General features: G+C 65.2%; 105 protein-coding genes (2 of these 105 running past the window's edge). 80 read left to right on the top strand and 25 right to left on the bottom strand.

What is annotated here, in order from left to right:
* The 4 genes in view from ggt to L2Y96_RS16770 are tightly spaced (at most 33 nt apart) and all read left to right on the top strand, a layout consistent with a single transcriptional unit that may run on beyond the window.
* A protein-coding gene (gene ggt, locus L2Y96_RS16785) for a gamma-glutamyltransferase (RefSeq protein WP_247328445.1) crosses the window boundary here: on the top strand, positions 1-1,376 show its 3' portion. 343 nt of this gene lie to the left of the window's left edge; only the last 1,376 of its 1,719 coding nucleotides appear in the window; the start codon falls outside the window, past its left edge; its stop codon occupies positions 1,374-1,376.
* A gap of 9 nt (positions 1,377-1,385) precedes the next feature.
* Positions 1,386-2,237 carry an MBL fold metallo-hydrolase gene (locus L2Y96_RS16780; protein WP_247328443.1) on the top strand — a complete coding sequence of 284 codons (852 nt, stop codon included), beginning with the start codon at positions 1,386-1,388 and terminating at the stop codon, positions 2,235-2,237.
* Between the two features lie 33 nt (positions 2,238-2,270).
* A complete protein-coding gene (locus L2Y96_RS16775) occupies positions 2,271-3,329 on the top strand; it encodes a TMEM43 family protein (protein WP_247328442.1) in 1,059 nt (352 codons plus the stop codon).
* 14 nt (positions 3,330-3,343) lie between these two features.
* Positions 3,344-3,754 (top strand): MAPEG family protein, encoded by a 411-nt coding sequence (locus tag L2Y96_RS16770; protein WP_247328439.1) that lies wholly within the window; start codon positions 3,344-3,346, stop codon positions 3,752-3,754.
* Positions 3,755-3,792: 38 nt separating this feature from the next.
* Here L2Y96_RS16770 and L2Y96_RS16765 read toward each other — a convergent pair whose 3' ends face one another.
* From L2Y96_RS16765 to L2Y96_RS16745, 5 genes are all read right to left on the bottom strand, one after another.
* Positions 3,793-5,067, bottom strand: coding sequence for an EAL and HDOD domain-containing protein (locus L2Y96_RS16765; protein WP_247328437.1), 1,275 nt, complete (start codon positions 5,065-5,067; stop codon positions 3,793-3,795).
* A gap of 50 nt (positions 5,068-5,117) precedes the next feature.
* Entirely contained in the window at positions 5,118-5,564 is a 447-nt protein-coding gene (locus tag L2Y96_RS16760; protein ID WP_247328433.1) for a flagella synthesis protein FlgN, read from the bottom strand.
* Positions 5,561-5,866 (bottom strand): flagellar biosynthesis anti-sigma factor FlgM, encoded by a 306-nt coding sequence (gene flgM, locus L2Y96_RS16755; protein ID WP_247328431.1) that lies wholly within the window; start codon positions 5,864-5,866, stop codon positions 5,561-5,563. The genes L2Y96_RS16760 and flgM overlap by 4 nt, the downstream gene beginning before the upstream one ends.
* Before the next feature lie 105 nt (positions 5,867-5,971).
* A complete protein-coding gene (gene flgA, locus L2Y96_RS16750; protein ID WP_247328428.1) occupies positions 5,972-6,670 on the bottom strand; it encodes a flagellar basal body P-ring formation chaperone FlgA in 699 nt (232 codons plus the stop codon).
* On the bottom strand, positions 6,667-7,980 hold the full coding sequence (locus tag L2Y96_RS16745; protein ID WP_283248848.1) for a methyl-accepting chemotaxis protein: 1,314 nt from the start codon (positions 7,978-7,980) through the stop codon (positions 6,667-6,669). The genes flgA and L2Y96_RS16745 overlap by 4 nt, the downstream gene beginning before the upstream one ends.
* Positions 7,981-8,144: 164 nt before the next feature.
* On the opposite strand from L2Y96_RS16745, the gene L2Y96_RS16740 reads away from it, so the two are divergent.
* The 46 genes from L2Y96_RS16740 (at position 8,145) to L2Y96_RS16515 (ending at position 50,900) form a co-directional block, all read left to right on the top strand.
* Positions 8,145-9,062, top strand: coding sequence for a chemotaxis protein (locus L2Y96_RS16740; protein ID WP_247328426.1), 918 nt, complete (start codon positions 8,145-8,147; stop codon positions 9,060-9,062).
* Between the two features lie 223 nt (positions 9,063-9,285).
* On the top strand, positions 9,286-9,702 hold the full coding sequence (gene flgB, locus L2Y96_RS16735; protein WP_247328423.1) for a flagellar basal body rod protein FlgB: 417 nt from the start codon (positions 9,286-9,288) through the stop codon (positions 9,700-9,702).
* Entirely contained in the window at positions 9,702-10,115 is a 414-nt protein-coding gene (gene flgC, locus L2Y96_RS16730) for a flagellar basal body rod protein FlgC (protein WP_247328420.1), read from the top strand. Before flgB ends, flgC begins: the two co-directional genes overlap by 1 nt.
* 11 nt (positions 10,116-10,126) lie before the next feature.
* Complete coding sequence (locus L2Y96_RS16725) at positions 10,127-10,777, top strand: flagellar hook assembly protein FlgD (RefSeq protein WP_247328417.1); 651 nt, start codon at positions 10,127-10,129, stop codon at positions 10,775-10,777.
* Between the two features lie 21 nt (positions 10,778-10,798).
* The gene (gene flgE, locus L2Y96_RS16720) at positions 10,799-12,025 is read left to right on the top strand and encodes a flagellar hook protein FlgE (protein ID WP_247328414.1); all 1,227 of its coding nucleotides are present in this window, start codon (positions 10,799-10,801) and stop codon (positions 12,023-12,025) included.
* 63 nt (positions 12,026-12,088) lie between these two features.
* Positions 12,089-12,829, top strand: a complete 741-nt coding sequence (gene flgF / locus L2Y96_RS16715) for a flagellar basal-body rod protein FlgF (RefSeq protein ID WP_247328412.1) — start codon at positions 12,089-12,091, stop codon at positions 12,827-12,829.
* Between the two features lie 62 nt (positions 12,830-12,891).
* Positions 12,892-13,677, top strand: a complete 786-nt coding sequence (flgG, locus tag L2Y96_RS16710; protein WP_247328410.1) for a flagellar basal-body rod protein FlgG — start codon at positions 12,892-12,894, stop codon at positions 13,675-13,677.
* Positions 13,677-14,369, top strand: coding sequence for a flagellar basal body L-ring protein FlgH (gene flgH / locus L2Y96_RS16705; protein WP_247328408.1), 693 nt, complete (start codon positions 13,677-13,679; stop codon positions 14,367-14,369). Before flgG ends, flgH begins: the two co-directional genes overlap by 1 nt.
* Positions 14,369-15,475 carry a flagellar basal body P-ring protein FlgI gene (locus L2Y96_RS16700; protein WP_247328407.1) on the top strand — a complete coding sequence of 369 codons (1,107 nt, stop codon included), beginning with the start codon at positions 14,369-14,371 and terminating at the stop codon, positions 15,473-15,475. The genes flgH and L2Y96_RS16700 overlap by 1 nt, the downstream gene beginning before the upstream one ends.
* 1 nt (position 15,476) lies before the next feature.
* On the top strand, positions 15,477-16,481 hold the full coding sequence (gene flgJ, locus L2Y96_RS16695) for a flagellar assembly peptidoglycan hydrolase FlgJ (protein ID WP_247328405.1): 1,005 nt from the start codon (positions 15,477-15,479) through the stop codon (positions 16,479-16,481).
* Between the two features lie 35 nt (positions 16,482-16,516).
* A complete protein-coding gene (gene flgK, locus L2Y96_RS16690) occupies positions 16,517-18,388 on the top strand; it encodes a flagellar hook-associated protein FlgK (protein ID WP_247328403.1) in 1,872 nt (623 codons plus the stop codon).
* A 2-nt stretch (positions 18,389-18,390) separates the two neighbouring features.
* The gene (gene flgL / locus L2Y96_RS16685) at positions 18,391-19,590 is read left to right on the top strand and encodes a flagellar hook-associated protein FlgL (protein ID WP_247328401.1); all 1,200 of its coding nucleotides are present in this window, start codon (positions 18,391-18,393) and stop codon (positions 19,588-19,590) included.
* Positions 19,591-19,980: 390 nt separating this feature from the next.
* The gene (locus tag L2Y96_RS16680) at positions 19,981-21,396 is read left to right on the top strand and encodes a flagellin N-terminal helical domain-containing protein (protein WP_247328399.1); all 1,416 of its coding nucleotides are present in this window, start codon (positions 19,981-19,983) and stop codon (positions 21,394-21,396) included.
* A gap of 141 nt (positions 21,397-21,537) precedes the next feature.
* Positions 21,538-22,899 (top strand): flagellar filament capping protein FliD, encoded by a 1,362-nt coding sequence (gene fliD, locus L2Y96_RS16675; protein WP_247328397.1) that lies wholly within the window; start codon positions 21,538-21,540, stop codon positions 22,897-22,899.
* Positions 22,900-22,919: 20 nt separating this feature from the next.
* On the top strand, positions 22,920-23,336 hold the full coding sequence (gene fliS, locus L2Y96_RS16670) for a flagellar export chaperone FliS (RefSeq protein WP_247328394.1): 417 nt from the start codon (positions 22,920-22,922) through the stop codon (positions 23,334-23,336).
* Positions 23,333-23,629, top strand: a complete 297-nt coding sequence (locus L2Y96_RS16665; protein ID WP_247328392.1) for a flagellar protein FliT — start codon at positions 23,333-23,335, stop codon at positions 23,627-23,629. Before fliS ends, L2Y96_RS16665 begins: the two co-directional genes overlap by 4 nt.
* A gap of 22 nt (positions 23,630-23,651) precedes the next feature.
* Positions 23,652-24,212: a PilZ domain-containing protein gene (locus tag L2Y96_RS16660; RefSeq protein ID WP_247328390.1), complete on the top strand. Its 561-nt coding sequence runs from the start codon at positions 23,652-23,654 to the stop codon at positions 24,210-24,212.
* 286 nt (positions 24,213-24,498) lie between these two features.
* Entirely contained in the window at positions 24,499-25,914 is a 1,416-nt protein-coding gene (locus L2Y96_RS16655) for a sigma-54 dependent transcriptional regulator (protein ID WP_247328388.1), read from the top strand.
* Positions 25,915-25,983: 69 nt separating this feature from the next.
* Positions 25,984-26,313: a flagellar hook-basal body complex protein FliE gene (gene fliE, locus L2Y96_RS16650; RefSeq protein ID WP_247328386.1), complete on the top strand. Its 330-nt coding sequence runs from the start codon at positions 25,984-25,986 to the stop codon at positions 26,311-26,313.
* A gap of 36 nt (positions 26,314-26,349) precedes the next feature.
* The gene (fliF, locus tag L2Y96_RS16645; RefSeq protein ID WP_247328384.1) at positions 26,350-28,056 is read left to right on the top strand and encodes a flagellar basal-body MS-ring/collar protein FliF; all 1,707 of its coding nucleotides are present in this window, start codon (positions 26,350-26,352) and stop codon (positions 28,054-28,056) included.
* Between the two features lie 10 nt (positions 28,057-28,066).
* The gene (gene fliG / locus L2Y96_RS16640; protein ID WP_247337100.1) at positions 28,067-29,056 is read left to right on the top strand and encodes a flagellar motor switch protein FliG; all 990 of its coding nucleotides are present in this window, start codon (positions 28,067-28,069) and stop codon (positions 29,054-29,056) included.
* The gene (locus tag L2Y96_RS16635; RefSeq protein WP_247328382.1) at positions 29,056-29,745 is read left to right on the top strand and encodes a FliH/SctL family protein; all 690 of its coding nucleotides are present in this window, start codon (positions 29,056-29,058) and stop codon (positions 29,743-29,745) included. The genes fliG and L2Y96_RS16635 overlap by 1 nt, the downstream gene beginning before the upstream one ends.
* Complete coding sequence (fliI, locus tag L2Y96_RS16630) at positions 29,742-31,103, top strand: flagellar protein export ATPase FliI (RefSeq protein ID WP_283248847.1); 1,362 nt, start codon at positions 29,742-29,744, stop codon at positions 31,101-31,103. Before L2Y96_RS16635 ends, fliI begins: the two co-directional genes overlap by 4 nt.
* Positions 31,103-31,528, top strand: coding sequence for a flagellar export protein FliJ (gene fliJ, locus L2Y96_RS16625; RefSeq protein WP_247328381.1), 426 nt, complete (start codon positions 31,103-31,105; stop codon positions 31,526-31,528). Before fliI ends, fliJ begins: the two co-directional genes overlap by 1 nt.
* Before the next feature lie 58 nt (positions 31,529-31,586).
* The gene (locus L2Y96_RS16620) at positions 31,587-32,744 is read left to right on the top strand and encodes a flagellar hook-length control protein FliK (protein WP_247328379.1); all 1,158 of its coding nucleotides are present in this window, start codon (positions 31,587-31,589) and stop codon (positions 32,742-32,744) included.
* A gap of 201 nt (positions 32,745-32,945) precedes the next feature.
* On the top strand, positions 32,946-33,440 hold the full coding sequence (locus L2Y96_RS16615) for a flagellar basal body-associated FliL family protein (RefSeq protein ID WP_247328377.1): 495 nt from the start codon (positions 32,946-32,948) through the stop codon (positions 33,438-33,440).
* 16 nt (positions 33,441-33,456) lie between these two features.
* The gene (gene fliM / locus L2Y96_RS16610) at positions 33,457-34,473 is read left to right on the top strand and encodes a flagellar motor switch protein FliM (protein WP_247328376.1); all 1,017 of its coding nucleotides are present in this window, start codon (positions 33,457-33,459) and stop codon (positions 34,471-34,473) included.
* Positions 34,474-34,809: 336 nt separating this feature from the next.
* Positions 34,810-35,142: a flagellar motor switch protein FliN gene (gene fliN, locus L2Y96_RS16605; RefSeq protein WP_247328373.1), complete on the top strand. Its 333-nt coding sequence runs from the start codon at positions 34,810-34,812 to the stop codon at positions 35,140-35,142.
* A gap of 11 nt (positions 35,143-35,153) precedes the next feature.
* On the top strand, positions 35,154-35,570 hold the full coding sequence (locus tag L2Y96_RS16600; RefSeq protein WP_247328370.1) for a FliO/MopB family protein: 417 nt from the start codon (positions 35,154-35,156) through the stop codon (positions 35,568-35,570).
* Positions 35,567-36,316: a flagellar type III secretion system pore protein FliP gene (fliP, locus tag L2Y96_RS16595; RefSeq protein ID WP_247328368.1), complete on the top strand. Its 750-nt coding sequence runs from the start codon at positions 35,567-35,569 to the stop codon at positions 36,314-36,316. The genes L2Y96_RS16600 and fliP overlap by 4 nt, the downstream gene beginning before the upstream one ends.
* Positions 36,313-36,582, top strand: a complete 270-nt coding sequence (gene fliQ / locus L2Y96_RS16590) for a flagellar biosynthesis protein FliQ (protein WP_247328366.1) — start codon at positions 36,313-36,315, stop codon at positions 36,580-36,582. The genes fliP and fliQ overlap by 4 nt, the downstream gene beginning before the upstream one ends.
* The gene (fliR, locus tag L2Y96_RS16585; protein WP_247328364.1) at positions 36,582-37,349 is read left to right on the top strand and encodes a flagellar biosynthetic protein FliR; all 768 of its coding nucleotides are present in this window, start codon (positions 36,582-36,584) and stop codon (positions 37,347-37,349) included. The genes fliQ and fliR overlap by 1 nt, the downstream gene beginning before the upstream one ends.
* A 3-nt stretch (positions 37,350-37,352) precedes the next feature.
* Positions 37,353-38,498 (top strand): flagellar biosynthesis protein FlhB, encoded by a 1,146-nt coding sequence (gene flhB / locus L2Y96_RS16580; RefSeq protein ID WP_247328363.1) that lies wholly within the window; start codon positions 37,353-37,355, stop codon positions 38,496-38,498.
* A 5-nt stretch (positions 38,499-38,503) separates the two neighbouring features.
* Positions 38,504-40,615 (top strand): flagellar biosynthesis protein FlhA, encoded by a 2,112-nt coding sequence (gene flhA, locus L2Y96_RS16575; RefSeq protein ID WP_283248846.1) that lies wholly within the window; start codon positions 38,504-38,506, stop codon positions 40,613-40,615.
* Between the two features lie 100 nt (positions 40,616-40,715).
* On the top strand, positions 40,716-42,074 hold the full coding sequence (gene flhF / locus L2Y96_RS16570; protein WP_247328361.1) for a flagellar biosynthesis GTPase FlhF: 1,359 nt from the start codon (positions 40,716-40,718) through the stop codon (positions 42,072-42,074).
* Positions 42,075-42,155: 81 nt separating this feature from the next.
* Positions 42,156-43,031 (top strand): nucleotide-binding protein, encoded by an 876-nt coding sequence (locus L2Y96_RS16565; protein ID WP_247328359.1) that lies wholly within the window; start codon positions 42,156-42,158, stop codon positions 43,029-43,031.
* Positions 43,028-43,759: an RNA polymerase sigma factor FliA gene (locus tag L2Y96_RS16560; protein ID WP_247328357.1), complete on the top strand. Its 732-nt coding sequence runs from the start codon at positions 43,028-43,030 to the stop codon at positions 43,757-43,759. The genes L2Y96_RS16565 and L2Y96_RS16560 overlap by 4 nt, the downstream gene beginning before the upstream one ends.
* Before the next feature lie 30 nt (positions 43,760-43,789).
* Positions 43,790-44,191: a chemotaxis response regulator CheY gene (gene cheY, locus L2Y96_RS16555; protein ID WP_247328356.1), complete on the top strand. Its 402-nt coding sequence runs from the start codon at positions 43,790-43,792 to the stop codon at positions 44,189-44,191.
* Positions 44,192-44,200: 9 nt separating this feature from the next.
* Positions 44,201-44,842, top strand: a complete 642-nt coding sequence (locus tag L2Y96_RS16550) for a protein phosphatase CheZ (RefSeq protein ID WP_247328354.1) — start codon at positions 44,201-44,203, stop codon at positions 44,840-44,842.
* A 7-nt stretch (positions 44,843-44,849) separates the two neighbouring features.
* Complete coding sequence (locus L2Y96_RS16545) at positions 44,850-46,964, top strand: chemotaxis protein CheA (protein WP_247328352.1); 2,115 nt, start codon at positions 44,850-44,852, stop codon at positions 46,962-46,964.
* Position 46,965: 1 nt separating this feature from the next.
* Positions 46,966-47,706: a flagellar motor protein gene (locus L2Y96_RS16540; protein ID WP_247328350.1), complete on the top strand. Its 741-nt coding sequence runs from the start codon at positions 46,966-46,968 to the stop codon at positions 47,704-47,706.
* Positions 47,703-48,590, top strand: a complete 888-nt coding sequence (gene motD, locus L2Y96_RS16535; RefSeq protein WP_247328348.1) for a flagellar motor protein MotD — start codon at positions 47,703-47,705, stop codon at positions 48,588-48,590. Before L2Y96_RS16540 ends, motD begins: the two co-directional genes overlap by 4 nt.
* Entirely contained in the window at positions 48,590-49,378 is a 789-nt protein-coding gene (locus tag L2Y96_RS16530; protein ID WP_247328346.1) for a ParA family protein, read from the top strand. Before motD ends, L2Y96_RS16530 begins: the two co-directional genes overlap by 1 nt.
* Positions 49,375-49,956, top strand: coding sequence for a hypothetical protein (locus L2Y96_RS16525; RefSeq protein WP_247328344.1), 582 nt, complete (start codon positions 49,375-49,377; stop codon positions 49,954-49,956). The genes L2Y96_RS16530 and L2Y96_RS16525 overlap by 4 nt, the downstream gene beginning before the upstream one ends.
* Positions 49,953-50,402 (top strand): chemotaxis protein CheW, encoded by a 450-nt coding sequence (locus tag L2Y96_RS16520; protein WP_247328343.1) that lies wholly within the window; start codon positions 49,953-49,955, stop codon positions 50,400-50,402. Before L2Y96_RS16525 ends, L2Y96_RS16520 begins: the two co-directional genes overlap by 4 nt.
* Positions 50,403-50,471: 69 nt before the next feature.
* Entirely contained in the window at positions 50,472-50,900 is a 429-nt protein-coding gene (locus L2Y96_RS16515) for a DUF2802 domain-containing protein (protein ID WP_247328341.1), read from the top strand.
* A gap of 13 nt (positions 50,901-50,913) precedes the next feature.
* Here L2Y96_RS16515 and L2Y96_RS16510 read toward each other — a convergent pair whose 3' ends face one another.
* The 6 genes from L2Y96_RS16510 to L2Y96_RS16485 form a co-directional block, all read right to left on the bottom strand.
* Positions 50,914-51,201: a hypothetical protein gene (locus L2Y96_RS16510; protein WP_247328339.1), complete on the bottom strand. Its 288-nt coding sequence runs from the start codon at positions 51,199-51,201 to the stop codon at positions 50,914-50,916.
* Positions 51,198-51,434 carry a hypothetical protein gene (locus tag L2Y96_RS16505; RefSeq protein ID WP_247328337.1) on the bottom strand — a complete coding sequence of 79 codons (237 nt, stop codon included), beginning with the start codon at positions 51,432-51,434 and terminating at the stop codon, positions 51,198-51,200. The genes L2Y96_RS16510 and L2Y96_RS16505 overlap by 4 nt, the downstream gene beginning before the upstream one ends.
* Positions 51,435-51,557: 123 nt before the next feature.
* Positions 51,558-55,307, bottom strand: coding sequence for a translocation/assembly module TamB domain-containing protein (locus L2Y96_RS16500; RefSeq protein ID WP_247328335.1), 3,750 nt, complete (start codon positions 55,305-55,307; stop codon positions 51,558-51,560).
* 11 nt (positions 55,308-55,318) lie between these two features.
* Positions 55,319-57,085 (bottom strand): autotransporter assembly complex protein TamA, encoded by a 1,767-nt coding sequence (locus L2Y96_RS16495; RefSeq protein WP_247328333.1) that lies wholly within the window; start codon positions 57,083-57,085, stop codon positions 55,319-55,321.
* A 204-nt stretch (positions 57,086-57,289) separates the two neighbouring features.
* Positions 57,290-59,890 carry a glycosyltransferase gene (locus tag L2Y96_RS16490; protein ID WP_247328331.1) on the bottom strand — a complete coding sequence of 867 codons (2,601 nt, stop codon included), beginning with the start codon at positions 59,888-59,890 and terminating at the stop codon, positions 57,290-57,292.
* Positions 59,891-60,083: 193 nt separating this feature from the next.
* The gene (locus L2Y96_RS16485; protein WP_247328329.1) at positions 60,084-60,551 is read right to left on the bottom strand and encodes a Dps family protein; all 468 of its coding nucleotides are present in this window, start codon (positions 60,549-60,551) and stop codon (positions 60,084-60,086) included.
* 117 nt (positions 60,552-60,668) lie between these two features.
* On the opposite strand from L2Y96_RS16485, the gene hrpA reads away from it, so the two are divergent.
* Together hrpA and L2Y96_RS16475 are read left to right on the top strand one after the other, a co-directional pair.
* The gene (gene hrpA / locus L2Y96_RS16480; protein ID WP_247328327.1) at positions 60,669-64,637 is read left to right on the top strand and encodes an ATP-dependent RNA helicase HrpA; all 3,969 of its coding nucleotides are present in this window, start codon (positions 60,669-60,671) and stop codon (positions 64,635-64,637) included.
* The gene (locus L2Y96_RS16475; protein WP_247328325.1) at positions 64,634-66,757 is read left to right on the top strand and encodes a bifunctional (p)ppGpp synthetase/guanosine-3',5'-bis(diphosphate) 3'-pyrophosphohydrolase; all 2,124 of its coding nucleotides are present in this window, start codon (positions 64,634-64,636) and stop codon (positions 66,755-66,757) included. Before hrpA ends, L2Y96_RS16475 begins: the two co-directional genes overlap by 4 nt.
* Positions 66,758-66,762: 5 nt before the next feature.
* Here the strand turns inward: L2Y96_RS16475 and L2Y96_RS16470 are convergent, their stop codons facing one another.
* Positions 66,763-67,338, bottom strand: a complete 576-nt coding sequence (locus tag L2Y96_RS16470; RefSeq protein WP_247328323.1) for a YggT family protein — start codon at positions 67,336-67,338, stop codon at positions 66,763-66,765.
* The gene (proC, locus tag L2Y96_RS16465; RefSeq protein ID WP_247328321.1) at positions 67,335-68,159 is read right to left on the bottom strand and encodes a pyrroline-5-carboxylate reductase; all 825 of its coding nucleotides are present in this window, start codon (positions 68,157-68,159) and stop codon (positions 67,335-67,337) included. Before proC ends, L2Y96_RS16470 begins: the two co-directional genes overlap by 4 nt.
* A 117-nt stretch (positions 68,160-68,276) precedes the next feature.
* On the opposite strand from proC, the gene L2Y96_RS16460 reads away from it, so the two are divergent.
* Positions 68,277-69,314, top strand: coding sequence for a type IV pilus twitching motility protein PilT (locus tag L2Y96_RS16460; protein WP_247328320.1), 1,038 nt, complete (start codon positions 68,277-68,279; stop codon positions 69,312-69,314).
* Positions 69,315-69,464: 150 nt separating this feature from the next.
* Entirely contained in the window at positions 69,465-70,628 is a 1,164-nt protein-coding gene (locus L2Y96_RS16455) for a PilT/PilU family type 4a pilus ATPase (RefSeq protein WP_247328318.1), read from the top strand.
* A gap of 81 nt (positions 70,629-70,709) precedes the next feature.
* Here L2Y96_RS16455 and L2Y96_RS16450 read toward each other — a convergent pair whose 3' ends face one another.
* The 5 genes from L2Y96_RS16450 to L2Y96_RS16430 all read right to left on the bottom strand — a co-directional run bounded on the left by L2Y96_RS16450 (position 70,710) and on the right by L2Y96_RS16430 (position 75,092).
* Positions 70,710-71,075, bottom strand: coding sequence for a BON domain-containing protein (locus tag L2Y96_RS16450; protein WP_247328316.1), 366 nt, complete (start codon positions 71,073-71,075; stop codon positions 70,710-70,712).
* A gap of 239 nt (positions 71,076-71,314) precedes the next feature.
* Complete coding sequence (locus tag L2Y96_RS16445; RefSeq protein WP_247328314.1) at positions 71,315-73,063, bottom strand: hypothetical protein; 1,749 nt, start codon at positions 73,061-73,063, stop codon at positions 71,315-71,317.
* A gap of 76 nt (positions 73,064-73,139) precedes the next feature.
* Entirely contained in the window at positions 73,140-74,066 is a 927-nt protein-coding gene (locus L2Y96_RS16440; protein WP_247328312.1) for an aspartate carbamoyltransferase catalytic subunit, read from the bottom strand.
* A gap of 36 nt (positions 74,067-74,102) precedes the next feature.
* A complete protein-coding gene (gene ruvX, locus L2Y96_RS16435; protein WP_247328310.1) occupies positions 74,103-74,522 on the bottom strand; it encodes a Holliday junction resolvase RuvX in 420 nt (139 codons plus the stop codon).
* A gap of 3 nt (positions 74,523-74,525) precedes the next feature.
* On the bottom strand, positions 74,526-75,092 hold the full coding sequence (locus L2Y96_RS16430) for a YqgE/AlgH family protein (protein ID WP_247328308.1): 567 nt from the start codon (positions 75,090-75,092) through the stop codon (positions 74,526-74,528).
* Positions 75,093-75,183: 91 nt separating this feature from the next.
* Here L2Y96_RS16430 and L2Y96_RS16425 point away from each other — a divergent pair, with 91 nt between their 5' ends.
* Complete coding sequence (locus tag L2Y96_RS16425) at positions 75,184-75,510, top strand: hypothetical protein (protein WP_247328306.1); 327 nt, start codon at positions 75,184-75,186, stop codon at positions 75,508-75,510.
* Here the strand turns inward: L2Y96_RS16425 and L2Y96_RS16420 are convergent.
* Both L2Y96_RS16420 and gshB read right to left on the bottom strand, forming a co-directional pair.
* The gene (locus L2Y96_RS16420; protein WP_247328303.1) at positions 75,504-76,367 is read right to left on the bottom strand and encodes an energy transducer TonB; all 864 of its coding nucleotides are present in this window, start codon (positions 76,365-76,367) and stop codon (positions 75,504-75,506) included. The genes L2Y96_RS16425 and L2Y96_RS16420 overlap by 7 nt on opposite strands.
* Complete coding sequence (gene gshB / locus L2Y96_RS16415) at positions 76,364-77,305, bottom strand: glutathione synthase (RefSeq protein WP_247328301.1); 942 nt, start codon at positions 77,303-77,305, stop codon at positions 76,364-76,366. The genes L2Y96_RS16420 and gshB overlap by 4 nt, the downstream gene beginning before the upstream one ends.
* 301 nt (positions 77,306-77,606) lie before the next feature.
* On the opposite strand from gshB, the gene pilG reads away from it, so the two are divergent.
* From pilG to L2Y96_RS16305, 22 genes are all read left to right on the top strand, one after another.
* The gene (gene pilG, locus L2Y96_RS16410; protein ID WP_051944199.1) at positions 77,607-77,963 is read left to right on the top strand and encodes a twitching motility response regulator PilG; all 357 of its coding nucleotides are present in this window, start codon (positions 77,607-77,609) and stop codon (positions 77,961-77,963) included.
* Positions 77,964-77,995: 32 nt separating this feature from the next.
* Positions 77,996-78,367, top strand: a complete 372-nt coding sequence (locus tag L2Y96_RS16405; protein ID WP_247328299.1) for a response regulator — start codon at positions 77,996-77,998, stop codon at positions 78,365-78,367.
* Between the two features lie 12 nt (positions 78,368-78,379).
* The gene (locus tag L2Y96_RS16400) at positions 78,380-78,925 is read left to right on the top strand and encodes a chemotaxis protein CheW (protein ID WP_247328297.1); all 546 of its coding nucleotides are present in this window, start codon (positions 78,380-78,382) and stop codon (positions 78,923-78,925) included.
* 171 nt (positions 78,926-79,096) lie between these two features.
* Entirely contained in the window at positions 79,097-81,127 is a 2,031-nt protein-coding gene (locus tag L2Y96_RS16395; RefSeq protein ID WP_425492432.1) for a methyl-accepting chemotaxis protein, read from the top strand.
* 4 nt (positions 81,128-81,131) lie between these two features.
* Entirely contained in the window at positions 81,132-87,665 is a 6,534-nt protein-coding gene (locus L2Y96_RS16390; RefSeq protein ID WP_247328293.1) for an Hpt domain-containing protein, read from the top strand.
* Positions 87,658-89,379, top strand: a complete 1,722-nt coding sequence (locus tag L2Y96_RS16385; protein WP_247328291.1) for a chemotaxis protein CheB — start codon at positions 87,658-87,660, stop codon at positions 89,377-89,379. Before L2Y96_RS16390 ends, L2Y96_RS16385 begins: the two co-directional genes overlap by 8 nt.
* Positions 89,376-89,846 carry a chemotaxis protein CheW gene (locus L2Y96_RS16380; protein WP_247328289.1) on the top strand — a complete coding sequence of 157 codons (471 nt, stop codon included), beginning with the start codon at positions 89,376-89,378 and terminating at the stop codon, positions 89,844-89,846. Before L2Y96_RS16385 ends, L2Y96_RS16380 begins: the two co-directional genes overlap by 4 nt.
* A 156-nt stretch (positions 89,847-90,002) precedes the next feature.
* Complete coding sequence (gene hemP, locus L2Y96_RS16375; protein ID WP_425492627.1) at positions 90,003-90,194, top strand: hemin uptake protein HemP; 192 nt, start codon at positions 90,003-90,005, stop codon at positions 90,192-90,194.
* Positions 90,195-90,284: 90 nt separating this feature from the next.
* Positions 90,285-90,848 (top strand): hypothetical protein, encoded by a 564-nt coding sequence (locus L2Y96_RS16370; RefSeq protein WP_247328285.1) that lies wholly within the window; start codon positions 90,285-90,287, stop codon positions 90,846-90,848.
* Positions 90,849-91,088: 240 nt separating this feature from the next.
* Positions 91,089-92,360 (top strand): efflux RND transporter periplasmic adaptor subunit, encoded by a 1,272-nt coding sequence (locus L2Y96_RS16365; protein WP_247328282.1) that lies wholly within the window; start codon positions 91,089-91,091, stop codon positions 92,358-92,360.
* 33 nt (positions 92,361-92,393) lie between these two features.
* Positions 92,394-93,110: an ABC transporter ATP-binding protein gene (locus L2Y96_RS16360; protein ID WP_247328279.1), complete on the top strand. Its 717-nt coding sequence runs from the start codon at positions 92,394-92,396 to the stop codon at positions 93,108-93,110.
* A gap of 29 nt (positions 93,111-93,139) precedes the next feature.
* Positions 93,140-94,447 (top strand): ABC transporter permease, encoded by a 1,308-nt coding sequence (locus tag L2Y96_RS16355; protein ID WP_247328276.1) that lies wholly within the window; start codon positions 93,140-93,142, stop codon positions 94,445-94,447.
* Between the two features lie 12 nt (positions 94,448-94,459).
* Positions 94,460-95,680, top strand: a complete 1,221-nt coding sequence (locus L2Y96_RS16350) for an ABC transporter permease (RefSeq protein WP_247328273.1) — start codon at positions 94,460-94,462, stop codon at positions 95,678-95,680.
* A gap of 24 nt (positions 95,681-95,704) precedes the next feature.
* Positions 95,705-97,015 (top strand): ABC transporter permease, encoded by a 1,311-nt coding sequence (locus tag L2Y96_RS16345; protein WP_247328270.1) that lies wholly within the window; start codon positions 95,705-95,707, stop codon positions 97,013-97,015.
* Positions 97,015-98,235: an ABC transporter permease gene (locus L2Y96_RS16340; protein ID WP_247328267.1), complete on the top strand. Its 1,221-nt coding sequence runs from the start codon at positions 97,015-97,017 to the stop codon at positions 98,233-98,235. The genes L2Y96_RS16345 and L2Y96_RS16340 overlap by 1 nt, the downstream gene beginning before the upstream one ends.
* Positions 98,225-99,535, top strand: a complete 1,311-nt coding sequence (locus tag L2Y96_RS16335; protein WP_343218419.1) for an ABC transporter permease — start codon at positions 98,225-98,227, stop codon at positions 99,533-99,535. Before L2Y96_RS16340 ends, L2Y96_RS16335 begins: the two co-directional genes overlap by 11 nt.
* Position 99,536: 1 nt before the next feature.
* Complete coding sequence (locus L2Y96_RS16330) at positions 99,537-100,751, top strand: ABC transporter permease (protein ID WP_247328265.1); 1,215 nt, start codon at positions 99,537-99,539, stop codon at positions 100,749-100,751.
* A 60-nt stretch (positions 100,752-100,811) separates the two neighbouring features.
* A complete protein-coding gene (locus L2Y96_RS16325) occupies positions 100,812-102,146 on the top strand; it encodes a sigma-54-dependent transcriptional regulator (protein WP_247328263.1) in 1,335 nt (444 codons plus the stop codon).
* Positions 102,147-102,186: 40 nt separating this feature from the next.
* Positions 102,187-103,551 carry a sensor histidine kinase gene (locus tag L2Y96_RS16320; protein WP_343218418.1) on the top strand — a complete coding sequence of 455 codons (1,365 nt, stop codon included), beginning with the start codon at positions 102,187-102,189 and terminating at the stop codon, positions 103,549-103,551.
* Between the two features lie 51 nt (positions 103,552-103,602).
* Entirely contained in the window at positions 103,603-104,568 is a 966-nt protein-coding gene (locus tag L2Y96_RS16315; protein ID WP_247328260.1) for an SPFH domain-containing protein, read from the top strand.
* 21 nt (positions 104,569-104,589) lie between these two features.
* On the top strand, positions 104,590-105,027 hold the full coding sequence (locus L2Y96_RS16310) for an NfeD family protein (RefSeq protein WP_247328258.1): 438 nt from the start codon (positions 104,590-104,592) through the stop codon (positions 105,025-105,027).
* Positions 105,020-106,303, top strand: a complete 1,284-nt coding sequence (locus tag L2Y96_RS16305; protein WP_247328256.1) for a threonine/serine exporter family protein — start codon at positions 105,020-105,022, stop codon at positions 106,301-106,303. The genes L2Y96_RS16310 and L2Y96_RS16305 overlap by 8 nt, the downstream gene beginning before the upstream one ends.
* A 63-nt stretch (positions 106,304-106,366) precedes the next feature.
* On the opposite strand, the gene L2Y96_RS16300 is transcribed toward L2Y96_RS16305, so the two are convergent.
* The 3 genes from L2Y96_RS16300 to L2Y96_RS16290 all read right to left on the bottom strand — a co-directional run bounded on the left by L2Y96_RS16300 (position 106,367) and on the right by L2Y96_RS16290 (position 110,054).
* Positions 106,367-106,690: an H-NS histone family protein gene (locus L2Y96_RS16300; RefSeq protein ID WP_247328255.1), complete on the bottom strand. Its 324-nt coding sequence runs from the start codon at positions 106,688-106,690 to the stop codon at positions 106,367-106,369.
* 1,201 nt (positions 106,691-107,891) lie between these two features.
* Positions 107,892-109,592, bottom strand: a complete 1,701-nt coding sequence (locus L2Y96_RS16295) for a proline--tRNA ligase (RefSeq protein WP_247328253.1) — start codon at positions 109,590-109,592, stop codon at positions 107,892-107,894.
* A 39-nt stretch (positions 109,593-109,631) separates the two neighbouring features.
* On the bottom strand, positions 109,632-110,054 hold the full coding sequence (locus tag L2Y96_RS16290) for a DUF4124 domain-containing protein (protein WP_247328251.1): 423 nt from the start codon (positions 110,052-110,054) through the stop codon (positions 109,632-109,634).
* A 158-nt stretch (positions 110,055-110,212) separates the two neighbouring features.
* On the opposite strand from L2Y96_RS16290, the gene pssA reads away from it, so the two are divergent.
* From pssA to rimI, 3 genes are read left to right on the top strand one after another with little or no spacing between them, the layout of a single operon-like run.
* Positions 110,213-110,998: a CDP-diacylglycerol--serine O-phosphatidyltransferase gene (pssA, locus tag L2Y96_RS16285; protein WP_247328249.1), complete on the top strand. Its 786-nt coding sequence runs from the start codon at positions 110,213-110,215 to the stop codon at positions 110,996-110,998.
* A 3-nt stretch (positions 110,999-111,001) separates the two neighbouring features.
* A complete protein-coding gene (locus L2Y96_RS16280; protein WP_247328248.1) occupies positions 111,002-111,466 on the top strand; it encodes a hypothetical protein in 465 nt (154 codons plus the stop codon).
* Positions 111,467-111,470: 4 nt separating this feature from the next.
* The gene (gene rimI / locus L2Y96_RS16275; protein WP_247328246.1) at positions 111,471-111,944 is read left to right on the top strand and encodes a ribosomal protein S18-alanine N-acetyltransferase; all 474 of its coding nucleotides are present in this window, start codon (positions 111,471-111,473) and stop codon (positions 111,942-111,944) included.
* A 129-nt stretch (positions 111,945-112,073) separates the two neighbouring features.
* Here rimI and L2Y96_RS16270 read toward each other — a convergent pair whose 3' ends face one another.
* Positions 112,074-114,557, bottom strand: coding sequence for an ABC transporter permease (locus tag L2Y96_RS16270; protein WP_247328244.1), 2,484 nt, complete (start codon positions 114,555-114,557; stop codon positions 112,074-112,076).
* On the bottom strand, positions 114,554-114,856 hold the 3' end of the coding sequence (locus L2Y96_RS16265) for an ABC transporter ATP-binding protein (protein ID WP_247328242.1). Its footprint extends 384 nt past the window's final position; only the last 303 of its 687 coding nucleotides appear in the window; its start codon lies off the right edge, out of view — the gene reads right to left on this strand; its stop codon occupies positions 114,554-114,556. Before L2Y96_RS16265 ends, L2Y96_RS16270 begins: the two co-directional genes overlap by 4 nt.

The following is a 114,856-nucleotide window of genomic DNA, read 5'->3' as shown; positions in this document are numbered from 1 at the left end:
AAGCCGTCGATATGAAGGTGTATGTCGGCAAGGACGGCAAGCCGGATCGCGAGGTTTCCACCAAGGGACCGCTTTCCGCGGGCATCCCGGGCGAACCGGCTGGCCTCGCCTGGATCGCGAAGCATTACGGCAAGTTGCCGCTCACCCAGTCGCTGGCGCCCGCCATCCGCGTCGCCACCGATGGCTACCAGCCCGATACGCGCTTCATCAGCACGATCGCCGAGAACCAGAAGACCCTTTCGCGCTTCCCGTCTTCGGCGGCCATCATGCTGCCCGGCGGCAACGTACCTGCACAGGGTTGGACGCTAAAACAGCCTGATCTCGCGAAAACGCTGCAGCGCCTCGCCGAAAAGGGCGCCGATGGCTTCTACAAGGGTGAGACGGCAAAGCTGCTCGTCGACGCCTCGCGTAAGGAGGGCGGCAACTGGACCCAGGCGGATTTCGATGCCTACCAGGTGAAGGAGCGCGAACCGCTCCGCGTGGATTACAAGGGCTATCGCATCGTCACCGCGCCGCCGCCGTCATCCGGTGGCGTGGCCATCGCGGAAGTGCTCAATATCCTCGCCGGCTATGACCTGACGAAGCTCGACGTGGCGCACGCCACCCATCTCACCATCGAAGCGATGCGCCGCGCATTCCGCGACCACAACGAATACCTGGGCGATCCGGATTTCGTGAAGATGCCGCTGGACATGTTGCTCTCGCGGTACTACGCGGATGGCCTGCGCGCGACGATCTCACCGGACAAGGCGACGCCGTCCGATCTGCTCCCGACTGCCATGGCCACCGAGCCAGGCATGCACACCACCCACTTCTCGGTGATCGACGCGGACGGGAACATGGTGGCTTCCACGCTTACGGTGAACCTCGAGTTCGGTTCGGGCTTCGTGGCCCAGGGCACCGGTGTGTTCCTCAACGACGAGATGGACGATTTCGCCCTGGTGCCTGGCCAGCCCAACGCGTTCGGGTTGCGTGGCGCCGAGGCGAACAAACCGGAGCCGGGTAAGCGCATGCTGTCGTCGATGTCGCCGAGTTTCGTTTTTGGCGCCAATCGCACGGCGATCATTGGCTCGCCGGGCGGCTCGACCATCATCACCCAGGTCCTCGAAGGCATCCTTGCGTTCATCGATGGCAAGGACGCTAGCGGGATCACCGCGCAAAAGCGCTACCACCACCAATACCTGCCCGATCGCGTCGACGTGGAAGATGGTGCCTTTGATGCCGCCACGACGAAGACGCTTACCGATATGGGCCACGTGCTGCATCCGCGTTCACCCTGGGGTTTCATGAACGTGGTGACGTGGGATCATCGTGACAACAAACTCGAAGCAGCCAGTGATCCGCGCCGGCCGTCGGGGCTGGGCAAGGTGCAGTAAGGTACGCACATGGAACTCTGGTCACTCATTGGTAACTCGCAGCAGCTGGATGGCGGTGCCATGTTCGGCAACGCTCCTCGGGCGATGTGGGCGCGCTGGATCGCGCCGGATGAACAGAACCGCATCCCGCTAGCCTGTCGTTGCCTGCTGGCTCGGTTCCCTGATGGGCGCAACGTTCTCTTCGAAACCGGTATCGGTGCTTTCTTCGATCCGGCCATGCGCGATCGCTACGGCGTGGTGGAAGATCGCCACGTCCTTCTGGATTCGCTGGCGGCGGTCGGGCTATCGCACGAAGACATCCACGCGGTGGTCCTCTCGCACCTGCATTTCGATCATGCGGGTGGCTTGCTGGCGCCGTGGGAAGCTGGCCAGGCGGCACGATTGCTGTTTCCGAATGCCCGGTTCCTGGTCGGGCGCGAACATTACGAGCGCGCGTCTCACCCGCATCCACGGGACCGCGCATCGTTTATCCCCGACATCATGCGCTTGCTCGACGAGAGCGGGCGACTCGAGCTCGTCGAGCCGGGTACGCCCTCATCACTCGGCACGACCGTCCGTTTCGAATTCTCCGAGGGGCATACGCCGGGGCTCATGCTGGCCGAGGTGGGGGGCGTGGTGTTCTGCGCGGATCTCATCCCGGGACGCGCCTGGGTGCATCTGCCGGTCACCATGGGTTACGACCGCTGGCCAGAAAAACTGATCGACGAAAAGAAGGCCTTCCTCGACGACAAGCTCGCCCGTGGCGTACGGCTGTTCTTCACGCATGACCACGATTGCGCGATGGCGTCGGTGGCCGTGGATGAGAAGGGCCGGTATTACGCTGCCGATACCCAGCAGATGCTGGCAGGCTGGCGAGCCTGAGGCGCGGACGGTTAAGGATTGACAGGGGGTTAGATGAAGTCGAAGAAAACAACGCAGGGCCTGGGCCTGGCACTGGGCGCGCGCGTAGGGGGAGCCCTGGTGCTGCTGTGTGCGCTAGGGCTTATCGCGTGGAACGAACGGCGAGTGATGGATTACAGCGCCGCGCTGACCCGCCACGGCTCGCCTGTGCTTGACCTGGGTTCGGCTGGGCGTCCGGCGGCTGGGCAGTATGGTGCGACGACGCGCGTCAGCGGCATGCCCACCGTGGTCGACGCGCCGCGGGATGCTGAATTCAACGTGCGCAGCGAGTCGCCCGTGCTTATCCGCCACGTGGAAATGTTCCAGTGGCGCGAGATTACGGTCGCCGGTAATACCCACTATGAAATGGACTGGGTCGATCGCCCGATCGATGCCACCGGTTTCGCCAAGCCGGCGGGCCACGTGAATCCTGGTGCGTTTCCGGTCCAGGGGCGACAGTTCGATGCCGGCGAAGTGCGCCTTGGCAACTTCCGCCTGGCACCCGACATCGTGCGCGACTTCCCGGGGCGGGTGGATGTTCCCGTCAACGAGAAGTCGTTGCCCTCGAATCTCGCTGCCACGTTCACTGCGTACAACGGGGCCCTGGTCACGAGCAGCAAGCCGGCAAACCCGCGCCTGGGCGATCTGCGCGTCAGCTGGGAGGCGGTGCCACTGCAGGATATGACCGTGCTCGCGCAGATCGAGGGCGATACGCTCGTGCCAAGCAAGACGGCCCGGCCCGGTGAGGCAGGCTTCGATGTGCAGGTCGGGGAGCGCAGTCTGCTCGACGTGCTACCGGCGCTACCCGAAGCGCCCGGAGCGGTCGTCGCGGTGCGAGGTGCTGCCTACGTGCTGGCTATCGTTGGCACGCTCCTGCTCGCGTGTGGCGGCCGCTTCCGTCGCGATATCCTCTTTGCCCTGGGCGTCGGCGGCGTCGCCGTGTCTGCCGTGGCCGGGGCGATGTGGCTGACGGGTGACGCCATGACAGCAAGCGTATGGTTGTTGTTTGCCGTCCTTGGCGCGGGGCTTGCGATCTGGCGCGTCCAGCAGCGCACCACCCGTACCGCCCACTGACGCAAGGAGCTCCCATGCGTATCACTGGTCTTTATGCAGCCTTGCTGGCCCTATTGATGCTGGGCCTGGCGGTGCGGGTCATGCTCTTGCGGCGGAATACGAGCATCGGTCTTGGCGACGGCGGTAACCGCAAGCTGGCCTGTGCCGTGCGCGCCCACGGCAACGCGATCGAATATGTACCGATCGGGCTCATCCTCTTGCTCGTGCTCGAACTCAACCAGACCGTGCCACTGTTGTTGCATATCTTTGGCATCGTGCTGGTGCTCGGCCGCGTCGCGCACGCGCTCGGCTTGTCGGCTACCCCCGGCATGTCAGCCGGGCGGGGTATTGGCGCAGCACTTACCGTCCTGGTGTTGCTGGCGATGGCACTGATGCTGATCTGGCAATACGTGGTGATCCACCTGATCGCGCCAACACTTTCCTGAATGATCTGTAGGAGCGCGCTTGCGCGCTCCTACAAAAATCAGGCTTCGGCGGTGGCGGTTCCGTCGGCGAACGCGTAGACGTGGTCGGCCCAACTGGTGGCGTCCACGTAAAGCGCGGCCATCTGGTTGATGTGCTGGTCGCGCAGCGACGCATCCGTTTCCAGTTCGCCCTGTTCCCAGTGGCGTACTTGATCGAGGATGGATGCGAACGGACCCGTGCCGTCGAGCAGCGCTTCACGGATTTCGATCGCCAGCGGCAGGTGCTCGAGCACGTAGGCCATCGAGACGTTCATCAACGCATCGAGCAACGAGAACAGGCCGGCCGTGAAGGCCATTTCCTGGAGCTCGGGCTTGATCGCGCGTGCCAGCTTCTCGCACATGTGAGCGCGGATCAGCGCCTGGCGCAGCAGCTCGGGCGGACGCTCATCCATGCCGGAGACCGCCATGGTAAAGATCCAGTTGCGCATGCGGTTGACGCCGAAGAACACGGCCGCCTGTTCCACCGATTTCAGCTGGCGGGGCAGGGCGAAATACGCCGAGTTCACGCAGCCAAGGAGCTTGTAGCTGAGGATGGCGTCATCGCGGACGATCTTGCCGAGTTCGACCGGGCCATTGTCCGGATCCTGCAGCGCGCCCATCAGGCGCAGCACACCCAGCTTGCTCGGTGTCAGGCGCGGCATATCCACGCGCTCGGGACGGAGCAGGTACTTGCCCTGGAAGCCGTCAACGTCCTGGTCGGCGTAGTCAGCGAAGCTTTCGTGCGTATCGATGCCGGTGACGATGACCTTCACACCGAACTGGTGCACGTAATCCATGTGCGCACGTGCTGCCACGGGGTGGCGGTGGTTCACGGCAACCTTGGCGAACTGCACGATGCGCAACAGCGCATCCACACCCGCGCGGTGGGCGGGGTCGGCGGGCAGGTTGAAATCCTCGAGCATGAGCAGGCAGCCGTGGCCCTTAAGCTCACGCAGCTTTTCCAGCAGTTGCTCGTCATTGCCCAGGTCGGCGCTGATGCTCGCACCAAGGCGGGCGTTATGGCGCAGGATATCCGCATGCTCGAGGAGCAGGTCGCGTGACATATGCAGGAACGCGCGGTTGTCGCGCACCAGGCGCTTCAGGCTGCCATCGGCGATGGCGCTGAGCGTGGCCTGGGTGTGTGCCGTGGCCGCGGTGTCGACATCGACGCCAGCGGGACGCGGGAAGAGTAGCTCGTAGGCAAACAGGGCCTGCTTACGATCAAGGATGGGAACGCGAACGATAGGAAGGATACCGTCATCGTTCACCGCTGCCGCCTGGGGATTCACTGCCATTGCTTTTCTTCTTAAGCCAAACGGTGGGCGGGAGGGGTGCTTCGTCGTTATCAGGCCTGCGCGAAGAGTCCGGAGCGCAAACTGACCTGGGTGGTGCCCCTGGGCCCATAGGTGGAGGCGACGCCACCGGTCGAATCGCCGGAGATCAGGGCAAGGGCCTGGCGGACATGCCCGATGCGCTGGCTGACGATGCGGCCATTGGTTTCGTTGATGCCGCGGCATTCGCGGATGCGCTCGAACGTCGGCGCCCAGCGCGCGTCGTTGGCGCTGTCGATGTTGCCGGCCTGGCTGAGCTGGCGGCGCTCGGTATCCAGGCGGTCGATGCGATCAAGCAGATGGCCCTTGCTACGCGTGGCGTTCTGCAGGGCATCGGCATTGGCCTGGTCGAGCGCCATGCGCTCGTCGATCAGGCAGGCGTGCAGCGCGTCGACCTCACGGGCGAGGTCGCCCATCACGGCGCTCAGCGCGGTGTCGAAGTCGCGGCTGCCGGCATTCATGCCTTGCCACCCATCTGGGTTTCCATGGCCAGGAACTTGCTGGCGATGGCCTGGGCGTCGGGCTTGTAGGTGCCGTCGGTGATCTTCGAACGGATTTCCTCGACACGCTTGGTGTCGATGCCGTCCGAGCGGCTGGCGGCGTCGAGCGCCTTGGCCGAATCGGTGATCTTCACGCTGTCGTCGGTGGTGCGCACGGCCGAAGCGCTGTCGGCCTTGGCGGTACCGCCGGCGGCCTGGCTCTGCGTACGCAGCTGCACAGGCGGCTGCTGGGGCTGGATGCCCGGTTTAATGGTCGTCGTCATGGGTGTATCCCTCGGAACATGTGTCCTTCGAACCCTTTATCGGCCCTGGGGGCACAAACTTTAACTGGCACTATCCGGCAAAGTGTGACCGGATTCCTGTTTCGTTCATGGCAGAACGGCGACAGACCCCGGTCCGCTGACGACAGCGTCCAGGATCTTCCCTGATGACGCATTGCGGACCTTGACCCTGGCGCCGGTATCACCGGCACCCATCGCCACGCCATCGGCGTGGATCACCACGCCATCCACGCTGGCTTCCATGCTGACGGCATCGCCCACGCGAACGGCCTGGCGGCCTGCGAGCATGCCTGGTGTCAGCACCGTGCCGGCGTTGAGTGGCCGCGCCAGGGCGCGTCCACCCACCTGGTCCAGCTCGGCCACGTATCCGTAGGCCAGGCTGGCGACGTCCCGTTCCTCGGTGCGGACATCGCCCGCACCCAGGCCATCACCGCGCGCCAGGGGGCGCGTGGTGACCAGGACGTTGGTGAACATTTTAACGCGCACGGGAATGCGCGCGGTCCAGCCGCCCGGGATGGGGCAGTGGACCACGACGCTGACCCGCGTGCTGACCGGCCGGTTGCCCGGCACGGAGACATCGAGCGCTGCCGGGCAGTCCGCGAGGCGCAGGCGGCTGTCCAGGGGATCCGCCTCCGCCACCATGCGGGCACCCGGAAGGGTGCGGTTCTGGACGAGCCAGGCCACCGCCGCGTTGCGCATGGCATCAAGCGACTGTTCCGCCGCCGCGACAAGCGGGCAGGCGGCCAGGCAGGCAGCGATGGCAAGGGCGGCGGGGCGATGGATCACGCGGCGTGCACCGCCAGGGCAACGGAAAGGCCCTGGTTCACGTTGTCGAGTTCCTTCAGCAGGCCGGCGACCATGTGGCTGGCATCGGCATGGCGGCCTTCGCCCAGCGTGATCGCGTAGAGCGATGCCTGCGCGCTGAAGCGCTCGGCGGCGGCCTGCGCCGCATCGGCCGAGCCATCGGCGCGACGGATACGCAGCTGTTCGATGCAGCGCATGAGCGGGGTGGTGTCCAGCCAGCGGCGATCCAGCCCTGCCGGGTCGCGTGCCGCTAGTTCCACGGCAAAGCGCAGGCCCTGGCAGGCTTCGCGGATCATCTGGCTGAGCGTGGCGGCGTCTAGCGCGCCCTCGGTCTCGAGTTTCGCCAGGCCAAGGCGGTGGGCGAGCACGGTGGCACGCGCGGCGCCATCGGCCTGCCGGCGTACTTCATTGGCCACGCGGCCCAGTGAGGCCTGGCCGGACTGCACGGTGGCGACGCGGCCCTGCAGGGCGCCAAGACCCTGGCGGGCGGCGTCGAGGCTGCCACGCGCGCCGCGTACGGCGTCGTCAATGCGGCCCATGGCCGTCTGCATGCCCGCCACGCCAGCCTGGGTAGTGTCGAGGCGGCGCAGGCTGCTCTGCACGGCGTCGTCGAGGTGGTGCGAGAACTCACCCACGGCGTGGGTTACTTCGTCGATCTCCGCGGTGGCCTGCGTGGTCTTTTCAGCAAGCTGCTTGACCTCATCGGCCACCACGGCGAAACCGCGACCTGCCTCACCCGCGCGGGCGGCTTCGATGGCGGCGTTGAGCGCCACGAGGTTGGTCTGGTGGGCGATGTCCTGCACAGCCGCGGTGAGCTTGCGGATGGCGGTGAAGTATTCGGAGAACTGGGCATGGTTGCGGCTCATGCCGGCCAGCGCGCTGCGCAGCAGGCGGAGCTGGCCGTCTAGGTCGCCCGACGTGGCGACGCCCTGGGCGCCCACGTCGCTGACGGCGGCGACACCGGCATGGGCCTGGTCAACCGCTGTCGAGATTCCGGCGCTCGCCTCCGTCAAACGGCTGGCGGCATCGCGCCCGGCATCGACGGCGGTACCCAGTTCGATCAGGTTGGCGCCGAGCGCATGCGCGCTGGTGAGCGCCATGCCCTGCTGTTCGATCGCCTGGATGGTGGTGGCCGCGGCCGTGCGTGGCTCGGCCTTCGGGGGCGCAAGCAAGGCACCAAGCGCGCTGGCGGCCGCCGGGTACTGCGCCGAAAGGGCGCGAACGCGCGCGGCGTCGCCACTGGCGGCGGCGTGGGCGAGGAGGCGGACGTGCTGGCTCCAGAGCAGGGTCATGTCGTACTTACGCTCGTTAATAAGGGTCGCCTCACTACATCGGTCGCAGTCGGCGGTACTTGAGCCAAGCAATCCCCGTGCCACTCCTCGTCTCTGTAGGCGTTTAAAGAACTCGCGACAGCCGCCGATACCGGGGAGACACCTTCTAAAGCAGCAAGCGCACCATGGCCCGTCCGCTCCTTGATACCGTGGAAACCTTCACCCGCCTCGCGGGCCACAACCGCGTGGCCATGCTGCTGTTCCGGCTGGGTGACAAGCAGGCCTTCGGCATCAACGTGTTCAAGGTGCGCGAAGTGTTGCGCCGCCCGCGGCTGGAGCGCATGCCGAGCATGCACGAGCTGGTTTCCGGCAGCTTCGATTACCGCGGCCAGACCATTCCCGTGATCGACCTGGCCGCCGCGATGGGCTACCCGCCGCTCGCCACGGTGGATTCGGCCCACCTCATCGTCACGGAGTTCAGCCGCTCCGTGCAGGGTTTCCTGGTCTCCGACGTGGACAAGATCGTGCATGTCGATGGCGCCCAGATGGCGGCACCGCCGTCAGCCCTTGGCTACGGCTCCCGTGTGAACGCGGTAACCCGCCTCGACGGCGATCTGCTGGCCATCGTGGATGTCGAGCAGGTGCTGGCGGCGGTCAACCCGCAGCAGGTCGAGATCTCGGACAAGCTGCAGCAGGCGGTCCACGGCCACCACGGCGGCAAGCGCCGCGTCATGGTGGTGGATGACTCCCTGGTTGCCCGTACCCAGCTGGCCGACCTGTTCCGCAAGCTCGATCTCGAGTGCCTGGTGGCGAAGGATGGCTCCGAAGGCCTCGATATGTTGCGTAGCCTGGCCACGGGCCCGGCGCACGAGCAGGTGAACCTGGTGGTATCGGATATCGAAATGCCGTCGATGGATGGCTATGCGCTCACCCGTGCCATCCGTGAAGACGCCCAGCTGCGGGGCCTGCGCGTGTTGCTGCACAGCTCGCTGAGCGGCGTGTTCAATGAAGCCATGGTCGCCCGCGTGGGCGCAGACCGCTTCATCGCCAAGTTCCAGCCCGAAGTGCTGGCCAACGCCGTCCTCGAGCTCCTCCCAGCGTGATCTCGCTGTTGTAGGAGCGCGCTTGCGCGCGATCGGCTGCCTGCAGCAGCCAGGCGTCGAATCACCGTCATCCGGTAGCGCCAGAAAACCGGCACCAGTCCCCTGATCGACGATCGTAATCCCCCGCAAACGGCGCCACGGCGCCGTTTCGCGTTGTGGGGCAGGGCGTGGCACGCGTCTTGCTGAAGCCCATGGGCCAGAACCCATGAGGGGGCCCACGCCCATGATCGACAAACCGGATCCGCTGCTCGGTATGCACCCGCAGGCACTCAGCCTGTGGCAGCGCCGTGCGGAAATCATCTCGTCGAACCTCGCCAACGCGGACACCCCGGGCTTCCTCGCCCGCGATGTGGATTTCCGCAAGGCCCTCACGGCGGCCAGCGGCGTGCCCGACGGTGATCAGCTGCCCATGGCCGCCACCGAGGCGGGCCACATCGGCGGCAACCCCGCCTATGCCCTCGCTGATGCCGACAAGCTCGCGTACCGCGCGGCCACGCAGCCGTCCATGGACGGCAACACCGTGGATACGCAGATCGAGCAGGCCCAGTTCGCCAGCAACGCCATCCATTACCAGGCGTCGCTGAGCTTTATCACCGCGCAGATCCACATGATGCGCACCGCCATTACCGGAGGCAGCTGATGAGCCTGCTCAAGATCTTCGACGTCGCCGGCTCCGGCATGGCCGCGCAGTCGGCCCGTCTCAATACCACCGCCAGCAACATGGCCAACGCCGACAGCGTGGCCAGCAGCGAAGCGGGTGCCTACCGCGCCAAGCAGCCGATGTTTTCCTCGGTGCAGGCCATGGTCAACGGGCAGATGGAAAACGAGGGTGTCCGCGCCATGGGCATCACCGAGAGCCAGGCGCCGGTCCAGGCGCGCTATGAGCCGTCCAATCCCATGGCGGATGCCGACGGCAACGTGTGGCAAAGCAACGTTAACCCGGTCGACGAGCTGGTCAACATGATCTCCGCGTCGCGCTCCTACCAGAACAACGTCGAAGTCATGAACAGCGCACGCCAGCTCATGCAAAAGACGCTCGACCTCGGCAAATAAGGGCCCGATCCATGACTACCGTCAGCGGCACCAGCTCCAGCAGCTCCACGTCCACCTCGACCTCCTCGCAGCTGCAGTCGCAGACGCTGGACCAGTCGGATTTCCTCAAGCTGATGGTCACCCAGATGACCAACCAGGACCCGACCAAGCCGATGGACGCCAACGACATGGTGGCCCAGATGGCGCAGTTCTCCCAGGTGGCGGCCACCCAGGAGCTGCAGTCGTCGTTCGATACGCTGTCCTCGAACCTTACGGGCGATCAGTTCGTCCGCGCGGCCTCGCTGGTCGGCAACGATGTACTCATTCCTTCGACGGCCGCCCAGCTCACCGACTCGACGGTGTCCGGTGCGGTGAACGTGCCCACCTCGGGCACCTACGTGAGCGTCACCATCAAGGACAGCTCCGGCAACGTCGTGCGCACCCTGCCGATGGGCCAGCCGGATGCCGGCCTGCAGCAGTTCACCTGGGACGGCAAGGCCGACGACGGCACCCAGCTCCCTGATGGCGTCTACCAGATCTCCGCAACCTCCGGCACGACCGCTGCCGACACTTTCATCAAGGGCAAGGTGGAAGGCGTTGGCGCCTCCGGCACCGACGGTACGTACGTGCAGGTGGCCGGTTACGGCGGCGCCCTGCTTAGCCAGATCGCCCAAATCCTGTAATCCCACCGAGGACACGCCTCCATGCCTTTCGATATCGCACTCAGCGGCATTAACGCCGCCTCCACGGACCTGGAAGTCACCGCCAATAACATCGCCAATACCAGCACCGTGGGCTTCAAGGGCTCGCGCGCCGAGTTCTCGCAGATCTATTCGGTGGCCGGCCAGAACCTTTCCGCCACAGCGGCTGGTAACGGCGTCCGCGTGACCAACATTGCCCAGCAGTTCACTGCCGGCAACACCACGCAGACCGGCAACTCGTACGACATGGCCATCAGCGGCACCGGCTTCTTCACGCTGCGTGATGGTTCGGGCTACTCGTACACCCGCGCGGGTAACTTCCACCCGGATGACAACAACTACATCGTGAACGCGACCGGCCAGCACCTCCAGGTGTACCCGCCGACCGCCTCGGGCGGCTACGACCAGAGCGCCCTGCAGGACCTGCAGCTGACCTCGGGCACCTCCGCGGCCAAAGCCACCGCCAACGTCGGTATCTCGGCGAACCTCTCGGCCAGCGCCACCGCGCCTGCGACGGCCACGTTCGATCCGAAGGACGACACCTCGTACAACTCGATGTCGACGTTCCAGGCCTACGATTCGCTCGGCGCAGCGCACACGGTCAACGTGTACTACGCGAAGGATCCGACGGGCTCGAACGCCTGGAATGCCTACATGACCGTGGACGGCACCCAGGTGGGCGGCGCCCAGCCCATGACCTTCAGCAGCGGCGGTGCGATGACCACGCCGACCAACGGTAAGCTGGACTTTGGCGCCGTGTCGCCGAACCCGGGCGCCAACCCGATGGATATCACGCTGGACATGAGCAAGGTCACCCAGTTCGGTGACTCGTCCTCCACCACCGCGACCACCAACGACGGCTATGCGGCCGGCAAGTTCTCGGCCATCGACGTCAGCACCGAAGGTGTGGTCTCGGCCAAGTACACCAACGGCGTCTCGGTGCCGCTGGGCCAGGTCGCCTTGGCGACCTTTGCCAACCCGCAGGGCCTGCGTCAGTTGAACGACACGAACTGGGCCGCCTCGGCCGACTCGGGCCAGCCGGTGCGTGGCGCCGCGGGTTCGGGCGACATGGGCACCCTGCAGTCCGGCCAGCTCGAAGCCTCGAACACGGCCGACCTCACCGCCCAGCTGGTGAACATGATCAAGGCGCAGCGCAACTACCAGGCCAACGCCCAGGTCATCTCGACCGACAACACGCTCACCCAGACGATCATCAACATCCGCAACTAAGCCCCGGCGGCGGGCGTGGCCTTAAGGCCGCGCCCGCCCAGGGCCGTCGCAGGGGAATCCGCCATGGACCGTTCCGTATATGTCGCGATGACTGGTGCCACGCAGACCATGCGTGCCCAGGCCGAAGTCGCGCACAACCTGGCCAACGCCAACACCACCGGCTTCAAGGCCGAGTTGTCGGCGTTCCAGAGCCTCCCGGTCCAGGGTGATGGCCTGCAGACGCGTATCAATGGCGTGGCCCAGGGCATCGGTTTCGATACCACCCAAGGCAACCAGATGGCGACGGGCAACGACCTGGACATCGCCGTGCAGGGAAACGGCTGGATCGCCGTGCAGACACCGAACGGCGACGAAGGCTATACCCGCGCCGGCAACCTGCGCATCGATGCCGACGGTCTTTTGACGGATATGCGTGGAAATGCCGTCATGGGCGGCGGTGGTCCGATCACGATCCCGCAGGCCTCCAGCGTGAAGATCGGCAGCGACGGCACCATTTCCGTGGTCCCGCTCGGCCAGGCACCGAATACGCTTACAACGACTGACCGCATCAAGCTGGTCAACCCCGGCGACGACCAGATGCAGGCGGGCGCCGACGGCCTCATGCATACGCGTGACGGCAATCCGGCCGAGGCGGACGCCAATGTCCGCGTGGTCTCCGGCGAGCTGGAATCCAGCAACGTCAACCCTTCCGAAGTGCTCGTGAAGATGATTTCGCTCTCGCGCGAGTACGAAATGCAGGTCCGATCGATCAAAGCCGCCGACGAAAACGAGCAGTCGGCATCGAAATTGCTACAGGTGGGGTAACCACCGCCGCGCGACGCAAAACCGTCGCGGCATAGCAGGCGCCAAGCGCGCAGGAGTCACAGATGTTCACGTCCCTCTGGATCGCCAAGACCGGCCTCGATGCGCAGCAGACGCGCATGGATGTCGTCTCGAACAACCTGGCCAACACGAACACCACGGGCTTCAAGCGCGCCCGTGCCGAGTTCGAAGACCTGGCCTACCAGAACCGCGGGCAGGCCGGTGGCCAGACCACCGAGCAGACGACTTCGCCGACCGGCTTCATGATCGGTACCGGTGTGCGCGTCGTCGGCACCCAGAAGATGTTCGAGCAGGGCGGCTCCCAGCAGACTGATAACCCGCTCGACGTGCGCATCGATGGCCGCGGCTTCCTGCAGGTCACCATGCCTGACGGCACCGTGGGTTACACCCGCGATGGTTCGCTCAAGCGCGACCAGGATGGCCAGATCGTCACCAACGATGGCTACCCGATCGAGCCGGCGATCAACATCCCCGCCAATGCCACGGCCGTCACCATCGGTAATGACGGCACGGTCAGCGTCACGACCCAGGGCTCGTCGGTCTCGCAGACCGTGGGTCAGATCCAGCTCGCCGATTTCGTGAATCCCGCGGGCCTGGAGCCGCGCGGCGACAACCTTTACCTGGAGACCACCGCCAGCGGCACGCCGCAGACGGGCACGGCCGGCCTCAACGGTCTCGGCAACATCCAGCAAAACGCCCTCGAAGCGTCGAACGTCAACGTCGTCGAGGAAATGGTGAACATGATCGAAACCCAGCGCGCCTACGAGATGAACTCGAAGGCAGTGTCGGCGGCTGATCAGATGCTCCAGTTCATCACCCAGAAGACCTGATGACTAACGCCATGAATCGCCTGCACGCACGCCTTATCCTCGCCGCGCTGCCGTTCGCCGCCCTGACGGGCTGCGCCATCGTGCCGCCTACCCCGAAGCCGATGTACACGGCCACGCTGCCTGTCGCCCCGCCGGCACAGGCGCAGGCGACCGGCTCCATCTACGCCGACCAGCAGTCGATGGAACTGTTCGCCGACCCGCGCGCGCATCGCATCGGTGACATCCTCACCATCACCCTGGTGGAAAGCACGCAGGCCACCAAGAAGGCCGCGACGAGCACCAGCAAGAAGAATGGCAACACCATCACTGCGCCTTCGATCCTCGGCCACGGCCTGAAGGTGGGCGGCAAGGTGGCGGATAGCAGCCTGGCGTCGAACAACTCGTTCGATGGCGATGGCTCGTCCAGCCAGAGCAACGCACTCAGCGGCGAGATCACCGTCACGGTCGCCCAGCGCCTCACCAACGGCGCGATGGTCGTGCAGGGTGAGAAGTGGCTGACGATCAACCAGGGCGAAGAACTCGTCCGCATCTCCGGCATCGTGCGCCCGCAGGACATCGGTAACGACAACATCGTGCTGTCCAGCCGCGTTGCGGACGCCAAGATCGAATACGTCGGCAAGGGCACCCTGGCCGATTCGAATACGCGTGGTTGGTTGTCGCGCTTCTTCGATTCGAAGTGGATGCCGTTCTGATGAAGACCATCCTCCGTACCGCAGCCGCCGTGCTTGCGCTGTTCGCGATCCTGCCGGCGCATGCCGACAAGATCCGCGACCTCGCACAGGTTGGTGGCGTGCGCAGCAACCAGCTAGTCGGTTACGGCCTCGTCGTTGGCCTGGATGGCAGTGGCGACCAGACCAGCCAGGCCCCGTTCACCACGCAGAGCCTGGAGAACATGCTCCAGCAGTTCGGCGTGAACGTGCCGGCTAACGTCCGCCCGCAGCTGAAGAACGCTGCCGCGGTCACCATTACCGCCGAGATCCCGCCGTTCGCCAAGCCGGGCCAGAAGATTGACGTCACCGTGGCGTCGATCGGCAATGCCAAGAGCATCCGCGGCGGTGAACTGCTGATGTCGCCGCTGAAGGGCGCCGACGGCCAGATCTATGCCATCGCGCAGGGCAGCGTTGTTGTGGGTGGCGTCAGCGCCCAGGGCAAGAGCGGCTCGAGCGTGCAGGTGAACATCTCCGCCAGCGGCCGCATCCCGGGCGGCGGCAGCATCGAGCGCAGCGTCGCCACGTCGTTCGACAAGGGCGGCGACATCATGCTCAACCTCAACACCGCCGATTTCATGACGGCCAACCGCGTGGCCCAGGCGGTGAACCAGAACTTCGGTTCCGGCACGGCTAACGCCATCGATTCGGGCACGGTCGCCGTGCGCGCGCCGCTCGATCCGTCGCAGCGCGTCTCCTGGCTGGCCACGATCCAGGCGCTCGACGTCACGCCGGGCGACGCTCCGGCCCGCGTCATCGTCAACTCGCGTACGGGCACGGTCGTCATTGGCTCCGACGTCAAGGTGGGTACCGCCGCCGTCGCGCACGGTTCCATCCAGGTCACGATCAGCGAGCAGCCGCAGGTGAGTCAGCCGGGTGCGTTCAGCCGTGGCCAGACCGCCGTGGTGCCGAGCAGCCAGGTCGCGGTCAGCGAGAACGGCGGTCACATGTTCAAGTTCGGCCCGGGTACCAGCCTGGATTCGATCGTGCGTGCGGTAAACCAGGTCGGCGCCTCGCCGAGCGACCTGATCTCGATCCTGCAGGCCCTCAAGCAGTCCGGCGCCCTGCGCGCGGAACTGGTGGTGATCTGATATGGCTACCGCGGTCGACAACCAGCGCCTTGGCACTTACTCGGACATGTCCGCGTTTGCCGGCCTGCGTTCGGCCGCGCAGCAGGATTCGAAGTCGGCCTTGCCGACGGTTGCCAAACAGTTCGAATCCATCTTCACCCAGATGATGCTGAAGTCCATGCGTGACGCCAGCGCCGCCATGGGTGGCGACGACATCATGGGTTCCAGCGAAGCCAACTCCTACCGCGACATGCTGGACCACCAGCTCTCGGTCACGCTTTCGCAGGGCAAGGGCATCGGCATCGCCGATATGCTCATCCGACAGCTCGGCGGCAACCAGTCCACTGCCGATGCGAGCGGTGATAACGGCCTGTTCGCGGGCGTCACCGGTTCGGCATCCACCGCCGATGCGGTGTCGTCCAAGTCGGACCAGGACAGCGGCCTGATGAGCTCGCTGGAGCACATGATCAGCGGCGCCGGCAAGGTCGTGGGGCAGGGCGCTTCCGCCGTGGCCAACGCCATCGGTTCGATCGATAGCCCGCAGGACTTCGTCGAGAAGTTCGCGCCGCACGCGATCGAGGCAGCGAAGAAGCTGGGCGTCTCCGTACGCGCGCTGCTCGCGCAGGCCGCGCTCGAGACCGGCTGGGGCAAGCACATGCCGGCCCAGGGCGGTACCAACAGCAACAACATGTTCGGCATCAAGGCCGGCAGCAGCTGGGACGGCAAGCGCGTCAACGTGCCGACCCTGGAATACGAAAACGGCGTGGCCGTGCGCAAGAAGGATAGCTTCCGCGCGTACAGCTCCCCGTCGGATTCGTTCAAGGATTACGCCGACATGGTCGCCAGCAGCCCGCGTTACGCGAAGGCTGTCGGCCGCGGCGACGATATCGCCGGCTTTGCCCATGCGCTCACCCAGGGCGGTTACGCCACGGATCCGAGCTATGCGCAGAAGCTCACCGATATCGCGAATGGCCCGGTGATGAAGCAGGCGCTCGCTGCGCTGAAGCACATCGCGGCGGATCTGTAACCACGGGCCTGGTGAAGAGATAAAAGGAACTAACGATGGCTGACTTACTTTCCACCGGCGTATCAGGACTGCTTGCCTCGCAAGTGGGCCTGTCTACCGTTGGCAACAACATCAGTAACGTGAACACGGTCGGCTACAGCCGGCAGACCACGACGTTCAACGCGCGCGCGCCGCAGTTCCAGGGCGGCTACTACGTTGGCCAGGGCGCCGACGCGGTCAGCGTGCAGCGTGCGTACAGCGCTTTCCTCACCCAACAGGTATGGTCGGCCAGCTCGAGCCAGAGCCGTGCATCGCAGTTCGCCACGCTCACCGCGTCGGTCAACAACGTGGTCAGTGGCTCCACCAACCTGCAGACCTCGCTCGATAGCTTCTTCGGTGCGATCAGCGATGTGGCGAATGCGCCGGTGGATACGGCGAGCCGCCAGGCCCTCATCGGGCAGATGAACTCGCTGGTGTCGACGTTCAAGTCGCTGTCCTCGCAGTTCCAGTCACTGGATTCGCAGACCAATCAGCAGATCAGCAGTTCCGTCGACAGCATTAACACGTTGGCAACGAACATCGCCAACCTCAACGGCCAGATCCAGAAGGCCTACGCGGGCGGTGGCGAGCCCAGCGAGCTGCTGGACCAGCGTGACCAGGCCGTGGCCGATCTTTCCAAGATCGTTGGCGTCAATGTCACCCAAACCAGCGACCACATGTACACGATCAGCGTGGGCAACGGCCTGCCGCTGGTTAACGGCACCAGCTCGACCAAACTGGCGACGGCGACCAACCAGTACGATTCGTCGCGCCTGGAAGTGGTCGATCCGTCAGGCACGGTGATTTCGAACCAGTTGGGTTCGGGCTCGCTGGGCGCGACCTTCGATTTCCGTACCACGGTGCTCGATCCGGCGCGTAACCAGCTCGGCCGCTCGGCCATCGCGCTGACTACGGCGATCAACAAGCAGAGCGCGCAGGGCATCGACCTTAATGGCGATACGGGCGGCAACATGTTCAACATCGCCGATCCGGCGGTGTTGAACAGCACGAAGAATACGGGTACCGGCTCGGTGTCGGCTGTCGTGAGCGATGTATCCAAGCTCACCAGCTCGGACTACACCATGCGCTTCGATGGCGTGAACTGGTCGGTCACCACGACGGCGGGTGTCACCGTGCCGATGACCGGCGCCGGTACCGCGGCGGATCCGTTCGTGGTCGATGGCATGCAGATCACGGTAGCCGCCGGTGCGGCCGCTGGCGATTCCTTCCAGATCCAGCCGACGCGCAACGCTGCATCGACGATCAGTGTGGCCATCAGCGATACCAACAAGATCGCTGCTTCGGGTCCGCTGACGGCAAGCAAGGCGTCGACGAACACGGGTAGCGGTGCCCTGGGCGCGCTCACGGTTACCGATTCGACGAATGCGAATTTCAAGACGCCGGTCAATATCGTGTTCACCTCGGCGAACACCTATAGCGTCGATGGTGGCCCGGACCAGAACTACACCGCTGGAGACACGATCACCGGCAATGGCTGGACGCTGAAGCTCACCGGCAGCCCGGCGACCAACGACAGCTTCTCGGTGAAGCCGGCGGGCAGTGCCAGCGGTGATAACGGCAACGCACTGGCCATGGCCAATGTGGCCAACGTGGGTGTGCTGGACAACGGCGTGACGACGGTGGGCAAGAGCTATAGCCAGCTCATCGCCCAGGTCGGCACGGCGGGTGCCTCCGCCAATACGGCGCTGAGCGCGCAGCAAAGCATCCTCGACCAGGCTACGGCCTCGCAGCAGAGCCTCTCCGGTGTGAACCTGGATGAGGAAGCAGCGAACCTCCTGAAGTTCCAGCAGGCCTATTCGGCGTCCGCCCAGGTGATCACCACGGCGAACTCCATCTTCCAGTCCCTCCTCTCCGCCGTACAGAGCTGACCATGCGCATCTCGACCAACTGGCAACAACAGCAGTCCGTCAACCAGATGCTGGACCGGCAGTACCAGCTCTCGCAGACGCAGCTCGCCCTGGGCAACGGCAAGGCGATCCAGACGCCGTCGGACAACCCGGCCGCCGCCGCGCGCGTCGTCGATGTAAGCTCCGCCAGCGCGCAGAACGACCAGTACACGCGCAACATCAACATGGCCAATACGCGCCTGTCGGTGGAAGAGCAGTCGCTCTCGAATGCCTCGGATATCCTCGATCGCATCCGCACGCTGGCACTCGAAGGCAGCAACGGCACGCAAACCGACGAGTCGCGGAAGTCGATCGCGACGGAAATGCGCCAGAGCCTGCAGCAGCTGGTGTCCATTGCGAATACGAAGGACGGGCAGGGCGAATATATCTTCGCGGGAAACAGCACGTCGTCGCAGCCGTTTACGCAGTCGGGCCTCAACGTGACCTACTCGGGCGACCAGGGCCAGCGCATGGTCGCTGCCGGCGCGGGCTTGCAGGTGGCCACCGGTGATAGCGGTGATGCGGTCTTCATGTCGGTGAAGGGCGGCAACGGTACGTTCCAGACGTCGGCAGGCAGCACGAATACCGGCACAGCCGTCGTGGGCTCCACGTCGGTGACGGATGCGTCGGCCTGGACCGGCGGCAGCTACACCATCACTTTTACCGATGCGTCGACGTACGAGATCCACGATGCCGCTGATCCGACCGGGCCGGCCATCAGCACCGGCACCTACACGGGTGATTCGGGCTCGATCACGTTCAATGGCGCGCAGCTCAACCTCACCGGCACGCCGGCGGCAGGCGATACCTTCTCGGTGACGCCGTCGTCGTCGCAAGATGTGTTCTCGACTGTGGCGAACATGATCACCGCGTTCGAACAGGGCGGCGGCGGTGGCGCGGCGTTGAACAACACCGTGAATGCGCAGCTGCAGAATCTCGACCAGGCTGCTGGCAGCTTCCTCAACACGCGCACGCAGATCGGCGCGCGCATGAACACGCTCGATGCACAGACGGACATGGGCGCCGACATGAAGCTGCAGTACGCCAGCACCTTGTCGGATCTTCAGGATCTGGATTACGCGAGTGCCGCGAGCAAGTTCTCGCAGCAGCAGTCGGCGCTCGACGCCGCGCAGCAGGCCTACGTGAAGATGCAGAACCTGTCGCTGTTCAACTACCTCAAGTAATTCGTTTCAGGGCAGAACGCGCAGACGTTCGCTAAGGATGGTTTTGCCGGGCGGTTGCCACCACGCCACGGTTTCTTGCGGTACCTGGGTTGACCTTTCCACCAACGGCACGGTTGCCGGCCGGGATCCCTCTGGCCGGATTTCCACACAGGATGTGAAAAATGGCCCTAAACCCCGGCGCACCCGTGCCGATACCTACCTCGACAGTGGCTGGGAGCGGCTTTTTGCTACCCCGTCAAAAAATAACTGTTGACAGGTAGAAAAAGCTCTCAAGTTTCCTCCCGGCGTGCCGTAAACCTCTCTGAGGCGGAAGGCTTCCCTATCGGAACCCCGCCGGAATACGCCGCACATACTCCGGCCATTCGGTTCCGCTACCAAAGGATCAAAACGATGTCTCTGACCATCAACACCAACATCATGTCGCTGAATGCTCAGCGCAACCTGACCTCGACGCAGAACAAGCTGTCGTCCGCCATCGAGCGTCTGTCGTCGGGTAACCGCATCAACAGCGCCAAGGACGACGCCGCGGGCATGGCGATCTCCACCCGCATGACCACCCAGATCAACGGCCTGACCCAGGCGCAGCGCAATGCCAACGACGGCATCTCGCTCGCCCAGACGACCGAATCGGCCCTCGACGAAGTCACGAACAACCTGCAGCGCATCCGCGAGCTGGCCGTGCAGTCGACCAACGCCTCGAACTCGTCGTCGGACCGCGCGGCTCTCGACGCCGAAGTCCAGCAGCGTCTGTCGGAAGTCACCCGTATCGCCACGCAGACCAACTTCAACGGCATGAAGGTGCTCGACGGCTCGGCCAAGAGCCTGAGCTTCCAGGTCGGCGCCAACGTCGGTGAAGTCATCAACGTCAGCCTCAACCAGGGCATGAAGGCCAGCCAGCTCGGCGGCCTGAACGAAGGTTCGATCGGTGGCTTCACGGCCAAGGTCGCGACCCAGGGCGTGACCACGGCGGCTCCGCCGGCCGACCTGAACGCAGCTGCCACGCTGACGGTCGACGGCAAGACGGTGAACGTTCCCACTGGCACGGCCCGTACGGCTGACGACTTCGTCGATGACCTGAACACGGCGATCACTGCAGCTGGCGCTACTTCCGTCGCCTCGGTCGACGCCGATGGCAACATTGCGTTCACCAGCGCTACCGCCGCTGGCAAGGCTTCGACCGCCCCGGCCGTGACCGGCCTGACGATCAAGAGCTCGACCGACGGCGTGGACAAGGGTGGCGCTGTGCCGCTGACGCTCGGTGACGTGACCCTGCAGGTCGGCGACAACGCTTCGTTCAGCCTCAAGGGCACGTACAAGACCGCCCAGGATCTGGCCGATACCATCAACGCGCAGTCGGGCGAAGGCATCAATGCCTACGTCGGTTCGGATGGCGCCGTGAAGTTCGCTTCGGCTTCTGCCGTGACCGTTGGTGGTACCGCTGCCGACATTACCGCTTCTGGCCTGACCGCCGGTGCCGCCGCCGCTTCGACCGCGACCCTGGCCGACTCGAGCGTCAAGACGGTTGACGGTGCGAACGAAACGATCGCCCGCATCGACGCCGCCCTGCAGTCGGTGTCGAACCTCCGCTCGGACCTCGGCGCGGTGCAGAACCGCTTCGATTCGACGATCTCCAACCTGTCGAACATCTCGCAGAACCTGACCTCGTCGAAGTCGGCCATCACCGACGCCGACTTCGCCCAGGAAACGGCGAACATGTCCTCGGCTCAGATCCTGCAGCAGGCCGGCGTCTCGGTCCTCGCCCAGGCTAACCAGTCGCAGCAGATCGTCACCAAGCTCCTCCAGTAATTCCGGAAGAGCACTACCGATCCCGGGGCTAGCCCCGGGGTTGGCAGGGTAATTGCTTAGTTGTCTTCGGCGGGTGCCTTACAGGTACCCGCCGTCGACAAATTGGCGCCCGGGCAGTGAGGCGTCTTCAAGGAGAGCTTCATGGCCAGCAGCACCAGCAGCATCACCCTCGGCTCCAGTTCCATCGACGTCGCCAGCCTTGTTTCGAACCTGGTCGCCGCCAAGCGCGCGGACAAGGACAAACAGCTTTCTGACGCCGTCACTGCCAATACCACGCAGATTTCAGCGATCGGCAACTTCACCTCGTCCCTGACAAGCCTGCAGGCTGCGATCAAGAGCCTTTCGACGTCCACGGCGTTTACGACGCAGAAGACCTCGGTCGGCGATTCCACGATTCTCGGTGTGACGGCGGATGCCGACGCCACGCCCAATAATTACGACATCGTCGTATCCAAGCTGGCGACCGCCCAGAAGACCACGTCTCCGGCCTTCACCAGTTCCACGGCCGCCGTCGGCACGGGCACCCTGAACATTGCCATCGGCGACAAGTCGATGAGTATCGATGTCGCGTCGGGCGCCAACACCCTCCAGAACATCCGCGACCAGATCAACAAGTCCGCCGATAACCCGGGCGTGACGGCCAGCATCGTCACCGGTGCGGATGGCGCGCACCTCGTGCTCACCTCGACCGCCACCGGCAGCGCCAATGCCTTCACGGTCACCACCAGCGGCGGCGATGGTGGCCTGGCGGGTCTCAATTTCGATCCGTCCACGGGCACGCCCACCACGGTGGCGCAGGATGCCGAGTACACGGTCGATGGCACGAAGGTCACCAGTGCGTCGAATACCGATGCCACCGCGATCGACGGCGTCACCCTGACCCTGACCAAGACGGGCGAGAGCACGGTAAGCATCGCCAACGACACGTCCGTGGTCACCACGGCGGTGCAGAACCTGGTCACGGCCTACAACTCGTTTGTCTCGACCTACCAGTCGCTGACCAAGTACGACTCGACGAATAACGAGGTCGGCGCCCTGATCGGCGACGCCACGGTCACGTCGATCAAGAGCCAGATCACCAGCTTGCTCGGTTCGCAGTCCACCGCCGCCGGCGCCGGCCCGAAGTCGCTCAGTGACCTCGGCGTCTCGTTCCAGACCGACGGCACGCTCGCCTTCGATTCGACCAAGCTCACCAAGGTGATGGCGACGAATCCGAAGGAAACGCAGGCCCTCGTGGGTGGCAGCACCGGTATCGCCGGCAAGCTCGATACGCTCATCACGAACTGGACCTCGTCGTCCGGCATCCTGACCCAGCGTACGAACAACCTGAACGATAAGGCGAAAGACCTTACCCAGCAGCAGACCGACTACGACACGCAGATGACGGCGTATACGGCCCGCCTGACCACGCAGTACACCGCGCTGGATACGCTGATGACCAAACTGCAGAGCACCAGCAGCTACCTTACCCAGCAGTTCGACGCACTCACCAACAAGAGCTGACGGCGGACAGGACGACAGACATGGCACTTGGTTATTCCCAGGGCGCTGGCGCGTACCAGCAGATCCGCACCGGCGGTGGTCTCGAGCAGGCCGACCCGCACGGGCTCATCACTCTCCTCATGGACGGGGCGCTCGAGCGCATCCGCCTGGCGGTGGCGTGTATTGCCACCGGCAACATCGCCTCGCGCGGTGAAGCCATCTCCAAGGCCATCAATATCATTGGTGGCCTGCAGGACAGTCTGAACCACGAGGTGGAGGGCCCGCTGGTGGGGCGCCTCGAGGCCTTGTACGACTACATGAACCGCCGTCTCCTCCACGCCAACCTCAATGCCGACACCGAGGCCCTGGAAGAAGTGGCCGGGCTGCTCGGCCAGATCCGCGACAGCTGGGTCGCCATCCCGGTGGAATCCCGCCAGGTGGCAGGGGCGGGCGCGTGAGCGCCGGCCCGTTCTGCGACCTCAACCAGGTCATGAGCCTGACCGAAGCCATGCATGCCGCGGCGGTGGACGGCCGCTGGGATGACCTGACTGGCCTTGCCGCCGAGCGCGAGCCGGTGCTGTACGCCGGAACCATGCGCCCCGCGCCGGAGACTCTTGAGTCGCTGAAGTCGATCATGCTCATCGATAACCTCATCAAGGACCTGGTTTCGGCCGCCCGTGATGAATCGGCCGTGGCCTGGGATGCCTCCCGCCGCGTCCGCAAGGCAGTCGCTGCGTATACTTCGTTCTGATCTCCTCAATGGTGGCAGGCCCATGAGCGAAGCAACATGGAACGCCTTTTCGGAGCGTGTCACCTGGGACGCCCGATTCCACGCCACCTGTGAAGGCGGCGAGCGCCTGGCCTCCGCCGCGCTCGCCTCGGTCAATGACCGCAATGCCAATGTGCTCGTCGCCGTCGCTGCCCTGATGGACCGCCGCGTCGATACGGGCGAGGACGACAACGCCCTCAGCCAGGAAGTGGCCCGTCTGGATGCCAAGCTCAACGTCCTGATGGAGATCGTGAATCGCTTGTTGTTGCCGCAGGCGGCCCTGCCGCCCCGTATTTCCTTGCGCTTCAACGCCCTGGGGGCCGTGCTCCCCTGGGATGGCCTGCCGCCGATTGGCCAGCCGGTTCTGCTGAAACTGCACTTCGACGTCGTCCGTGCGCTCCCCCTCGAATTGCCAGGTATCCGCCAGCCCGGGCCTATGGACGGCAAGGGTTTCGTGGCCTTCGAGGGCCTCTCCGAGCCGGTCCGTGACGAGATAGAAAGGCTGGTTTTTCGGCAGCATCGCCGTCAGGTGGCCGAGGCCCGCGCCCACGCGACCCAAGGGTGACCTTTTACGTCACGTGACGTAAGAACGTCGCGTGTCTTCCTGCGTCACATTCGTGACGCGTGTCGTCACGGTTGACGCTGGTGCTCACTTACGTGTTTTCACCTACTGCCGAAAAGGTTTTGCCTACACGGGCAAACTGCGTTCCCTGACACGGATTTCAGGCATCTCCCGTCGGTTTTCCGACGTTGGCACGCTCCTTGATTGATACCTTGCAACGAAGGCGACGGGATTCCAACACGGACTCGTCGTGGGGCCTTCGATCCTTCTCTATGCGAGGTATATCCCGGTGAAGTCGTCCAACTTTCTCGTCGTCGAATCCGACTCCGCCCGCGCTGATGCCGTGGGTTCGGCCCTGGCCTTCCTGGGCTACCGCCCTGTCCTCGCCAGCCGCATCCAGGCCGTCGACGCTGGTGAGTCGTGGCGCGGTGCCTACGTGGGCACGGTCGATGACGAAGCCGAGCTGGAAGCGATGCTCGCCCCGCTGGGCCGCCAGGCTCGCGAACTCCCGATGCTCGTAGCGGCTGACTCGCCGATCGCTACCTCGCTGATCGCCGACGACACCAACCAGAATGTCGAGCTGATCGACATGCCGCTGCGCTATGAGCGCCTGCAGGAAGCCCTGCGCAGCCTGCAGTCCCGCATGCAGCAGCCGACGTCGAACCTGCGCTTCGTGGGCCAGTCCGGCCCGATGCAGCGCGTGAACTCGCTGATCCGCCAGGTGGCCCCGTTTGATTCCAGCGTGCTGGTGCTGGGCGAATCCGGCAGCGGCAAGGAACTGGTCGCCCGCACCATCCACGATTGCTCGCCGCGCCGCGATAAGCCGTTCGTCGCCATCAACTGCGGCGCCATCCCGGCCGAGCTGCTCGAAAGCGAACTGTTCGGCCATGAGAAGGGCGCGTTCACCGGTGCCATCAGCACCCGCAAGGGCCGTTTCGAGCTGGCCGAGGGCGGCACCCTGTTCCTGGACGAAATCGGCGACATGAGCCTGCCCATGCAGGTGAAGCTGCTGCGCGTGCTGCAAGAGCGCGTATTCGAGCGCGTGGGCGGCAACCGCGCCCAGCGTTGCGACGTGCGCATCATCGCTGCCACCCATCGTGACCTCGAAGGCGCGATCGAGCGCGGCACGTTCCGTGAAGACCTTTTCTATCGCCTGTCGGTGTTCCCGCTGGAAATGCCGCCGCTGCGCCAGCGCCTCGAAGATCTCCCGGCGCTGATTGCCGAATTCAACCAGCGTCTCGTCCAGCGTGGCCTGTCGTCGATCCGTTTCACCCCGAGCGCCATGAACGCCCTTTGCCAGCACCCGTGGCCGGGTAACGTGCGTGAACTGTCGAACCTGGTGGAGCGCATGGCCATCCTCATGCCGCAGGGCGATGTCCGCGCGGCTGACCTGCCGGAAAAGTACCGCGGTGCGACGCCGGTTGAGGAAGTATCGGGGGCGGCGCTCATCGCCATGATGGAAGCCGAGCCGGATGTGACGGAAACCTTCCGTTACGGTGGTGAAGGCGATCCGTCGGTGCTGCCGCAGGGCGGCCTCGATCTGAAGGATCACCTTGCCGGCATCGAGATTGGCCTGATCCGCCAGGCGCTCGACTCCGCCAATGGCGTGGTCGCCCATGCCGCCAAGCTGCTGCGCGTGCAGCGCACCACGCTGGTGGAAAAGCTGCGCAAGTACGGCCTCTCCGAGGCAGCGCAGGCGGGCTGATCCATTCCACGTGTTGGCATGGGTCGTGCTTGAAGTGTCGGTAAGACGATTACGCGTTGGAAAACCGTCATGACCACGATCGACGTCAACAGCCTCCTGCTCCAGATGCGCCGTATCAGTGCGCAGACCGAAATGCCCGCTATCCGCGGCGTGGGCGAAACCGCTCCCGCCCAGAAGGGCTCGTTCGGTGACCTGCTCAAGCAGTCCATCGACGGTGTCAACGAAACACAGCAGAAGGCCGGCCAGCTATCTAGCGCATTCGAGCGCGGCGATCCGGGTGTCGATCTTGCCCAGGTGATGATCCAGGGCCAGAAAGCCGACCTCGCGTTTCGCGGCATGACCGAAGTGCGCAACAAGATGGTCGATGCCTACAAAGAAATCATGAACATGTCGGTTTAACCGGCGTGCCACGCACCCCAGGATTGAATGCCCACCATGGCTGATAACGGCGTCGCCACCACGGATAGCCCGGCATCGCGCATGCACTCGCTGAAGTCGCTTGCGCAGACGCCCGCCGCGCGCCAGCTCTTCATGCTGGCCGGTATTGCGGGCGCTGTCGCCATCGGTATCGCCGCGGTCATGTGGTCGCGCGCACCGAACTACGGCCTGCTTTACGGCGGCCTCGAGCAGAAGGATGCCGCCGCCGTCACCCAGGCGCTGCAGACGCAGAACGAGCCGTACACGCTCAGCACCGATGGCAGCTCCATCTTCGTGCCGGTCGCCGACGTGGCTGCCGTACGCCTCAAGCTCGCTGGCCAGGGCCTGCCGCAGGGCACGGCCAACGCGCAGCCGCAGTCCGATTCGCCGTTCGGTATGAGTGACATGGCCGAGCGCTCGCACTACCAGTCGGCGCTCGAAGCAGATCTTGGTAACACGATCGCCGGGCTGCAGTCGGTGCGCGCCGCGCGCGTCCATCTTGCGCTGCCGAAGCCGTCGGCCTTCATTCGCGACAACAAGCCGGCCAGCGCGTCGGTGGTGATCACGTTGTACCCGGGCCGCCAGCTCGACCAGGGTCAGGTCGCCGCTATCGTCCACCTCGTCGCGGCGAGCGTGCCGGAACTCGATACGCGCAATGTCTCGGTCATCGACCAGGGCGGCAATCTTCTGACGCAGAACGATCCGGATAGCGCAGCCGCCATTGGCGACAACCGCCTGCGCCTCTCCAACCGCATCGAAGCGACGTACACCCAGCGTGTCGAAGACCTGCTGGCACCGCTCGTCGGCGCCGGCAAGGTCCGTGCGCAGGTGTTCGCCGACCTCGACTTCTCCTCGACGGAGAAGGCCAGCGAAACCTTCAACCACGACAATCCGGCCCTGCGCAGCGAGCAGACCAGCAGCGATACCCGCACGGATCCGGCCAGCAATGGCGGTGTCCCGGGCGCGCTGAGCAACCAGCCGCCGAACGCGGGTGGCAACCCGACCGCCGCGAATCCTGCGGCAGGCAAGCCAGCTACGCCGGGCCAGGCGGCTTCGACGCAGACCGCGCAGAATCCGAGCCAGAAGACCGAGAGCGCGACGCGCAATTACGAGCTCGACCGCACCGTCAGCCATGTCACCGACCCGGCCGGCAAGGTCGCGCGCCTGACCGTGGCCGTGGTGGTCGATAACAAGACCGTGGCTGACAAGGACGGCAAGACCAAGAGCGTTCCGTTTACCCCGGAAGAGCTGACCCGCCTGACGGAACTCACCAAGAACGCGGTGGGCTTCAGCGCCGAGCGTGGTGACAGCGTCAGCGTCATCAACGAACCGTTCCACGGCATCACCGCCGACGACGCCCCGCAGAGCCCCGCCTTCTGGGAGCGCCCGGGCATGCTCGACCTGATCAAGCAGGGCCTCGGTGTGATGGTGGCACTGATCGTCGGCTTCTTCGTGCTGCGTCCGATGCTGAAGAGCCTGCTCAAGCCGGCGACATCGATGGAGCAGGGCATGGCCCTCGCTGGTCCGATGCCCACCGTCTCGGTGATGGTCGATGACGACGATATGACGCCGGATCGTGCGACCACGGCGTCCCAGGTCCAGCTCGGCGCACCCGCGCTGCTGGCATACGAACAGAAGGTCGGCCTTGCCAAGCGGATGGCGGCCGAGAATCCGAAGCAGGTAGCACAGGTCGTGAAGAGCTGGGTATCCGACGATGGCGGCTGATAAAGAAGCCCTGACGGGCGCGCAAAAGGCCGCGATTCTCCTCCTCACGCTGGGTGAAGAAGACGCCGCCTCGATCCTCAAGCACCTCGGTGCGCGCGATGTGCAGGCGGTGGGTACCGCCATGGCACAGCTGAAGAATGTCTCGAAGGAGCAGGTGGAAGTTGTCCTCACCAAGCTGCAGGACGACGTGGGCCAGCACACGGCCATCGGCGTCGGCACCGAGGACTACATCCGCCGCATCCTGGTCAACGCGCTGGGCGAGAACAAGGCAGGCGGTCTTATCGACCGTATCCTCCTGGGCCGCAGCAGCAAGGGCCTGGAATCGCTCAAGTGGATGGAAAGCCGCGCCATCGCGGAAATGATCAGCCAGGAACACCCGCAGATCATCGCGCTGGTTCTGGCCCATCTCGAGCCGGACCAGGCCGCCGAAGTGATCGGCTACCTGCCGGCGCGCACGCGCAGCGACGTGGTGATGCGTATTGCCACGCTCGATGGCGTGCAGCCGCATGCGCTGAACGAACTCGATGAAATCATGGAGCGCCAGTTCTCCGGCAACTCCAACAAGCTGAAGTCGGCGACGGTGGGCGGCCTGAAGGCCGCTGCCGACATCCTCAATGCGATGGAAACCTCGCGCGAGGCCGAGCTGATGAGCTCCATCCGTGGCATTGATACGGGCCTGGGCGATCGTATCGAAGAACTCATGTTCGTGTTCGACGACCTGGCCGAGCTCGATGACCGCAGCATGCAGGTCCTGCTGCGCGAAGTGCCGTCGGCACGCCTCATCACCGCGCTGAAGGGCGCCGACGCGGCCATCCGCGAAAAGATTTTCGCCAACATGTCCAAGCGCGCCGCCGATATGCTGCGCGACGACCTGGAAGTGAAGGGCCCGGTACGCCTGTCCGAAGTGGATGCGGCGCAGAAGGAAGTGCTTGCTACCGCGCGCCGCCTGGCTGACGCGGGGCAGATCAATCTCGCCGGCGGCGGGGAAGAGTTCGTCTGATGAGCCTTACTTCCATTCTTTCCCGCGAACGGGTCGACCAATTCGAGCGCTGGGAACTGCCCATCGTCGGCGGTTCCCCGGTGCATCACGTGGAAGAGGTCGAGGAAGACGAAGGCCCGCACCGCCCGACCGTGGCGGAGATCGAAGCGATCGAGCGCCAGGCGCGCGAAGAGGGCTTCAATGCGGGTCTCAACGAAGGCCGGGCCATGGCCAAGCGCGAGCTGGCGGCGCAGGTCGCCCGTCTCGAGGCCTTGATGGCTGCCGTGGAACGCCCGTTCGCGGATCTGGACAGCGAGGTGGCCGGTGATCTCGCCGCTCTCGCCACGCTGATCGCCGAACGCGTGCTTGGCTATGAGATCGCCACGCGCCCGGAAAAGATTCTTGATGTCGTGCACCAGGCGGTCGATGTGCTGCCGGCCGGCTCGCGCCATCTGAAAATTCACCTGAACCCGGCGGACGCCGCGCTCGTTCGCGAGCACCGGTCGTCCGTCGATCACGAGGGTTCCATCCTTGACGACGCCGCGCTTGAGCGCGGCGATGTGCGCCTCGAGAGCGAGCATTCGCGCCTCGACGCACGTGTACGCACGCGCCTGACGTCTGTTATCGATAGCGTGCTCGCCGCACCGCTCATCGACGACGTTGACGATGCCGGTAGCGCGAGCGGCACTGACGAGTCCCTGGCGCCGTGAGCGCCGAGTCGCACAAGGCAGACCGCACCGCGCACTGGCGTGATTCGCTGGCCGCGCAGCGCGCCAATGTCGAGCGCGTCCGCCCGTTGCAGGCCGAAGGCAAGCTGCGCCGCGTCGTCGGGCTGACCCTGGAAGCCGTGGGCTGCGAAGCCCCGGTCGGCTCGCGCTGCATGGTGGCCGGCGCCGATGGCAAGCAACTGGAAACCGAAGTGGTCGGCTTCTCCGATGGCCGCCTGCTGCTCATGCCGACCGGTGAAATGCACGGTGTGCTGCCCAATGCGCGGGTGACCCCTGTGGCGTCGGTGTCTGGCATACCCGTAGGCGATTCGCTGCTTGGCCGCGTGATCGGCCCCGATGGCGTGCCGCTTGACGGCATGGGTCCGCTGCTCACGCGCGAGCGTGCGCCCCTGCGCCGCGAGCCGATCAACCCGATGCTGCGCCAGCCGATCGATACGCCGCTTGATACCGGCGTGCGCGCGATCAACTCCCTGCTCACCGTGGGCCGTGGCCAGCGTATCGGCCTGTTCGCCGGCTCCGGCGTGGGTAAATCCACGCTCATGGGCATGATGACCCGCTTCACCAATGCCGATGTCGTGGTGGTGGGGCTGATCGGCGAGCGCGGCCGCGAAGTGAAGGAATTCGTCGACCATACGCTGGGCGAAGAGGGGCGTCGTCGTGCCGTCGTTATCGCTGCACCCGCCGATGCACCGCCGCTGTCGCGCCTTCGTGGCGCCCAGGTGGCCACCGCCGTTGCAGAACATTTTCGTGATGAGGGTAAGCGCGTCCTGTTGCTCATGGATTCGCTGACCCGTTATGCCCAGGCGCAGCGCGAGATCGCACTGGCCATCGGCGAGCCGCCCGCGACAAAGGGTTATCCGCCGTCCGTGTTTGCCATGCTGCCCGCGCTCGTCGAGCGCGCAGGCAACGATGCCGAAGGCCGTGGTTCGATTACCGCGTTCTACACCGTGCTGACCGAGGGCGATGACTACCGCCACGATCCCATTGCGGACTCGGCGCGCGCCATCCTCGATGGCCACATCGTCCTTTCGCGCGATATGGCCGAGGCCGGCCACTACCCGGCTATCGATATCGAAGCGTCCATCAGCCGCGTCATGCCCTCGGTGGTGAGCAAGGACCACATGCGGGCCGCGCAGCGCTTCCGCCAGGTGTATTCCGCGTACCGCCAGCAGCGTGACCTGATCGCCGTGGGTGCGTACAAGCAGGGGAGCGATCCCCGCACCGACGAGGCCATCGCGCTGTACCCGAAACTCTCGGCCTTCCTCCAGCAGGAGACTGACGAGCCGGTGAATCTCGATGACGCCGAGGCCGGCCTGGCTGACGTCGCGAGGGCTGGCTGATGCCGTCGCGCGCCGATCGCCTCCAGCCTGTCGTGAACCTCGCCGCCGAGAAGGCGGAAGAGGCGACGCGCATGCTGGCGACCCAGCAGCGCGCCGTGGCCGACGCGGAGCAGCAGCTGGTCGAGCTGCGCCGTTACCGCAATGAATACGCGGAAATGCCTTCGGGCATCGGCGTGGCCGAGTTGCTTAACCGCCAGCAGTTCCTGCAGAAAATCGATATGGCGATCGTGCAGCAGCTGGGCGAGGTGCAGCGCCGTGAGCGCGCCCTCGAGCGAGCGCGCACCGACTGGAGCGAAGCCCGTGGCCGCGCCAAGGCGCTGGATTCGGTGACGACCAAATATCGCGAGCAGGAACGGAAATCGCAGGACCGTCGCGAGCAGGAACAGGCCGACGAACGTTCCCAATATCGCCGCAATCCCCGGTGAGAGGCATGCCGTGCATCACGCCACGCCTCCCCCTGATCGACCTTATCGAGCCAAACGCATGAACAACGCCTCGCTTCTCCTCAACGCCGCGCGCCCCCAGGCCACCACGCATGCGGCGGCGCCTGCGCCTTCGGCAGCGTCGTCGTCCAGCGCCACCGATACGTCGGCGCCGCAGAAGAGCTTTGACCATGCCCTGGGTGCCGCGCGCGCGGATGCGCACACGCACAAGGCGGACGACTCGCACCACGATACCTCGGCGAAGAAGTCGTCCTCCGATAGCAGCTCCGATACGTCGGCGAAGAGCTCGTCGGATACGAAGAAGAGCGATACCAAGGCGAGCAAGGATGACGACGCCGACAAGAACGACGACAGCAAGAAGGATAGTGACGACACCTCGCTCGCCACATCGATGCTTGCGCTCATCGGCGTGCCGGTCCCGGCGACGCAGGCTTTGGCGAAGGGCCTTGGCCTCGTTAAAGATGCGGTGACGGGCAAGGGTGCCGACGCACTGGCCGCCTTGACCGGCGCCAAGGGTGATGCGGCAGATGCCGCGGCCGCGGCGAAGCCGGATGGCCTGAACGCCCTCACGGCGAACGCGGCCGCGACGGCCACTGGCACGGCGGACACCGCGAAGCTGGGTACCTCGCCGTTTGCAACGCTCCTCGCCACGGAGGGGGCGGTCGCTGGCGCGACAAAGGACGACACCAAGGGTGTTGATCCCGCGAACATTGGCCCGATGCCGCTTGCCCACACCCAGGCACCGGACCAGCTCACCGGCCCTGTGCAGCTTCAGGCAACGCAGGCCGCAACGTCCCCGCAGTTCAGCCAGGAACTGGGCGAGCAGATCGCGTGGATGAGTTCGGCGGCCGGTGACGTCAAGGAAGCGCGCATCAAGCTGCACCCCGAAGAACTTGGCAGCATGGATGTGCGCGTGAACGTGGACGGCGGCAAGGTGAACGTCGCGATCATGGCCCAGCACCCGGCGGCCGTGCACGCCGTGCAGCAGACGCTTTCGAACCTGGACACGCTGCTGGCCCATCACGGCCTTTCCCTCGGCCAGGCCGAGGTGAACCAGGGCAACGCGCAGCAGCAGGGCGGCAGCCAGGGCCAGGGGCAGGGCGGTAGCTCGACGGGCGATGCCGACGGCTCGGGCGACACGCTGGTGACTGCCGCGACCTCGCGCGTCTCGCGCGGGCTGGTCGACGAAGTGGCGTGACGCGCTTGCGTGACGTAATGACGTCACGCGTCAATTTTCCGCCTACAGCGTCATGAGGGCAGGTTGGCCGAAAAACCCTTTAAAAGCGGGGTCTGGATCGCCTTTCCCTACTGGGCTTGATGGCACGCCGCTTGCAACAATACCTGCGGGGCCCCCATGGGCCAGCCACACACCGCATCCGCATCAAGAGGTTCCACCCGCATGGCCACGGCAAAAAAAGAAGGCGAAGAAGTCAAGAAGAAGGGCAAGGGCAAGCTGCTGCTGATCGTGGGCGCGCTTGTGGTGCTCGCCGCGGGCGGCGCCGGTGCCTTCTTCATGCTGAAAGGTGGCCACCCCAAGAGCGCCGAACAGGCCGCCGCGGATGCCGCCAAGGCCAAGCCTGCCGTTTACCTGCAGCTGGATCCGGCCTTCGTCGTTAATTTCCAGGATGACACCGCCCTGCGTTTCCTGCAGGTGGGCGTCAACGTGATGTCGCACGACCCCGAGGCGATCGCCGCCGCCAAGGAAGCTGATCCGGAGATCCGCAACGCCCTGCTCATGCTGTTCTCCGCGCAGGACGTGAAGGCGCTCTCCGATGTGAAGGGCAAGCAGAAGCTCCAGGCCGCTGCCCTCGCCGAAGTCCAGCGCGTGCTGAAGGCAAAGATCGGCCGCCCGGGCGTCGACGCCCTGTATTTCACCAGCTTCATCATGCAGTGACGGGAGCCGTCCGGCCATGAGCGACATCCTCACCCAGGAAGAAATCGATGCCCTCCTGGCGGGCGTGGAAGGCGGCTCCGTCGAGACGGAGGTCGAGCCGCCACCGCCGCCTGGCTCGGTCGCCGATTACGACTTCACCCAGCAGGACCGTATCGTTCGCGGCCGCCTGCCGACCCTCGAAATGGTCAACGACCGTTTCGCGCGTTATTTCCGCGCCAACCTGTTCAACGTGCTGCGGAAATCGTGCGAGGTCTCGGTCCTTGGCGTGAAGATGACCAAGTTCAACGAGTACGTCCATTCGCTGGCCGTGCCGAGCAATCTCAACCTCGTCCGGATCAAACCGCTGCGTGGCACGGCCCTCATGGTGTTCGAGCCGCGCCTGGTCTTCACGGTCATCGACAATTTCTTCGGTGGCGATGGGCGTTTCCACGCCCGTATCGAGGGCCGGGATTTCACCCCGACCGAAAACCGGGTAATCCAGATCGTGCTGGCCGAGGCGTTTGCCGCCATGGCCGAGGCGTGGTCGCCCGTGCTGAAGATGCAGTTCGAGTTCCTGAATTCCGAGATCAACCCGCAGTTCGCCAACATCGTGAGCCCCACCGAAACCGTGGTGGTGTCGCGTTTCCACGTGGAGCTCGATGGTGGTGGTGGCGAAATCCACCTCACCCTCCCGTATTCCATGGTGGAGCCGATCCGCGAGCTGCTGGATGCCGGCGTGCAGAGCGACCGGGCCGAGCGCGATGAGCGCTGGATCCAGAACCTGCACGAAGAAATCCTGGATGCCGAAGTGGAGCTCACCTCCATGCTGGCGGAAGCCAAGCTCACCATTGGCGACTTCCTGCACCTGCGCAAGGGCGACATCATTCCGATCAGCCTGCCGGATCTCGCCACGGTCTTTGCCGAAGACGTGCCGATCTTCCGTGGCCGGATGGCCAACGCCGCTGGCAACAAGGCCGTGCAGTTCGAATCGCACATGCGCCGTGGCGCCCCCAAGCCGTCGATCGCCACCCCCGCCACGCCCGAACCCGCCTGAGCGACCCCAACGTAGGAGCCCACCCTGTGGGCGACGCCTTTCGCACAGCCGCCACAGGACCTTGTGGGCTCTCGCAAAAGATGTCGCCCACAGGGTGGGCTCCTGCGCGTTTTCGGCAGAGCCTTCCGTGACGTCAAATGACCGTCATGGTGACTAACTGCCGTCGAGCGTCAGGTTTCCGGCGAGAGGGTGGGGGAGGGGCTGCGCAGGGTAGGGTGGTGCCTGGCTAATCGCCTGAAATTACGACGGAAAACGCTCGTCCGCCGCGCGCCAAAAGCATGGCACGCCGTTTGCTTTCTTGGTTAGGTCATCTTGTAACGCAACGGATACCCGGCCATGAACGATCCCACCATCCTCGAACCCGTCGACGGCGCCGCCGATCTCACCAAGAACCTCGGTCTGGGCAGCGACGTCAACCTCGATGTCATCCTCGATGTCCCGGTCACCATGGCCATGGAAGTCGGCCGCACCAAGATCAGCATCCGCAACCTCCTGCAGCTCAACCAGGGTTCGGTCGTCGAACTCGACCGCGCCGCCGGTGAGCCGCTCGATGTGTTCGTGAACGGCACGCTCGTCGCCCATGGCGAAGTCGTGGTGATCAACGAGAAGTTCGGTATCCGCCTGACTGACGTGATCAGCCCGGCCGAACGCGTCCGCAAGCTCCGCTGAGGGCCTTCCCCATGCGCCGCATCCTTGCTGCCCTGGCGGGTGGTGTCCTTCCCTGCGCCCTGATGGCGGCCCCCGTGGCCACCGCTCCGGCCGTTGATTCAGGCGCGGAGATGGTTCGTGTCCTCGTCAGCCTGCTAGGTGTCGTGGCGCTCATCTTCTTCGTCGGCTGGCTCGGCCGGCGCGCACAGTCCCGCGTACGTCCGGGCGGCCGGAAGATCCGCGTCATCGAAACCATGCCGGTGGGCATCAAGGAAAAGGTCATGCTGCTGGAAGTCGGCGGCACCCAGTTGCTGGTCGGCGCCTCGCCCACGGGCGGCCTGCGCACCCTGCATGTTCTGGAGACCCCTGTCCAGGACGACGCCACGCCGTCGGATACCCCGGCGATCCGCGGTTTCCGCGACATCCTCTCCCAGTGGAAGCGTCCATGAAGTACCTGAAGTGGGGGCTGTTCCTGCTCCTCCTCCTCTCGCCGTTCGCCGCGTTCGCGGCCGAACCGCCGGGCATCCCGCTGGTGAACGTCCAGCCGGGCGCCAACGGTGGCCAGCAGTGGTCGTTGTCGATCCAGATGCTGGCGCTGATGACGGCGCTGACGGTCCTCCCGGCGATCCTGCTGATGATGACCTCGTTCACCCGCATCATCATCGTGCTGGGTTTCCTGCGCCAGGCGTTGGGCACCAACAGCACGCCGCCGAACCAGGTGATCCTGGGCCTGTCGCTGTTCCTCACCCTGTTCGTGATGAGCCCGGTGCTGAACAAGGCCTACGACGCCGGCCTGAAGCCCTACATGGACGGCCAGATGAGCGTGCAGGATGCGCTGCCGGCCGCCGCGGCGCCGTTCAAGCACTTCATGCTCGAGCAGACCCGCGAGCCAGATCTCCAGCTGTTCACCAAGCTGGCCGGTGAGCTGCCGTATGCCGACAAGGAAGCCGTGCCCTACCGCGTGGCACTGCCCGCGTTCGTCACCAGCGAGCTGAAGACCGCGTTCCAGATGGGCTTCCTGCTGTTCATCCCGTTCCTGATCATCGACCTCGTCGTCGCCTCCGTCCTCATGTCGATGGGCATGATGATGGTCTCGCCGATCATCATCTCGCTGCCGTTCAAGATCATGCTGTTCGTGCTGGTCGACGGCTGGACCTTGCTGCTTGGCACCCTGGCGGGGAGCTTCTACCAGTGACGCCGGAATCCGTTATCAACTTCGGCCAGCAGGCCCTGCACATCGCCATGCTGGTGGGCGCGCCGTTGCTGCTCACCGCGCTGGCGGTGGGCCTCCTGGTGGGCATGATCCAGGCCGCCACGCAGATCAACGAGCAGACCCTCAGCTTCATCCCGAAGCTGATCTGCATGGCGCTGGTCGGCATCATCACCGGCCCGTGGATGCTGCGCACCATGGTCGACTTCACCCGCACCCTCATCGAAAGCCTGCCCCAGGCGGTGCGTTGATGCCGCTGGACCTCGGCCAGCTCGAAGGGTGGGTGGGCAGCGCGTGCTGGGCGATGGCGCGCATTTCCGGCCTGATGCTCGTGGCGCCGATTTTCAGCGCCACGACCGTCCCGGTGCGTATCCGCCTGGGTATCACTGTGCTGCTCACCGTCGTGCTGGCGCCGCTGGCGCCGCTGGATATCCGGCCGCTCTCGGCCGCCGGCGTGGCTACGCTCGCCCAGCAGATCCTGATCGGCGGTGCGCTGGGCTTCATGCTCAAGCTCATCTTCGAGGCCGTGTCGTATGCCGGCCAGTACGTGTCCCAGGCGATGAGCCTGGGCTTCGCCGAGGTCGTTAATCCCGGCGCGGGCGGTACCACCCCGGTGCTCAGCCAGTTCTACATGATGATGGTCACCTTGCTGTTCCTGGTGATGAACGGCCACCTGCAGCTGATCGACCTGCTCGCCGAGAGCTTCCGCAGCCTGCCGGTTGGGCAGGACGGCATCGGCACGAATGGCTTGTGGGGGGTGCTGACCTTCACCACCCATTTGTTCAGTGGCGCTGTCCGCGTGGCCTTGCCTGCGCTCACCGCGTTGCTGGTGGTCAACCTTGGTTTCGGCGCCATCAGCCGTTCGGCGCCCTCCATGAACCTGTTTGCGGTCGGTTTCCCAATCACCATCTGCCTCGGCATGATCGCCGTGTGGCTGGCCCTGCGCGGCCTGCCCAGTGCCTGGGATTCGCTCACCACGGATGCATGGGAAGCCATGCGCCAGCTCATCGGGAGGTAGGCCGTGAGCGAGGGTGCGGATAAGGAAGACAAGACCGAAGCCCCAAGTGACAAACGGCTTCGTGAATCCCGTGAAAAGGGCGAACTACCGCGCTCGCGCGAGCTTTCCACGGCCATCGTGGTGTTCGCCGGCGTGGCCATGCTCATCGCCTCGCGCGAGCAGATGGCCGTGCACGCGGCCAACATCATGCACGTGGGCCTGAACTACGGCCGCGAAGACCTGTTCGCCGCCAATGGCCTGCAGCGCGCGCTCATGACCGCCCTGCTGGAAGCCCTGCGCATGCTCGGCCCGCTGTTTGCCGTGACCATGGCCGCCGCGATCGCCGCGCCGGCCCTGATGGGCGGGCTCAATTTCTCGTTCCAGGCGCTGGCGCCCAAGTTCGACCGGCTGAACCCGATCCAGGGCTTCTCCCGCCTGGTCTCGAAGAACGGCCTGGTGGAGCTGGGCAAGTCGGTCCTGAAACTCCTGTTCATCGGCGGCGCGCTGGCCTGGTACCTGCGCAAGAGCACGGCCGAGATGTATGCCGTGGGCTCGGGCTCGGTCACCGAGGGCATCGGCCACGCTTTCGGCCTGTTCGGCAGCGCCTCGCTCATCTTCGCGGTAGCCATGGGCGCCATCGGCCTGGTCGATGCGCCGTGGCAGAAGTACAGCTTCATGTCGAAGATGAAGATGACCAAGCAGGAAGTGAAGGACGAGCACAAGGAGAACGAAGGCTCGCCGGAGCTGAAGTCAAAAATCCGCCAGATGCAGCACCAGATGGCCCGCCGCCGCATGATGGAAGACGTGCCTACGGCCGACGTCATCATCGCCAACCCGACGCACTTCTCGGTCGCCCTCAAATACGACGAAAACCGCATGGGAGCGCCGCGCGTGGTGGCCAAGGGCATGGATGTCATCGCCCTGCAGATCCGGCAACTGGGTACGGATTCGAAGGTGCCGGTGGTCGAAGCGGCCCCGTTGGCACGAGCCTTGTATCACACGACGGAAATCGGACGCGAAATCCCCTCGGCCCTGTATGTGGCCGTGGCCCAGATCCTGGCCTACGTGTTCCGTTTGAAGCAGGCGATCGCCATGGGCGATCTCCCGCCCGAAATGCCCCAGCAGGATATCGATCCGGAGCTGATGGGCCCTTACCGCATGGATAAGTGAGACAGATGGCAGCCTCCCAGAACCTGATGGGCACCTTCCGGCAGATCGGCCGCCGCGGCGTGGCCGCGCCGATCGCCATGCTGATCATGCTCGGCATGATGATGCTGCCGCTGCCGCCGTTCATGCTGGACCTGCTGTTCACGTTCAACATCGCGCTGTCGCTGGTGATCCTGCTGGCCACGATGTACGTGATGCGCCCGCTGGAGCTGGCCTCGTTCCCCACCGTGGTGCTGTTTGCCACCTTGCTCCGCCTGGCGCTGAACATCGCTTCTACCCGCGTGGTGCTGCTGCACGGCCACAACGGCCCGGGCGCGGCCGGCAAGGTGATCGAGGCGTTCGCCGAATTCGTGATCGGCGGCAACTTCGCCGTCGGTTTCGTGGTGTTCGCCATCCTCACCATCATCAACTTCGTGGTGGTGACCAAGGGTGCGACCCGCGTGTCCGAAGTCACCGCCCGCTTCACCCTCGATGCCATGCCCGGCAAGCAGATGGCGATCGACGCCGACCTCAACGCCGGCTTGCTCACCCAGGAACAGGCGCGTGAGCGCCGCCAGGAAGTCCGCGAAGAAGCCGACTTCTACGGTTCGATGGACGGTGCCTCCAAGTTCGTCCGCGGCGACGCCACCGCCGGTATCCTCATCCTCGTCATCAACATGCTCGGTGGCTTCTTCATCGGCATGTTCCAGCACGGCCTCTCGGCCGGCGAAGCGGCGCGCACGTACACGCTGCTGACCATCGGTGACGGCCTGGTCGCCCAGGTGCCGGGCCTGATGCTCTCGATCGCCACCGCGGTCATCGTTACCCGCGTGTCCAAGTCGCAGGAGATGGGCAAGCAGGTGTTCGGCCAGCTGTTCGGCCAGCCCAAGGCGCTGGCCGTGGCCGCCGCGGTGCTCGGCACGATGGGCCTCATCCCGGGCATGCCGAACATCCCGTTCCTGCTGCTCGCCGGTATCGCTGGCTTCGGCGCGTGGAAGCTGCACCAGCGCAAGCTGATGCCGGCCGGTGCCGCCGCTGGCACGCCGGGCGCGCCGGGTACGGAACTGGCCGCGCTGGAAAGCGCGCCGCCGGCCGAGCGTCTTGAACTCTCGTGGGAAGACGTGGCGCAGGTGGATACGGTGGGCCTGGAAGTGGGCTACCGCCTCATTCCGCTGGTCGACAAGGCGCAGGGCGGCGAGCTCATGGCCCGTATCAAATCGGTGCGCCGCAAGCTCTCGCAGGAGCTGGGTTTCCTGGTGCCGTCGGTGCACATCCGTGACAACCTCGACCTTGCCCCGCACGGCTACCGCATCTCGCTGATGGGCGTGCCCATGGGCGAGGCCGAGATCCATACCGAGCGCATGCTCGCGATCGATCCGGGCCGCGTGCACGGCACCATCAACGGTATTGCCACGCGTGACCCCGCTTTCGGCCTCGACGCCGTGTGGATCGAGCCGGGCCTGCGCGAACACGCCCAGACCCTGGGCTACACCGTGGTCGATCCGGCCACCGTGATCGCGACCCATCTTTCGCACATCCTGCAGAACCACGCCCACGAGCTCATCGGCCATCAGGATGTGCAGCAGCTGCTCGACCGCCTGGCCCAGCAGACGCCCAAGCTGGTGGAAGACCTGGTGCCGAAGCGCCTGTCGCTGGGCGCCGTGGTCAAGGTGCTGCAGAACCTGCTCGCCGAGCGCGTGCCCATCCGCAACTTCCGCGGCATCGTCGAATCGCTGGCGGAGAACGCGGGGCAGAGCCAAGACCCGGGTGTACTCGCTGCCGCCGTGCGCGTCGGCCTCGGTCGCCAGATCGTCCAGGAAATCGCCGGCCTCGGTACCGAAGTGCCCGTCATTACTTTGGCACCGGAACTGGAGCAGATCCTGCTCCAGTCCCTGCAGGGTGGTGGTCCCGCTGGCGCGGCGGTCGAGCCGGGCCTGGCTGATCGCCTGCAGAAGAATGTCGCCGATGCCGCCCGCCGCCAGGAAGCGGCAGGCGAACCGGCCGTTTTGCTGGTCTCCCCCGCACTTCGTCCGTGGCTTTCACGCTTTACACGTCATGTGGCCCAAAACCTGCATGTACTTGCGTACAACGAGGTTCCGGACAATCGCCGCGTCAAGCTGGTGACGGCCCTGGGACGATAGGAATGAGACACCGCTCGGGGATTTGCTCCGGCGGACGTGACAGAACAAGGTGGCGGCCCGGGCAAGCGGGGCGCCGATCGACGAAGACAGGATCGAACGCATGAAAATCAAACGATTCGTTGCCCCCGACATGCGCCAGGCGATGCGCCAGGTGCGTGATGAGCAGGGCCCCGACGCGGTGATCCTGTCCACGCGCCGGATGGACGACGGTATCGAAATCATCGCCGCGCTCGATTACGACGAGGCGCTGGTGCGCGAGGCCGGCTTCGCTTACGAGCCGCCCACCGCTGAAGAGAAGCTCGAATCCATCCGTGCTACGCGTGACCAGCGTGATCTCCGCGAAGCCGAGCGTGTCGCGCGGGTCGACCAGGCCCGTGCCGCGACCGCCGCCGCTGTCGAGCGTGCCACGAAGGCCGCGCCGGCCAGCCCGAACGCGCCGCAACGCCAGTCGTCCGCCGCACTCGCTGCGAGCGTTGCCGACGTGGTGCGTGCCGCCACGGTCTCCGCGCCGCAGAACGACGCCGCCGTGAACGGCATGCGTGCCGAGATCAACAACCTGCGCGAGATGCTGGAAGTGCAGCTCTCGGCGCTGGCCTGGAACCAGAAGGACCGCCAGCAGCCGCTGCAGGCGCGCGTGCTGCGCGAGATGACCCGCCTGGGTATCGATGGCGACGTGGCGCGTGCCCTGTGCGCCGAGCTGCCCGACAACATGACGGCCGAGCAGGCGCGTTACCTGCCGCTGGGCATCCTCTCGCGCAACATCCGTACGAGTGGCCGCAACTTCGACACCGTCGGCGGCGGCATCACCGCCTTCGTGGGTACTACCGGCGTCGGCAAGACCACCAGCATCGCCAAGCTCGCCGCCCGTGCGGTGCTGCGCCACGGTGCTTCGAACGTCGCGCTGATCAGCGCCGACCAGTACCGCATCGGTGCCGGCGCCCAGCTCGAACACTACGGCCGCCTGCTCGGCGTGCGCGTGTACAACGCACACGATGCGCAGAGCCTGCGCAACGTCCTGCTGCAGCTGCGCGGTAAGCACACGGTACTGATCGATACGGCCGGCCTCGCTGGCAACGATCCGAAGCTACAGCAGCAGTTCGAGACGCTGCGTGCCATGGCCGATGTGCGCGTGTGCCTGGTCGTCGCGGCCAACGCGCAGGCCCAGGCCATCGATAGCGCCATGCGCGCCTACGCGCCGCTGAAGCCGCAGAGCGCCATCCTGACCAAACTCGACGAGACGCCGCTCCTGGGCGGCGCGCTCTCGGCCCTTATCCGGCACGGAATGCCGCTCGACTACACCACGGATGGCCAGCGCGTGCCTGAGGACATCGCCTCCGCCGACGCGCGCAAACTGGTCTGCCTGGCAGCCCAGATGCTCAAGCAGCGCAACGACGAGCCCGATGACGCCATACTTGCCGATCGTTTCGGCTTTGCGCCATCCACCACGGCCATGGCGTAATCGCAGGATCCGACGAACGTGACCCAGGCAACCGCAACCGCAACCGCAACCGCAACCTCTTATTCGGCAGTGAATTCCTTCATGACCACACCCGTCGACAACTCCCAGGCCGCCAGTCTTAACTGGCTCGCCGACCGCAGGCCCACGCGCAGCATCGCGATCGCGGGTGGCAAGGGCGGCGTCGGCAAGACCACGGTGGCCGTGAACCTCGGCATGGCCCTGGCCATGGGTGGCCGTGATGTCCTGCTGCTCGATGCCGATCTGGGCATGGCCAACATCGATGTGCTGCTCGGCCTTCAGCCGACGCGCCATCTGGGCCACATGCTGGAAGGCGCCTGCGGCATCGAGGACCTGATCCTCCAGGCGGCCCACGGCCTGAAGGTCATCCCGGCCACGTCCGGCACACGCCGCATGGCCCAGCTGCCCAACATTGAGCATGCTGCCGTCATCCGCGCGTTTGACGACTACCCGCTGGCTCCCGAGTACCTCATCGTCGATACCGCCGCCGGCATCTCCGACAGCGTGTCGATGTTTGCCGCCGCGTCGGACGAGGTGGTGGTCGTGGTCTGCGACGAGCCGGCCTCGCTCACCGATGCCTACGCACTCATCAAGGTTCTGTCGCGAGAGTTCGCGGTGAACCGTTTCCGTATCGTGGCCAACATGGTCCGCCACGCGCAGGAAGGCCGCCAGCTGTTCGAGAAGCTTTCGCGGGTGACCAACCGTTTCCTCGATGTCTCCCTCGATTTCATGGGCATGGTGCCGCACGACGAGTACCTGCGCCAGGCGATCCGCCGCCAGTCGGCGGTGGTCGATGCATGGCCCAGCAGCCGTTCGGCAGTCGGATTCAAGAATTTGGCCAGGTCGGTCGATACATGGGGTGAACCCGAACCCCGTGGACAGGGTCGCATCGGCTTTTTTGCCGGGCGTGAGCACGTGGGGGGAGGGCTGCCGTTGTGAGTGTCGCGAGCGAATACCTTGAAATTACTAAGGTTCCGGCCGATCAACTGGTGAAAACGCACGCGCCGCTGGTGCGCCGGATCGCCTATCACCTGATGGGCCGCCTGCCGCCCAGCGTCGATGCGAACGACCTTATGCAGGCCGGGATGATCGGTTTGCTTGAGGCGGCAAGGAATTATTCGCCGACTCGCGCGGCCAGCTTCGAAACCTATGCGGGTATCCGCATACGTGGCGCCATGCTGGATGAACTGCGCAAGACGGATTGGACCCCGCGCAGCGTCCACAGGAAATTGCGCGAGGTGGCTGAGGTAACGAGGCAGATCGAAAATGAGACAGGCGGCGACGCCGACGACGTGGAAGTGATGAAGCGTCTGGGCATCGATGCCATGGAATACAACCAGATCCTGGCGGACGCGGCGAGTGCGCGGTTGTTGAGCCTGACGGCGCCGGAAGGCGACGAAGGTTCCGCGATCGATGTGGCCGACCCGAACGCCGCGGGCCCGGATGGTCTGTTCGAACAGGACGGTTTGCGCCATGCGCTGGCCGATTCGATCGAGGGGCTACCCGAGCGCGAAAAGCTGGTGATGTCGCTGTACTACGATGAAGAACTCAACCTGAAGGAAATCGGTGCGGTGTTGGGAGTAAGCGAATCGCGGGTGTGCCAGATCCATGGCCAGGCCTTGATCCGTCTCCGGGCACGCATGTCGGGTTGGAAAGACAAACACTAAGAACGACGCGGCTGTAAGGCGGAGAACGCTTTGGACAAGAACATGAAAATCCTCGTGGTGGACGATTTCTCCACCATGCGGCGTATCGTCCGCAACCTCCTGGTGGAGCTTGGTTTTACCAACACGCTCATCCAGGAAGCGGAAGATGGCAATGCGGCGCTGGCGCTCCTGCGCTCGCAGCCCATCGACCTGGTGGTCACCGACTGGAACATGCCGAACATGACCGGCATCGACCTGCTGCGTGCCATCCGTGCGGATGCCAGCCTCAAATCCCTGCCGGTGCTTATGGTCACCGCCGAGAACAATCGCGACCAGATCATCGCGGCCGCGCAGAGCGGCGTGAATGGTTACGTCGTGAAGCCGTTCACGGCCGTGACGCTGAAGGAAAAGCTCGACAAGATCTTCGAACGACTCGCCGCGGCAGCGGGCTAAGGGACTGACATGAATACGACGATTACCGCTAGCCAGGACGTGGCTCCCGAGCTGCGCGAGCTTCTCGACGCCGACGACAGCGCCGCCTTCGAACAGGCGCTCGACAAGCTCCTGCGCAGCCGCGAACAGCACCTGTTCCTCGCGCTGGGCCATCTGGCCCGCGACCTGCATGAATCCGCCCGCCGCCTGGCGTCGGATATTTCCAGCGATGGCGTGCCGGGCACCATGAGCGACGCGCGCAAGCACCTGCGCGATGTGCTCGAGATGAGCGCCACCGCCGCGCACCGCACGCTCGATTTCAGCGAGAAGCTGCGCCCGCAGGCTCAGTCGCTGGCGAAGCAGGCCGATGAGCTGCTTGTACTCGACCATGCCGATCCGGCCTTTGCCGCCAACGCCACGTCGCTCGCGGTACGCGTCGGCGATTTCGCGCAGAACTGCGATATCGGCTTCGGCGAAATGGTTGAGGCACAGTCCTGGCAGGATCTCTCCGGCCAGCGCGTCGCCCAGGTCGAATCCTTCATGGCCAAGGTGGAATCGTCGCTCGTGGAGCTGGTGCGCCTGACCGGTTCCCTGGCAGGTGCGAACGCACCGGCCGCCGACAAGGTCAGCCAGGACGAAGTGGATCGCCTCCTCAGCGAATTCGGTTTCTGAGCCCGCCATGAGCGTGGAGCTGGACAACGAGCTGCTCAACGTCTTCCTGATCGAGGCCCGCGAACTGCTCGAGACCCTGGGCGAACAGCTCGTGGATCTCGAGGCCTCGCCGGAAGATAGCGAGCTCCTGAACGCGGTGTTCCGTGCGTTCCATACCGTAAAGGGCGGTGCGGGCTTCCTTGGCCTGAACGCCATGGTGGAACTGTGCCACCGCGCGGAAGATCTCCTGAACGAGGCGCGTAATGGCGCCATCGTGCTCAATGCGGCCCTGATGGACGCGTTGCTGGAGTCGCTCGACCTGCTGAACGACATGATGCGTGCCGCGGATGCAGGAGTGCAGGCTGAGCCCGCACCGCGTTCGTTGCTCGATCGCCTCGTCGTGCCCGGCCGGGCCGCATCGGCGGCACCGGTGGCACTCGCCGTGCCGGTCAGTGCGCCCAAAGCCGCCGCGCCAGCACCGGCCGTCAGCAAGCCCTACGATCCCATCGAAGACGAATTCGAGGCGATGCTGGACGCCGCGCGTACCGAGCGCGCACCGGCACCCGCCACCACGGGCACCATTTCCGATGACGAGTTCGAGTCGCTGCTCGATTCGCTCTACGGCACGGGTGCGCCGGGCGCTGGCGACGCTCCCGTCGCACCGATGGTCGAAGCCGCGCCGGAGCCCGTCGCCGCCGCGCCCGAAAGCAACACCATCAGCGACGACGAATTCGAAGCGCTGCTCGACCAGCTCTACGGCACCGGCGCCCCCAGCGGCGGAACGACAACCGAGCCCTCCGCCCCCGCACCGGCCCCCGCTGTTGTAGGAGCGAGCTCGCTCGCGACCCCCGAAGCCGAAGCCCCCACGGCACCGGCCGCCCCGCAGATCGCCGCTGCCGCCCCAACACCCGCCGCAACCAAGGCCAAACCGGCCCCGGCCTCCGCAGAAAAGCGCCAGCCCGCCGCAGCTGCTGAAACCACGGTCCGCGTCGACACCCACCGCCTCGATAGTCTGGTCGATGCCGCCGGTGAGCTGGTGCTCGTCCGCAACCGTCTGACCAACCTGGCTCCGCGCGGCACGAACGACCCGATGGAACGCGCCATCGGTGAACTCGAGCGCGTCGCCGAAGACCTGCAGAACGCCGTCCTGCGCATGCGCATGCAGCCGGTCGGCAAGCTCTTCTCCCGTTTCCCCCGCATCGTCCGCGATCTCGCCCGCCAGCTGGGCAAGGAGATCGAACTGGTTACCGAGGGCGAGGAAACCGATATCGACCGCACCGTCGTGGAGGCCCTGGCCGATCCGCTGGTGCACCTGCTGCGCAATTCGGTCGACCACGGCATCGAAATGCCTGAAGTGCGCCAGGCCGCGGGCAAGGCACGCCTGGGCACGGTGCGCCTCGCCGCAGGCCAGTACGGCGATCGCATCGTCATTACCGTCACCGACGACGGCAAGGGCATGGATCCCGAGGTCCTGCGCCGCAAGGCGGTGGAAAAGGGCCTGATGGATGAAGAGCAGGCCGCCCGTCTCGACGAGCGTGAGTGTTACGAGATCGTGTTCCGTCCGGGCTTCTCCACCGCCAGCCAGGTCTCGGATATTTCCGGCCGCGGCGTCGGCATGGACGTGGTCAAGACCAAGATCGTCGAACTTGGCGGTACTCTGTCGATCGATTCGCGGGTCGGTCACGGCAGTACGGTGCGCCTCTCGGTGCCGTTGACGCTCGCGATCCTGCGCGTGCTCATGGTGCGCGTGGGCAACCGCTTGCTGAGCCTGCCGATGTCGAACGTCGCCGAAGTCTTTGAACTGGCCGAAGGCCAGGTGCAGGAGCTGGATGGCCGCGTCGTGGCCGCCCACCGCCAGCGCGCGCTGCCGCTCGCCGATCTGGGCAACTGGGCTGGCGCGAAGGGTAGGGGCGGGCACGTGGTCGTCGTACAGATCGGCCACCAGACGCTCGGCTGCCTGGTCGATGAAGTGCTCGGCCGCGAAGATGTCATGGCCAAGCCGCTCGGCCCGTTCCTCAAGCACGTGCCCGGCGTGGCCGGTGCCACGATTACTGGCGACGGCCGTATTTCGCTCGTCCTCGATCTTGCGGGCCTGGCCGATGACAGCGGCCAGGTGCTGCCCAGCCTGAGGATGGCTGTCTGATATGGATATCGTGAGTGTCGTCGGCACGATCCTGGCCTTCGTGGTCATCATCGTGGGAACCATCCTCAAGGGCTCGAGCCTCGACGCCCTGTGGAACCCGGCGGCCTTCGTCATCGTTTTCCTCGGCACGTTTGCCGCCTTGCTCGTGCAAACGCCCGGCCCGGTGCTCAAGCGTGCGTGGGCCATGCTGCCCTGGGTCTACCGGCCACCGGATATCGAATCGGAGAATCTCGTCAGCCGCATCGTCGGCTGGAGCGAGATTTCCCGACGCACGGGCCTGCTTGGCCTGGAGCCCGCGATCGAACGCGAACAAGACCCCTTCATCAAGAAGGGGCTTCAGCTTTTGGTGGACGGCACCGAGCCGGATGCGATGCGCTCCGTGCTCGAAGTGGAAGTTTTCACCCGCGAGCACATCGATATCGAGGCTGCCAAAGTCTTCGAGAACGCGGGCGCGTATTCACCCACCATGGGCATCATCGGTGCTGTGATGGGCCTCATGGCCGTCATGCAGAACCTCGCCGATCCGAGCAAGCTGGGCCACGGCATCGCTGCGGCCTTCGTTGCCACGATCTACGGCATTGGCCTCGCCAACCTGCTGGCATTGCCGATGGCTGCGCGCCTGAAAGGCCTGGCCCGCCAGCGCTCGCAGATGCGCGAGATCCTCGTCGAAGGCCTCGTCTCGATCGCGCAGGGCGATAACCCGCGCCACATTGAGAGCAAGCTGCAAGGGTTCCTGCAGTGAAGCGCCGCCACCACGAAGAGCACATCAACCACGAGCGTTGGGCCATCCCCTATGGTGACCTGATCACGTTGTTGCTGGCGCTTTTCGTCGTGATGTACGCGGTGTCGGCTGTGAACGAGACCAAGTTCCGTGTGATGGCGGCTTCGATCAACGAGGCGTTCAACGGCACCGGCAAGGTGATCGAACCCATTCGCGACAATGCGCCCGCCACCCAGGTGCCATTGCCTAACGATAAGCGCTCGCCCACGGCCAGCCCGATCGCCAAGATCGATGTGCCGTTGCCGCCGCGCAACCTGCCGTTGCCGGGCCACGAAGGCGCGGCTGCCGAGCGGCAGCCTGGTGACATGAAGCAGACCGCGCCCGCGGATAACGCCACGGTTGGCAAGGTGGAACAAGCCAGCCTCACCCAGATCTCCGATGAAGTGAAGCGCGCGATGAAGCCGCTGATCGACAAGAGCCTGGTGAGCGTGCGTCAGACGCCCGACTGGCTCGAAATCGAAGTGCGTACCGATATCCTGTTCCCCGTTGGCGTGGCGAAGCTGCAGCCGGCGGCGGTAGATGTGATCCGCAAGCTCGCGGGTATCCTCGCGCCGTTCCCGAATGGCATGCGCGTCGAGGGGTATACCGACAACACACCGATTGCGACGTCCACGTTCCCTTCCAACTGGGAGCTATCCGCCGCGCGCGCCGCCACGGTCGCGCGCCTGCTTACGGAGCAGGGCGTCGATCCGCATCGCGTCGGCATCATGGGTTGGGGCGAGTTCCGCCCGTCCGTGTCGAACGCGACGGACGATGGCCGTAACCGCAATCGCCGTGTCGTGATCGTGGTGATGAGTGACAAGGATTCGCCCTCGCCGCTGGCACCGCAGGGGGCGGCTCCCTGATGCACGTGTGGGCTATCTCCAACCAGAAGGGCGGCGTTGGCAAGACGACGACGGCCATGTCGCTGGGCAGCATGCTTGCGGCCGACGGCAAGCGCACGCTGCTGGTCGACGTGGACCCGCATGCATCGCTTTCGGGTTATATCGGCGTCGAAGGTGGGGCCCACGGCAGCGTCTACGATCTGTTTGGCGTGAGCGGCAACCCGCTACCCGTAGGTACGTTGGTCCATGCCACGAAGTGGGATCGCCTGAGCGTGCTACCGGCATCCGCCGCCATGATCACGCTCGATCGCCACCTCGGAACCAAGCCCGGCATGGGGCTCGTGCTGAGCTCGGCCCTGGCTGAGCTAGCCTCTGATTTCGACCACGTATTGCTCGATTGCCCGCCGACACTCGGCGTGTTGATGGTGAACGCGCTGGCGGCGAGCGATCGCCTGCTCGTCCCCACGCAGACCGAGGCGCTCGCCCTGGCTGGGTTGGAGCGCATGTTGCGCAGCCTTTCCATGATCGAGCGTTCGCGTGGCAAGCCCATGCCGCGCACGATCGTGCCCACGTTGTTCGATGCCCGTACCCACGCATCGCGCGCCTGCCTGGCGCAGCTGCGTGAACAGTACGGCGATATCGTCAGCGAGGCGGTGATTCCCACCGACACGCAGATTCGCGAAGCAAGTGCTGCGGGTGTGCCACTCGCGTCATGGCCCGCGTCTCGCCGTGGCGGGGCGGCCTACCGCCAGCTTCTCGCGGAACTACTCGCGAAGTCGTCCACGTCTGTTACGGACGCTGCGGCGTGATCGGCAACATGAACGACGCCGAGCAAATCGTCGCCGACTACCTCGCTGAGCTGCTGACCCCGGCGCCCGTGATCGCGGTAGCCGCGCCCGCACAGGTGAAGGTCGTCGCGATCGAGACGTGGAGCTCGCCTCCTCCCGCGGTGCTGCCAGAAGTGGCGCCATCGCCTTCGCGCTATCTCCTGTGCGTGGCTGCAGGGGTCAAGGTCGCCGTTTCCATGGCGGATATCACGCACATGCTGCCGATGCCGCCGCTGAGTGCACCGAATTCATCAAACCCGATTTGCCTGGGCCGCTGGCGCCATCCGAGTGGTGAAGCGCGGGTGGCCGATCTCGCGGCCATCCTTTCACCCGAAATGGCTGGCGCGCACGCCCCGACCCTGGTCTTGCTGGGCGATCGTCGCTGGGCGCTGGCCTGCGAGGTCACCGACGAACCGGTGGAGATCGATCCAGAAAGCGTGCTTTGGCGGGACGGTGCGGCTACGCGCCCCTGGCTCGCGGGCATGTCCAAAGAACCGCGCTGTGGTGTCATCGGCACCGCCGCCCTCATTGCATGGCTGGAACAGGAGCTTGGCCCGTGAGTGATGTGAAACACGAAGGCCGGGACCTCTGGCTCGAATTCGGCCTTAAGGGCCAGCGTTACGCCGTGTCATTGGGTACGGTGCGCGAAGTGATCCGGCCGGGCGATATCACACCGGTCCCGGGTTCGCCCTCCGACGTGCTGGGTATCGTGAACCTGCGCGGCCAGATCGTGCCGGTGCTCGATGGCCGCCGCCGCTTTGGCCTCGATGGCGTGGTTGAAGCGGATGAGCAGGATGCCCAGCGCGTCATCGTGTTCGATGCCGAAGGCACGACGGTGGGGCTGCGCATCGACACCATTGGCGAAATGCTCCAGTTCGACCCCGCGGAAGTGGCACCGCCCCCGCCGGGCCGCGCCACGCGCCGCGACGATCCCGTCAGCGGCGTGATCACCCGCGACGACGGCTTCATCGCCCTGGTCGACGTTCCTCGCCTCTGCCGGGCATAAAGGCAATGGCCTAGTGGGGCTGCCCCCAATGCGCTACCGTGTCCGCGCAACCCCGGAGCCCACACCCGCATGAACGCCGCCATCCTTGGTTACGTGCTGATCGCACTCGCCGTCCTAAACCTCATCGGCCTTCTGCTGTTGTTCCGCCGCGTGGGGCGCCTGCCCGCACCGGTAGTGAAGCCGGCGGTCGAAGCGTCGCCGGTGGCCGTCGATGTCGAGGCTGACCCGGCGCCCGCGGCCCTTAGCCCAGGCATCCAGCCAGACCAGCTGGCCAGCATGTTGCGCCGGCTGGAAAATCGCCTCGGGGATATTGAAGACCAGGTCCGCCGCGCACCTGTCGCGTCGGCCGCGTCAGAGCCCGGGGCGGCGAGTGACCGCGCCCTGGCCCTCGCGCAGCGCCTCGCGCGACAGGGGGCAACGCCGCAGGATATCGCCGATACCTGCGGTATCTCCCTGACCGAAGCCGAACTGCTTCATCGTCTGCACGCCGCGCGATAAGCCGGCGCCGCAGTTAGCGCTGCGACCGCAGGACCCACGCAGCGCGGCAGGCGAGCCAGCCGACGATGCTGGACGCGATGCCTACGGCGATACCGATCACGATGCGGCTGATGAGGATGCGTTGGGTTATACCCTCCGGATCGAGCCACGCAGACATCATCAGTTGGTGCGCGATCAGCAGCGGAGTGAACCAGCACATCGTAAGCCTGAACCAGTAGCGGTACTCCGCTGACATGGGAACGAACAGACGCGTGTAGCTGTGCCAGGCGGCAGTCAGCACGTTCTTCAGCGCATGGATCATCGGTGTGCTTCCTTCAGGTCGTAAGCGCAGTTCAGAAGGGTGAGTACGGCGCCAGCTGTCGCGCCAAGCGCCATGGTGGGAACACCGATGACCGGGCCACCCGCCAGGCCGCCCGCGCCTAGCAGGGCGCCGCCGCCAGCGGCCGCGACAATACGCTTCGCATGGCAACTAGCCGGTACACCACTTACCTTCCGGTGTGCCTGTTCGATTTCTACGATCGCGACTTCCAGCATGGCGGCCCTCCGCAGTGAATGAGCGGATAGCTTGGCTCAGGGGGGCTGGGGCGGTCTGTAGTCCCCGAACGATAGTCGTGTCGTCCTCACGGGGCGCGACGAGCCGGCGCGCACCGGTCGTTACTATCGTTCGAGTCGGTAGTTGAGGCTCGTCCGGCTGAAGTCCGTCGCGTTCTGCGCTTCGAAGTTCCAGCGGTGGCTGAAGAGATAGCGCAGCGTGATCACCTGGCCCGGATCGAACAGGCCGACGCCGTAGCTCAGGTAAAGGCGCGGCGAGAGGTACTTGCCAACGGTGAACGCCGAGGTACCGCCCAGGGCATCGTTGTTGCTGACGCCGATATCGTCGACGCCGATGCGTGAGCCCACGCTCTTCGCGAGCAAGTCACCCGCTGCCGAACCGAGTGCTTGCGCGGCGGCACCTACCATGTTGCCTTCGCCACCCTTCACCTGCGACAGCGGCTTGCCGGTGACGAGATAGGAGAGGGCATCGGACTGCTCCATGACCGGGTTCGAGAACACGGTAAGGATGGGGCGGCGTGCGGTACCCGAAACATATAGGCCGACCTTCTGGCCGTCGTCGATCGTGGCGTTGGGGTTCAAGGTACGCGCGGCACGGATGTTCAGGCCCGGATTGTCGATCGGCGTGCTGGCAAACAGCAGTTGGCCGGATTCAATGCGCAGGTCCTGGCCGTAGGCCTTGTAGGTACCATCGACCGTCAGCTGTCCCTGGCCGGTCGTTGCGCGACCCGGGCGCTCACGCACATCGAGCACGCCGGTAATACGGCCATCGATGCCGAACCCGACGAGATGCAGCTTCTGGCCAAGATTGACGCTGATGTCGGCGCTGATCGGCGATGCTTCGGCCGCCGCCTCCTGCGCCTTGTCGTCAACAACGACGACATCCGATGACGCCTTCGTCGCACCCGCGCCCGGCAGGCGCTCCACGTTCACGTCGGCCATGTCGACGCCGACCTTGCCGGTGACATTCATGCCCTTGGCATCCTGCACGATGGTCAGGTCCGGCGAGATAACCGCCTTGGCGGCGGGAATATCGACGGCGGTGAACTTCGAGCCTTCGATGCCCAGGCGCATCTGCGCGCCGGCACCGAGCGCAGCCGTGCCTTTGATACCGAGCGTGCCGTCGCCCGAGCGGATCGTGCCGTCGACGGTGTAGTTGGCGGCATCGGTCGTGCTGACACTGATCCGGCCATCGTGCAGCTTCAGGCCGGCGCTGGGGATTTCCGTGGCAAAGCCGGCGAGCAGGGCCTGGCCGGTGATGGCTGGCGCAGCCACCGTGCCACCGAGGTTGAAGTTCGCATCGAGGCCACCCTTCACCGCATCCAGTTCGGTGGTAAAGAGTTCGATGACCGAGAGATTCTTCAGGTGAAGGGCGACATTGCCGCCGAGTGCCTGCTGGGCACCGCTGACCGTGACATTGCCCGCCAGCGTGCCGCCGTCGTTGAACGTCGCATTGAGGGTTGCTCGCTGGCTATCCGGTGCGAGCTGCGCGTTGAGCGCCAGGTTGTCGTAGACAAGCAGCGGCTGGTCGCTGCGGTCCGGGTACACGATGGAGCCGTGAGCGGAGGTGATGTTGGCCTGACCGGACAAGGCGCCGGCGGCAGTGCGGCGGATGCTGCCATCGCCTTCGAGCATGCCATCCGCGCGGATCGGCGTACTGCCTGCTTCAGCCGCGGTCATGATGAGGGCGAGCGGTACGTGGCGCAGGCGGTAGTTGCCGTCGAGGTTGCCCGCCTTGTCCTGTTTAGCGGCCACGCAGAGTAGGGGATCACCCGCCGTGAGGCAGAGATCGCTCATGCTCATCGCGCCGTCCTTGAAAGCCAGCTGGCTGGCGTTCTGCAGGCGGAAGGTCGGGAGGCCCTGGAAGGTGATGTTCAGCGCCGACAACGACCCATTCCAGGCATTGTCCTTGTAAGACCCCGAAAGCTTCAGGTCGGTCGTCAGCGGACGCCCGCGCGCATCGATCGATAGCTGGTGTTTGTCCTGGTTGCCATCGGCATTGATGGCGATGCGGTCGAACACGAGTCCACCCGCGTGCGTGCCGGTGGCCACGATATCGGCCTTGCCGCCGGGCGTGCTGATATCGGGGATATCCGCGTTGACGGTAAGTGCGTCGACCTTCTGTCCCGCGTAGACGATGGCGTTGCCGCGGATATCGGCCTTCACCGCCAGCTTCGGCACATTTCCCTTCGCGTTGACCGTGCCCTGGATGCGGCCACCGGCATCGGGAAGCCAATCGCCGAGCGAGGCGATGGCGAGCTTCAGCTGCGCATCGTTGGCGGTATCGCCCTTCGCATCGAGGGAGATGGTGCTCCCACCGGAAGCGAGGTCGAGCTTGCCGTTGACCACTTCGTGCGGCTTCAGCTCGAGCTTGCCGTTGCCACGCAGCGGACGCTGGCGCAGCGTACCGTCGAGCTTGCGCAACTCAAGCGTACCGAGCGGCTCGTCGTTGACGAGATGGCCTTCGGTGGAGAGATCAAGATTAAGCGCGCCAGCCCACTCGGCCAGCAGTTGGCCGGGATCGAAACGGTCGCCCTTGACGTCAAGCTTCCAGGCGATGCCTGGCTTCAACGTCACGCTGCCGCTGGCTGCCAGGTCGCCATTCGGTTGTTTGAGCTCAAGCGTGTGGATATCGATCGCTTCTGGCTTACCGCTCACATCGAGTGTGAACTTGCCGATGTGATCAGGCGGGCCGATATCGACATCGCCCAACGCATGATAGCTCTCCGCACCACCTTCGAAGGTCAGCTTGCCCGCGCTCGCAAGCGCCTGGCCGGCCACGTTTTCGGGGATGAGCACGTCCTTCCACTGTAGGGCGAGGTTCGCCGTCAGTGGGTTGGCCGCGATCTCGACCGTGCCCTTTGCGGTCAGCGAGCCCTTCACCTGTGGCGAACCGACGGTGAGTTCGTTGAGCGTCAGGCGCTTGTAGTCATGGTCGAACATCGCGTCGATCGGTGCGAGCCGAACCTGGTAGTCGTTCAGACCCACGTCCCCCGTGAGCTTTGCGCCGTAACGATCGCCCGAGCCACGCAGGGCGAGGCTCAAGGCCTCGAGACTGCTATCGCCGAGCAACGGCTTCGGGTTGAAGCGCGGGGCATCGATCGAAGCCGTCCAGGCGTAATCGCCGCTTTGTACGAGGTTCGCGTCGACCTGGGCGACAAAGGGCAGCCGAAGCTTGATGATCGTGTGGGCTTTCGCGCCGTCGCTATGCGCTTCCAGATCGCCTGCGTAGTCGACATCGCCCACCTTCCACTGGAAGGCGGCCTTGCCATCACCCATATAGCCCTTGCCGACCGCGAGATTGCCCGCGAGATCGGCCTGCCCATCGGGCGCGCGCAGTGCAAGCTTGCTGACAGCAATGCCCTTGCCGGTCCATGAGGCGGCAAGGTTGAGCGAGTTCGATTCAAAGACGGGCTGCCCGGCCTGCGTGACCTTGACGTGGCCGACCCTCACATCGTCCAGGACGATATCGAGCGGTGGTTTGAGCGAAAACGGTTCGCTCGGCTCGTTCGTGTCGGGCTGGCTTGGCGGCAGTGCCACGTCCACGCCATCCACGGTAAGCGTATACACGTGGGCCTTCTTGCGAAGCAGCGCGCCAAACGAGAAGTCCACGTGAGCCTTTTCCACGCGAACATCCAGGCCCTTGCCGTCCTTATAGCGTACGCCGGTAAGATCCAGCGGGCCCGCGAGGCGGCCCTCGGCCTGGCTTACCGTGAGGGCGTTATCCGTGATGTCGGTGGCCTTGGCCAATGCGAAGCGCAGGCCGCTGGCCGTACCCACGAGCCACCAGACGCCGATCGCCACGACGACCAGAAGGACGCCCAATGCGATGCCGGCGCGAATCAACCATTTCATGCCCGTGCTCCTCACAGGTCTGGCCCGATGACGACATGCAGATGGATGCCATGCTCGTTCTTGTCATGGACCGGTACCGCCACGTCGAAGCGGATCATGCCGACGGGGGAGAGCCAGCGCACGCCGAGGCCCGTGCCGATGCGCGGGTTGTAATCGGTGCCGGTGAAGGCGTTGCCGGCATCGACGAACGCGGCCATGCCCCAGTTACGGGTGAAGTAGTGCTCGACCTCGGTACTGCCGACCAGCAGGCTTTCGCCACCGATCACGCGGCCATAGGCGTTGCGCGGCCCGATGCTCTCGAAGTCATAACCACGCACGCTACGATCGCCGCCGGCGAAGAAGCGCAGCTGCGGCGGCAGGTCGCTGAAGTCGTCCGTCCAGGTTTTGCCGGCGGTGCCGCGCAGGATCAGCCGGTTCCGTCCCCAGAATGACTGGATCCACTTGGCATCGCCCATGACGGTGGAGAAGCGCGCGTCGGACAATAGCGTGCCCACCGTGCTGCGCGCGGTGAGCGTCAGCGACCAGCCGCTGCGCACGAAGGTGGGGTTATCGCCTTTCTTCTTGCTAAGCGACACCTCGGGATAGAGCAGGGTGCTCCGGCCGTGCTCGAGGCCTTCGGCGTTATCGCCCTCGCCACCGCGCTTGCCGACGGTAAAGGTACCCGTGAGCGCGTTCATGCCGATGGTGCGCGTCCAGCCGTGCCACAGCCGTGTCTCGTTCGCGACCAGCTGCAGTGTTCGCGACTTCGAGGTCACCGTATTGGCATCGCGGTAATTGGCGCCGAAGTTGAAGCTGCGCTGGTTCGGCCCTGGCATGGGGATCTGGTAAAGCGTCGAGACGGTCTTCAACCGCTGCGCGACCACGAGTTCGTTCTTCCACTTGTGGCCACGATCGTTGATCCAGCGCTTCTCGATACCGCCGCGCAGGCCCCCGCCGGTATCCGTGCCGAAGAACGGGCCGCCGGTGTAGATGGTGCGTTTGGCGGGTGCCAGTTCCACGTTGATATCGACGGTGCCGTCCTTGGCGTTGTCGGTATCGGGGATGACGTTCACCACCGCAAAGTAGTCGGCGCCGTTCAGGGCCTGCTGTAGCTGCAGAAGCTGATCCTGGGAGAAGTAATCGCCGCTCTTGAACGGAAGGTAGCGATCCAGGAATCCATCGCGGAACTGCGAGTTCTTGAAATTGACGTGCCCATAGCGGTAGCGCTGTCCGGTCTCCCATTTGAGATCGATCTTGGCAGTGTGCTCGGCACGGTTCACTTCAACACGGTGCGTGACCAGGCGCGCATCAAGAAAGCCCGTGGCAGTAAGTGCGCCGCTGACGGCGTCACGTGCCGCATCGTATTGCCCGTCGTTCATGGGCTTGTCTTTCATGTTCTGCACACCGCGCAGGGCACGGCGTACGGCGGGCACCTTGCCCGCCGCGTCATCGACAGCGGCATCCACGGCCGTGACCTTTACCGGCGTGCCAGGCACCACGTGCAGGGTGACCTGCCAGTTGTTGCCGACCTGCTTCAGGTCGCCGGTAGCAGTGGCTTCGTAATAACCGTACGGGCGTAACGCGGCCTGCACCTGGTCGGGCGCATTGGCGTAAAGGCGGCGGATCTGCGCGTCGGTGACATCGCGCGCGGTGTACTGGCTGAGCTCGACGCCAGCGACGACGGCGTTTTTCAAGGTGTCGTCCACGCCGTCCACGGTAAGGACAACGCCCGCATGCGCGGCGGCGGGAAGGAGGAACCACGGCAGAAGCAGCAGTCCATGGCGTCTGGTTAGGCGCATGTGCGTCCTTCCGGTCGTGATCCAAGGCCATGCGGGCAGCGTGGCTACCCGGGGAACGCATCCGGGCGTTCCAGTGTGTGCCCGTAACTTACCGCGTGGGGGCGGTAAGGTCGATAGATAGGTTGTGACGAAGCTGAATGGCGTGAAGGGGTTCGCAAAGAGCGATCGCGCGCAGGCGCGCTCCTACAGGAGCGCGTCTGGGGATTAGCCCGCTTCGTCGCCGGACTGGTGGGCAATCCAGGCGCCGGCCATGGCCGAAACGTACGGAATGGACTGCGCGGCAAGGATGAACATCCACAGCTCGCTTTCCACGTACTGCGTTCCGTAGTGCGTCGCCATGCCGATAATCGCCAGCAGCAGCGCCACGGCCATGAGGACTTCCTCACGTACCGGGTTGAAAGCCGCGAAGCTGCTACCGCCCATGCGCCGGCTCTTCGCGGTCACCACGAACGCGGTCTTCTCACGGGTGAGGCCGTGCAGGATGCCGCGCGCGATCGCATGCGACAGGCCCATGCTGGCCACGGAGGCCATGAGGGTGTCGTACCAGCTGCACGGGACGCGCGCGCGGTACAGCACCACGCCAAAGATAGCCTTCGCGAAGAAGAAACCGATCACGGGAATCATGAACAGCTGCATGGGCAGGTTGAAGTAATCCGGTGCGGCGATCATGCCCGCCGTCCAGAACAAGCCCATCATGGTGAAGATGTAGTGGAGCGCATCCGCGAACCAGCTGAACCAGCCGGTGAGGAAGTGGAAGCGCTGGCCCGTGGATAGCGGGCCCTTGCCCGTCATCCAGTGCCAACGGCCCTTGAGGATCTGCATGGCACCGAAGGCCCAGCGATAGCGCTGGCTCTTGTAGGCCTTGAAGTCGGCAGGGGTGAGGCCCTTGCCCATCAGTTCATCGACGTAAACCAGCTCGTAGCCGGCGTGCATAAGGCGCAGGCCGAGCTCGGCGTCTTCGCAGATCGTCCATTCCGACCAGCCGCCGGTGCCCTCGAGCGCCGAGCGACGAACCATGGTCATGGTGCCATGCTGGATGATCGCGTTGCGTTCGTTGCGGTGGTGCATGCCGATACGGAAGAAACCGTCGTACTCCCACGCCGTCATGCGGCGGAAGCGGTTCTTCTCGAAATCGCGATGGGCCTGCGGGCACTGGACCACGGCCACCTTCGGGTCGTGGAAGTAGCCGGTCAGCGTGGCCAGCCAGTCTTCGCGCACCACGTAGTCGGCATCGATCACCGCCACGACATCGGCGCGCTCGTCGGTAGCGGTAAGGCCGAAGTTGAGCGCACCCGCCTTGTAGCCCGGCCAGGGTTCGAGGTGGAAGAAGCGGAATTTCGGGCCCAGCTTCTGGCAATACTCCTCGACCGGCTTCCACACGGCCGGGTCCTTGGTGTTGTTATCCAGCACCAGGACTTCGAAGTTTTCGTAATCAAGCGCGGCCAGCGAATCAAGCGTGATCTGCACCATCTCCGGCGGCTCGTTGTGGCATGCCAGGTGGATGGAGACGAACGGCTGCCGCTCGACCGGATCCGGCGGGAGCATGCCGGCATGGCGGATCCACTTCCGCCGCCACAGCACTTCGGTGAACTCGAAGCCGTTGATCAGCAGGATGCCGAGGATCGCCACCTGCGCCGGGAACAGCAGGATCAGCATGGCCCAGTCGAAGGGGCCGAGATAGAAGTTGAAGGGCAGGGTGGCGGACCACACGATCAGGCCACAGGCCAGCTGGATCAGCGCCATCATGAACAGCAGGCCGGCCAGCTTGAAGCGACGGAACGCGATGCCGAACCACAGCATGGGGATGAAGGCGATGGCGGAGGCCGCGATGGCCTTCCACGGCCACTTCACGTCTTCGGTCACCGGGCCGGTGAACGGGAACTTCAACTGCCGGTCGGCGTTGAACATGCCCCAGTACGCGCCGGTGCGGCCTTCGCCCAGGTTTTCCTTCCACGGCTGGTCGATCGCTTCCAGCACGTAGTAGTCATCGATGCCGTTGGCCTTGGCCTTGTTGAAGAACGAGCGCAGGAAGATGGCTTCGTTCGACACGCTCGGGTAGGCGCGCTTGAAACGGTCGCCGTTGGACGGCCAGCCGATCTCGCCGATGACGACGTGCTTGCCCGGGAAGCGGGAGACCAGGGCCTTGTAGCTCTCCACCGCGTCGACCACGCCATCACGGGCGGGGATGCCGTTCCAGTAAGGGAACAGATGGACGGTGATGAAGTCGACGTGGTTGGCCAGCTCCGGATTCTGGATCCAGACGTGGAACGGCTCGGCCACCGACACCGGCTGCTTCACGGCGGCGCGGACGCGGTCGAGGTAGCTCATGACCTGCTCGGGCTTCAGGTCGCCACGGAACAGGACTTCGTTGCCCACGATGACGCGGGTGATGGTTTTCGGAAAGCGATGGGCCTGGGCAATGAGCGCATCGATTTCGCGCTCGTTGTTTTCCAGCCGGGTGTCGATCTGGGCGCCGGCCATCAGGTCGAGCCCTTCCTTCTCGGCCAGACGCGCGGTCTGTGGGTTCTCGAGCATCGAATAGGTGCGGATGCGCGGCGAGTAGCCCTTGATCAGGCGCAGGTCGCTTTCGATTTCAGGGTCGGTCGAGACATCGCCCTTCATCGGGTTCTGGTAGCGCTGGTACGCGGTGAACGCGAAACCACGTACCGGCTCGTTCCAGTTGTCCGGGCCATTCGGGAGATTGGCGACAAGCCAAAGGCCGTAATTCAGGCCCGCAACAACGATCGCGAGGATCACCGCGACGAGGATGGGGTGGCTTCGGTCGGTCGTGCTGGCTGCGCTCAAAACATTCCCCGGACCGATCGGCCCCCGAGTGGCTTCAATAAGGTAACCGGGGGAGCTTAACGAACGGTGCCGAATGGCTCAACGCCGGGATGAATGGCCGGTCAGGGTTGCCTCAGTGAAAATGGGGTTAAACGAAGAAAAAAGGACCGGCAATGCTGCCGGGCACTTCGCAGGCAAACGCGCTTCCAGAGGCTTATTTCAGCAGGGAGCGGAGCATCCAGGCGGTCTTCTCGTGCTCCTTCAGACGGCCGGTGACCATGTCCGCGCTGCCTTCATCGCCCGCCTCGTCGGCGGCCTTGATGACCTCGCGGGAGGTCGCGGCGGCGATCTCGTGGCCTTCGACCAGCTGCGCCACCATGTCCTTCCACTCCGGTACGCCCGATTCTTCCTTGATGGAGGTGAGCTTGCCGAACTGGCTGTAGGAGCCCGGGGCGAAGACATCGAGGATGCGGATGCGCTCGGCGATCTCGTCCGCGGCGGTCCACAGCTCGTTGTACTGGACCTCGAACATGTTATGCAGGCTGTTGAACTGGGGGCCCGTGATGTTCCAGTGGAAGCTGTGGGTCTTCAGGTAGAGCGAATAGGTGTCAGCCAGCAGCTTGGAAAGGTGCTTGGCGACCGCTTCGCGGTCCTTCTTGGCAATGCCGATATCGATGGCCATGTTTCGACTCTCCTTGGGTTTTACGGGGTATGGGTGAAATGTTAACGGGCGCCCGTGTCGCCGTGAAATGAAAGGTTCTGATCCCCTTGATAGGCACACGCTATCATTAGCGTCCCCATGAGTACCTCCAAGACCCCCGCGCGCCATCCGCCCGCCGACCCGCGCTTGAACGAACTGCGCGAGGCCCTGTCACGCGTGGCCAGCCGTGACTACGGGCGCCTCCTCGGGCGCGTCCGTGGCCTGCAGCGCAAGCCGGATGCCAGCCGTATCGAACAACTGGGCCAGGACATCGCCGCCTCCATGGCGCGCAGGGCCGCGAGAGCGGCCAGCAAGCCGGCTATCACCATCGACGCCTCGCTGCCCATCGCGGCCCGTGCGGATGACATCATCAAGCTGATCCGTGAGAACCAGGTGGTGGTGCTCGCGGGCGAGACGGGCTCGGGCAAGACCACCCAGTTGCCGAAGCTGTGCCTGGCCGCCGGTCGTGGCGAAGCCGGCCTCATCGGCTGCACGCAGCCGCGACGTCTTGCCGCGCGCTCGGTGGCCACGCGCGTGGCCGAGGAGCTCGCCACGCCGCTGGGCGAGAAGGTCGGCTTCCAGGTCCGCTTCACGGAGAGGGTCTCCGACCAGGCGCTGGTCAAGTTCATGACCGATGGCATCCTGCTGGCCGAGACCCAGGGCGATCCCTGGCTGTCCGCCTACGACACCATCATCATCGACGAGGCTCACGAACGCAGCCTCAACATCGATTTCCTGCTGGGCTACCTGAAGCGCCTGTGTGTACGGCGGCCCGATCTGAAAGTCATCGTTACCTCGGCCACCATCGATACCGAGCGCTTTGCCGAGCATTTCGGCGATGCGCCCGTGGTGGCGGTGGAAGGCCGGACCTTCCCGGTCGAAGTACGCTACCGCCCACCGGGCGAGCGGGGCGAAGGTAACCTATCCCAGCAGATCGCCGATGCCATGGACGAGATCACCCGCGAGGATCCGCGTGGCGATGTGCTCGTGTTCCTGCCCGGCGAACGCGAAATCCGCGATGCGCACCTGCTGCTGTCGCGTCGGCAGTACCGGGAAACCGAAGTGCTGGCCCTGTACGCGCGCCTTTCCGCCAACGAGCAGGATCGCGTGTTCCGTCCCGGGCCGAAGCGGCGCATCGTGCTCGCCACCAACGTGGCCGAAACCTCCCTGACCGTGCCGCGCATCCGCTACGTGGTGGATCCCGGTACGGCGCGGGTCAAGCGATACAGCCAGCGCGGCCAGCTCGAGCGCCTGCATATCGAGCCGATCTCGCAGGCGGCCGCCAACCAGCGCAAGGGCCGCTGTGGCCGCGTGGGCCCGGGTATCTGCTACCGCCTTTACGAGGAGCAGGATTTCAACCTGCGCCCGGAATTCACCGACCCCGAGCTGCTGCGCTCGTCGCTCGCCAACGTCATCCTGCGCATGCTCGCGCTCGACCTGGGCGAGGTCGAGGATTTCCCGTTCCTCGAAGCACCTGATCCGCGCGTGGTGGCCGATGGCTACCGCCGCCTGGCTGAAATCGGGGCCATCGATGACGACCGGCGCCTCACCGGCATCGGCCGGACGGTCGCACGCCTGCCCATCGACGTGCAGCTCGCCCGCATGATGGTCGAGGCTCGCCGCCTCGGCAGCCTGGCCGAGCTCATGACCATCGTGGCTTTCCTGTCGATCCAGGATCCGCGCGAGCGGCCGCCGGAGGCGCGCGGCCAGGCCGATGCCGCCCATGCACAGTTCGCTGATCCGAAGTCCGATTTCGTGGGTGTGCTGAACTTGTGGAAGGCCTACCTGGCCGCCGCCGAAGAGCTCACGTCGTCGAAGCTGCGCGACTGGTGCTCGCGGCACTTCCTTTCCTTCATGCGCATGCGCGAATGGCGTGAGTTGCACCGGCAGCTTGCCCTGGTTACCCGCGAATTGAGCTGGGACAAGGTTGATCCGGAACCCGACGTTGCAGGAGCGCGCTCGCGCGCGGTCGCGCGCAAGCGCGCTCCTGCAGAGGCGGTTGACGCGGGCGCCCCGCAAACCGGCGATGCACTGTTCGAATCGGTCCACCGCAGCCTGCTGGCGGGCTTGCCCACCCAGGTAGGCCACAAGGACGAGAAGGGCGTCTTCCGCGGCACCCGCGAGCGCCGCTTCCAGGTCTTCCCCGGCTCGGCGCTCGCCAAGGCGCCGCCGGCGTGGATCTTCTCCGCGCAGATCATCGATATCGGCGGCCGCGTGTGGGCCATGATGAATGCCCGCATCGATCCCGCGTGGGTCGAGCAGCAGGCTAGCCATCTCGTACGTGCGACGGCACGCGATGCGCACTGGTCGCGCAAGCGCGGCACGGTGGTGGCCTACGAGCAGGTCACGCTGTTCGGGCTGGTGCTCGTCGAGCGCCGGCCGGTCACGTTCCACAAGCAGGACCCGCGGCTCGCCCATCAGATCTTCGTGCGCGAGGCACTCGTGCGTGGCGACCTGGATAGCCGGGCTGACTTCGTGCGGGCAAACCAGCGCGTGCTCGAACAGGCGCACGACATCGAGGCCAAGCAGCGCCGTGCTGGATTGATCCGGTCGGATGAAGACCTCGCCGCGTTCTTCGATGGCAAGCTGCCCGAGTCGATCGCCGATACGCGGGCGCTCGATGCCTGGTTCCGCAAGGCACCGCCCGGTGAACAGGCGGCCCTGCGCTGGACGCTGGCCGACGTGATGGACGCGGGCAGCGGGCTCGACCCCAAGGCGTTCCCGGCGTCGATGGACATCGGCCAGCACCGCTATCGCCTCGAGTACCGCTTCGTGCCGGGCGACCCGGCCGATGGCGTCACCATCAACGTGCCGCTGGCGTTCCTCAATGCGGTACCCGCCGCGCGCGGCGAGTGGCTTGTGGGTGGCCTGCTGACCGACAAGGTAGCGGAGCTCATTCGTGGCTTGCCCAAGCCCTTGCGCCGTAACTTCGTGCCCGCACCGGATTTCGCACGGGCATTCAGCGAAGCCGAGGCGGCGCGCGACGAGCCACTGGCGAAAGCCCTGGCTACCTTCCTGAAGCGCACCACCGGTGTCGATATCGATGCCGCGGCCTTTGGCGATGCCGAGGTGCCTGCGCACCTGCTCATGCGCTACCGCGTCCACGATGAGAACGGACGTACCGTCGCCGAAGGCCGTGACCTGGCGGCGATTCGTGCGCAGTGGGAAGGCAAGGCTCGCGAAGCCTTTTCGCGCAAGACCGATATCGAGCTTACCCGCGAAGACATCCTTACATGGGATTTCGAATCGATCCCGACCGAGGTGCGTTCCGAAGCGGGGCTGAAGGCCTATCCGGCCCTGGTGGACCTGGGCGAGGCCGTAGCGTTGCGGGTCTTCGAGCGCGCCGATGAAGCGGCCGAAGCACACGTCGGGGGCGTGGAGCGTCTCTTGCGCGGCGCCCTCGCTCCCGAATTCAAGCGCGCACGCCGGCAGTTGCCGATCAGCAATCCGCTTTCGCTGAAATACGCCCCCATGGGCAGTGTCGATGCCTTGCGCGATGACCTGGTCGAGGGCGGCTTCGATGACCTGCTGGCCGACGCAAACCTCAACGTGCGTTCGCTGGCCGATTTCGAACACCTGAAAGGTGAGTTCGCACGTGGCCTGTTCGGCGCCGCCATGGCCCGGCAAAAGCTCGCCGAGCCGATTATCGAGGCGCAGGCTGAACTCAAGCCCTGGATGGAGCCGCCGCTGATGGGCTTCGCCAAGGCCAGCTATGACGATCTGCGCGAGCAACTCGCCGGCCTGCTCCAGCCTGGGTTCCTGCGCGAGTTGCCCATCAGCCGCCTTGCCCACATCCCGCGCTACCTGAAGGCCATGCGCCTGCGCGGCGAGCGCCTGCGCCAGGACCCGCAGCGTGACCAGTCGCGTATGCTGCAGGTGTTGCCGTACTGGCGCGCGCTGCTGAACGCCGGTGGCACCGCGCTGGATGCGGATACGTGGGCCGAACTGCGCTGGCTGCTCGAGGAATGGCGTGTCTCGCTGTTCGCCCAGGAACTGAAAACCGCCGAACCCGTTTCGGCCAAGCGCCTGGCCAAGGCGCTGGAAGCCGCACAGGCCGCTACCGCATGAAAAGCTCGCAGGCCAATGCAGGAACGCCGAACGCGCCCGAACCGGTCGTGCGCTCGCCGCTGACCGACCGGGCACGCGAGGCGTGCGAGGTATTACCCGCGGCCGCTCGCGCCGAAGCCGAGACGGTCATCGAGCTGCTGCGCCTTCTCGGCTGCGATGACGAGACCTGCGCTTCGGCCATGTGGTTCTCGCTGATGCGAGGCATGCCCGGGGCGGCCGATGCGGCAGCCGCGCAATGGCCTGCTTCACTCAAGCGTCTGGTCGATGGCCAGGGTGAAGCTGAAAAAGTGTGGACCCTGCACGCGCAGCGTGGGCCCGCCACCGGCTCGGAAGGCTTGCGCCGGTTGCTCCTGGCCATCATTCGCGACCTGCGCGTCGTCTTCGTGTTGCTGGCACGCCAGCTGGCCGCCATGCGCACCGCGATGTCACTGCCGGATGCCGAGCGCCGCGAGCTGGCCCAGCTCACCGCCGACATCCACGCGCCGTTGGCCAATCGCCTCGGCATCTGGCAGCTCAAGTGGGAGCTGGAAGACCTCGCGTTCCGTTACCTGGAGCCCGACACCTACCGGCGTATCGCGCGGCTGCTCGACGAACGCCGTGCCGATCGCGAACGCTTCATCGCCGAGAGCCTGGCCGAGCTGCGCCAGGTACTGGGCGACGCCGGCATCCAGGCCGACCTGGCAGGGCGGCCCAAGCACATCTTCTCCATCTGGAAGAAGATGAAGAAGAAAGGCCTCGAATTCTCGGATCTGTACGACATCCGGGCCGTGCGTATCCTCGTGGCCTCGGTGGCCGATTGCTACGCCGCCCTGGGTCTTGTGCACAGCCTGTGGCCGCACTTGCCGGGTGAGTTTGACGATTATGTGGCCCGGCCCAAGGGCAATGGCTACCGGTCGCTGCACACGGCAGTGATCGGCCCCGAGGGCAAGACGCTCGAAGTGCAGATCCGTACGCACGAGATGCATCGGGCCAACGAACTCGGTGTCGCCGCTCACTGGCGCTACAAGGAAGGTGGCGGCGCGGATGCCGAGTTCGAGGCCAAGATCGCGTGGATGCGCAAGCTGCTGGAGCCACGCGGCGAGGACGATACCGACCTGGTCGCCGGCTTCGAAACCGAGCTCATGGAAGATCGCGTGTACGTGCTTTCGCCCAAGGGCGAGGTCATCGACATGCCGCGCGGCGCCACCGTGCTCGACTTCGCGTACCACATCCACACGGAGGTCGGGCATCGTTGCCGCGGCGCCAAAGTGAACGGGCGCATCGTCCCGCTCACGACGCAGCCGCGTAGCGGCGACCGCATCGAGATCCTCACCACGAAGGTCTCGGAGCCGAGCCGCGACTGGCTTTCCGCGCACCATGGCTACCTCTCCACCTCGCGTGCGAAGGAAAAGGTCCGCGCGTGGTTCCGCCGGGAAGCCCACGAGGCCAACATCGTGGCCGGCAAGGCCACGCTGGAAAAAGAGCTGCGCCGGCTGGCTGTCGACGATGTCGACCTGGCCGCCCTGGCAACGCACTTCCGGCTGAAGAGCATCGACGAGTTGTTCGTGACCGTGGCACTGGGCGAGGTCTCCCTCGGCCAGATCGCCCGCCACCTGCAGGAGCCGGTCGAGCCCGATTTCACCCAGTCGTCTGCGCCCGTCGCGGCACGCGGCGCGCAGCACGATCGTGGCGCGCTCTCGATCGAGGGTATCGGCAACCTGCTGACCACGCTGGCGCGATGCTGCCAGCCGCTCCCCGGCGACCCGGTGCGTGGCTTTATCACGCGTGGCCGAGGCGTTTCCGTGCACCGCGCCGATTGCGCGTCGCTGGCGCGTCTTTCGCGCAAGGACCCCGACCGCGTTATCGAGGTGAGCTGGGGCAGGGTGGAGGTCCAGAACTATGAGGTGGACATCGAACTGCGTGGCTACGACCGCAAGGGCCTGCAGAAAGACGTGGCGACCACGATCAACAACGTGGGCCCGCACATCGTCGCCTCGTCGAGCCGCGTAAACACCCGCACCAGCGAAGTGGATATGCGCTTCACCCTGCGGGTGCGCGATTACGAGCAGCTCTCGCTACTGTTGGGCCGCCTCTCGGCACTGCCCAACGTCACCGACGCCCGCCGCGTAGGCAGCCACTGAGCCCGTTACACCCCACCCAGCAACCGCGCCCCCAGATCCAGCAACGGCTGCGCTACCAGCATCCGCGCCAGGAACGACCCGAGCAATACCACGGTGGGCGAAAAATCCAGCCCGCCGACGGTAAGGCGGCCACGCAAAGGGCGAACCAGCGGCTCGGCCAGCGCGGTCACGAAACGGGCCACCGGGTGGTAGCGGTCGGTTGAGAGCATGCTCATCAACGACCAGACGAACACCACGACGATCCACGTGAGTAACAGGAAATCGACGAGGTCAGCGATCCCGAGCACCACGATGCCGACCGGCGAGGGCATGACGCCGGCCAGTACCGCGCGGAGTAGCCATTTCAGGCATTCGAGCAGAAGGGCCACGACAACGGCGGCGAGGCTGATACGGCGCACGCTCGGCAATGCCTTGCGCAAAGGCCTCAATACCGGGTTGGTGAAGCGGTACAGGAACTGGCAGATCGGGTTGTTGAAGTCAGCCCGGTTCGCTTCCGCCAGCAGGCGGAGCACGAACAGGGCCACCAGGGCGCCAAAAAACGTGTTGAGCAGGAAATCGCCGGCATTGGCTACGTAGTTCACGAGTTCGCTTCCATCTGTTCTGAGAGCTCCGCGCCCCGGCGGCGGGCGGCATCGACCGCGCGCGCCACGATGGCGGGGAAGTGGTCGGCCTGGAAACTCTCCAGAGCGGCCTGGGTGGTGCCATTCGGCGAGGTGACCTTTTGCCGCAGCGTCGCGGCGGTATCGCTACCTTCGGTGAGCATGCGGCCTGCGCCGAGCGCCGTTTGCGCGGCCAGTGCGCGTGCCGTCTCGCGGGAAAGCCCTTGGGCGACGGCGGCGTTTTCCAGCGCTTCCACCATGAGGAAGAAGTACGCCGGCCCGGAGCCGGACAAGGCTGTGACGATGTCCAGCTGGTCCTCGTCCGGTACCCATACCGTGAGGCCGGCGGCGTCCAGTACATGCTGCGCTTCCGCCCGCTGGGGAGCGCTGACCCGCGCATTCGCGTACAGGCCCGTCGCCCCCGCGCCGAACATCGCCGGCGTATTCGGCATGCAACGCACGACCGGCAGCGCCGCGTCCAGCCAGCGTTCGATCTGGGCGATACGGATGCCCGCGGCGATCGAGACCACCATGGGCCGGTACTGCTGCACGACCGTACGCAGGCCGCGGCACACCTCGGCCATCATCTGCGGCTTCACCGCCAGCACGAGCAGGGTGGCCCCCTCGGCGGCCTCCGCGTTATCGGTATACGTGGCCACACCGTATTGCCGCGCAAGCTCCTGCAGGGCCTCGGCGCGCGGTTCGGCCACGGCGATGCCGCCGGGCTGGGCACCATGGCGCACCAGGCCCGCGACCAGGGCCGTGGCCATGTTTCCGCCACCGATGAAGGCGATCCGGTTCATGGGTTGATTCGCTCCGTTCGCGACGTCATTCACATACTTGCGAAGCATATATGGTGTGCCGCCTTGCGCCGACCCCCGGGGGTGGTTACCTTTGGCCCACAAAGAAAGGGGACCCCAATGGATATCGCCGAACTCCTTGCCTTCTCAGTGAAGAACAAGGCCTCCGACCTGCATCTTTCCGCAGGCCTGCCGCCCATGATCCGCGTGGACGGTGACGTTCGACGGATCAATATCCCGCCCCTGGAGCACAAGCAGGTCCATTCGCTGATTTACGACATCATGTCGGATAAGCAGCGCCGCGATTATGAAGAATTCCTCGAGGTCGACTTCTCGTTCGAGATCCCCGGCCTGGCCCGCTTCCGCGTCAACGCGTTCAACCACAACCGTGGTGCCGGTGGCGTGTTCCGTACCATTCCTTCGGAAGTGCTTACCCTCGAAGACCTGGGTGCGCCCAAGATCTTCCGCGAGCTGATCGAACAGCCGCAGGGGTTGATCCTGGTCACGGGCCCCACGGGTTCGGGTAAATCCACGACCCTGGCCGCGATGGTCGACCACATCAACAAGAACGAATACGGCCATCTCCTCACCGTCGAGGATCCGATCGAATTCGTGCACACCTCGCAGAAGTGCCTGGTTAACCAGCGCGAGGTTCACCGCGATACGCACGGATTCAACGAAGCGCTGCGTTCCGCGCTGCGTGAGGATCCCGACTACATCCTGGTGGGCGAGCTTCGCGACCTGGAAACCATCCGCCTGGCCCTCACCGCCGCGGAAACGGGACATCTTGTGTTCGGCACCCTGCATACCTCGTCGGCGGCCAAGACCATCGACCGCATCATCGACGTGTTCCCCGCGGGCGAAAAGCCGATGGTCCGCTCGATGCTTTCCGAGTCGCTGCGCGCGGTTATTTCGCAGTCGCTGCTGAAGAAGGTGGGCGGTGGCCGTATTGCCGCGCACGAGATCATGGTGGGCATCCCGGCTATCCGAAACCTGATCCGCGAGGACAAGGTGGCCCAGATGTACTCGGCCATCCAGACCGGCCAGCAGTACGGCATGCAGACCCTCGACCAGAACCTGGCCGACCTGGTCAAGCGCGGCCTCATCACCCGCCAGGAAGGCATGATGTACGCCAAGAACAAGGAAGGCTTCCGCTAAAGGAAGCCCTTCCCGGGTACTGCGAACGAAGGGGGAGCGCGCCTGGGCGTGGCTCCCCGCCGGTGTGACTACCGTCTCTGCAGCCGTCATCCGGCAGGTATATGATCGGCCAAGGGGTGCCGGCCCATTCCGGCAACGGGGATCCAGGCCATGAGCGAGTTCGATTTCACCTCCTTTCTGAAGCTGATGGTGCATAAACAGGCGTCCGACCTGTTCATCACCGCTGGCGTCGCACCTTCCATGAAGGTCCAGGGCCGCATCGTCCCGATCACACAGAGCCCCCTGTCCGCGCAGCAGTCGCGCGACATGGTGCTTAACGTGATGACGCCGGCCCAGCGCGAAGAGTTCGAAAAGACCCACGAATGCCAGTTCGCGATCAGCGCCTCGGGCGTCGGCCGCTTCCGTGTGTCGTGCTTCTACCAGCGCAACTGCGTGGGCATGGTCCTGCGCCGCATCGAGTCGAAGATCCCGACGCCGGAAGAACTGAATCTGCCGCCGATCATCAAGCAGCTGGCGATGACCAAGCGCGGCATCATCATTTTCGTGGGCGGTACCGGTACCGGTAAATCCACCTCGCTTGCCTCGATGATCGGTTACCGCAACCAGAATTCGACGGGCCACATCATCACGATCGAAGACCCGATCGAATACGTGCACCGCCATGAAGGCTGCATCATCACCCAGCGCGAACTCGGCATCGATACCGACAACTGGGAAAACGCGCTGAAGAACACCCTGCGCCAGGCGCCTGACGTGATCATGATCGGCGAAGTGCGTACGCGTGAAACGATGGAGCACGCGATCAACTTCTCCGAAACGGGCCACCTGTGCCTGTGTACGCTGCACGCGAACAACGCCAACCAGGCCCTCGACCGCATCCTGCACTTCTTCCCGGAAGACCGCCGCAGCGCGTTGTTCATGGATCTTTCGCTGAACCTGAAGGGCATCGTGGCCCAGCAGCTCATCCCGACGCCCGATGGCAAGTCCCGCCGCGTCGCGGTGGAGGTGCTGCTTGGTACGCCGCTCGCGCAGGATTACATCCGGCAGGGCGAGATCCACAAGCTCAAGGAGCTCATGCGCGATTCGAACCAGCTGGGCATGCGCACCTTCGACCAGAGCCTCGTCGAGCTGTACCACGCCGGTGAGATCTCGTACGAAGACGCGCTGCGTCATGCCGACAGCTCGAACGAGGTGCGCCTGCGCATCAAGCTCGCACAGGGGGGCGATGCCCACACGCTGTCACAGGGCCTCGAAGGCGTGGAAATTGACAAGGCCAACGACAAGAACACCTTCGGCGGCATGCTCCACCGCTGACGCTGTACCGGCCGTTGTAGCAGCAAAAAAAAGGGAGCCCCGCGAGGGACTCCCTTTTTCATTCCCGCGAATGATCGCGAGTTACTTGGCGGCCGCCGATACGGTCAGGCCGGTAGCATCCACGCTCTTCACGCCCTTGATCTTCTTGGCGATCATTTCAGCGTGGCTCTTTTCCTTGGCCGTGGCGACCGTGCCGGTCAGGGTCACGACGCCTTCGGTGGTGCTGACCGAGATATCCGTGGCCTTGACGCTCTTGTTGGCGGCGAACTCGCTCTTCACCTTGGTGGTGATCCACGTATCGTCGGCCTTGCCGGCGACCGTCTGGTTATCGCCCTTCGAGGCGGCCGCAGCGGAGTCCTGGGCGTACGCCGAGGCAAACGGGACCGTGCCGAGACCGGCAACGAGAGCGGCAGCGAACAGGGCCTTGCGAATGTTGGCGTTAATCATGGGGAACTCCTTTTTACGCATCGGTAATGGGTCGGCGACCAGCGCCACGCGCTGTGGCTGCCTTCGTCGCGGGCCAATCACACCAGCGCATCCGTGAACGATGCGTGCCGGGAAAGTCACAAGGTTCAGCTTTGCCGACTCCGTCTTCACATGGTGTTTTTCCGCTTTAGACGTCGGGCCGCAGGCATAAAAAAACCCGGCACAAGGCCGGGTTTTCCAGTGAGCCGAAGCAACGTGGATTACTTGTATTCCACGCCGCCCGAGATCACGAGGCCCTTCTCGTCCATGTGCGCCTCGCCACTCACCTGCACGACGCGCGCGGCCTGCGCCTTCATCGCATCGAACTGAGCCTTCGAACGCTGTGCGGCCGCCGTATCAGCCGCCTGCGAATCCGGCGCACCATCCGCCGTCGCCGCCTGCGCCATCGCCGTCGCATAGGCCTGAGCCTTATCCGACATCACATCCACCCACGTGCGATACATATCGCCGTTGAGGTGCAAGCGGCTCATCCGGCCAGCGTCACCCGTGCTACCCATCAGCACGTCATCGAGCTTGTTATCTTCGCCATCGCCGAGGCCAATCGCGATCGCCTGGCCATTCATGGCCGCCCATGCCGGCATACCCAGCGACTGGGTCAGGTTCGCCGGCAGCGCCGCCGGCTTGCCGTCGGCCGCGAGCTTGAACTCGCCACCCAGGACCGCCTGGCTCATCGCCAGCAAGCCAGCCGGGTTACGCGTGGCAAGCACGATGCGGCCCGAGATCTGCGGGATAACCGCGCCCGGGGCGCCCGGCTTGTACGAATCGAGCACCAGGCGCACGCCGCGGATATCGCCGAACGGCGGGATCGCGGCCTGCTGCATGGTCGAACCCAACTTCGCGTAACTATCGTTGAGGCTGGCGAACGCCGGGCACGAGAACGGCTTGGCGGCCACGGCCTCGGCCTGTGAGGTGAAGAAGGTACGGATCTGCTCAACCGGGAGCGCGAGGCTCACGTCGAACGGACCCGTGGCATCGCTGCCCAGGCCCGGCAGTTCCACCTTCAGGCCCGAGAAGGCGCTGGTGATGTCGTTTGCGAGCGCGACGTCGAAACGCTGCTCGACGTGATGCAGGTCGAGACGGGTGTAGCCGAAGCTGAAGGACGGCACGCGCGCAGCGATGCGGGTGGCTTCTTCCTGGCAGCTGGCCGGGATCTGCGGCGCCGGTTCGCCGGTCTTCGCGGTCTGGTGCTTGAGGAAGCTGGCGAACAGGGGATCCTTGCCGGCAGCGACGAGCGGCAGCAAGCGGGTGAGATCGACCTGGCCGACCACGTAGTTCTTGTAGCCCTTGTCCTTCGCCAGATCGGCGAGGCGGCCATCGTCCTGGATGTTCTTTTCCGGGCGATCGGCGCCGAGCGCCTGGCGGATGAGCGGCTGTGCGGCATCGGCCGGGAGCAGGGCGGCGACGGCGTCCTTGCCCACGGTGGCGATGACCACCTGGGTGCCGGAATCGCCCAGGGCGACGTGGCGGTACGCCTGGCCACCGGCGTCAGCCGTGTCGAGCTTCTTGCCGTAGGCGGTTTCGAGACGGCCCACGAACGTATCCCATGCTGCCGGATCGGACAGCGCGGCGCGGAACACCGGGCTGAGGCCGACGCCGTACACGGCGGAACCCGACTTCAGGTCGATGCCCAGGTTCTTGAGCATGGTCTCGGCGTTCTTGCCGTCCATCTCGGCGACCAGGGCGCGCAGCAGGCGGGCTGCATCCGCGTTGCCCTTGGTATCGAACTCCTGGGCGTAGGACTTGAGCTGGGACACCTGGCCCGGAATCTCGTTGTTCAGCTGGGCGAGCACCGCTTCGTAGGTGTCGTCGTCCAGCTTGTCGACGGTGCCTACTACGTACGGTGTATCGGCCGGCACGAAGGCCAGCGGCGCATCCTTGTCCTTGTGGCCGCAGGCCGCCAGCAGCACGCTGGCGATGCCGAGCGCGAGAAGTCGCTTCGTCGGTCGCATTCTGTATCCCGTTGATTGGTCCCTTGGAACCGCCATTATGCCGGAAGCCGCGCCACAGCGCGGCACGGCATGTGATTTACCGCCCCATGACCTCGCACAGCACGGCCATGCGGACGAAGACGCCGTTGCCCACCTGCTCGAGAATGCGCGACTGGGCGCCGTCCGCCACATCCGAGGCGATCTCGATGCCGCGGTTGATCGGGCCTGGGTGCATCACCAGCGCGCCCTTCGCCGCACGGGCAAGGCGCTTGGTGTCGAGGCCGTAGCGCTCGAAGTAAGCGGCTTCATCGGGGAGGTCGGTCGAGGCCATGCGCTCTTTCTGGAGGCGCAGCATGATCACTGCATCGACGCCCTCGATCGCTTCGTCAAAATCCTCGTGCAAAGTCACGCCCTTGAACTCGCCTTCGGCCGGCAGTAGCCGTGCCGGGCCGGCGATACGAATATCCTTAGCGCCCATGGCCGTAAGCACATGCACGTCGGAGCGGGCCACGCGGGAGTGGCGCACGTCGCCGCAGATGGCGACCTTCAGCTTGCGGAAATCCGGGTGGTGGTTGCGGATGGTGAGCGCGTCCAGCAGGCCCTGCGTGGGGTGGGCGCGGTTGCCGTCGCCCGCGTTCACCACGGAGACGCCGCTCATGGCGTGCTTCACCAGCTCTTCCGGGGTACCCGAGACCTTGTGGCGCACGATGATCGCATCCAGGTGCATGGCTTCGAGCGTGTGCAACGTATCGAACAGCTCCTCGCCCTTGCTGGTGGACGACAGGCCGATATCGAAGTTGATGACATCGGCGCCCATGCGGCGAGCGGCCAGCTCGAACGAGGTGCGCGTACGCGTCGAGGGCTCGAAGAACAGGTTGAGCACGGTGCGGCCGGCGAGGATATCGAGCTTGCGCGTGCCGTGGGCGCACTGGTCGCGCAGGCTGATCGCCTTGTCGAGCAGGCGTTCAATGGTTTCGCGCGGCAGGTTCTCGAGGGTGGTCAGATGGCGCAGGCGGTTTGACATGACGTCCTCAAGGCTAACGGTGGATGGCGTGCGATTTTACGCTTGCAGCAGGTACGACTCGAGGATGACAGCGGCAGCCTCGGCGTCAATGGATTTGGCGTCCGAGCGCTTGCGGGTGCCCGCGGCGCGCCCTGCGGCGAAGCGCCGGGCGGCTTCCTGGGAGCTCATGCGCTCGTCGGTGAATACGGCAGTCATGCCGTAGCGTTCGCCTATGGTCTCGGCGAACCGGCGCGCGGTGCGCGTCATGGGCTGCTCCTTGCCCTCGTTATCGAGGGGCAGGCCGACCACGAGCGTATCGGGCTGCCATTCGCGGCGCAGCTGATCGAGTGCCTGCCAATCGGGTACGCCATCGCGGACCGGCAGGGCGGCCAGTGCGCGTGCGGTACCGGTCAGGCGGTTGCCGACAGCTACGCCGATCACCTTCGTGCCGACGTCGAAACCAAACAGGCAGCTCATGGATCAGGCGTGCCCGGCGTAGCCGGTGAGCAGGGCGGGATCGCTCACGCCCATCTTGCGCGTAGCTTCGAACCAGCGGCTTTCGATGGGTGTATCGAACACGATGCGTTCGTCGGCGTGGGTGTTGAGCCAGGCGTTTTCCATGACTTCCTGCTCAAGCTGGCCGGCTTCCCAGCCGGCGTAACCGAGCGTGACCACGGCACGGCGCGGACCGTCGCCACGTGCCATGGCGACCAGGATGTCGCGCGAGGTGGTGACCGACCATTCGTCGTTGATGCGGTAGCTGGAATCCCAGTGGCCGTGCTCACGGTGTAGCACGAAGCCACGCTCCTGCTGGACCGGGCCGCCGATGAGGACGGGATAGTCCGCGATCTCGGGATCTTCGCAGGACAATTTCATCTGGGCGAGCACATCGCCCAGGCGGTATTCGGAAATCTGGTTGATGAGCAGGCCCACTGCGCCGTCCTCGCCATGCTGGCAGAGGAAGGCTACGCCACGCGCGAAAGGCGGTTCGGCGATGGAGGGCATCGCGATCAGGAACTGGCCGGCGAGAGTGTTAGCGGTACTCATGGTTTTATTGTAGCCGCAGCGGCCGTTAGCCGTGCGGAAATGTTCAGTGCGAGCTGCGTACCGTGTGAGCCGGTTCACAAGGAGGCAAGTCATGCCGAAGATGATGTTTGTTAAGGGTTTTGTGGGCACCGCGACGGCCCTTGCCGCACTCGCGGCACACGCTTCGGCGCCTTCTGCCTGGAAGGACTATGACCAAAAGGTAACCCAGGCTTGCCTTGCGGCCAGTGGCCTGAAGGACGCGAAACCGGTGGGTGGGCTGGTGAAATACGACGACCGCGTCCCCGTCACGGCATTGGTGCTAACGGGGCGCTATCCGCAGAAGCACATGAAGAATGCTCCCGGCCGGGAGCTGTGCGTGTGGGATCGCAAGGCGGAGAAGGCCTACGTCAGCGAGGCCGACCAGCTATTGCCTCAGTAATTTCTCAGGACGTTGCCGGGCAGGAACTGCCACGTGCGGGTGATATACAGCTCATCGACCTTTTCCTTGCTGTCCTTCGGTAGCGCGGGGAAGGGCGCCGAGAGGCGCACGATGCGCTGGGCTGCGTCGTCGAGCAGCTTATGGCCTGAGCTCTTGATCACGTCGATGCTCTTGATCGTGCCATCGCGGTTCAGGCCGACGGTGAGCACCAGCTCGCCATACACGCCCTGGCGGCGGGACTCATCGGGGTAATTGAGGTTGCCCACGCGCTCCACCCGGTTCACCCAGCCCTTCATGTAGGCCGCGTAGACGTATTCGCGGGTGTTCGACGAGATGAACTTTTTCTTCGGGCGCTTGGCATAAGCCACTGACTCGTCGCGCACCTCGGCCGCGAGCTTTGCCATTTCCAGCTTCCGCTGCACGTCCTTGTCCGAGGGCGGGAGTGGCTGCTCCTTCTGCTCGGTCTGCTGCTGGGTGGTATCCACGTGGAAGGTGCTCTGGCCCGCCGTGGTCAATACCTGGTCGGGCGTCGCCTCGCGAGGGGCGGGCGCCTGAGCCTCTTCCACCTGCGGTGCCAGGCCGGTTTTGGGCGTGGGCAGCGGCCCGCTCACCGGCTCGGACGGACGCGAGGCCTTATCGCGGTCGCCGCCGCCCGAATTATTGGCCTGGGCCAGGAAATCCGCCTTGTCGGGCTGCTCCTGGTTGGCGACGTCCACGAGGGTGACATCCAGCGTCGGAACGCTGGGGGCGGGTTTTTCGGCCTGGAACGTGACGCCGAGGATGACGACACCGTGCAGCAGCAGCGAAAACAGCAAAGTCGCGCCGATCAGGTCGGCGCCGGTGGTACGGGTCGTCATCGGGCCTCGATCGCGTCGAACATCAGCCCGGCGATGTTAATGCCGAACTGGGCATCCAGTTCGCGGATGCACGTCGGAGATGTGACGTTGATCTCGGTCAGGTAGTCGCCGATCACGTCCAGGCCGACGAATCGCAGGCCGCGGCGTACCAGCTCCGGCGCCACCTGGGCGGCGATCCAGCGGTCGCGGTCGGTCAGGGGGACGCCGACGCCCCGGCCGCCGGCCGCCAGGTTGCCGCGGAATTCGTCGCCCTGGGGGATGCGCGCCAGGGCGTACGGCACGGGCTCACCGTCGATAAGCAGGATTCGCTTGTCGCCCGAGGTGATTTCCGGGATGTACTTCTGGGCGATGGTGAAGTGGTGGCCGCCGTCCAGCAGGGTTTCCAGCATGGAGTTCAGGTTGCTGTCGCCCGCCTTCACCCGGAAGATGCCGCGCCCGCCCATGCCATCCAGCGGCTTCAGCACCGCCTCGCCATGTTCGGCCACGAAGGCCTTGAGCTGGCCCCGATCCCGCGAGACCAGGGTGGGGGCGATGCACTGGGGAAACTGCAGGGCGAACAGCTTTTCGTTGCAGTCGCGCAGGCTGCGAGGGTCGTTCACCACCTTTACGCCAGCCTTCTGGGCCGCCTCGAGCACCATGGTGTCGTAAATAAATTGCGGATCCACCGGCGGATCCTTGCGGGCGAGGACGATGCTCATCTCGGCCAGGGGGCGCCAGCTGGGCTCGCCCAGGGTGTACCAGCCGGCCGGGTCGTCCTTCACGGCGAGGGTGCGCAGGCGGGCCCAGGCCTCGTTGCCGCGCAGTTCCAGGTCCCCTTCCTCCATGTAAAACAGGGCGTGGCCGCGGCGCTGGGCTTCGAGCAGCATCGCGAAGGTGGAGTCCTTGGCGATCTTGATAGCGCGGATCGGGTCCATCAGGACGGCGACGGAAAGCGGCATGGCGGGGGCCTGGGGGTCTGGAAAGGTGTCAAGTTTAGTGGAGCGTGGCCGATGATTTCACAAGGCATTGTCCCTTTAGGAACAATTCATCTTGACGGAATGCCCAGCCACCCATTAAACAGCGTGGCACGGGCCGCCGAAGAGCGGTGACCGGCACCGGGGGTGCCGGGCTTTACGACCTGGCGCACGGATACCCAGATCAAAACGGGCTATCCTCTTGCCGGGACTTGCAGTTTTTTCGTTTGACGGGGGCGTAGTGAACGACAACGGACGCGGTACGGACCTGGCCGGCTTGCGGGTCATGGTCATCGATGATTCGAAAACCATCCGCCGTACGGCAGAAACCCTGTTGAAAAAAGAAGGCTGCGACGTGCTTACCGCCGTCGACGGCTTCGAAGCGCTGGCCAAAATATCGGACCAGAAGCCGAACATCATCTTCGTCGACATCATGATGCCGCGCCTCGATGGCTATCAGACCTGCGCGCTCATCAAGAACAATGCGCAGTTCCGTGGCACGCCAGTGATCATGCTCTCCTCGAAGGATGGCCTGTTCGACAAGGCGCGCGGCCGCATCGTGGGTGCCGAGCAGTACCTCACCAAGCCGTTCACCCGCGACGAGCTCCTCGGCGCGATCCATCGCTACGCGACGGCTAGCTGACCTACCCAATTCGTAAGCGTCCAGGGGGACGTGTGGCAAATATCCTCATCATTGACGACTCGCCCACCGACGTCCGCGTGTTCACCACGCTGCTCGAGAAGGCGGGTTTCTCCGTTTCCAGTGTCGACAATGCCGAAGCCGGCATCGATCGCATTCGCGCGAGCAAGCCCGACCTGGTGATCATGGACGTGATCATGCCGGGTATGAACGGCTTCCAGGCCACGCGCACGCTCAGCAGGGATCCGGCTACGGCTGACGTACCTGTCGTGATGATCACCACCAAATCGATGGAAACCGACCGCGTGTGGGGGCTGCGCCAGGGCGCAAAGGCCTTCATCACCAAGCCGGTGAACGAGAAGGAACTGCTCTCGACCATCGACGACCTCCTGCCGAAGCAGAACTAAGAAGGGCACGCCATGAGCGAGAACGCTGCACTGACGCCCTTCGAAATGCTCGCGCACTACGAGCGCGCGTGTCTTGCGCACTCGGCCGGCACCCCCGAGCGGGTGGAGAACCTGGGCCTGTGGCGCGGTATCGGCTTCCGCGTCGGGCGCCGGGCCTTCGTGAGTGGCATCGACGAGATCAACGAACTGCTGGCCGTGCCCGCGCTCACCAATGTCCCGGGCACGCAGCCCTGGCTCATGGGCGTGGCCAATGTGCGTGGCAACCTGGTCCCGGCGATCGACCTGGGCCGTTTTCTTTTCGACGAACGTACACCGTCGTCGGAGCGTATGCGTTTGCTCCTCGTGCGTCAGCATGGCGGCACCGTGGGCTTGCTGGTCGACGAAGTGTTTGGCCAGCGCACCATGGATGAAGACCAGCGCGGGCAGGGCGACGACGAGCAGGACCCGCGCCTGGCGCGGTTTGTGACGGAGAACATCCAGCTCGGCGAGCAATCGTTCGGGCTGTTCAGCATGAACCGGCTGGTTCGTGCGCCGGATTTCCGGCAGGCGGCGCTGTAAGGCGCCCAGTGTGGGGGACGGGACGGCCGGATGGCCCTCCCGCACAGGATAAGCGGGGGCGGTTAGCCGGCCACGCGACGGGAACGAGGGGGTGGCCTTGTTGCAAGGCCACTCGTCTGCCGGGGGCTGCCAGAAGCCTCGGTCACCAGGTTTTGTTTGGGTGAGGTGGATATGAGCACGACAACAGGGGGCGCAGGCCGTGAAGGTGGCTACACGATGGTTATCGTGTTCCTGCTGCTATCCATTGGCCTTGCATCGGTTGACTTCTGGCTGTTGAACAGCAAGAACGGCGAAGACCGTGAAGCGATCGCGCTGACGACGCAGGTGCAGGTGCTTTCGCAGCAGACCGCGAAGTACGCGCTCGAAGCCTCGGATGGCAACCGCGATTCATTCCGCGAACTATCGGCCACGCGCAACACCATCGATTCGGCGGTGCAGCGCCTGGTCGCCGGCGATGAGAAGACCGGCATGCCGGCCTACCAGCAGCAGGCGGGTGCTACCGGCCGTGCCATCGGTGCGCTGGCTAACGCCTGGCATCAGCTGGATGCGGATATCGGCAAGATCCTCTCGAACAAGGAGCTGGTGCTCGCCTCCGGTGAGCGCGCCGACCTGTTCTCCAAGCAGATGCCGCTGCTGAACGCCCGCACGGACGAAGTGCTCAACATCGTCCAGCAGAAAAACGCCTCGGTGGAGCAGACCTTCACCATCGCGCGCTGGATGCTCATGGCTGACCGCATGATCCGCCGCGTGCAGGAAATCCTGCAGGGTGGTGACGGTGCACAGTCCGCCGCCGATGGCCTCTCCCGTGACGCGCAGCTCTACGGTTCGGTGCTGAAGGGCCTGCTCGAAGGCAACCCCGACGGTGGCGTCCGCGCCATCGGCGATGCCAACGCGCACAAGATCCTTGCCGACATGCAGACCTCCTGGGGCGACCTGGTGGATCCGGTCAGCCAGCTGGTGACTGCTTCGCCGAACCTGCAGGACGTGAAGCGCGCAGGCAACCAGGCATCGCTCGATTCGCAGACCGTGCTGCTGCGCGCAAACGAATCCGCCGACCAGATCGCCAAGCTACCGCTCACCCGCCTGTTCCCGAACGTGTGGGCCGGCTTGCTCGGCGCTATCGCGACGGTGGCGTTCGCCCTGGTCCTCGTGTTCAGCCTGGTCCGCGACCAGCGCCGCCGCCTGGAGACCACCAGCGACCTGAACCAGCGTAACCAGACCGCGATTATGCGGCTGCTGGACGAGATGGGTACGCTCGCCGAAGGCGACCTGACCATCAAGGCCACGGTGACCGAAGACATCACGGGCGCCATCGCCGACGCTATGAACTCCGCGGTGGACGAGATGCGCAATCTCGTAACCACCATTAACGAGACGGCGGTGCGTGTATCGGCCGCTGCGCAGGAAACCCAGGCTACCGCCATGCACCTGGCCGACGCGGCCGAGCAGCAGGCGCAGCAGATCACCTCTGCCACCTCCGCGATTAACCAGATCGCGACCTCGATGGATACGGTGTCGAGGGATTCGGCCGAATCGGCCGACGTGGCGCAGCGCTCGGTGCAGATCGCATCGCACGGCGCGGAAGTGGTGCGCGAGACGATCCAGGGCATGGACTCCATCCGTGACCAGATCCAGGAAACCTCCAAGCGTATTAAGCGGCTGGGTGAGTCCTCGCAGGAAATCGGTTCCATCGTGGAACTGATTAACGACATTGCCGAGCAGACCAACATCCTGGCGCTTAACGCGGCCATCCAGGCGGCATCCGCCGGTGAGGCGGGTCGCGGTTTCGCAGTGGTTGCGGACGAAGTGCAGCGCCTCGCCGAACGCTCGGCGAGCGCGACCAAGCGAATCGAAACGCTGGTGCAGACGATTCAGAGCGATACGAACGAAGCGGTGAGCTCCATGGAGCAGACCACCGCGGAAGTGGTGGCGGGTGCCCGCCTCGCCGAGGATGCCGGTACGGCACTGGGCGATATCGAACGCGTGTCGAACGACCTCTCGGCGCTGATTCAGAACATCTCCGCCGCGGCACGCCAGCAGTCGGCAGCGGCGACGGACACGTCCGCCACGATGAACGTCATCCAGGAGATCACCTCGCAGACGTCGCTGGGTGCCAGCCAGACGGCCGAATCGATCGGTAACCTGGCCCAGCTCGCGAACGACCTGCGCCTGTCCGTCGCGAACTTCAAGCTGCCGGGCTGATGCAGTGAGACTTCAAGACCATACCGATTTCACCACGCTGCACTGGGTCAAGGCGGAGCTCGACGACGCCTTGTCCAAGGCACGCCAGGCGCTCGAGTCGTACGTCGAGGATTCCCACGACACCTACGTCATGCACACCTGCGCCGCAGACCTCCACCAGGTCCACGGCACGCTGCGCATGGTCGAGCTGTATGGCGCGGCCATGGTCGTGGGCGAAATGGAGCAGCTTGTCGCGGCGCTCATCAGCGACCGCGTGGCCAACCGTGATGAAGCCTATGCCGCCCTGATGCGCGGCATGATGCAGATGCCCGATTACCTCGAGCGCCTGCAGAGCGGCCATCGCGATGTGCCTATTGTGCTGCTGCCGCTCCTTAACGACCTGCGCGCCAGCCGTGGCGAGCAGTCGCTCGACGAATCTGCGCTGTTCACGCCGAACCTTGATTCCCCGCTGCCGCTCGGCGCGCCGGGCGCCGCCGATCCGGCGGTGGCCGAAGCCCACAGGGGCGAACTGCCGGAACTCCGCGCGCGCTTCCAGCAGCAGTTGCTGATGTGGTTCCGCGGGCAGGGCAGTGATCGCCAGCTGCTCGGCATGCGTGCCACGCTCGATAGCATCGCTGCTCGTTGCTACACCATCGCGGGCCGTCGCCTGTGGTGGATCGCCGCCGGTGTGCTCGAAGGCCTTGAGCGCGGCGTGCTGCGTGCGCATGAAAAGGACGTGCGCCAGCTGATCGGCCGCGTCGACCGCTCCATCCGCGAGCTCGTGGATGGTGGCGAGGAAGCCATGCTCACGGGCGATTCGGATGAACTCGCCCGCAAGCTTCTCTATTACGTCGCGCAGGCCAAGTCCGGCAGCGATCGCATCGACGAGCTGCGCCAGGCTTACCGCCTGGATGGCCTGCTGCCGCGTGCGGCCGAGGTCGAGCACGCCCGTGGTTCCATGTCGGGCCACAACCGCCAGCTCCTCGATACGGTGTCCGCCGCGATCAAGGAAGACCTGCTGCGCGTCAAGGAATCCCTGGACCTGTTCCTGCGCCGTCCCGACGGTGACCCGGGCCAGCTCGGTCCGCAGGCCGACGTGCTCGATCGCGTGGGCGATACGCTGGGCATGCTTGCCCTGGGCGTCCCGCGTCGTGTCGTGGGCGAACAGCGCCGGATCCTCGGTGAGATCGCCACGGGCGCGCGTGCGCCGGACGAAGAATCCCTGCTCGACGTGGCGGGTGCGCTTCTGTACGTCGAAGCCTCGCTCGATGACCACATTGAACGCCTCGGCGCGGAAGGCGATACGCCGTTGTCCGATAGCGGCCCGTCGCCGCTCCCGCGCAGCGAAGCGCGCCACATCCTTACCGCGCTGATGCGCGAAGCCACCGCGAACACCTCGAAGGTCAAGGACGCCATCGTCGCCTTCGTCGAATCGCAGTGGAACCATGACGAGCTTGCCGGTGCGCCGGAGCTCATGGCTGAAATCGGCGGCGCCATGCGCATGCTGGGCGCGCCGCGCCCGGGCGATCTCGCCGACGGCATCGGCTTGTTCATCCACCGCGAGCTGCTCGGTGATCGCCGCGTGCCGAACGGTGCCCAGATGGACCGCCTGGCCGATGCCGTGGCCGCACTCGAGTACTACCTTGAAGCCGCCCGCGAACATCGTGGTGGCCTGGACCACATTCTTGACGTAACCCAGCAGAGCCTGGCCGAGCTCGGCTACTGGCCCGTGCCGGTCGATGAGGCCAGCGAGGGCCTTGGCAGCGACGCCATCGAAGACATCGAGGCCGCCGCCGTCGAGCACATCGCAGTGCCGTCCAGCAGTGCGGATGCCGGCGAAGCCGTGTCCAGCTTTGCCGATAGTTTCGATCTTGTCGACGAGCCGCCGACCGACGCCGAAGTGGCGGCAGCGGCTGCCGCCGCCACGACTGCCACGCCCTCCGGCGCGGACGAGGAGTGGGTGGAGATCGAGGAAGAAATCGAACAGGAAGTCGGTGGCGACGCCGGCGTGGCCGACTTTGCGGGCTTCCAGATCACCGTCGACGGTATCGACGACGAGATCCGCGAAATCTTCCTTGAGGAAACCCAGGAAGAAATCGATAACCTGCGCAAGGCGCTTGCCTCGTGGGTTGCCGACCCGGAACGCGCGGATGCGCTGATCCCGATCCGTCGCTCCTTCCACACCCTGAAGGGTTCCGGCCGGTTGGTCGGCGCCCGCCTCCTGGGCGAGTTCGCCTGGAAGGTCGAGAACATGCTTAACCGCGTGCTCGATGGCACGATCGCTCCGAACGAAGGCGTGCAGGCGCTCGTCCGCCACGCGGTGGATGCCCTGCCGCAGTTGAAGGCGGCACTGGAAGGCGATACCCAGGTGACGGCGCCGATCGCCGCGATCATGGAGACCGCCGACCGCCTCTCGCTGGGCGACACGGCGTTCGTCGAAGACGTTGCACGCAACGCGGTGCAGAAGGTCCGCACCAAGGTGAAGCGCCGCGTGCTGCGCGACACGATCGCCGCCGTGCCCACCGCCGCGTTCGCTGGCTACGGCCAGGCCACGCCGGCCGAGCCGGAACCCGCGCCGGCCGAAGAACCGATCTACACCGCACCGCCGCTCCCGCCGGTCGATGCCGTGCTGCTTGATATCCTGCGCACGGAAGTCGCTCAGTACCTGAATATCATCCGCGCGAACCTCGCTCGCGCTGGCGATGGCGAACTGCCGGTGGACGATGGCCTGCTGCGTGCCGTGCATACGTTGCACGGCGCGATCGGCATGGTCGATATCCCGGTGCTGATCCAGGTGCTTGCCCCGCTGGAAGGCCTGATCAAGCGCGTTCGCGCGAGCGGCGTGCCGCTGCGCCCGGCCGGCGTGGATGCGCTGACCGACGCGGCCGATCTCGTCGATCACGTCATGGACCTCTTCGATACCGAAGACCCGCGCGTGCCGGACGTGTCGGCCCTGGCTGCCCAGATCATCGCCCTGCGCGATGAGCAGCCGGAAGCCACGGTCGCCCATATCCTTTATGAGCCCGACCCGCTGCCGCTCGACGATGAGCCGGTGGCCGAAGCGTCGGCCTACGAGGCACCCGTCGTCGAGCAGCCGTTGGTCGACGAACTGGCTTTCGATGCACCTGCGTTCGAAGCGCCGTTCGTTGCCGAGCCCATCGAGGACGTATCGGAAACCCCGGTGGTCGCGGAAGCGTCCCCCGAGGCACCTGCCGCCGAGCCGCTCTCCGAGCTTGACGAAGCCGAACTTGAAGCCTTCCTCAACGAGGAAACCCGCTTCGATGCCGACGTTCGCGAAGCCGAAGCGCATCTGGCCCAGCATGCTGCCGACGAGGCAGCGCACGCCCACGACGCGCACGTGCCGGAGCCGGTCGTGGGCGACTCGCTCGAAGCCGAGCTGGAAGCCATGCTGGCGGGCGAACTCGCCGATCTGGACGCGGCCGCAACGCCCGAGCCGTCGGACGATGCCCAGCCGACGGATTTCGTTGCGTCGTTGGACCTGCCCGAGTCGCTGGAGCTGTCCGAGCCGGAATCGGTCGAGCCGGAACAGACCGAGCCGGCGTTCGCCGTGTCCGACGAGCCGCAGCCGCTCGTCGACGCCGACGAACCAGTGGCTCTGGATGCCGAGCTGGCGCCGATCGAGCTGACGCCGATCAACCTTGTCGACAACGAGCACGACCTGACGGCCGAGCTGCTGGCGTCGTTCGAAGGGTTCTCCGTCGAGCCGCCGCCGGTCGACGTGACGCCCATTACGCAGTACGACCCGAACGAAGAGGCTGCCTGGCGCAACCTCGTCGGTGAAGCCCAGGTCGAATCGCGCATCGCCTTCGACGAGCCGCCGGTCGTTGATACGACGCCCTCGGTCGAAGCTGAAGCTGAAGCCGAGTCTGAGATCGAAGCCGAGCTGCCGCAGCCGATGTCGCACGACGGCGACGTCCTGCACACCGACGACGGCCTCCTCGAGGAAGTCCCGTTCGCCGACGCTCCGTCCAGCGAAGCCGAAACCGAAGAACCGCAGGTCGAAGCGACTACCGCTCCCGAAGCCTATGCTGTCCACGCAGAGGAAGAAGAACCGGTCGTCATCGAAGACCAGTCCCACGAGCCTATCGCCGAGCCGGTGCACACTCCGGTCGAAGACGAAGCGCCGGCACTCGTGCCGGAGCTCTCGCCATACGCCGACATCGACCCCGATCTCCTCGAAGTGTTCGTGGAAGAAGCGCGTGAGATCCTCGACCAGGCCGATGCTTCGCTGGCAGGCTGGCGCTCGGAGCCGCAGCAGGGCGAGCATGTCGCCGCCTTGCAGCGCGACCTCCACACGTTGAAGGGCAGCGCACGCATGGCGGGCCTTGCTACCGTGGGCGATTTCTCGCACGCGATGGAAGCCCTGCTCGATGCGGTCGCCGGCGGCCAGCGCGAAAGCGATGGCCCGGCCATCGAGGCGATGGAGAACGGCTTCGATCGCCTGCACCGCATGATCGTGGCGATCTCGAAGGATCAGCCCATCGGCATCAGCGAGGCGGACATCGAACCGTTCGCGCGCCTTGCCGGTGCTCCGATCGCGCCCGATACGGTCACGGCCGAGAGCTATCGCGAAGAACGCGAAGCCGCGGCACAGCCGGAGGCCTATACACCGGCCGCTCCGCAGCCCGAGCCCGTGCCTGTCCTCGACCGCGTGTTGCCCGACCTTCTCCCGGAAATGGAGGAGGAAGAGCTCCAGCGTGCTTCGCAGGAACAGATCCGCGTCCGCGCGGACATGCTCGATACGCTGGTGAACCACGCCGGCGAAGTGTCGATCTACCGTTCGCGCCTGGAACAGCAGACGGCCAGCTTCCGTTCGACCCTTACCGAGCACGAACAGACGGTAAGCCGCCTGCGCAGCCAGCTGCGCATGCTCGAAATCGAGACCGAAACGCAGATCATCGCGCGTTACCACCAGGAGAACCGCGATACGGCGGCCACGTTCGATCCGCTCGAACTCGATCGCTTCTCGCAGCTCCAGCAGTACTCGCGTGCGCTCGCCGAATCGGTCTCCGACCTTGTGTCGCTGCAGACCATGATGGACGACCTGACCCGCCAGACCGAAACGCTGCTGTTGCAGCAGCAGAAGGTCAACGCGGAGCTGCAGGAAGGCCTCATGCAGACGCGCATGTTGCCGTTCGACGCGATGGTGCCAAACCTTCGCCGCACGCTGCGCCAGGCCGCCTCGGATGTGGGCAAGCGCGCCCAGCTGGTGGTGGAAGGCGCCAACGGCGAAATGGACCGCAACATGCTCGACCGCATCAAGGCGCCGTTCGAGCACATGCTGCGCAACGCGGTTGCCCACGGCATCGAAGCGCCGGACGCGCGCGAAGAAGCGGGCAAGAACCCAGAAGGCACCGTTCGCATCCAGGTGGCTCGTGAAGCCACGGAAGTGGTCGTGCGCCTCTCCGATGACGGTGCCGGCATGGATCGCGACGCGATCCGTGAAAAGGCGATCGAGCGCGGCCTGCTGCGCCCGGATGCCCGTGTTTCCGACGACCAGATCTTCCAGCTCACCCAGGTCCCGGGTTTCTCCACCGCGGAGAAGGTCACCCAGGTGGCGGGCCGTGGCGTCGGCATGGACGTGGTCGCCAACGAGATCAAACAGCTCGGCGGCACGCTGGCGATCGAATCGCAGCGCGGCACGGGTACGACCTTCGTGATGCGCCTGCCGTTTACCCTCGCGGTGACCCAGGCCCTGATCGTGCGTATCGGTGAAACCAACTTCGCCATCCCGATGACCTCGGTGCATGGCGTGGCCAAGGTCGAGCCGAACGAGCTGGCCCATCGCATGGCGGATACCGATCCGCTGTTCGAGTACGCCAGCGAGGACTACGCGATCCACGACCTGCCACAGCTGCTCGGCATGCACATCATCGGCTCGCCTGATGATGGCGATATCCCGCTGCTGCTCGCCCGCTCGGGCGATCTCCGCGCCGCCATCCGCGTGGATGCCGTGCTCGGTTCGCGCGAAATCGTGGTCAAGCCGGTCGGTCCGCAGGTCAGCTCGGTCCCGGGTATCCTCGGCGCCACCATCATGGGTGACGGCTCGGTGCTCATGATTCTCGACCTCGCCCCGCTCGTCCGTCACGGCGTTGCGCGCCGGGCGTTCGAGGCCGAGGCGGCCATCCCGCATGCCCCGCGCAAGCAGGACGAAGTACGCGTCAAGCCGCTTGTCATGGTGGTCGATGATTCGATCACCATGCGCAAGGTGACCGGTCGCGTGCTGGAACGCCACGAGTTCGAGGTGATGACGGCGAAGGACGGTATCGACGCGCTTGAAAAGCTCAACGAACGCGTGCCCGACCTCATGCTGCTCGATATCGAGATGCCGCGCATGGATGGCTATGAGCTCGCCACGGCCATGAAGGCCGACGAGCGCCTGGCCGGGGTTCCGATCATCATGATCACCTCGCGTACGGGCGATAAGCACCGCCAGCGCGCGTTCGACATCGGTGTGGACCGTTACATCGGCAAGCCCTACCAGGAGAACGACCTGGTGGTGCAGATCAACGACGTGCTCGGAGTAACCCATGGTTGAACGCGAGCCGTCCGTCGCGCTGCTCTTCGATGACGCGGGCCTATCGGCCCACCTGCGCGACGCCCTCGTCGCGCAGGGCGCGCGGATCGTTTACGAGTCCGACCTGAAGGCCTTCGCTCCGGCAGAACTCGTCGGCTCGTCGGCCGATGTCGTGGTCGTCGACCTGGACGATCCCAGCGACGACGACCTCGATCGCCTGTACGAGACGGTCGAGGGTGGGCACCCGCGCCTCGTCTTCAACGATGCCGATGCCAGCCGCACGCTGGAAGGCTGGGACCGCGCCCGTTGGGCGCGCCACCTTGCCGCGAAGCTTGTGGGCGTGTCGCCGCTTGATCCGCCGCGCCCGGAAGATGCCCGTGCCATCGAGCCGCGTATCGCCGCGCTCGCAAGCGAGCCCGCGCCGGCGGAAGAAGCCCTTGCCGAACCGGTGGCTGGCGACCTGTCGATCACGGGCGTGCACGGGTATCCCGAGGTGCCAGCGTTCGAAGCCGGTGCCGCCGAGCCGCTCGTGTCGCTCGACGCCGTCGCGGATATCGAGAGCGATGTCGCGGATGAACTCGAGTTTTCCACGCCCCTTGCCGACCCGGTCGAAGAAGGGGAGGGCGGTGATGTCGTTGACCTCGCCGCTGAGCTCGAAGCCGCACTAGCCGAGTCTGGCGCGGCAAACGTGCATGGCACCGACGGGATTGACGATCTCCCGTCCATGCCGCTTGAGTTGACCGACCTCGCGTCGCTCGACCTTTCAGGTTTTGAAGTCGTCGACGAATCGCCGGCGCCCACGGCGCCCGTCGAACGCGAGTTCGATGCAAGCCAGTTCAGCCTGGCACCCGTGGACGAGGCTATCGCCGACACGGTTGCGGAGGCGTCGCCCAAGCTCGAAATCACCTCGCGCACCACGGATTACGTGCCGCCGCCGGTCCCTGAGTGGGATCTGGTGGACCACGACACGATCGTGCCTGAAGCAGCGCCCCGTCCGGACGCATCGGAGTTCGGCATCGAAACCATGACGGCCGCCGAATTCCTCGCGCAGGATGTCGTCGACGATGGCAGCGTGGCGATTGAACCGGGCCTCAAACTGGAACTGGTTTCGCTGGAAGAGGCTATCGCGCCCAGCACGGACGGAAAGTTCACCCACGAAATGATCCTCGAGACCAGCACCCGAGCGGTTCGCCGCGTGGTGGCGTTGGCCGGTGGCGTGGAGAGCGAGGACGCGATCCGCCTGTTCCTCGCGGCCATGCCGGGAAGGCTGCCGGCGACCATCCTGGTCGCGGCACACCACACCGGCGATACCGCCGCGCTGGTGCAGCGGCTCGGGCGTGGGCAGGTAGCCGCCGATGGCGTGCCGACGGCGCATGGCGAGGTCCTGATCGTTCCTCGTGGGGCCCATGTCCAGGTCCGCCGCGATGGCACCGTCAGCGTGCGCGACGACGGTAGCGCCTACAACGCGGCTGGCCCTTCGATCGACGGCATTCTCAGCACGCTCGCCGGAGGCTTCGGCGCGGATGCGCTGGCAATTGTGTTTGCAGGGCAGGGTAACGATGCCGTCGCGGGTTCGCAGGCGGTGTATGACGGTGGTGGCCGCGTCTGGGTTCAGGCTGTTCCACCCGAAGACGAGCGCGGCCACATGGTCACGGGCATCCGCGAGGAGCGCGTGGCCGGCTACGCAGGCGATGTCGCCGCGCTGGCCAGGAAACTGAACGAGGAATTCCCATGAGCGAACCGTTACCGCGCGAAATCCGCTGCGTCCTGATTCCCAGCGGTGGCCTGCGCCTGCTGCTGCCGAACGCCGCCGTGGCCGAAGTGATCACCCTTGCCGGTGTCGAGCCCGTGGCGGATGCCCCTGAGTGGCTGGCTGGCCGCATCGAGTGGCGCGGCTGGCACATCCCGCTGGTCAGCTTCGACCACGTGGCGAAGCTGCCCGAGGACGCCGCGCCGCAGGCGGCGCGCGTGGCCGTGCTCAAGGCCATCGGCAACCGTGCCGAGATGCCTTACATCGCCGTGCTCACCCACGGCTTCCCGCGCCTGACCACGCTCAACGCGGAGCTCCTCCTGCCCACCCACGACGGGCACGACCTGCCGTTCGGTGTCCGCGCCTACGTGCTGGTCCGCGACGACACGGCCGTGATCCCGGATCTCGAGGCCATTGAAGCCACGCTCGTGGACATGCAGGAAGCCGCCTGATCCCTACCGCAAGCGTGCCCCTAGCCTGTAGGTGTAGGAGCGCGCTTGCGCGCGATCAGCGCCGATACGAGCGGTAAGCCACAAAAGGCTTGACTCGTAATTGAGAATCATTATCATCAACTCCGCACCCTCACTTGCGGAGAGTTAGCCATGTTGATGAGAAGCCTTCCCCTGAACGAAGCCGCCGGCCGCGACAAGGTCGTGCCGCTGCGCGCTGTCGCCGCCACCGCCCGCCGTATCGAAAGCAAGAACCTCCTCGATGGTTCTCGCGAGCTCGTCATTGAGCACCAGGGCGCGGAGTACCACCTGCGCCTGACGCGCAACGACAAGCTCATCCTCACCAAGTAATCCCGCTTTCATCTCCCCGACGCCAAGCCACGCGGGCCTCCCCTCGCCGCCAGCCAGGCATCTCTTACAGGCCGTCACCGGGAGACGCCCATGTTCGGTTGGCTCGCATCCTTTGGCGTGCAGTCGCGCGCTCGCAACGGTTCCATGACCCGCTGGCTCGCGGTACCGCCGCGCACGCTGGTGGAGGGACTCGGCCAGTTGGGGGGAGTGCTTTACCTCGCGCCGCCGTCCACCCGTTGCCCCGACCAGGCCGTGCCGCCCGCCGGCTGCCTCGTCGAGAACGTGGAACTGGCACCGCTCATGTCCACGCATTGTGTGGGGCTAACCTGCGCGGTCACCGCCGAAGGTCCCCGTGAGTGGCTTGATTGCGTCAGCGCGGACGGCGACACGCTCGCGCGTATCTATCTGCTCCCCGATACCGATTACCTCGCATGGGACGGCCTGTTCGCCGGTGCCACGCCCGTCGACGCGCCGGACCGCCGCGCGCCGGATCGCGACTGGCTGCGCGCATGCCGTGCCCGCGTGCTCAGCTTCCAGCGTCGCCGCCTCGTCGGTTTCGATGTCCTCGGCGCGCGTGAAGTCAGCATTTCTTCGCTGGGCCGCGGCGTCGCCCGCGATATCGCCGTCTCGGAATCCGTCGCGATTTCCCGCTGATACCTGCACTTGTAGGAGCGCGCTGGCGCGCGATGGGGGCTTGCGGCACGCCCCATCGCGCGCAAGCGCGCTCCTACGACAGCTGGCGGTGACCGTTGTGGGTTCGGGTACTGTCCGGACACCTGTCCGCGGACACCGCGAATGAACGAGTGCTTGTCTGTAACTTGCGGAAATAAAGCGAGTTTTTAGGTTGGCACGCGGCTTGCTCAAGTCCCTGGCAAGTACTCCAGGGAAGCCGCCATGATCCGAGACACCTCCGCCCAGGACCGCCTTGTCGCGGTCGCCCCCAACCGCTACCGCAAGCTGATCATCGCCGGTGGCGCGCTGGCGGTGCTGGTGGCCATTGGTTTCTCCATTCCGAAGATTGCGACGATGTTCTCCGCGGACACGTCGGTCAGTGCTTCACGCCTCTCGTTCGGCACCGTGACCCGTGGGCCCTTCGTTCGCGATATCGCCGCCGAAGGCAAGGTTGTCGCTGCGGTCAGCCCCACCATGTATGCGCCTTACGGCGGTGCCGTGGTCATGCAGGTGCATGCCGGCGATGTGGTGAAGAAAGGCCAGGTGCTCGCGGTCGTTACCAGCCCGGAGCTCACCAACAAGCTCGCGCAGGAACAGTCGGCGGCCGATGCCATGGAAGTCGAATACCTGCGCGCGCAGGTCGATGCCCGCAAGAAGCGCTCGGAGTTGCAAAAGGCTTACGACAGCGCCGTGGTCGACCAGACCGCCGCCGCGCGCGACCTCAACCGTTATCAGGGTGCGTTCGACAAGGGCGCGGTCTCGAACACTGACGTCGACAAGGCGAAGTCCGCACTCGACAAGGCAGCGATTACACAGAAGCACGCGCAATCCGATCTGACGATCGACAACGATAGCCTGACCTTCGATATCCAGGCCAAGAAGCTCGCGCACGATCGCCAGGTCTTGCTGGTAAAAGACCTGCAGCGCCAGGTCGATGATCTCAACGTTAAATCGCCGGTCGACGGCCAAGTCGGCCAGCTCTTCATCGCCGAGCGCGCCACGGTGGCCAAGGACGCGCAGCTGGTCAGCGTCATCGACCTGACCGCGCTCGAAGTCGAGATGAAGGTGCCTGAGAGTTTTGCTCGTGACCTCGCCATCGGCATGCCCGGCGAGATCACCGGCAACGGCAAGGAATGGAAGGGCAAGGTCAGCGCCATCTCGCCCGAAGTGGTGAATGGCGAGGTTGCAGCCCGCCTGCGCTTCGATGGCCAGTCGCCGCAGCAGCTGCGCCAGAGCCAGCGCCTGTCCGTGCGCATCCTGCTCGATCACCGCGAAAACGTGCTCACCGTGCAGCGTGGCTCGTTCGTCGATGAAAGCGCTGGCCGCTACGCTTATGTCGTCAACGACGGCATGGCCGATCGCCGTGATATCCGTGTCGGTGCCAGCAGCATCGACAAGGTCGAAATCCTGGACGGCCTGAAGGAGGGTGACAAGATCGTCATCTCCGGTGCCGACACCTTCGGTGACGCCAAGCACGTCGCCATCGCCCGCTGACCGTTCAAACCACTTATCCACGAGGGAACCGACATGCTGAAGATGAACCACCTCGCCAAGGTCTACCGCACGGAAGTCGTCGAGACCTACGCGCTGCGCGATTTCAACATCGACGTGAAGGAAGGCGAGTTCGTCGCCGTCACCGGCCCGTCGGGTTCGGGCAAGACCACCTTCCTCACCATCGCGGGCCTGCTCGAAACCTTCACCGGTGGCGAATACCACCTGGATGGCATCGAGGTAAGCCAGCTCAACGACAACGCCCGTTCGAAGATCCGCAACGAAAAGATCGGCTTCATCTTCCAGGCGTTCAACCTGATCCCCGACCTCAACGTCTACGACAACGTGGAAGTGCCGCTGCGCTATCGCGGCATGAAGGGGCCGGAGCGCAAGCAGCGGATCATGGACGCGCTGGAGCGCGTTGGCCTGGCCGCGCGTGCCCGCCACTATCCGGCCGAACTCTCCGGTGGTCAGCAGCAGCGCGTCGCCATTGCCCGCGCGTTGGCCGGTTCGCCCCGCCTGCTCCTGGCCGACGAACCGACCGGTAACCTGGATACGCAGATGGCCCGCGGCGTCATGGAGCTGCTTGAGGAGATCCACCGCGAAGGCGCCACCATCGTCATGGTCACCCATGATCCCGAACTCGCCGCCCGCGCCCAGCGCAACGTGCACGTGATCGATGGCCAGGTGGTGGACCTCTCCGAAGAGCCGCGCTTCCACGCCCATACGCACGCCCATACCGCCCGTTCCTGATCCCTGGCCCTGCGCCGAAGGTGGCCCCCATGTTCGCCTATTACCTCCAGCTGGGCCTGCGTAGCCTGCGCAAGAACCCGATGCTCACCGCCCTTATGGTGATGGCCATCGGTTTCGGCGTGGCCGCATCGATGACGACGTACTCGGTATACCGCGCCACGTCGCGTGATCCGATCCCGCAGAAGTCGCACGTTCTGTACAACACGCAGGTCGATGCGTTCGGTCCGGAGAACATCGAGAACGGGGAGCCGCCGCCGTCGCTGTCGTATATCGACGCCACCGCGATCTACCGCGCCCACAAGGCGGCCCGCCAGTCGATCATCTACCCGGTGAACGTCTCGGTGATCCCGGATGATCCGTCCCGCCTGCCCATGCGCGAAGGTGCGTACGCGAACGGCGCCGACATGTTCGACATGTTCGATGTGCCGTTCATCCAGGGCCGGGGCTGGACCCGTGACGACGACGAAAAGCACGCCAGCGTCGTGGTGATCTCGCGTGAACTCAACGACAAGGTGTTCAACGGCGGCCAGAGCGTCGGCAAGCAGATCAACCTTGATGGCCGTCTGTTCCAGATCGTCGGTGTGATCGACAACTGGGCACCGCAGCCGGTGTTCTTCGACGTACCGAACACGGGTGGCTTTGACGACGGCGCGGCGGTGTTCATGCCGTTCACTCGCGCCATCGATCTGCAGCTGCCCACCAACGGCAACAATAACTGCGTGAAGGAGCCGGAGCAGGGGTGGGATGGTTACCTGCATTCGGAGTGCATCTGGCTTTCGCTGTGGAGCGAGATGAGCTCACAGAGCGAAGTGGATGCCTACCGCAACTACCTCAACGGCTATGCCGCTGAACAACAACGCGCCGGCCGCTGGAACTGGGCGCCGAACGTGAAAGTGCGCAATGTCGTCGACTGGCTCGATGTGCAGAAGGTCGTGCCGAAGGAATCGTCGATCTCGCTGATCGTCTCGCTTGGCTTCCTTGCGATCTGCCTGGTCAATACGGTGGGTCTGTTGCTGGCGAAGTTCATGCGTCGTGCGCCGGAGATCGGTGTCCGCCGTGCCCTGGGGGCGTCGCGTGCCACGATCTATGCGCAGTTCCTGATCGAAGCAGGATCCGTCGGTGTGGCGGGTGGCTTGCTCGGCCTGATACTCACGGGCCTGGGTACCCTCGGGACCAAGCTGGTCTTCCCCGAGCGCATCGCCCACCTGGCCACGCTCGATCCCACGCTGATCGCCCTGACGTTGCTGACCGCTATTGGCGCCTCGGTGATCGCCGCTTTCTATCCCACGTGGCGCGCCGCTCAGGTGCAGCCGGCGTGGCAGCTGAAGTCCAACTAAGGGCACGCTGGCATGAATCTCCAGATCAAACCCATCCTCTCCGCGCTGCGCAGGCATAAGGCCGGCACCATCCTCATCGCGCTGCAGATCGCGCTGACGCTGGCGATCGTGTGCAACGCGCTCTTCATCGTCCACCAGCGCGTCGACCGGGTAAACCGCACGACCGGCATGGACGAAAGCAATGTCATCGCGGTGCTGAACCGCTACGTGGGTAAGCCGGATAGCTTCATTCCGCTGACCCAGACCGACGTGGCAGCGCTGCGCAACATCCCGGGCGTGGAATCCGCCTATAGCACCAACGCCTACCCGCTGCGTCAGGGCGGCTGGTCGACCGGCATGCAGATCGATCCGAACAAGACCAAGGACAGCGTGCCCAGCGCCCTGTACTTCGTCGACGAGCAGGCGCTCAAGACCCTGGGTGTGAAGCTGATCGCCGGGCGCAACTTCAACCCGTCCGAGGTCGTGACCGTGGGACCGCAGAGTACGCCTGCGCCGCCGCAGGTGATCATCACCAAGGCGATCGCGGATAAGCTTTTCCCGGGGGTGAGCGCACTGGGCAAGACCATCTATTACGCGAAGGGCAAGCCCTCCACCGTCATCGGCATCGTCGAGAAGCTGACCGTGCCCTGGGTAGAGTGGGACCACATGGATAACGTGACCCTGATGCCGGTGCGCTTCGACAGTGGCTACCAGCAGTTCCTGATCCGCACCAAGCCGGGCCAGCAAGATGCCGTGTTCAAAGCGATCCCGGGGGCTCTTTTCAAGGTCAGCCGCATGCGCGTGTTGCCGGAGAAGTACGGCCTGCGCACCTTCGAAACCGTGCGCGCCAAGGCGTATGAAGCCGATCGCGGCATGGCGATCCTGATGAGCATCGTGTGCGCCGTGCTGCTGGCGATCACCGCGGCCGGTATCGTGGGTCTGTCGAGCTTCTGGGTGGGGCAGCGTCGCAAGCAAATCGGCGTGCGTCGTGCGCTGGGTGCGCGCCGCTCCGATATCCTCAGCTACTTCATGACCGAGAACTTCCTGATCGCCCTGGGTGGCGCGGTGGTTGGTACCGCGCTGGCGCTCGGCCTCAGCCAGTGGATGCTTACGCACTTTGAGATGCCCCGCGTGTCGGTCACCTATGTGGGCGTGGGCGTGGTGTTGCTGCTGGCGCTCGGCCAGGCCGCGGTGTTCGCCCCGGCGCTGCGAGCCTCGAAGGTCTCGCCGGTGGAAGCGACGCGGAGCGTCTGATCCGCGTCACCTGAAGGAGTAGTGATGTTCGGTTATTACCTCGAGCTGGCCTTGCGTAGCCTTAAGCGAAGCAAGGCCCTCACGGCGCTCATGGTGCTGGCGGTGGCGATGGGCATTGGTGCCTGCATGACCACGCTCACCGTGCTGCACGTGGTGTCGGGCGACCCGATCCCGGAGAAGAGCCACGCGCTGTTCACGCCGCAGCTTGAGCCGCGCGACAAGGACAATGGCTTTTATTCCCGTGGCGAGCCCCCGGAGCAGGTTTCCTGGCAAGACGGCATGGCCTTGCTGAAGGCGCATCGTGCGGATCGCCAGGTGCTGATGACCGGTGGCATGGCGCCCGTGCAGCCGGCCAATCCGTCACAGGATCCGTTCTTTGTCCACGCCAGGTATACGACGGCCGAGTTCTTCGCGATGTTCGATGTGCCGTTGAAGTACGGCCACACATGGTCGGCGACGGAGGATGAGCGTCGGGAACGCATCGCAGTCATCAGCAGCGATCTCAACGAGAAGCTGTTCCATGGCGAGGACAGCACGGGCCGGACGGTGCGCTTCAACGGTGCGGACCTGCGCGTGATCGGTGTCATCGAACCCTGGCGACCACACCCGCATTTCTACGACCTCAACGCCGGTAATTACGCCGAGAGCGAGGACGTCTACATGCCCCTTGGCACGGCGCGTGACATCCGCGGACCGCGCGCCGGTTCGCGCGATTGCTGGGGCGTGGGCGCCAACGTGGAGGAAACCACGCTCGAAACGTCGAACTGCACCTGGTTGCAGCTGTGGGTCGAAATCGATGATCCCGCCCACGTTGCCGCCTACAAAGCGTTCCTCGTCCACTATTCGGAAGACCAGCGGGCGGCTGGTCGCTTCCTTATGCCGGTGAACGTACGTTTGCGCAACGTCGTCGAGTGGCTGGATTTCCAGAAGGTGGTGCCCAGTGATGTGCACCTGCAGGTCTGGCTCGCCCTGGGTTTCTTCGTGGTCTGCCTCGTGAACACCGTCGGGTTGATGCTTGCCAAGTTCATGCGCCGCTCGGCCGAAGTGGGCGTACGCCGCGCCCTGGGTGCCTCGCGGGGCGCCGTCTTCGCCCAGCTTGTGACTGAGGCGGGCATCGTTGGCGTCGCCGGTGGTGTCGGTGGCCTGCTGCTGGCCCTGTGCGGCCTGTGGATGGTTCGGCAGCAGCCCGACCAGTACGCATCGCTCGCCCACCTGGACATGGACATGCTCGTCGCCACGTTCGCCGTTGCCATCGGCGCCACGGTCGTGGCGGGCCTGTTGCCGGCCTGGCGCGCCTGCCAGATCACTCCCGCCCTTCAGCTGAAGAGTCAGTGATGCTCGATATCCGTCCCATCCTGTCGACGCTTCACCGCCACAAGGTGACCGCGGTCCTGCTGGTCCTGGAAATCGCGCTGACGTGCGCGATCGTCTGCAATGCGGTGTTCCTTGTGCGCCAGCGGCTTGACTGGATGCACATCAGCTCGGGCGTGGACGAGGCGAACGTGGTGGATGTCCGCCCCGTGAACATCGGCGACACGCCTGACATGCACGGGCGAATCAATGGGACCCTGGCCGCCCTGCGTACCATTCCCGGTGTGGACCAGGTGACGCTCGCGAACCAGATTCCGTTGGGCAAGGAGTCCTGGAATTCGGGCATCAAGCTGGACCCGAACGTCGTCGCCCCAGTGATGAACGTGACCAACTACTACGGCGAGAACCTGTTGCCGACCCTGGGTGCCGAGATGCTCGAAGGGCGCAACTTCCGCTCGGATGAGTATGCGTGGCTCGACGACATTACCGGCGGCAGCAAGGACGTCATCATTCCCCACGTCGCCATCGTCACGAAGTTCGTAGCCGACCGGCTCTTCGAAGGCCATGCGCTAGGCAAGACGATCTACTACGACGACATCCCGCTGCAGATCATTGGTGTCACGCAAGACATCGCACGGCCGAACGTCAACGATCGCGCCACCACCTATGGAAGCATCTTCCTGCCCGTACGCATGACCGAAGGCCTGGGTGCCACCTACGTTTTCCACACGAAGCCGGGGCAGGCCGATAGCGTCATCAAGGCGGCCGTCGCGAAGTTGCGCGAGATGGATCCGAATCGCGTGATCCTGAGCAAGCGGCACTACAGCGACGTGCGCGACACCTTCTTTGCCAGCGACCGCGCCATGACGAGGCTCCTCGTGGGCGTGTGCATCGCACTGCTGATCGTGACCGCACTAGGCATCGTGGGCCTCGCCAGCTTCTGGGTTTCGCAGCGCAGGCGGCAGATCGGTGTGCGCCGGGCGTTGGGGGCCACGCGCGGCGACGTCCTGCGCTACTTCCAGACCGAGAACTTCCTGCTGGCGACGATGGGTATCGTTCTGGGCATGCTGCTGGCCTACGGGATCAACATCGTGTTGATGGTGCGCTACGAACTCCCGCGCCTGCCGGTGACTTACTTGCCGCTGGGCGCCGTGGTCCTGTGGCTCCTGGGACAGGCGGCGGTGTACGCGCCCGCCCAGCGCGCCTCGCGCGTACCACCGGTCGAGGCTACCCGTGGGAACTGAGTTCGCTTACTACCTCGAGATGGCGGTGCGCAGTTTGCGCCGGAACCCCATGCTCACGCTGCTCATGGTGGTCGCCGTGGCCCTGGGCATCGGCGCGTGCATGACGACGCTAACGGCGCTGCACGTGCTCAACGGCGATCCCCTGCCGGGCCGTAGCGGCAGCATCTACATGCCACGCATGGAGCCGCGCAGCGCGGATTCTGTGAACGAGCCGCTCCCGCCCGACCAGGTGACGTGGACCGATGGCATGGCGTTGTTGCACGCCCGTCGCGCGACACACCAGGCGCTCATGTTGGGTGGCGAGGTGACACTCCGGCCCGATGATCCGTCGATCGATCCGTTCATCATGCCTGCGCGCTATACCAGTGCCGATTTCTTTCCGATGTTCGACGTGCCGTTCCAGTTCGGACAGGGCTGGGCGGCCGCCGACGACGAGAACCGCGCCCATATCGCGGTAATCAGCGATGCGTTGAATCTGCGTCTCTTCGGCGGCGGCAACAGCGTAGGGCGATCCATCCAGGTTAACGACACGTCGCTGCGCGTTGTCGGTGTCCTGCGGCCGTGGCGTCCAATACCGCATTTTTATGACGTGAACGTGGGTGCATTCGCAAGCGGCGAGGATGTTTTTGTACCGCTGACCACGGCGCGCCAGACACAGCTTCCACGTGCCGGTGGCATCCATTGCTGGGGGGCAGGCAGTACGGAAGAGGTCAAGATGGAAACGGCGCAGTGTGCGTGGCTGCAGTTCTGGGTACAGCTGGATTCGCCAGCCGCCGCCGGTGCCTACCTGGCTTATCTGAACGATTACGTCCGCGAACAGCACGCATTGGGCCGCTTCGAACTGTTGAAGCCAGCCCAGCTGACGAGCGTCGAGGCACTGATGGATGAAGAGGGCGTCGTGCCTAGCGACGTACGGCTGCAGTTCTGGCTCGCCTCTGCGTTCTTCGTCGTCTGCCTGGTGAACACTGTTGGCCTGATGCTGGCGAAGTTCCTGCGTCGCGCGGGAGAGCTTGGCGTGCGCCGCGCACTCGGTGCCTCCCGGCGCGATATCTTCACCCAGCTGTTGGTGGAGGCCGGCATGATCGGTCTGGCTGGCGGGGTGGTGGGTCTGGCGCTTGCCTGGGTTGGCCTCTTGCTTGTCCGCCTGAACCCCAACCGCAGTGCGCAGCTCGCCCACATGGATCTATCCATGTTACTCACCACGTTCGTGCTATCAGTGCTTGCGGCGTTGCTTGCTGGACTGTTGCCAGCATGGCGCGCCTGCCAGGTGCCTCCGGGCCTCCATCTGAAGAGCCAGTGACATGCGCCTTGATATTGCTCCCATCTTGGCGGCCCTGCGTCGTCACCGGATCACCTCGACGCTGCTGGTCCTCCAGATCGCCCTGACCTGCGCCATCGTGTGCAACGCCGTGTTCCTGGTGACTGACCGGATACGTTGGATGGATACGCCTAGCGGCATCGATGAAGACCGCATCGCAGCCATCCGCATGTCCACGCCGGGGCAGGGTGTGGATATCCATGCGCGTGCCGAGGCCGATCTTGCGGCCCTGCGCGCCGTCCACGGCGTCGAGGATGTGTCGACGATCAATTCGCTACCGTTCGGTGGGCGCTCGTGGACGTCCGGAGTCCGTCTGGATCTCAGCGAAAAAGTGCCGGTTGCCAGTATGGCTATGTACTACGGCGAACGTGCGCCACAACTGCTCGGCGCCCAGCTGCAGGAAGGACGCTGGATCCGACCGGATGAATACGGATGGATCGACGACATCGCGACGAAGAAAGTAGCTTCATCGCACGTGGTCATGCTGACCCAGCCGGCCGCTACGCGCCTGTTCCCCGGGAAAGACGCGGTGGGGCAAATGATCTACGTGGGCGACGATGGTTATCGTGTGGTCGGTATCGTTCGCCGCCTCGCCAATGCGGACCTCAACCGGGCCACCATCGGCGAGGCCATCATCACACCCTTTCGCATGCTGCCTACGTACGGTGCTGGCTACGTGATTCGTACAGCGCCGGGACAGGCCGGCACGGTGCTCGCCGCCGCTGCGGCGGCCTTGAAGAAGGTGGACGCACGGCGTGTTGTGACGGAAAAGACGACGTACGCCGAAGTTCGCAGCGATTTCTTCGCCAGCGACCGGGCCCTTGCGGCCATGCTGGTGGGTGCTTGTGTGGTGTTGCTGGCGATTACCGCCCTGGGCATCGTGGGTCTCGCGAGTTTCTGGGTAGCTCAACGGCGCCGTCAGATTGGCGTGCGCCGCGCGCTAGGTGCTACCCGTGGCGACGTGTTGCGCTATTTCCAAACGGAGAATTTCCTGCTGGCTAGCATGGGAATTGCTTTAGGTATGGTGTTGGCCTACGGGATGAACGTGGTGCTGATGGTGCATTACGAGCTCCCCCGGCTGCCTTGGGGCTATCTGCCAGCCGGGGCCCTGTCCCTGTGGCTGCTAGGCCAGCTAGCGGTACTGGCTCCCGCCCTCCGTGCCGCCGCGGTCTCGCCCGTGGAGGCGACCCGTGGCTAGAATGGGCATTGCAACCTTTTCCCGGGGAGACGCATCCATGACCGCATGCAAAGGAACCGAATGCGCTGCGTACTGATCATCGATGACAACCCCGCCGTGGGCGAGGCGCTGTCGCTTGCGCTCAGCCTGCGCGATATCCGCCCGCTGGTGGCGCTTACCCCTGAGGATGGCTTGGCCACGCTCGCCCGCGAGCGGGTCGATGTGGTCATCCAGGACATGAACTTCACCGCCGACACCACGTCGGGCGAGGAGGGCGCGGCGCTGTTCAAGGCGATCCGAGGTCGCTACACCGACCTCCCGGTGATCCTGCTCACCGCGTGGACACACCTGGAGGCGGCCGTGGAACTGGTGAAGGCCGGTGCGGCCGACTATCTCGCCAAGCCGTGGGACGACACCAAGCTACTCGCGACGGTGGAGAACCTGCTCGAGTTGTCCGAAACCACCCGCGAGGTCACGCGTGCGCGCAACGAGCGCCGCCGCCGCCGCGAAGCACTGGAAAGCAAATACGACCTCGACGGCCTCGTGTTCGCCTCCGAGGCCATGAGCCGCACGGTGGAACTGGCCTGCCAGGTGGCGCGTTCCGACGTGCCCGTGCTCATCACCGGCCCGAACGGCGCCGGCAAGGAGCGCATTGCCGCCATCGTGCACGCCAATTCACCGGTGCGCCGTGGGCCTTTCGTGGCCGTCAATTGTGGTGCCTTGCCGGGCGAACTGATCGAAGCCGAGCTATTCGGGGCCGATGCCGGCGCTTACACCGGCGCCAACAAGGCCCGCGAAGGCCGCTTCGAGCTCGCCGATGGCGGCACGCTGTTCCTCGACGAGATCGGCAACCTGCCGCTGCCCGGGCAGATGAAGCTGCTCCGCGTGCTGGAAACCGGCCAGTTCGAGCGCCTGGGTTCGGGCCGCACCCGCCAGGTTAAGGTGCGTGTCGTCAGCGCAACCAATGCCGACCTGAAAGCGATGATCGCCGCCGGCACCTTCCGTGAAGACCTCTACTACCGGCTCAACGTCATTGACGTGAACCTGCCGCCGCTGGCTGAGCGCACGGACGATATCCTCCCGCTGGCCGAGTTCTTCCTCGATGGCCAGGCCGAACTGAGCGAGGACTCGCGCGAGGCGCTGCTCGCCCATGCGTGGCCCGGCAACGTGCGCGAGCTCAAAAACGCTATGGCGCGCGCGGCGCTGCTAGCCGCGGGCGGGCGCATCGAGCCCTCGCACCTCAACCTGCCCGTGCCTACGGCGGCCACCAACCGGAATCTGGACGAGCCCAGCCGCGAATCGGTCGAGGCCGCGCTGGCGACGGCCGGTGGCGTGATCAGCCGTGCCGCCAACAGCCTGGGCCTATCGCGCCAGGCGCTGTACCGGCGGATGGAGCGCTACGGGCTCGCGGTCTGATACGTTCGCACCCATGAAGCGCTTCTCGCTGGAAGGTCGGATGGCCCTTGTCGTCGGCGCCTCGGCGGTCGTGGGAGCGCTCGTGTTCGCGGGTATCGCGATCTGGCCATTCCCGCAGGCCATGGCGTGGCTGGATGAACTCGGCAAACACCCGGGCCACCCCGTCGTCCCGGGCACGCCGCAGCCGTTGGATATGCGCACGGCGCTCATCATCTGCCTGCTCCTGCTCGTACCGCTTTCAGCGTGGATGGCCCACGTGCTCGTCGAGCCCATCCGGCGGCTGATGCGCGCGCTGGAGAGCGCCGTGGCGAGCTATCGCGATGGCGACTACAGCATGTCGATCGGTACCGACCGCATGGACGAGCTGGGTGACCTGATCCGCATGCACAACCAGCTCGGCACGATCCTGCGCGACCAGCGGCAGCACCTCGCCCAGCGAGAGTTGTTGCTCGATACGGTGGTGCAGAACACGCCAGTCGCGCTTGTCCTGACCGACGCCTCGGGCAAGGTCACGTACGCGAACATCGCCGCACGCCACCTGTTCAACGAGGGCAGGGCGCTGGCAGGGCTGGATTTCGCGACCGTGCTGGCCACCATGCCAGAGAATCTGCGCACGGCCGCCGCCGCGGGCGAGGATGCGCTGTTCACCGTGGAAATGGAGGGCAGCGAGGAAACCTTCCATCTTTCGCAGCGTGGCTTCCGCTTGCAGGGGCGCCCGCATCGCTTGCAGCTGTACCGTCGGATGACCCGCGAATTGTCACGCCAGGAAGTGCACACCTGGAAACGCGTCATCCGCGTCATCAGCCATGAGCTCAACAACTCGCTCGCGCCGATTTCATCGTTGTCGCACTCGGGTGCCGAGCTGGCACGCCGTGGCGACCTGGCACGCCTGCCCGGGGTGTTCGCGTCGATCGGCGATCGCGCCAAGCACCTGCATGGCTTCATCTCGGGTTATGCGAGCTTCGCCAAGCTGCCGGCGCCGCAGACGCGCGAAGTCGCCTGGGCGCCGTTTCTCGAGGCACTGGGCCTGCATGCCCGCTTCAAGCTGAGCGCGCCGCCGCCCGAGCATCCCGGCTGGTTCGATCCGACCCAGATCGAGCAGGTGCTGATCAACCTGATCAAAAATGCGCACGAAGCCGGTGGCGACGAAGAGGAAGTGTCACTGGGCGTCCATGTGGTTGGCCGCGATTGCCTGATCGATGTTTCCGACCGGGGGCCGGGCATGAGCGAGACGGTGCTGGCCCAGGCGCTGCTACCGTTCTATTCCACCAAGCGCTCGGGCACGGGCCTTGGTCTGGCCCTCGCCCGCGAAATTTCTGAGGCTCACGGGGGCCGCATCGCCCTGGCCAACCGCGATGGTGGCGGCCTGCGCGTGACCCTGGTGCTACCCGCCGGCCCGCACTGATTCGCTTCGCCTATACTCCCGGGGAATCAACGCCGAAGGGAGAAGGGCACCATGGGAAGCATCGTTGCACTGGTCGTGATCGTCGTCGCGGTCGTCGTCCTCGCCAAACTGATCCGCATCGTGCCGCAGGGCTACGAATGGACTGTCGAAATGTTCGGCAAATACACGGGTACCCTGACCCCTGGCCTGCATTTCCTGATCCCGTTCGTTTACAACATCGGCCGCAAGATGAACATGATGGAGCAGGTGCTCGATGTTCCCTCGCAGGATGTGATCACGAAGGACAACGCCGTGGTCCGCGTCGATGGCGTGGTGTTCTACCAGGTGCTCGATGCCGCCAAGGCCGCCTACGAGGTCGCGAACCTCGAGACCGCGGCGCTGGCGCTCATCATGACCAATATCCGCACGGTGCTCGGCTCCATGGATCTGGATGAAAGCCTTAGCCAGCGCGATGCCATCAACGCCAAGCTGCTCACGGTCATCGATGAAGCGACCCACCCGTGGGGCGTCAAGGTTACCCGCATCGAGATCAAGGATATTTCGCCCCCGCGCGACCTGGTCGATGCGATGGCCCGGCAGATGAAGGCCGAGCGTGAGAAGCGCGCCAACATCCTCGATGCCGAGGGCTTCCGCCAGGCCGCGATCCTCAAGGCCGATGGTGAGAAGCAGTCGGCCATCCTGGAGGCGGAAGGCAAGAAGGAGGCCGCGTTCCGTGAAGCAGAGGCGCGCGAGCGCCTGGCCGAAGCGGAAGCCAAGGCGACCACCATGGTGTCCGATGCCATCGCGGGTGGTGACGTCAACGCACTGAACTACTTCGTTGCCACGAAGTACGTGGAAGCGCTGGTGGAAATGGCCAAGAGCCCGAACCAGAAGACCCTGCTGCTGCCGATGGAATCCACTGGCATCCTGGGCTCGCTGGCCGGCATCGCCGAGCTGGCGAAGGATTCGCTGGGCAGCCAGCGGTCGCAGGCCCAGGTGGCCCCGCAGCCGCCGCGCACGCCGCCACAGGTACGCTAAGCCGCCATGGGGGAGGTCGCCATGCACTACATCTGGTGGATCGTGGCGCTGCTGCTCATTGGCGGCGAAGTCATCATGCCCGGCTATTTCATGCTCTGGATCGGCATCGCTGCCGCGGCCATGGGCATCGTGTTGTTCGCGGTACCCGACCTGGGCCCGCTGTTCCAGGCCGTGCTGTTCGCGGCGTTCACCTTCGTGTCCTGCTTTGCCTACTGGAAGTTCGTGCGGCCACGGCTCGCGCGCGTCCCTTCGGGCAACGAGCGTCTGAACCGCCGCGGCGAGCAGCTCATCGGCCAGCGCTTCACCCTGTGCGATGCCATCATCAACGGTCGTGGCAAGGCGAAGGTGGGTGATGGCATGTGGCTGGTGAACGGGCCGGATCTACCGGTCGGGGCCACCGTCGAAGTGACGGGGATCGATGGCACCACCTTGCGGGTCAAGGCGGTGGAGGTTGGCTGAGGTCGTACCCCTCACGGTGCCCGTGGGCTTCGCCACCACGGCGATCAACACCCGCATCGCGTTCCTGACCGAACTGGCCCGCCGCCTGCACCAGTACGGCACCACGGCACCGCGCCTCGAAACGGCGATCGCGCGCTCGGCGCAGCGGATCGGCCTTTCCGCCGAGGTGTGGTCCAGCCCCACGGCGATCATCGTGTCGTTCGCCGACCTGGGCCAGGGCGAAGATGGTGTCGCCCAGGTCACGCAGGTGATGCGCCTGCCGCCCGGCGACGTGAACCTCGCGCGCCTGGTCGAGGCCGACCGCATCGCCGATGCCGTTATCGATGGCCAGATGGAACTGCGCGAAGGCTTCCATCTGCTGCGCAAGTTGGGAGCACCGGAGACCTTCCGCGCCGAAATGGGCGTCATCGCCAGCTATGGCCTGTGTTCGGCCTGCGTCGTGGCCCTGCTGCTGCACAGCGCGTGGCCCGATCTGATCACCGCCGGCATCATCGGTGTGGTCATCGGCTGCATCACCGTGGCCTCGGGCAGCCGTCCGCGCCTTGCGGCCGCCAGCGAAGCGATCAGCGCGATGGTCGCCACCACCATCGCCACGGTCGTAGCGGCCTACATCGTGCCGCTGGCCCTGAAGTCGGTGATCCTCGGCAGCCTGATCGTGCTGCTGCCTGGCATGGCGCTCACCACGGCGGTCCGCGAAATCTCCAGCCAACACCTCGTGGCGGGCGTGGCCCGCATGGGTGGGGCGGTGGCAACGCTGCTCAAGCTCACCTTCGGCACCGTGGCGGCCACGCAGCTATGCGAGGCACTGGGCATCATGCCTCACGACTACGCGTTGCCACCGCTTCCCGCGTGGGCTGATTGGCCGTCGCTGGTGCTAGGCGCGTTCTCGTTCGCGATCCTGTTCCGAGCCGCCCGGCGCGATTGGCTGGTCGTGATGGGGGCGGTGATCGTGGGTTACCTGGCAACACGGTGGGGCGGGCAGGTATCCGGTTCATTGCCGGGTGCGCCGTTTGGCGTCTTCATCGGCGGCGTGCTGCTGGGCTCGCTCAGCAACGTCTACGCCCGCTTTGCCCAGCAGCCAGGCGCGGTGGTCCGCGAGCCGGGCATCATTCTGCTCGTACCGGGTTCGGTGAGCTTCCGTAGTGTTTCGTTCCTGCTGGACCACGACACGTCGCTAGGCATGGATACTGGCCTGCTGGGCGTGACCCTGCTGGTTTCCCTCGTGGCGGGCTTGCTCTTCGGCGATCTGATCATCGCGCCACGCCGTTCGCTCTGACGGCATCGCGGATAAACAAAAGGCCCCGCGATGCGGGGCCTTTTTAGTGCACGGCCGATTATCTCAGGCGAGCATGTCGCTTTCTTTCTTTCCCGCTTTCAGGGCGTCGTTAAACCAGCGCGGACGCTTTCCGCGGCCGGACCACGTCTGCTCGGGATCGGTGGGGTTGCGATATTTGGCGGCGACGGTGGTGCCGGCGCGCTTCGATTTGGGGGCGCGTGCGCCGAAGACGTCGTCGAAGGTAAGGCCTTCGGCTTTGATCATGGCGTTGATCTTGTCACGCAGGACGGTGACCTTTTCTTTTTGCAGCTCGCCCTGGCGGCTCTGTGCCTTGGCAATCAGCTCGGTGAGCTGGGTGTGGCTGAGGCTTTTGATATCGACGGCCATTGGCATCCTCCCGATTGGTGGTATCGACGGGCCATTAGGTAATGGCCATTGCCCGGCATTGTGGCGCAATAAAATGGCTTAGGGGAGTGGTTTGATTATGTTTTATCTAATATCAGAAAAACCCTACAAGATATCGGGGTAATCCCTCTCAAGCCTTGTGAGACTTTTCCTAAGCGGGGGCGAGGCGGCTCGCCTTCGGCATCGCGTGGCTCGGCCGTTGGCCATCGCGTTAGCGCTCGTACGTGGTCGCAGGAGAGCCCTCGGCGCCCACCCTCGCTGCTCAGACAGGTCCTCGTCGTTCGAAAGGGAGTGCCGCTGACGCGGCAAATGTACTTATTGCCCTACGGGCGCGAACCGGTCGCCGGGCGGGGGTTTGAAACTCGCCATCCTGGCTCGGTTTCAAACGAGCGGCCATCCATGGCCGCTCCCGCCTGTGGCGGCTGTTCCCGCCCGTCGCCCTCGCCTGCGAAACTCGCCTCGAGGGTGGGCGCCGAGGGCTCTCTGAGGCACTGAGGGCGTGTGATGGGAGAGCCAGCACCACGGTCGTGGCGGCAGACCTTGTCGCCCGAGGTACAAACCACCGACAAACCAACGCCGCCCCCCGTAGGAGCCCACCCTGTGGGCGACGCCGTTCGCGCCTGACTCCGGATCTTGCGGCGTTTGGCTCTTGTGTTGCCGTTCTGGGCGGGAGGGCCTGAGCGGTGAGGCGAAAGATGTCGCCCACAGGGTGGGCTCCTACGGCCGTTTGGCAGGTGTGGGGCGCCGCGAGGTCGGCCGTGTTGCCGGCGGTGGCTTTCCCACCGATCCGCCTCAGTGTGTCCGAGAGGCCTTGGCGCCCACCCTCGAGGCGAGTTTCGGAGACGAGGTGGGCGGACGGGAACAGCCGCCGCAGGCGGGGCCGGCCATGGATGGCCGGTCGTTTGAAACCGAGCCAGGGAAGGCGAGTTTCAAACCCCCGTCCGCACGCCGGTTCGCGCCCGTAGGGCAATAAGTACATGGCCCCGGAGGGGCCTCCCTGTCGAACGTTGGAGACTTGTCTGAGCAGCGAGGGTGGGCGCCAAGGGCTCTTTCCGGAGACGTCCGAGCGCAAACGCGATGGCGTAAGCCGAGCCTCGCGAAGCCGAAGGCGAGCCTTATCGAGCCGCCAAAAACAAAAAGCCCGGCGAGTGCCGGGGTTTTTGGGAACGCAGAGCGTACCGGCTTAGCCGTTAAGCAACGCCAGCAGCTCCTCACGCGTGACATTGCGCGACTCGGCATCCGTGCGAGCACGGTACTCGAACGTGCCAGCCTCCAGGCCGCGGCCGCTCACCACCACGCGGTGCGGAATACCAATCAGCTCGATATCCGCAAACATCGAACCCGGACGCAGACCGCGATCATCCAGCACCGTATCGATACCCGCCTGCGACAGCTCCTGGTAAAGCGACTCCGCCGCCTCAGCCACCGCCGCATCATTCTTCGGATTGATAACGCACACAGCCACGCGCCACGGCGCCATTGCATCCGTCCAGATCATGCCGTTCTCATCGTGACGCTGCTCGATCGCCGCCGCCACGATGCGGCTCACGCCAATACCGTAGCAACCCATGAACATCGTGCTCATCTTGCCGTTGTTATCCAGCACGCTGGCGCCCATGGCCTCCGCATACTTCTGGCCGAGCTGGAAGATGTGACCCACCTCGATACCGCGCGCCAGGCGCAGCGTGCCCTTGCCATCCGGCGAGGCATCGCCATCGACCACCTTGCGGATATCTTCCACGCGGGTGACCCGTGCATCGCGGTCCCAATTGGCACCGGTGTAATGCGTGCCATCCTGGTTGCCGCCGCAGACGAAATCCGCGAGCAAGGCCGCGCTACGGTCGACGATGACCGGGATGCCCTCGGGCAGGCCGACCGGGCCGATGAAGCCAGGACGGGTGCCAGTGGCGGCGAGAATCTCTTCTTCGCTGGCCAGTTCGGGCTCGTCCGCCAGCTCGGCCAGGTGCGAAACCTTCACTTCATTGATTTCATGGTCGCCGCGCAGGCACAGCGCGACCAGACCTTCGACGCCACGGACCAGGATGGTCTTCACCGTCTGCGTGGCAGGCACCTTCAGGAAGGCGCTGACCTCGTCGATGGTGCGCTGGGTCGGCGTATCGACGCGCTGCAGCGCGGCCGACGGCGCGGGGCGCTCGCCCGTGGGGGCGAGGGCTTCGGCCTTTTCGATGTTGGCCGCGTAAAGCGATGCATCGGAGAAGGCAATCTGGTCTTCGCCCGAATCGGCCAGCACCTGGAACTCATTGCTGGCGCTGCCGCCGATGGCGCCGGTATCGGCATCCACGGCGCGGAATTCCAGGCCCAGGCGAGTGAAAATGCGGGTGTACGCGTCGTACATCACCTTGTAGGTATCGCCGAGCGACTCCGGGGTGAGGTGGAACGAATACGCATCCTTCATCAGGAACTCGCGCGCACGCATCACGCCGAAACGCGGGCGGATTTCGTCGCGGAACTTGGTCTGGATCTGGAAGAAGTTGAGCGGCAGCTGCTTGTAGCTCTTCAGCTCGTTGCGCGCGAAGTCGGTGATGACTTCTTCGTGCGTCGGGCCGTAGCAGAATTCCTGCTCCTTCCGATCCTTCATCTTGAGGAGCTGGCCGCCGAATTTCTCCCAGCGACCGGTCTCTTCCCACAGATCGCGCGGCTGCACCGACGGCATCAGCATTTCGATGGCGCCGGCGCGCACCATTTCCTCGCGGACGATGGCTTCCACCTTGCGCAGAACGCGCAGGCCAAGCGGCGACCACGTGTACAGGCCCGAGGCCAGCTTGCGGATCATGCCGGCGCGCAGCATGAGCTGCTGGCTGGCGATATCCGCGTCAGCGGGAACTTCCTTGACGGTGGCGAGGTGGTACTGGCTGAGGCGCATCGGGCGGATATCGTCGGGGAAAACCGGAATTATAGGGCGTTACGACTTGCAGTAGAGGGTCATCTGGGCCTGGGTGGTTTCCACCTGGCGCTGGCGCCCAGCGGCATCGAGCTGCTGGCTGCCGCCCTTGCCGTCATCGACAGAGACCACGGCCTCCTTTTGCAACACTTCCATGTTCTTGCTCAGCTGGCTGCAGAGCGCCTTGCGGTTGGCCGGGTTGTCGGCCACGGGAGTGCCCGGCGGCGGGTTACCGGCCGTGCTGGATTTCGCCGGTGCGGGGGCGGCCGGGGAGGGGGCGTTCACGCCGCCCTTCATCTGGATCTTCTCGACCTTGGCACCCTGGCCCGGGGGCGGGGAGTCCGAGTAATGGGTAACGCCCTGAGCATCCTTCCATTTATAAGCCTGGGCCAGGGCCAGCGGGCAGACGGTGACGAGTAGGGCCAGGACGACGTAACGGCGCATTTTGGGGGGTCCCCAGGCGTGTTTGAATGTGGTCGACACATCTATCACCCACCCCGGGGCCACGCAAGCGACGCGCGTCCCGCTTTGTGCCGGGAATGCACGGACTGACGCTTCACGACGGCTGGGCTAAACTGGGGGCCCAAGTGACGACTGAGCCCATGAGCGATCCGATCCAAGCCCGGGGGCCGCGCCACCGCGGCATCTACCTCCTGCCGAACCTGTTCACCACGGGCGCGATGTTCGCGGGTTTCTACGCGATCATCTCGGCGATCCATGGCAATTTCGAGACCGCGGCACTGGCTGTGTTCGTGGCTGGCGTGCTCGACGGCATGGATGGCCGTGTCGCGCGCCTGACCAACACGCAAAGCGAATTTGGCGTCCAGTTCGATTCGCTGTCCGACCTGGTCAGCTTCGGCCTGGCTCCGGCGCTGGTCATGTACACCTGGTCGCTCTCGTCGCTGGCGGACTACGGCCGCACGTGGGGCAAGATCGGCTGGGCCGCTGCGTTCATCTATGCGGTGTGCGCCGCGTTGCGCCTTGCGCGCTTCAACACGCAGGTCGGCGTGGCCGACAAGCGCTATTTCCAGGGGCTGGCCAGCCCGGCCGCCGCGGTGCTCTGCATGTCGTTCGTCTGGACCATGACCCGGTTCGACGTGCCAGGCCCCGATGTGGCGTTCTTCGCGATGCCGCTGGCCGTGATCGCAGGCCTGCTCATGGTCAGCAACGTGCGTTATTACAGCTTCAAAGCCTGGCCCAAGGGCGATCGCGTGTCGTTTATCTGGCTGATCGCCGCTGTGTTGATCGTCGTGCTGCTGGTTATCGACCCCGCCCGCGTGCTGTTCGCCGGTACCGTGATCTATGTGGTTTCCGGCCCGGTACTCACGTTGTGGGGCCGTGCGGCGCACCGCCGCCGCGTGCGCCGCCACGCCAAGGCGCCGGAGTAAGCCATGCCTGCCGTCTCGGCCGAACGCCGCGAACATCTACTGAAGGCCATGGGCGTGACGCCCTGGCGTCTGCGTGGGGTCGCGGCCGCGGCGGAGGCCGTCGTGGCGGGCAACGACGCCCTCCAGGGTGATCGCGTGCCGTGTGTCGTCGTGTTGCCGGCGGGCGCCAGCGAGCGTGAGCTGGAGCTCGTGGGCCGTGCCCTGCGTGCTTTCGGTCCCGTAATGGGCCGCGCCGCGCGCCTCGAAGCGGGCGAACGTGGCCTGGGCCAGGTCCCGGCCGCCGCGCATTACCTCGTGTTTGGCGAGGCCCAGGCGCGCGCGCTCGGACATGAACTGCCGGCGGCCGTGATGAGTGCCGCACAGATCGTGCTTGTCGATACGCCGTCGGCCCTCATCGCCGACGCCGCCGCCAAGCGCCGCTTGTGGAATGGCCTGCGCGCGCTGGGCCGCTCGTTAGGCCGGAGCTGAGGCCATGGTCGCCGTCGCCCGTCCGTCCACCGAAGTGCGCGCGATGCGCCGCGAGGATCTCGACGCAGTCGTCGCTATCGAACATGCGTCCTACGAATTCCCCTGGAGCGCGGGTATTTTCCGCGATTGCCTGCAGGCGGGGCACAACTGCTGGGTCATCCTCCACGAAGGCGAAATCGCCGGTTACGGCATTCTCTCCGTAGCAGCGGGGGAGGCCCATGTCCTGAACGTGTGCATCGGCGATGCCCATCGCGGCCTGGGTTACGGTCGGCGCATGATGCGCCGCCTGGTCGATCTTGCCCGATGGTACGGCGCCGAGCGCATCTTCCTTGAAGTGCGGCCCTCGAACCCCGTGGCGCACGCGCTATACGAGTCGATGGGCTTTGCCGAGATCGGCCGCCGTCCCGCCTATTACCCGGCGAAGAACGGCCGGGAAGAGGCGATCGTCATGGCCCTGGAAATGCATATCGCCGACTGAGGCGGCGCTGGATCGCGCGCAAGCGCGCTCCTACAAAAGCCTGCTGCAGGAGCGCGCTTGTGCGCGATGGGCGAGCGCGACCCCACGAGAGCCCGTTGTAGGAGCGCGCTTGCGCGCGATGGCCGTGCCTCACTCCCGCAAAAGCGCCATAGGCGATGTACGCAGCACCCGACGCGTACCAAAAAGCCCGATCAACATCACCACGAACGCGGCGATCGCAGCAGCGGCGAACAGCGGCCACAGTGGCGGCACGAAATCTTCCAGGCGGAACACCGCCTTGCCAAGCCACCAGCCGGCACCGGCCGCGCCCAGTCCCGCGGTCAGCCCCGCCACCAGCCCCAGCAAGGCGAACTCGCAGGCCGCGGCGGCACGAAGTTGTGCGCGCGTCGCGCCCAGCGTGCGTAATAGTGCCGCTTCTTTTCGACGCTCCTGCGCGCTGGCGGCCAGGGCGGCGGTGAGCACCAGAGCTCCAGCCAGCAAGCTGAAGCCGAGCACCCAGCGCACGGCACCCCCCACGCGGTCGACGATCTCGCGCACGCGATCAAGCAAGGCATCGACATCGATCAGGCTGAGGTTGCCGTAGTTGCGCGACAGTTTCGACAACTGATCGCCATGCCCGCGTGGCAGGTAGAAGCTGGTAAGCCACGTATGCGGAATATCGCCGGCATGCGCGGGGTCCACCATCAGGAAGAAATTGACCCGGAACGAGGTCCAGTCCACCTTGCGCACGCTGGTGACGCGCGCATCGAGCGTGCCTTCGCCTACTTCAAAGCGCAGCGTATCGCCCAGCTTGAGGTGGAAGCGGTCGCGCCACGACGTATCAACCGATACTTCGGCCTGTGCTGGCGAGGCGCCCGGCCAGGTGCCGGCAACCACTTCATTCGAGGGCGGGAGGTCGGCCGTCCACGACAAACGCAACTGGCGATCGGCGGCATCGCGTGCCTCCTCGTCAGCCAGGAACGGCAGTTTGTCGACGGAGGTGCCGTTGATCGCCGTGAGTTTGCCGACGGCGAGCGGCATCATGTTGGTCTTGGTTGCGCCGATCGCCTGCAACTGCTTTGCGAAGGCATCGCGCTGGTTGTCCTGGAGGTTCAGGGCAAACCAGTTCGGTGTATCGGCGGGGAGCTCGCGCCGCCAGCCTTCAAGCAGCGAAGGCGCGATGACCGCCAGCAGCAACAGGGCGCACAGGCCAAGGGACAGGGCCGTGGCCTGCACGAGCGAGAGGCCGCGGCGGCGGGCGAGTGCAGCGAGGCCCAGCCGCAACGCCGGATGGGCGCCTGGGGCGACGCGCCGGGCGATCACCAGCAACAGCGCAGAGAGCAACGCGGCAACGAGCGCCACGCCGCCCAGGCTCGCCGCGAGGATCCCCGCCAGCTTCGCGGAATCACTTTGCAGCCAGAGCAAGCCAATAGCGGTCGCCAGTGGCACGAGGTAGAGCACATCAAACCGGCGCAGGCGGCGCTGCATGGATTCGCGGAACACGGCCACCGGCGGTACTTCGGCCAGCCGCACGAGCGGCGGCAGGGCGAAGCCGGCGAGCACAGCCAATCCCATGGCTGCTGCTGCGAAGGCCGGGGCAAGCGGGAGAGTGGTGGGAATGTTGTCGAACAACTGGCGCGCGAAGTACCACGCACCTTCGGTGAGCCCCAACGCGATGACCACGCCAAGCGCGGCCGCAGGCACGGCGAGCGCCGCGAGTGTCATGACCAACAAGGACGCCACCTTGCGTCGCGGCGTGCCTAGCGCTCGGAGCAGGGCGACTTCGCCCGCCTTGCGCCGCGCGTAGCGCGCCGAGGCCAGTGCGATGGCCACGCCGGAGAGCAACGCGGACAACAAGGCTGTCAGGCGAAGGAATGCACTGGCGCGATCGAACGCACTGCGCATGCGCTCCTGCATCTTTTCGGGGGTGATCAGGTCGGCGCCGGCGGGCAGGTGCCCGTCTTCCACGCTGGCGCGCCAGCGCGCGACGGCGGCCGGCGTGCCGGACACCAACAGGCGATGACGCGCGCGGCTGCCGACGCCGAGCAGGCCAGCAGCGTTGGCGTCATCGAGGTTCATGACCGCACGCGGCGCCAGTGCGAACAGTTCGCCACCATCGGGCTGGCGGACCAGTTCGGCGGAGGCGGTGAGATCCTGGCCGCCGATCTGCACGCGCTGGCCTGGTGCGATACCAAGGCCCACCATGGCCCGGTGGTCGAGGTAGACCTCGCCACGCGGAGGGCCGTGCGCCACGCGGGTTTTGCCGTCGGCACCGCTGACCTCAAGCGTGCCGCGCAAGGGGTAAGCCGCATCGCTGGCGAGGACGTCCAGCAGCTGGCTGTGCTCACCCACGAAGGCCACGCTGCGAAACTGCGCGCCGCGGGTCATCGTCAGGCCGTCGTCGCGGGCCGATGCACCCATGGCGTCGGGTAACGGCGCGGGCGCCGAAACACCGACGTCACCGCCGATAAGTTCGGCGGCGCTGGCCAGGATGCCGCGCTCGATGCGCGTGGAGAGCGTCGCCACTACGCCGAGGGCTACGACGGCCAGCACCAGCGAGGCGGCCAGCGTGCGTAGCTCGACAAGATGCCATTCGCGGCGCAGCGTGCGCAGGGCCAGCCGCGTCACGTTCATGCGGGTACCCCGAGGCGGCCCTCGCGCAATTCCGCCTGCCGGGCGCAGCGTGCGGCAAGGCGTGGGTCGTGCGTGACCAGGATCAGGGTGGTGTGGTGTTCGCGGTTCATGTCGAACAGCAGGTCGCCCACGTGTTCACCGGTGTGCTGGTCGAGGTTGCCGGTGGGCTCGTCGGCGAACAGGATGCGAGGCCGGTGAACAAAGGCCCGCGCCAGGGCTACGCGTTGTTGCTCACCGCCCGAGAGCTGGGCTGGGTAATGGCGGCGTCGCGCCGCGAGCCCCACGGCTTCCAGTGCGGC

The sequence above is a fragment of the Luteibacter aegosomaticola genome, from assembly GCF_023078475.1.
Lineage (GTDB): Bacteria > Pseudomonadota > Gammaproteobacteria > Xanthomonadales > Rhodanobacteraceae > Luteibacter > Luteibacter aegosomaticola.
Note: the sequence above shows the minus strand (reverse complement) of the source record. Positions and strands in the feature narration are given on the sequence as shown.

What these genes read in the sequence shown, in the direction of transcription:
- L2Y96_RS16280 (WP_247328248.1), top strand. Translation starts at nt 111,002, where the DNA reads ATGCCTGCCGTCTCGGCCGAACGCCGCGAACATCTACTGAAGGCCATG.
- L2Y96_RS16325 (WP_247328263.1), top strand. Translation starts at nt 100,812, where the DNA reads ATGCGCTGCGTACTGATCATCGATGACAACCCCGCCGTGGGCGAGGCG.
- gshB (WP_247328301.1), bottom strand. Translation starts at nt 77,305, where the DNA reads ATGCCGCTTTCCGTCGCCGTCCTGATGGACCCGATCCGCGCTATCAAG.
- fliP (WP_247328368.1), top strand. Translation starts at nt 35,567, where the DNA reads ATGAAGTACCTGAAGTGGGGGCTGTTCCTGCTCCTCCTCCTCTCGCCG.
- flgK (WP_247328403.1), top strand. Translation starts at nt 16,517, where the DNA reads ATGGCTGACTTACTTTCCACCGGCGTATCAGGACTGCTTGCCTCGCAA.
- L2Y96_RS16320 (WP_343218418.1), top strand. Translation starts at nt 102,187, where the DNA reads ATGGCCCTTGTCGTCGGCGCCTCGGCGGTCGTGGGAGCGCTCGTGTTC.
- L2Y96_RS16350 (WP_247328273.1), top strand. Translation starts at nt 94,460, where the DNA reads ATGAATCTCCAGATCAAACCCATCCTCTCCGCGCTGCGCAGGCATAAG.
- L2Y96_RS16385 (WP_247328291.1), top strand. Translation starts at nt 87,658, where the DNA reads ATGGTTGAACGCGAGCCGTCCGTCGCGCTGCTCTTCGATGACGCGGGC.
- L2Y96_RS16600 (WP_247328370.1), top strand. Translation starts at nt 35,154, where the DNA reads ATGCGCCGCATCCTTGCTGCCCTGGCGGGTGGTGTCCTTCCCTGCGCC.
- fliM (WP_247328376.1), top strand. Translation starts at nt 33,457, where the DNA reads ATGAGCGACATCCTCACCCAGGAAGAAATCGATGCCCTCCTGGCGGGC.
- pilG (WP_051944199.1), top strand. Translation starts at nt 77,607, where the DNA reads ATGGTCATCGATGATTCGAAAACCATCCGCCGTACGGCAGAAACCCTG.
- fliJ (WP_247328381.1), top strand. Translation starts at nt 31,103, where the DNA reads ATGCCGTCGCGCGCCGATCGCCTCCAGCCTGTCGTGAACCTCGCCGCC.
- L2Y96_RS16515 (WP_247328341.1), top strand. Translation starts at nt 50,472, where the DNA reads ATGAACGCCGCCATCCTTGGTTACGTGCTGATCGCACTCGCCGTCCTA.
- L2Y96_RS16380 (WP_247328289.1), top strand. Translation starts at nt 89,376, where the DNA reads ATGAGCGAACCGTTACCGCGCGAAATCCGCTGCGTCCTGATTCCCAGC.
- L2Y96_RS16400 (WP_247328297.1), top strand. Translation starts at nt 78,380, where the DNA reads ATGAGCGAGAACGCTGCACTGACGCCCTTCGAAATGCTCGCGCACTAC.
- L2Y96_RS16545 (WP_247328352.1), top strand. Translation starts at nt 44,850, where the DNA reads ATGAGCGTGGAGCTGGACAACGAGCTGCTCAACGTCTTCCTGATCGAG.
- L2Y96_RS16290 (WP_247328251.1), bottom strand. Translation starts at nt 110,054, where the DNA reads ATGCGCCGTTACGTCGTCCTGGCCCTACTCGTCACCGTCTGCCCGCTG.
- L2Y96_RS16445 (WP_247328314.1), bottom strand. Translation starts at nt 73,063, where the DNA reads ATGCGACCGACGAAGCGACTTCTCGCGCTCGGCATCGCCAGCGTGCTG.
- flgJ (WP_247328405.1), top strand. Translation starts at nt 15,477, where the DNA reads ATGGCTACCGCGGTCGACAACCAGCGCCTTGGCACTTACTCGGACATG.
- L2Y96_RS16370 (WP_247328285.1), top strand. Translation starts at nt 90,285, where the DNA reads ATGTTCGGTTGGCTCGCATCCTTTGGCGTGCAGTCGCGCGCTCGCAAC.
- rimI (WP_247328246.1), top strand. Translation starts at nt 111,471, where the DNA reads ATGGTCGCCGTCGCCCGTCCGTCCACCGAAGTGCGCGCGATGCGCCGC.
- L2Y96_RS16340 (WP_247328267.1), top strand. Translation starts at nt 97,015, where the DNA reads ATGCTCGATATCCGTCCCATCCTGTCGACGCTTCACCGCCACAAGGTG.
- L2Y96_RS16770 (WP_247328439.1), top strand. Translation starts at nt 3,344, where the DNA reads ATGCGTATCACTGGTCTTTATGCAGCCTTGCTGGCCCTATTGATGCTG.
- L2Y96_RS16780 (WP_247328443.1), top strand. Translation starts at nt 1,386, where the DNA reads ATGGAACTCTGGTCACTCATTGGTAACTCGCAGCAGCTGGATGGCGGT.
- L2Y96_RS16680 (WP_247328399.1), top strand. Translation starts at nt 19,981, where the DNA reads ATGTCTCTGACCATCAACACCAACATCATGTCGCTGAATGCTCAGCGC.
- hemP (WP_425492627.1), top strand. Translation starts at nt 90,003, where the DNA reads ATGAGAAGCCTTCCCCTGAACGAAGCCGCCGGCCGCGACAAGGTCGTG.
- L2Y96_RS16360 (WP_247328279.1), top strand. Translation starts at nt 92,394, where the DNA reads ATGCTGAAGATGAACCACCTCGCCAAGGTCTACCGCACGGAAGTCGTC.
- L2Y96_RS16395 (WP_425492432.1), top strand. Translation starts at nt 79,097, where the DNA reads ATGAGCACGACAACAGGGGGCGCAGGCCGTGAAGGTGGCTACACGATG.
- flgC (WP_247328420.1), top strand. Translation starts at nt 9,702, where the DNA reads ATGAGCCTGCTCAAGATCTTCGACGTCGCCGGCTCCGGCATGGCCGCG.
- L2Y96_RS16485 (WP_247328329.1), bottom strand. Translation starts at nt 60,551, where the DNA reads ATGGCCATCGATATCGGCATTGCCAAGAAGGACCGCGAAGCGGTCGCC.
- L2Y96_RS16420 (WP_247328303.1), bottom strand. Translation starts at nt 76,367, where the DNA reads ATGACGACCCGTACCACCGGCGCCGACCTGATCGGCGCGACTTTGCTG.
- L2Y96_RS16440 (WP_247328312.1), bottom strand. Translation starts at nt 74,066, where the DNA reads ATGTCAAACCGCCTGCGCCATCTGACCACCCTCGAGAACCTGCCGCGC.
- L2Y96_RS16540 (WP_247328350.1), top strand. Translation starts at nt 46,966, where the DNA reads ATGGATATCGTGAGTGTCGTCGGCACGATCCTGGCCTTCGTGGTCATC.
- pssA (WP_247328249.1), top strand. Translation starts at nt 110,213, where the DNA reads ATGAGCGATCCGATCCAAGCCCGGGGGCCGCGCCACCGCGGCATCTAC.
- L2Y96_RS16495 (WP_247328333.1), bottom strand. Translation starts at nt 57,085, where the DNA reads ATGCGCCTAACCAGACGCCATGGACTGCTGCTTCTGCCGTGGTTCCTC.
- L2Y96_RS16700 (WP_247328407.1), top strand. Translation starts at nt 14,369, where the DNA reads ATGAAGACCATCCTCCGTACCGCAGCCGCCGTGCTTGCGCTGTTCGCG.
- L2Y96_RS16345 (WP_247328270.1), top strand. Translation starts at nt 95,705, where the DNA reads ATGTTCGGTTATTACCTCGAGCTGGCCTTGCGTAGCCTTAAGCGAAGC.
- L2Y96_RS16300 (WP_247328255.1), bottom strand. Translation starts at nt 106,690, where the DNA reads ATGGCCGTCGATATCAAAAGCCTCAGCCACACCCAGCTCACCGAGCTG.
- proC (WP_247328321.1), bottom strand. Translation starts at nt 68,159, where the DNA reads ATGAACCGGATCGCCTTCATCGGTGGCGGAAACATGGCCACGGCCCTG.
- L2Y96_RS16725 (WP_247328417.1), top strand. Translation starts at nt 10,127, where the DNA reads ATGACTACCGTCAGCGGCACCAGCTCCAGCAGCTCCACGTCCACCTCG.
- L2Y96_RS16550 (WP_247328354.1), top strand. Translation starts at nt 44,201, where the DNA reads ATGAATACGACGATTACCGCTAGCCAGGACGTGGCTCCCGAGCTGCGC.
- L2Y96_RS16365 (WP_247328282.1), top strand. Translation starts at nt 91,089, where the DNA reads ATGATCCGAGACACCTCCGCCCAGGACCGCCTTGTCGCGGTCGCCCCC.
- L2Y96_RS16460 (WP_247328320.1), top strand. Translation starts at nt 68,277, where the DNA reads ATGGATATCGCCGAACTCCTTGCCTTCTCAGTGAAGAACAAGGCCTCC.
- L2Y96_RS16455 (WP_247328318.1), top strand. Translation starts at nt 69,465, where the DNA reads ATGAGCGAGTTCGATTTCACCTCCTTTCTGAAGCTGATGGTGCATAAA.
- L2Y96_RS16310 (WP_247328258.1), top strand. Translation starts at nt 104,590, where the DNA reads ATGCACTACATCTGGTGGATCGTGGCGCTGCTGCTCATTGGCGGCGAA.
- L2Y96_RS16430 (WP_247328308.1), bottom strand. Translation starts at nt 75,092, where the DNA reads ATGAGTACCGCTAACACTCTCGCCGGCCAGTTCCTGATCGCGATGCCC.
- L2Y96_RS16510 (WP_247328339.1), bottom strand. Translation starts at nt 51,201, where the DNA reads ATGATCCATGCGCTGAAGAACGTGCTGACTGCCGCCTGGCACAGCTAC.
- fliS (WP_247328394.1), top strand. Translation starts at nt 22,920, where the DNA reads ATGGCACTTGGTTATTCCCAGGGCGCTGGCGCGTACCAGCAGATCCGC.
- L2Y96_RS16660 (WP_247328390.1), top strand. Translation starts at nt 23,652, where the DNA reads ATGAGCGAAGCAACATGGAACGCCTTTTCGGAGCGTGTCACCTGGGAC.
- L2Y96_RS16425 (WP_247328306.1), top strand. Translation starts at nt 75,184, where the DNA reads ATGCCGAAGATGATGTTTGTTAAGGGTTTTGTGGGCACCGCGACGGCC.
- flgB (WP_247328423.1), top strand. Translation starts at nt 9,286, where the DNA reads ATGATCGACAAACCGGATCCGCTGCTCGGTATGCACCCGCAGGCACTC.
- flgE (WP_247328414.1), top strand. Translation starts at nt 10,799, where the DNA reads ATGCCTTTCGATATCGCACTCAGCGGCATTAACGCCGCCTCCACGGAC.
- L2Y96_RS16270 (WP_247328244.1), bottom strand. Translation starts at nt 114,557, where the DNA reads ATGAACGTGACGCGGCTGGCCCTGCGCACGCTGCGCCGCGAATGGCAT.
- L2Y96_RS16355 (WP_247328276.1), top strand. Translation starts at nt 93,140, where the DNA reads ATGTTCGCCTATTACCTCCAGCTGGGCCTGCGTAGCCTGCGCAAGAAC.
- flgL (WP_247328401.1), top strand. Translation starts at nt 18,391, where the DNA reads ATGCGCATCTCGACCAACTGGCAACAACAGCAGTCCGTCAACCAGATG.
- L2Y96_RS16450 (WP_247328316.1), bottom strand. Translation starts at nt 71,075, where the DNA reads ATGATTAACGCCAACATTCGCAAGGCCCTGTTCGCTGCCGCTCTCGTT.
- flgM (WP_247328431.1), bottom strand. Translation starts at nt 5,866, where the DNA reads ATGACGACGACCATTAAACCGGGCATCCAGCCCCAGCAGCCGCCTGTG.
- L2Y96_RS16315 (WP_247328260.1), top strand. Translation starts at nt 103,603, where the DNA reads ATGGGAAGCATCGTTGCACTGGTCGTGATCGTCGTCGCGGTCGTCGTC.
- L2Y96_RS16760 (WP_247328433.1), bottom strand. Translation starts at nt 5,564, where the DNA reads ATGAATGCCGGCAGCCGCGACTTCGACACCGCGCTGAGCGCCGTGATG.
- L2Y96_RS16475 (WP_247328325.1), top strand. Translation starts at nt 64,634, where the DNA reads ATGAAAAGCTCGCAGGCCAATGCAGGAACGCCGAACGCGCCCGAACCG.
- flgG (WP_247328410.1), top strand. Translation starts at nt 12,892, where the DNA reads ATGTTCACGTCCCTCTGGATCGCCAAGACCGGCCTCGATGCGCAGCAG.
- ruvX (WP_247328310.1), bottom strand. Translation starts at nt 74,522, where the DNA reads ATGAGCTGCCTGTTTGGTTTCGACGTCGGCACGAAGGTGATCGGCGTA.
- fliE (WP_247328386.1), top strand. Translation starts at nt 25,984, where the DNA reads ATGACCACGATCGACGTCAACAGCCTCCTGCTCCAGATGCGCCGTATC.
- flgH (WP_247328408.1), top strand. Translation starts at nt 13,677, where the DNA reads ATGACTAACGCCATGAATCGCCTGCACGCACGCCTTATCCTCGCCGCG.
- L2Y96_RS16740 (WP_247328426.1), top strand. Translation starts at nt 8,145, where the DNA reads ATGGCCCGTCCGCTCCTTGATACCGTGGAAACCTTCACCCGCCTCGCG.
- L2Y96_RS16635 (WP_247328382.1), top strand. Translation starts at nt 29,056, where the DNA reads ATGAGCCTTACTTCCATTCTTTCCCGCGAACGGGTCGACCAATTCGAG.
- L2Y96_RS16295 (WP_247328253.1), bottom strand. Translation starts at nt 109,592, where the DNA reads ATGCGCCTCAGCCAGTACCACCTCGCCACCGTCAAGGAAGTTCCCGCT.
- L2Y96_RS16620 (WP_247328379.1), top strand. Translation starts at nt 31,587, where the DNA reads ATGAACAACGCCTCGCTTCTCCTCAACGCCGCGCGCCCCCAGGCCACC.
- flgF (WP_247328412.1), top strand. Translation starts at nt 12,089, where the DNA reads ATGGACCGTTCCGTATATGTCGCGATGACTGGTGCCACGCAGACCATG.
- fliD (WP_247328397.1), top strand. Translation starts at nt 21,538, where the DNA reads ATGGCCAGCAGCACCAGCAGCATCACCCTCGGCTCCAGTTCCATCGAC.
- L2Y96_RS16565 (WP_247328359.1), top strand. Translation starts at nt 42,156, where the DNA reads ATGACCACACCCGTCGACAACTCCCAGGCCGCCAGTCTTAACTGGCTC.
- flhF (WP_247328361.1), top strand. Translation starts at nt 40,716, where the DNA reads ATGAAAATCAAACGATTCGTTGCCCCCGACATGCGCCAGGCGATGCGC.
- flhA (WP_283248846.1), top strand. Translation starts at nt 38,504, where the DNA reads ATGGCAGCCTCCCAGAACCTGATGGGCACCTTCCGGCAGATCGGCCGC.
- L2Y96_RS16505 (WP_247328337.1), bottom strand. Translation starts at nt 51,434, where the DNA reads ATGCTGGAAGTCGCGATCGTAGAAATCGAACAGGCACACCGGAAGGTA.
- fliN (WP_247328373.1), top strand. Translation starts at nt 34,810, where the DNA reads ATGAACGATCCCACCATCCTCGAACCCGTCGACGGCGCCGCCGATCTC.
- hrpA (WP_247328327.1), top strand. Translation starts at nt 60,669, where the DNA reads ATGAGTACCTCCAAGACCCCCGCGCGCCATCCGCCCGCCGACCCGCGC.
- fliR (WP_247328364.1), top strand. Translation starts at nt 36,582, where the DNA reads ATGCCGCTGGACCTCGGCCAGCTCGAAGGGTGGGTGGGCAGCGCGTGC.
- fliF (WP_247328384.1), top strand. Translation starts at nt 26,350, where the DNA reads ATGGCTGATAACGGCGTCGCCACCACGGATAGCCCGGCATCGCGCATG.
- L2Y96_RS16615 (WP_247328377.1), top strand. Translation starts at nt 32,946, where the DNA reads ATGGCCACGGCAAAAAAAGAAGGCGAAGAAGTCAAGAAGAAGGGCAAG.
- L2Y96_RS16745 (WP_283248848.1), bottom strand. Translation starts at nt 7,980, where the DNA reads ATGACCCTGCTCTGGAGCCAGCACGTCCGCCTCCTCGCCCACGCCGCC.
- L2Y96_RS16330 (WP_247328265.1), top strand. Translation starts at nt 99,537, where the DNA reads ATGCGCCTTGATATTGCTCCCATCTTGGCGGCCCTGCGTCGTCACCGG.
- L2Y96_RS16530 (WP_247328346.1), top strand. Translation starts at nt 48,590, where the DNA reads ATGCACGTGTGGGCTATCTCCAACCAGAAGGGCGGCGTTGGCAAGACG.
- L2Y96_RS16775 (WP_247328442.1), top strand. Translation starts at nt 2,271, where the DNA reads ATGAAGTCGAAGAAAACAACGCAGGGCCTGGGCCTGGCACTGGGCGCG.
- L2Y96_RS16500 (WP_247328335.1), bottom strand. Translation starts at nt 55,307, where the DNA reads ATGAAATGGTTGATTCGCGCCGGCATCGCATTGGGCGTCCTTCTGGTC.
- L2Y96_RS16765 (WP_247328437.1), bottom strand. Translation starts at nt 5,067, where the DNA reads ATGGCAGTGAATCCCCAGGCGGCAGCGGTGAACGATGACGGTATCCTT.